This window comes from Streptomyces melanogenes, assembly GCF_014649795.1.
Taxonomy (GTDB): Bacteria; Actinomycetota; Actinomycetes; order Streptomycetales; family Streptomycetaceae; genus Streptomyces; species Streptomyces noboritoensis.
The window spans coordinates 1-107,764 of the sequence record NZ_BMTS01000024.1; the positions used below are offsets into that span (position 1 = coordinate 1).

The following is a 107,764-nucleotide window of genomic DNA, read 5'->3' on the forward strand; positions in this document are numbered from 1 at the left end:
CGCCGCAGACTCCGCGAGCTCCAGTACCGCCCCGGCCTCCTCGACGGATGCCTCGCCGGAACCGGCCTCACCCTCACGACATCACGCCCACAAACTCAGTAACAAAAGTGGTTTGATCATGTGACTGTCGGCTTGATCGCTCGTTGATGTGGTCATGGGGAAGCGTCAGTCGCGGCCGTGGATCGTGTCGGACGAACTGTGGTCGCTCATCGAGCCGTTGCTGCCCGAGCCGCCGTTGAAGCAGGTGGAAGGGCGTCCACGCGTGCCTGACCGGCAGGCCCTGTGCGGGATCCTGTTCGTCCTGCACACCGGGATCCAGTGGGAGTATCTGCCGCAGGAGCTCGGCTTCGGCTCGGGCATGACCTGCTGGCGGCGCCTGGCGGCCTGGAACGAAGCCGGCGTCTGGGACCAGCTGCACCAGCTGCTGTTGAACAAGTTGCGGTCGAAGAACCAGCTGGACTGGTCCCGGGCGGTGATCGACTCCTCCCACGTCAGAGCGGCTCGGCGGGGCCCAAAAGCGGACCCAGCCCGGTCGACCGCGCACGCCCGGGCAGCAAACACCACATCCTCACCGACGGCCAGGGCATCCCGCTCGCGGTGTCGCTGACCGGCGGCAACCGCAACGACGTCACCCAACTGCTTCCTCTTCTGGACAAGATCCCGTCCGTCGCCGGTGCGGTCGGTCGGCCACGGCGTCGGCCCGACATGCTCTTCGCCGACCGCGGCTACGATCACGACATCTACCGTCGGCTTCTGTGGCAGCGCGGGATCCGGCCCGTCATCGCCAGACGGGGCAAGCCGCACGGCACCGGCCTTGGCACCTTCCGCTGGGTCGTCGAGCGGACGATCTCCTGGCTCCACGGCTTCCGCCGCCTCCGCATCCGATGGGAACGACGCGACGACATCCACGAAGCGTTCCTCGGCCTCGCCGTCTGCCTGATCACCCACCGCCACGTCCAACGCCTTTGTTAGGGCCCCTTAGCGACACCGCCGACGTCCTCACCACCGCAATGCAGGGCTCAGCGGACGACACGAGGAAGCAGGGCGCTGAGGTGTGGTTCTCCAACCCGAAGGCCGACTTCGAGGGCAAGGCAGTATGCGGTGACCCGGAGCGGATCCACGGCATAGTGAAGACCCTCACCAACTCCGACAAGCCCCTCAAGGACTGGAAGATCCTCAACCCCATCCTCAGCAAGTACGGCCTGTCCGCCCAGTCGTTCCATCCCAAGATCGAGGGAGCGCGCCTCTACGCGAACGCCCTGGAACGCACCATGGCAGGCATGGGCCTGTAACCGCACCAAACCCCCATTAGGGCCGGGGCATCCTTTGCGGGGAGCTCCCGTCCCCATATGAGTATGTGTACGGATGGGACCCGCCAACTACGCCGCGAGAATGGGCACATGACTGCAAAGTAGGCACCTCGCGCCTATCCGCCGTGCGTGATGCCGCCAAACGCCTCCTCGGTCATCATCCTCACCCTCTCCGCCTGCTCTTCCCAAGACTGCGCCACGAGCCCGAAGGAGGTGCGCGAGCTGGCAGGCAGCGCGCAGGCTCAACAGTCCCGGAAGGCAGCCGAGGGCCATCTGCGGTCCATCGTGAACGCGTACGCCAAGAGCACTCCCCTCACCCTTGGCCTGGTCACGGTGAATGACTTATGTGCCGGGGGAACGTCGACGCAGTGGTTCTTCCAGACCGGTGACGACCAGTACAAGATCCGCTGCGCCATGCGCGTCACTGCCTACTACGGTGCCGACTCACGCCGGATCGTTGACGTCCTGGATGGCATCCTCACCGCTGGGGACCATAACTCCTCCGGCGGGGTCCCCGGCGACACCATTCCGTTCCACCACGGCAGCCACGGCAGTCCCCTTCTCGACTACTACCGGAACCAAATCCCAAACCTATCCGGTCAGAACACGCCGGAACCAGCCCTCTTATTCGATCCCTCACAGACGTTGTCCTGGGACACCGTGCGAAGCAGCCAGACGAAGCTGATCGATGAGCCGGACCGGTGCCCGACCAACGATCCGCCCGTCACACGCTGCCTTCAACGGCATTGACCCTAGTGGGGTGTGTCAGGGCTGGGGAGTCGGGAGGGCGGGCGAGCTGTCTCTCCAGGCCGCGTCGAAGTGCTGTAGGGCGATGGAGTAGAGGAGTCCGGGGGCCCGAGCGTAGAGGCATGGGGTGTTCCTGCCGTGAGCGGAGCTGTTATAGAAGGTGAGGTAGGCCACCCGGTCCGTTGCGATCACGCGGCAGGTGTTGGGCAGGTTGAAGCTGTGGAGCACGAAGTTGCGTTGTGTGCGGGTGCGACGGGCTAGGTAATCCATATTCGTTCGGACCTGGCTCCTGAGGAGTTCCGGGGTGAAGCCAGGATCGAATCGGTGCACGTCCTGGGAGCGTTGGTCAAGCCAGGAGTCTCCTCGGGTATGGGGGTCGGGTAGCAGGACCTGTACGGATTCCGGGGAGAGTTCTCCCGACCATAGGGGGGAGAAGACGTCACGGGTGAGTACGTTTCCTCGTCCTGCCAGGACCTTGACCCAGCGCGCTCGGCTCAGGTCGCGTGCGAGGTCCTGCTCGGCGGACGCCTGGTGGCGGTACACACGGCCGAGTCCTGTGCCGGTGAACCAGGAGCAGGCGGCGACCAGCCACCACCCGGGGCGCGAGCCGCGCAGGAAGCCGAGGACGAGCGCGATAGCACTGGCTGCCAGGGAGCTGAGCACCCCGAACAGAAAAGCAGTCATGCGAGCCATCTCCCTATGTCTGGGCAATCCCGGTTCTCGGCTTCTCGGTCAGCAGAGATAGGGCAGGAGGCGCCGCAGGATGTGCGCGGCGTTCCGGGCTGCGAGGTCGTGGTAGCCGTGGCCCTTTTCCGTATCGGCGTTGTCGGACACACCTCGAATGACGATCCAACCAGGATTGGTTCCGCCGTGGACGGAATTCTCCTGCCAATACTGGCTCAGTCCTCCGGCCTCCATATCCACTGCCAGTACCTTTTCGTGATAGTTCGTGAGATAGCTGCGGATTTCGCTCTCGCGGTCTGCGATGACGGCTTCGCCGGACCCGATCACGCCCGGATAGACCTCGAACTCCTTCGAGGCATGCGGGGAGAGCTGATCATGTATGCGTGCGGGGGTTCCGTGATCGGCGAAGAAGGCGTTCATCGCATGAACGACCGGTGCCGGTGCTTGCCGGTGCTCGCCTCGGCGGCGAACGTCCCCACATGGGTTGATCTTGCGATTCTCGTAGTACACGACGTCGGTGGCCACGATGACGTTGCCGATGCGGGCGTGTTCGTCATGGATGCCTCCGCCCACGCCGACCAGGGCCCACAGGCGCGGCTCGTAGTGGCGACGCAGGTTTTCCAGTGCGGCCATCGTCGACCGCTGCCCCTGGCTCTGGCTTTGGGTGGCCACGACACGCACGGTTGCTTCCGGCGTGGTGTGCTGGCCGCGGTAGAAGTACAGTCCGTTGGGCTCCTTGTGGCGCCGTAAGTCCAACTCATCAACCACGGAACGCAGTTCCTCGCTCAGGATCGTGACCACTCCGATATCCCACACGACGCTCGGCTCGTCGGCGTGACCGCTGTCGGTAGGGATGCCGGCATCGCGAGAGGGTGTGGTCACAGTGACTTGGGCGTGTTCTCCGACGGCGTTGTTGCTGAAGCTGTTGCTGTTGCCGTGGCTGACGATTCCTCGATTGCCGCTCACTGGCTTCCTCCGCCGCTGCTGTTGGGACCTGCCGACTGGTTCGCGGAGACGCTGACCTGAGCCGCGTCACCCACTGCGTTGTTACTGAAGGAATTGTTGTCGCCGAAGTTGAAGATGCCGCTGTTGATGATTTTGAGTGCGCGGTCGTTGAATTCGGATATGTCCACGTCCCTGGCGGACAGGAAGTCGCCGGCGGCTCGGAGTAACCTCCGCTCGATCGTCTTCATCCGACCCAGGATGTCGCTCTTCTCCAGCTGGATCTTGGACCACGCCTGGGATGGCCTCTCCCGTATGCTCACCCGGCTGCCGATTAAGACGTTACGGATCGGTGCGGAGGTCAGATCACGGGGGAGTACAGCGGCCTTACACAAGGCGAAGAGGTAGGAGGCTACTCGCCAGGAACGCTGGATCTCCGAAGGCAATGTGGCCAGTTCGCGAAATGCCGCCCAGACGACGGCGGCGGCTCCGTGGTGACCGAACTCCTCGGTGCGCTGGAAGGACCGTGGCGTGTGGGCGAGGACGCAGGCCACCGTGGAGATGCTCAAGGTACGCCCCTGCAGACTGATGTGTAACAGGACGGTCGCGACGAATTCCGATCCCTCAGCAGGCGTGGTGACTTCCAGGAAGTGGTGCTGCTTGGATCCGGGGGTGTTGATGATGACGCGCAGGTCCTTCTCAGTCACCTCCTGCGGGAGGAGAGAATGGTCCACCGCCACATCGGTCTCGGCGATGTAGACGCGATCGCGGACCTGTGCGGGAAGGCGGACGTCCTGGCTGTCGGCGTCAAGTGGTTGCACCGCCTCGCGCAGGTACTCCACCAGTTCGTGTGCCTGGAAGGGTGGTACCGGGTGTTCACGCTCATGGAGCGGTGCGTCGTCGTCATCGCCGGGGCGCAGCAACTGGATGCTCATCGGCGGGTTCCACTGGTAGACGAGTTCACCGGCACCGATGAAGGGCGACTCGTCCCCGAACAGCGTGAACATGGTGATGTCGTCCTCGTCGTCATCCTCGCTGTGGCGGGGACGGCGGTATACGGCACAGACGTGCCCCTGCTGTGCGTCCGCCGCCCGTTGCCGGCCGGACAGGCGCGCGGGTCTGAGAGTCGGCGCACGCAAGATGTGGTTGAGCATCAGTTGACGTGCGGATCCGATGCTGAGGCACATGAGCGTGATACCCGCGGCCACGCAGAGAGCCATCGTGGCCTGGCCCGGATGGGTAAGCGCCATCAGCAGGCCGGTCAGTGCCAAGGAGAGCGCTGCGACCCCGATGCGCCTCAGTGCGCGTGACCGCTCCGGGTTCTTCCGTGGGGACAGCAGTCTAGAGAGGCGCTGATCGTCTCGCGCCGATGCCAGACCGCGGCGTTTGGGCTTCCGTTTGGGCCTTGGCTCCCGGTCCGTGCCCAGGAGTAGTACAGCGCGATGCAGCAGCCACAGGAGGCTGAGGCCGCAGGTGATGAGAACAGCGGTGGGCAGGGCACCCGCGAGGGTAGGGGCGGCCACTGCCCCTACCAATGTCAGGCGCAGGAGCGCGCTCAGTGCGGCGGCCCGCCACGCATGGTGCATGACGGGAACAACATCGAACCCGTAGGACGGGGCGACCCTTCGGTACGGCGCGGTGCACACCTCGTTGATCACGAGGTCGCGAAAACGCTCGTCGACATACACGCCGGTGCATAAGTGGCGGGTGGCGGCGGTTGGTTCATGGGTCGCTTCCTCGGCCGGTGGCGCATCGGAAGTGAGCATGATCTGCCCTCGCCTCGTAGGGTTATGGTTAATGAGACCATAAGTAATGAGAGCGTTTAAGTCAATATGACCTTTAGGGGTTCTGGGTGGATGACTGGCTGAAAGACTCCGTGGAGGTCGAGGCGTCGTGGGTGACCGTGGACCTGGCGATCTTCACCATCAGGGACGATCAGTTGATGGTGCTTCTGATCGAGCGCGGGCTGGAGCCCTTCCTCGGCCGGCCCGCGCTGCCAGGCGGCTACGTGCAGAAGAACGAAACCTTGCGCGACGGGGCGCTGCGCGAGCTCCGGGAGGAGGCCGGGATTGACGGCGGGCGACTGCACCTGGAGCAACTCGGCGCCTACGGAGACCCTCAGCGTGACCCGAGAGGAAGGGTGGTCACGGTCGCCTATCTCGCACTGGGACCGGATCTTCCCGCTCCGGTGGGGGGCACCGATGCCAGACGCGCCTACTGGGCTCCTGTCTCACAACTGACGGATGAGGCAGAGGTGCTGGCCTTCGACCATCTGGCCATCCTCTCGGATGCCTTGGAGGAGATCCGCAGGAAGATCGAATACACCGCTGTCGCCACAGCATTTTGTGGGGAGTCGTTCACCCTGAGCGAGCTGCGCACGGTCTACGAAGTGATCTGGGGGGAGGATCTGGACCCGAGCAACTTCCGCCGCAAAGCGCTCAACACCATCGGCTTCGTGCAGCCCACGGGGGAGCGGTGGCACCCCCCCACCGGGCGTCCGGCCAACCTCTACCGTCGGGGGAGCGCATGGCTACTCAGCCCGCCTCTGCTGCGCGGCACCGGGAACGCAGCGTAGCCCGCCTCGGGATTCGACCCACACGAGAAAGAGATCCGGGCGGGAGTGGGCCCGCGCCAGTCATCTCCGGCACCTGCTGGTGAGGTGGGTCTTGGTCCGTGACTGGTCCGGAAGCGCTGGTTTGTTGTGAGCCAGCCAAGCGGAAGGCGGCTGATGGGCAAAGGCTCAGCTCGGCCGCCTTTGCTCATACCCCCGAGGGGAAGTTGAGCCTCTTCGGCGAGGACGACACGAGCAGGTTCTTCGTCTGCTGGTGGTACAAAGGTGTGACCGCTTCTGACCTGCGGATACGGGTGAAACCGCCGGATGGGAGGCCGAGTTGGTCCGATCCTGGTCCGGATCTTGGTGGGGCTCCAGCCCGGGCCTCGACCATCCGTGACTACGCCACCAGCGGCTACCTTGACAAAGGCGTCGGACTGCACGGTCGCAGGTGGTGGCGCCGCAGCGCGGTACAGGCCCGACAGGAGGCCGGGGACCAGCGCCACCACCCCGAACTGACGGGCGCCGGCCGCCGGGTGGGCGACCCCCGCAACCGCGCCCCCCGCCCCCGCACCGATCCCCGGATCGAGGCCGTCGCTGCGGAGTTGGCCGCCGGGGGCCCCGCGGTCACCAGCGCCGACCTGGCCGAGCGCTACGGCGTCAGCGACCGCACCGCCCAGCGCCTCCTGGCCGCCGCCCGCCGACAAGGCCCTGTTCTCCCGAAGCTACGGCGAAGTGACAAGTAGCTCTCTGTAGCGGGTCAGGGGTGGGCTTGTCAGAGTTTTCGATCTTCTGGGCTCACCAAGGGACCTGCTCGGCCAGGTTGGTCCGGTCATGACGACCGGAAGGAGACCAGGGTGCGGCAGGAGTGGGAGCCGGAGGACCTGATCGAGGTCTGGACGCTGCTGGAGGAGGATCAGGAGCGGCTGCGGAACAAGTCGGGGGCGAACCGACTGGGGTTCGCGCTGTTGCTGAAGTTCTTTGAGGTGGAGGCCCGGTTCCCGGAAGACGCCGGGGAGATCCCGGTGCCAGCGGTGTCGTACGTCGCCCAGCAGGTGAAGGTGCCGGCCGGTGATGGACGCCATCGACCTGCTCAAGCGGTATCTGGACCAGCCCATCGCCAAGGAGGGGGCGTTCTTCGACGAGGCGGAGAAGATCCCGCTCGCGGGGGTGGTGCGCGAAGAGTGGCGCAAGGCCGTCGTGGACGAGCGCGGCCGGGTCGAGCGCATCCCGTACGAGCTGTGCGTGCTCGTGGCGCTGCGGGACGCGCTGCGGCGGCGAGAGATCTGGGTGCCGGGCGCGAGCCGGTGGCGGAACCCGGAGGACGATCTGCCGCCCGACTTCGAGGACAACCGCGATGTTCACTACGACGCGATCCGCCAGCCGCAGGACCCGGAGAAGTTCATCGAGGCCCTTCAGAAACGGCTGAGGGAGGCCCTGACCCGCTTTGACACGGCGCTGGAGCTGGGCACCACGGGCGGGGTGGACATCGTGAGGAAGCACGGCGAGCCGTGGATCAAGGTCTCGCCGCTGGGCAAGCAGGAGGAGCCGGAGAACCTCGTCGCTCTGAAGGCGGAGATCGAACGCCGCTGGGGCACCATCGACCTGATCGACATCCTCAAGGAGGCCGAGTTCGCCACTGGCTTCACCGGCGAGTTCACCTCGGTCGCCACCAGAGAGGCGGTCCCAAAGGCGGTGCTGCGGCGCCGGCTGCTGCTGGTGCTGTTCGCGCTGGGCACGAACATGGGCATCAAGCGGGTTGCGGTCACTGGCAAGCACGGCGAGAGCGAGGCCGTCCTGCGCCGGGTACGGCACCTGTTCGTCAACCGGACCAACCTGCGCGCGGCGCTGGTGCGGCTGGTCAACGCCACCTTCGCCGCCCGCGACGCGGCGTGGTGGGGCGAAGGCACCGCCTGCGCGAGCGACTCCAAGAAGTTCGGTTCCTGGTCCAGCAACTTCATGACCGAGTGGCATCAGCGGTACCGCGGTCCCGGCGTGATGATCTACTGGCACGTCGAGAGGAAGTCGCTGTGCGTCTACAGTCAGCTCAAATCCTGCTCGGCCTCCGAAGTCGCCGCGATGATCGAGGGCGTGCTGCGGCACTGCACGGACGTGGAGATCGACCGGCAGTACGCCGACACGCACGGCGCCTCCATCGTCGGGTTCGCCTTCGCCCACATGCTCGGCTTCAACCTGCTGCCCAGGCTGAAGAACGTCGGCTCGGCGCGCTTGTACCGGTCGGCGACCGGGGAGGATGAGAAGTGGCCGAACCTGGCGCCGGTGCTGTCGACGAAGACGATCGACTGGGACCTGATCCGCCAGCAGTACGACCAGATCGTGAAGTACACCACCGCCCTGCGCCTGGGCACCGCCGAGGCCGAGCAAGTCCTGAGGCGCTTCACCCGCGGCGGGCCCAAGCACCCGACGTACCGGGCGATCGAGGAACTCGGGCGGGCAGTGCGTACGGCGTTCATCTGCGACTACCTCGCCGACGCCGACCTGCGCCGCGAGATCAACGACGGACTCCAGGTCGTGGAGAACTGGAACTCCGCCAACCACGACCTGTTCTACGGCAAGGACGGCGACCTGACCGGCTCCGACAAGGAGTCCCAGGAGGTCTCCATGCTGGCCCTGCACCTGCTCCAGTCCGCGTTGGTGCACGTCAACACCCTGCTCCTCCAGGACATCCTGAGCGAGGAGAAATGGCAGAAGCGGCTCACCGACGCCGACCGGCGGGCCCTGTCTCCGCTGTTCTGGACCCACGTGAACCCCTACGGCACGTTCCGGCTCGACATGGACAAGCGGCTGCCGCTGACCCCCGCACCCGCACCCGGGCCGCGCGCGGACCACCCACAGGCGGTGGATATGGCCTAGGGCGGGCGGGAATAGACGAACAGGGGGACACCGCACGGCAGGCCCGGCCAGCGCCGGGGAACGAGGGGGTGGCCGGTGGGACAGGTCGGCAGATGGGTTACGGCGGTCGCAGTGACCGTAGCCGCGTTCGCGGTGGCGACGTGGCTGTGCGGGGCACTGGTCCTGGCGCCGGTGGTGCCCGACGACGCCACCCGGTGGGCCTTAGCATGCGGCGTCGGCTCGGCGGTGGCGGCCCTGGCCGGCATGGGCGGCTACGGGTACGCCACCCGCCCGCAGCAGACCCCAGAGTCGCCCCCGGTTACAACGGCGTCGGGGGTGCGGTCGGTGGCGATCGGTGGGAACAGCCACGGGCCGATCAACACCGGCGACACCACGCCTGCGGCACCGGCCGCTCCCGACGCCGTCCCGCCCCCGACGGGCCCCGCCGGGCCAGCACAGCCCCCGCCCGGCGCCGCCTCCTCCGGGGTGCGGTCGGTGGCGATCGGTGGGGACAGCCACGGGCCGATCAACACCGGCGACACCGATGGGAGGCCCGCATCGTGACCCGGTGGTTCACTCGGCGACGCGCGAACGGCGACAAGACGCCCGCTCCCGGCGCTGCCTCGCCGTCGCAGGCCCAGACCTCCGGCGACCGGTCGGTGGCGATCGGTGGGAACAGCCACGCCTCGATCCTCACCGGCGACAACGCCCGCGTGGTGAACCTCCCTCCGGAGGCACTGCGCCCGATGGCCGAGGTGGACGCCCCGGACGGCTTGGACAACCTCCCCTACCGCAAGGACCTCGTCGGCCGGGCAGCCGACCTTGACGCGCTGAACCAGGCCCTGACCCGCCCCGGCCAGGCGGTCGTGCAGGCAGTTCACGGCCTAGGCGGAGTCGGCAAGAGCGCGCTGGCCATCCACTGGGCGGCCACTCGCGGCCGCCAGCAGGGACTGGCGCCGACTCGCTGGATCACCGCCGACAGTCCCGAATCCCTCCAGCAGGGCCTGGCCGGTCTGGCTACAGCCCTGCAACCCGGGCTGTCCCAGGTCCTGCCCGTCGAGGACCTCGCCGAATGCGCCGTGCAGTGGCTGGCCACCCACAGTGGATGGCTCCTTGTTCTCGACAACGTCACCCGTCCTGCCGACATCGCCGAGCTGCTCGCCCGCGCCACCACTGGCCGCTACCTGATCACCAGCCGACTGTCCACTGGCTGGCACGATGCGGCCACCCGCATCCGCCTCGACGTACTGGACCAGGCGGAGGCCCTCACGCTGCTGACCTCCCGCGCCGGTGCCGCGGGGTCACGGGACATGGATGGCGCGGCCGAACTGTGCGAAGAACTCGGACACCTGCCCCTGGCCCTGGAACAAGCCGCCGCCTACCTCGCCCAGACCCCTCTGCTCACCCCCCGCGGCTACCTTGGCCTCCTCGCCGCCTACCCGGCCGAGATGTTCGACGTCGGCGGCGCTGAAGTCACCGCCAGTGACGCCACGATCGCCCGCGTCTGGCGAGTGACCCTCGACCGCATCGCCGAACAGCAGCCCTTGGCCACCAATCTCCTGCGGATCCTCGCCTGGTACGCACCCGACCACATCCCCACCATGCTCCTTGACGGCGCGGGTTCCCCAGCCGCAGTTCACCGCAGCCTCGGTCTACTCACCGCCTACAGCATGGCGACCGCAGACCCGTCCACCGACACCCTGTCCGTCCACCGCCTCGTCCAGGCCCTCTCCCGCACTCCCGATTCTCCCGCCACCGACGTGACGGGCCATCACGATCCGGACCCCCACCGTCGGCCCCACCTGATCAACCAGGCCAGGGACGAAGCCACCAACCTCCTGAGTGACTTCCTAACCAGCACGTGGGATGACCCCGTCCACTGGCCCGCAGGGCGGATCCTGCTCCCCCACGCCAACGCACTCGTCGACCACGCACCTGCCGCCCACGACACAGTCACCACCATGGAAGTTCTCAACTCGACCGGACTGTTCCTGGCCGGGCAAGGCATGAACGTGCGTGCCATCCGGCATTTCGACCGCGCGGCGTCCAGCGGCCGGAGGGTGCTCGGCGACGACCACCCGAAAACCCTGGCCGCCAGCAGCAACCTCGCCAACGCCTACCGGTCGGTAGGGGATCTGGGGCGGGCGATTCGCCTGCATGAACAGAGCCTCGCAGACTCCGTGCGGGTGCTTGGCGACGACCACCCCGACACCTTGAACTCCCGCAACAACCTCGCTGGCGCCTACCAGGAGGTGGGGGATCTGGGACGGGCGATTCCCCTGTACGAGCAGACCCTGCGGGACCGGCAGCGGGTGCTCGGCGACGACCACCCCGACACCCTCTCCTCCCGTAACAACCTCGCTGGCGCCTACCAGGAGGTGGGGGATCTGGGACGGGCGATCCCCTTGGACGAGCAGACCCTCGCAGACTCCGTGCGGGTGCTCGGCGACGACCACCCCCGCACCCTCACCTCCCGTAACAACCTCGCCTACGCCTACCAAGCGGTGGGGGATCTGGGACGGGCGATTCCCCTGTACGAGCAGACCCTGCGGGACCGGCAGCGGGTGCTCGGCGACGACCACCCCAACACCCTGGCTGCCAGCAGCAACCTCGCCAACGCGTACCGGGCGGTGGGGGATCTGGGGCGAGCGATCCCCCTGTACGAGCAGGCCCTCGCTGACTCTGTGCGCGTGCTCGGCAACGACCACCCGCAAGCCCTGGCCGCTCGCAGCGGCCTCGCCAAGTCCTACCAGGCGGTGGGGGATCTGCGGCGAGCGATTCCCCTGTACGAGCAGACCCTGCGGGACGGACAGCGGGTGCTCGGCGACGACCACCCCAACACCCTGGCCGCCAGCAACAACCTCGCCAACGCGTACCGGGCAGTGGGGGATCTGGGGCGAGCGATCCCCCTGTACGAGCAGGCCCTCGCTGACTCTGTGCGCGTGCTCGGCAACGACCACCCGCAAGCCTTGACCTCTCGCAGCAACCTCGCCAACGCGTACCGGGCGGCGGGGGATCTGCGGCGGGCGATCCCCCTGTATGAGCAGGCCCTCGCAGACTCCGTGCGGGTGCTCGGCAACGACCACCCCGACACCGGAGCCTCCCGCGACGACCTTGCCGATGCCCGCCAGGCTCTGGCCAACCTCGGGCCGGGGGATTCGGCAGGAAGCAAGCCTTGATCTTCCATGTTCGGTTGGTGGGCGGTGATCAGCCCACCACGGTGAGGATCAACACCAACCTCGGGGATGTGTTGCGGCCTCGTGAGGGCTAACTCTTCAGGCGAAGGTCGCGGGACGCCATCGTGACTCTTCGCAGAATCGGTCCTTTCCCGGAGCAAGATCGGAAACGGGTCGCCGGGCCGCCGCTGATCTCGGATCAGTTCTCAGAACCCGTTCTCACGCAAACCGGCGAGTGACCCCCTTCTGAGAATCGTTTGTGACACGATCCGGGGGCATGACGGACCATCAAGAGCCCTCCCCCGCCGACGCGGACGACGTCGAGCGCCATCCCTGCCCCCGCTGCGCGGCCGAGCCCGGCTCATCGTGCCGCTCGCGCGGCGGAGCGGTCGCCGGGATCTACCACACCGGCCGGTTCAAGAAGGTACCCCGGCTCGCCAAGAGGCTCCGGGTGCCGACCCCGGCCGACCGGGGACCGGGACAGCCGTGGCGGCCCGGCACCCCGCACCCGGCGCCCGTCGCCGACGACACCCCGAGCGCGGACATCCGCATCGGCTACGCCCGGTGCTCGACGCTGACCCAGGAACTCCAGTCGCAGCTCGACGCACTCGCCGGGCGCGGCATCCCGCGCGACAAAATCTTCAGCGAGAAGATCAGCACCCGGGTGCGGGTGCGTCCGCAGTTCGAGGCCGCGCTCGCCGCGGCCCGCGAGATCAAGGCCCATGCCCCGCACTGCCGGGTCATCTTCACGGTGTACGAGATGAAGCGCCTGGGCCGCGACGCCGCCGAACTCACCGCGCTCGCCGACCACCTGGCCGCCCACGGCCTGGTCCTGGAGATGCTCGCCGGCCCCCTGGCGGGGACGTACGACCCCAGCGGGCACGGCAGGCTGCTGTTCGCGTTCTTCGCAGCGATGGCGGAGACCGAGCGGGAGAACATCCGCGAGTCCACGCTCGAAGGGCTCGACGCCGCAGCCCGCAAGGGCAAGCACGGCGGCCGGCCCCAGGTCATCACCACCGACATGCTCCACACCGTGCTCCGCCGCAAGGCGCTCGGAGAGTCGGTCGAGCAGATCCAGCCCGACCTGATCATCCCCACCGGAAAACGCAAAGGGCTCAACCCGAGCGTCGCCAGCATCTACCGGGCCCTCGCCGAACACGAGAAGACCCAGGCATACCCCGAAGCCATCGAGGCGGCCCACGCCGACTTCGCCGCCCTCCCGAACGCCGACGTCCCCCGACCCCGCCCGGATGCCACAACGCTCAGCTCACGACCATGATCAAGTGCTTAGCGTTAATGGCTGTACCGATGTTCCCCAAGCCCGGGCTACTCGGCTACTTCTGGGCTTCGGTGTGCTCTCGGATGGCCTGTGCGACATCGAGTAAGGCGAACGCGATGGCCGACAGCCCCTCCCCGAGCGTTTCCGTGACCTTGTCTTCGCCCCACCGGCCCGCCGCCTGCTCCGCGTTGCGGTTGGCCTGGTACCCGTAGGTGCTCGTCATGGCGTTGTCCCCTCCGCCCGCCGGACCCTCCGGCGGATCTCTGCTCTCTGCCCCTCCCGCGCCGCCGCGAAGCGCCGGATTTCCGTCCCCGCCGTGACCGGAAAGCCGCACTGATCGTTCTCCGGGAGGAGAAGCCAGCACTCCGCAGGTGGCTTCCGGCGCTCGTACAGATGGGCGGTTTCCTCGGCCCCGCAGCTGCGGAGCGCGAGCGGGCCCGAGGACTCCGAAGGGGCTGTTTAACCCGTACCGGGTGGAACAGCCCCTTCGCCGTGCCCGACCGCCTCGGCCACCGAGGCCCCGAGCCGGAGGCCTTGGCCTTCGCTTTTGCCGAGTGGGCTGAGGTCGTCCGGACCGAACCCCTTCAGGGAGACGACGATGCAGCCCACCACCTCTCAGGACGACGCCGCGTACGACGCCACCTCCGAGGTCGAGCTGTTCCACGAGAACCTGTACGACGACTGGGCCGCCGAGGTATACGGCGACACCTACACCCCCTCGACGGAACGCGAGAGCTGAGGCATCCGGGCCGCCCCGGCCGGACTCCAGATGATCGCCGACTCGTCCGGGCACTACCGAGAGGATGTGTCCGGGGTGCGGGGCGTGTCGTCGGCTTCGTCGTGGGGGGCGTGCCGGGGCTGCTGGTGGCCGGTCCAGGTGCTGTAGAGCCCGGCGAGCGCCACGCAGATGGTGGCCAGGGAGCCAGCGGGGGTGCCAGTGAGGATGAGCAGGGCTCCCGTGGTGAGGACCGCGACGAAGACGGCCGCGTCGAGGCCTGTGTGGGTGCGCATTTCGGATGCCTTCTCTTTGGGGTGAACCGGTGGAAGGCCAGCATGTGAAGTGCTCTGATTGTCCGTCTGGAGCCGTGCGGTGTTCGCGCAGGCCAGAGCGCGGCAAAGCCGGGGACAGCACGGACAGCCACGGACAGGGGGCGGGATGCCGGAGCGGGGAGGCGGCAGGCGGTCTGGGCCGCTGAACGGCGGTACGCCGCAGGCGGAGGAACTGGCCCGGTGGCTGCGGGAACTGACCGGCGAGCTGACGGTGCGCCAGCTCGCCGAGCGCTTCCCCTTCGGCCGCAACCAGTGGAGCGAGTTCCGCAAGGGCAGCAAGCTGATACCCCAGTACCTCATCGGCGATCTCGTCCGGGCCCTCGTCCGTGGCACGCAGGCCCAACAGCTCAAGATCGTGCAGGGCGAGGAACTGCTCCACGAGGCTGAATGTGCGGCCCTGGACCGGACGGTGCGCTCTGCGGACCGGCCTGCAGGCACGACCGTCGAGCTGCAGCTGCGCCTCGACGACGCCCGCCAGGGCGAGCTGGCCGCGCAGTCCGCCCTGCTGGGCACCACCCGTCTCGTCTACCTGCTCCTGGACATGGTCGGCTCCCTCACCCGGCGTTGCCAGAACCTGGAGAAGGAACGCGACCAAGCCCGCTTCGCCGCCGCCGGCGCGGACCTGAGCGCCGTCCAGCACGCGCTCACCCAGACCGAGGAGCGGCTGGCCGCAGCCAGCGACAGCCTGCAGCACGCCCGCCAGGAACGCGAGGAAGCCGAGCAGCTGCGCCTGCTCGCCCAGCAGCGTGCCGCCGAGTACCGGCAGGCACTGCACGAACTGCAATGTGCGCGGGCCGAGGAGTCGGTGCTGCCTACCACGCCTGCACCGTCAGGTGGCGACGAACCGCCGACAGCGGGGGCCAGCCTCACCCCGCTGTGGGAATACGACCTCACCCTGGAAGCCGCGGACGAGCAGCTTGCCGCCCACAAAGCCGGGATGGACGCGGCTCGCCAGCAGATGGGTCTCGTCCCAGACCAGCCGCCTGGTCCGCCGCCCCCCGTAATACAGGGGGAGGTTGTCCGTGCGGACACCGCGGACACGGAGGAGCCCCCTCCCACCAGGCCGAAGACCGGCCCCCGGGCGGCACCTGTATCCCCCGGCGCTCCCTTCCGCAGCGGACAGACGTCGGCCGGTGGCATGGGGGGCAAGGTGACCGGGCATCAGAGCGCCCCCGGGGAGGCGCAGCCGGGTCCCCCGCCGTTGGGGTGCATCTGGGAGCTGGCCGACATCCTGCGGGGCCTGGCCCTAGACCTGGCCGAAACCCTGTGGCACACCGCCATAGACATCGCTTCCATCTGCTCCGTCTGCGTCGTCCTGGCTACGGTCAGTTCGACAGCCACCTATGCCCGGTGGACCGAACCGCGCCCTGCAATGTGGATCCTGGCCGGGCTGTTCATCGGCGCGCTGATCATTGCCAAGCTGGCACTGGGCTTCTTGCCTAAGACAGACCAGGCGCGTTGGCTCCCGCACCCGCGGTTCAGTAGAGCACTCAGGGCTCTCGGAAGACTCCCAGCTTCGCTCGTCGTGGGTGTGGGACTGTCCCGGCCCCAGTGGCTCGGTGGGATCGGGGACTGGGGCGCCTCCATCGCGCACTACCTCCTCTCGTGAATGCTGACGACGAAGACCAGTCAGCACCCGGCCTATCCTCACTCCGCCGCTGGACTCCGGATAAGGTCACATATCCGGAGTCCAGAAAGACCGGCATGACGGGCACTCAGGGGAGACCATGACGAACACGGATCAGTCGGTCACCGCGAGCACCGCGACCCGTCAGACCGAGGGTCCGCCCGTCCCCGGCCGGTTCGACCCGGCGACCGAGGCCCGGCTCGACGGCATCGACCGCGACGCCACCCGGCACGTCCAGGACAACCGCCCGGCCAAGACCCGCAACGGGTACGCCGCCGACTGGCGCGCGTGGGAAGCGTTCTGCGCCCAGACCGCGCTGCCGCCGCTGGCCGTGCGGTCCGGGACGCTCGTGCTGTTCACGGAGTGGTGCTGGCTCCAGCCCGGCTACAAGCCGGGGCTGTTCATGGCGCCCGCCGCCATCGACCGCCGTCTCGCCGGAGTCGTCGTCACCGCCCGCCGCGAGCACAAGCTGCAGTTGGCCGTCGACGTCGCCGAGGAGGCCCGCGCCCTGCTGAAGGCGAAGGTCAAGGCGATGGAGAAGGCAGGCGAGCAGCGCGGCCGCGGCCAGGCCCCGGCCCTGCTCGTCCGGCACATGGAGAAGATCGCGGCGACCCTGCCGGACAACCTGTCCGGCGTACGCGATCTGTCGCTGATGACGATGCACTTCGCCATCGCCGGACGCGAGCACGAGGTCGGATGGCTCCGCGAGCGGCACATCGCCGAGGACCCGGAGGGCCGGGGCCTGATCGTGGACGTGCGGATCAGCAAGAACTACCCGCGCGTGGTCCAGGTCCCCTACGGCTCCCGCGCCCACCTCTGCCCCGTGAGGGCCTGGCGGCGCTGGCGCGAGGCCGCCGGCATCGGCGCCCCGGACGGATTCGCCTACCGCCGCCTGCACTCCCGCCACCACACCGTCATGGACCAGGGCCCCGACGCCGAAGCCGTGGGCGACGTCATCACCCGGCTCGCCGAGCGCGCCGGCCTCGACATCAGGCCCACCGGCCACAGCCCCCGCCGCGGCCTGGTCACCGAATCCTCCCGCGCCGGGAACCCCGACGCCGTGGCGGAGAAGCAGGGCGGATGGGCCAAGGGCTCCAAGGCCATGCGCCGCTACCGCGAGGACGACGACGGCTTCACCGAGAACGCCCTGCACGGCGTGCTGTAGCGCTCCAGGCGGTCGGGCGACCGCTTGGTTCCCCCGTTCGAGTGGTGGCGAAGTCGTCTTCAAGGCCAGTCGTGCCAGGTGCGGGCAACTGGGGAACCGGACCAAGTGGTCACCCAACTGAGCAGGAGCCAGTCGTGCCAGTTGCAGGGCAATTGGGGAACCGGAGCAAGTGGTCAGCCAACTGAGCAGGCGGCGCCACGGCAGTACTGAGAACCTGACATAAGTTCATGCACGCACATGGAAATAGGCCGACTTCTCGGGGTGCGGCCGATGCTCCGCGAGTGACTTCAGTCACGGCGCTTGGCGCCCGCTCGGCCGCTTCCGCATGCAGGCCGTACGCCTCTGACCAGTGCAAATCCGGGGATTTGGCGCTTAGGTGAGGGGGCGAGGTAGAGCTTACCGAGTCGGGGAAATTTCCTTCCCCTTGTTATCTCGGGTGCCGAATGAGCGTCATGTCAGGCAAGTAGCCCTGGGAACCCGTGCCTTACAAGTATCCGAGGGGTGTTCAGGCAAGTGGCCCCCCCAACTTCATACGAATCCGAACAAGGTTGGGACGCCCTCTTTCCGCCCGGGAAGAGGGCGGCGCCCCCGCTGCGAGCCCTGGACCGGCGGACAGGAATGCACCGGCACCGCCCAGTCGGCTCCCTGTAGCTGCGTCTTGGAAGGGATCAGCCACGTCGTCAGCGGTACTTCCCTTACTTGCCTGCATCTCTGACAGGCGGCTGAACTGCGGAAACATTCGAGAGCACTAGATAAGGGGCGCTCCCGCCTGACTGGCCATCAGAGTGCGTGACCGTACCCGGAGTGCCCGACGGTAGTTCCCGGAGCTGCGTAGTGTGGCACCTCACCGAAAGCCCCTTCGGCACGACGAAGGGAGACCTCCTCGCGGTCCTTGCTTGGACGGCTGACCGCGCCGAGGTCTCCCTCTCGTTACGTCGAGGTGGTCCGTCCTGCTGTGAGGAGAACTGACCGAGTGACGTCCATCGACCGTACCCCAAGCCCGACCACCGGAGAACCCAGCTCCACGGTCATCAGGTGGCTGACCATGCTGACCGGACTCGTCTCCATCGTCGCCGTGGTCATCCTGTCCCTGACGCACAACCCGGATGCCGCCGGAGCCGTCGGCACCATCGGCACGGCCGTCACCGCCATCGGCGGCGTACAGATCGGCATGCGGAACCGCCGGTGAGTGCTAGCGCCCTCCCGGCTCGGTACCGGCTGGGAGGGCGCTAGCCGCTACTGCCCGCAGTGCGGGCACCGGCCGCTGGGGCGGCGCCCCCGGGTCTCGACCGCCCCCCCCCGTTCCCGCATCCGCCGCAGCTGATAGGCGATGGACGACGGGCTGGAGACGCCCACCGCCGCCGCGAGCTCCCGCACGGAGGGCGCCTCCCCGTACTGGACCACCCACTCGCGGGCCCGGCGCTCGATAAGCAGCTGGCGGTCGGTGAGGTGCCCGCTCACGCTCGCCCGCCGCGCGCGAGTTCCTTGAGTGCCATCCGGGCCCCCGGCGTGGAGCCCGCCGGTGTGGTCCAGTACGGGTGTGCGGCGATCCGGACGGACAGCTGCTGCAGCCGACGCCGGTATGCGGTCGCCCCGGCCTGTCCGGCGGACGGGTCCGCGAGCCGCCGGTACGTCGCGTACCAGGCGGCCTGTGCTTCCAGGAGGTCGTGGGGGAAGGTGTACCTCATGACAGGCATTAGAGCACGTGTTCGAATTTGTGGGCGAATGCCAGCCAGTGAGACACTCCGCCGGTGACCACAGCACGCCGCCGTCTCGGCGACGGGCCCCAGACCCCGCAGGCCCCGGCGACGCCGACGGCTGAGCCCCGGCCCCGGATCATCGCCACCCAGGCCGACCTCGACACCGGGCCCATGGACCAGGTGCAGCTGCCCGATCTCGCCGAGCTCCGGGCCCGGGGCGTTCTGGGCGACGCCGCGCTGGAAGAATGACTCGATGAGCACTCCCCGCCGCCCGCTGGGCACCGGCCCCCGTCCCCCCGCCGCAGGCCAGCCCCTCACCGAGGACCGGCGCAACGTCATCGAGCACGCGGTCGGCAGCCCCTCGGCCGCTGATCGCTCTCCAGTTGGCGGCCAAGAGCAGCGGCCCGGACGGCGGGCACTTGGCGCAGGTCCTCAAATGCGGGCCGAAAACTAGAACTCCCGCGGGTACAGGTCGAAGTGGTCGACGTGCCGGGGGCGGACCACGGAGAAGTGGCGGCGGTCGACGGTTGCCACCCTGGGGGTGCCGAAGCGCTCGGCGACTGCCACCACGCAGGCGTCCGTGCCGCCCAGTGGCAGGTCCTCGTACTCCAAGACCAGCTCGCTCATCCGGGCCAGGTCCTCCGGATTCACGTTGACGACCTGTCCATACAGGCCCCGACCGAGGTCCGCGAGGAAGGCCGCCTCAACGCGCGTGCCGACGTACTTTGCGAGCAGGTACACCGCCTCGGCGATGACCGGCGCGGGCACCACCAGGTCGCGGGGCCCGACCTGCCGGTACCAGTTGAGGCAGGCGCCATGATGGTCGTCGTCCCTGTCCACTAGGGCGTACAGCGGCCCCGTGTCCACAACTGTCGTCGTCACCGGGCGGATTGTGTCAGTGGACAGCCCTCAACACGCAGCCGTGGCCAGAGGGTGACATCCCGGCTCGGCGGTCAGCGGCCGAAGCCGTCGCGCAGCAGCTCGTCCGCGTGCTCGGAGACATCGCTCCGGCCCGAGCGGCCCAGACCGAGCGAAGCTGGGACGTCGTCCGCCACCATCGCGTAGACGCCCGGGGTGCCGGTGCCGGTGCCGAGCGCACGCAATGCAGCCGCCGCCTCCTCGACCTGGGTCGGAGGAAGAGCGTCGATCAGCTGGTGAAGCTCTTCGCGCGTCGTCATGCCTCTCAGCGTACGGCGAAAGCTGAGCAGGTGGTGAGCACCAGGTGAGCACTTGGGAAATGGGCTCTAGGCTCGACGCCCAGGGACTCCGCCCCACAAACGAGGACCGATTTCTGAAACCCCCGCTGGTCAGACCCGGTATTAGCTGCCCGCGCCTGCCGGGGACTGCCACCGCCACCGGGCGCTGCCGAGCCGTCCGCCGGACGCTCGCCATGATGCCGCCCGGGAGGCGCCCAGGGTCCGTGATTCTCCGTGGCCTGCCGCGTGCGCGGCTGCCGGTGCTCTGGGGCGGAAAGGTGGCAGCGGCGAGGGGAAGGGAGGCGCGCGGTCGCCCGGTCGCCGTCTGTCCGGTCGGAGTCGGGCCGCTCGCCGTACTCCCGCCGTCGCGCACGACGGGCGCGTGAGGAGACCGCACCAGCGGCTGCTTGCCGCCGCTCGCGGGACTGGCCGGCCGCGTATCCGACGGGACGACCCGGCTGGCACGCCATCAAGCCTCGATGACACAGGGCGTATGTCGGCTGTAGGGGGGGGTGCGCCGGAGCGTGGAAAGGACAGCAAGGGGTGGCTGGCGCCGTGAGGGGGCGCGGTGGCGTGGCCTTCGCGTCGGCTCAATGGTGAATCACTCGTGTGGGGTGGGGCGCACGGTGGGTGCGGGGCGAACGGGAGCGGTCGGGGAGGCGGTGGCTTCTGCGCAACGTCGTTGTGATGTATGCCACTTGGGGTGCGGGAACTTTTGCCATGCTCGTAAACGGCTGTTCATCCCCGCTGGTCATGCGGCCCTGCTGAATACTCGTTCCCTGTTCGATGTTACGTACCGCAACCAATGGTGATCATTGCGTGATTTTTTCGGAGGGTGCGTTGAGTGAGCGGGCGCACTTCTCGACATCGTGGGTCTCGGAGTCAACAAGCTCTGGGTAAGGCCTCATACGGCTGCGCCCGGCGTCGACGAACACTGGAGAGCGCGATGAACGCTGAGCGGAGGCCTGCGTGAGCGACGACCATCACGTACTGGGGGCGTACGGCATCCCCGCACCGGCCGGGCGGCCCCAGCCGCTGGAGGAGCCGCTGGGACTGCCGCTGGACTACGAGGCGTACTACCTGGGCCACCAGGAGTTCTTCCACGCCTTCGCCGAGCTCCACCTCGGCACCCGGCACGCCGCCGAGGACACCGTTCACCTTGTCTTCCTGGAGATTCTCTCGATCTGGGACGACCTGCTCCAGGACCCCGACCTAGAGCAGCGCACCCTGACGGTCCTCAGCCGCCAAGTGCGTGAACGACTCGAGTCCGAGGGGCGACCGCCCGCCTTCGTGATCGCCGGCCCCATAGCCCAGAACCTGCGCGCGATCCGCGCCGAGATGGAACTCGCGCCGCAGGGCGCGGGCCTCTACGAGGCGATCCTGGAACTGCCGCCCCGCCAGTTCACCGTCATCGTCCTCAAACACCTGCTCGGCTATCCCACCGCACGCATCGCGCGGGTCATGGGTTTGGACCCACGCACCGTCGACTACCACGGACGCCGGGCCAAGGAGCGCCTGCGCGTCCTGCTGGACCTGCCGGCCGAGCTCTCCATGAGGAAGGGACGGGGGAAGTGACCGCAATGACCATCAGCGATCTCCTGGACGACGCCGCCGTACCGGTCTCCAAGGCGGAAGGGTTCGACGTCGGGGCCGCACTGCGGCGCCTGGCCGCCGATGCCATCCGAGCCGTGCCCGCCCCTGATGTGCTGCGCGCCGCCCAGGCCCGCCAGCGCCTGGGCGTGGTAGCCCGCTGGATCCTCAACCAGCCCGGAGCAGCCCACCACGTGGACCGTCTCGCCCAGGACGCTCCCGGGATCCCAGCCGAAGAGGACAACCTCGATGTCGAAGGCGCTGCCATCTACGCCTGCCTGCTGTACCTGACCGCGCATCCCGAAAGCGCCCAGTTCTGGTGGCAGCTGGCCGCGGGTGCCGGCCACCGCGCCGCCGGCTACTGCCTGCACCTGCACCACCTCTCCCTCGGGGAGGACCGCGAGGCCGCGCACTGGCACCACCAGGTCATGCACGCCCCCGCCCGCACCGCCGATCCGCTGGACGAGGAGTTCATCGAGTCGATCGAGGCCGTCGCCCGCTACGTCCACACCCACGGCTCACACGCCGCCGCCCCGACGGCGAGCCTGGAGCAGGAGGTCGACCGGCTCGCCGAGAACAGCTCAGGCGCCTGCATCATCGTCCCCCGCCCAGATCGCCAACTGGCCGAGCGGCTACGGGACTTCATCCGTCACTGACCACCAACAGCAGCAAGGAGCCCGTGCCGCGCCCCTCGGTTCCGAGGCCAACAGGGCGCACAGGGCTCCTCGCACGACATCCCCGAACGCAGACGAACGAAAGATGCTCTGCCGTGAACCATAGCCGCCTGCGCCGCCTCACACAGCGCCTGCGCACGATTGCCTCAATGCGAGCCGTCTCTCGAATCGGCCGGATGCCCCCACGTCTATACCGGTGGGCCGCTGCCCACCACCGCACCGCTCTGAGCCAGATCCTGCGTGGCCTGTGCTTCGGCGCTGGCAGCAGCACATGCGGCCTGCTCCTGTTCTGGCTCCAGCACCGCAACTGACCGTTACCCCCCGTCCGGGTCTAGGCACCTGTGGTGCCAGATCCCCGCGTGGTGGAGTCATCGGTTCGGCAGGCCGTACTCCTCCAGCCGTGCGGTCGGGATCATGGAGCCTTGTGCCTCGGCGCCGGGCACTCGCTGGACTTTGCGCTTCGGTTGACGCAATCAGCCCCGACTCCACGACGGCAAGCCGGCGAACTTGCGGTCCCATGGTTTGGGAGGCCGGGAATTAATCGTGCGGCTTCATGATGTCCGTTGGTGTACCACCCAGCGGTGGCGAATCTGGGCACGAGCTCGTTGGTGCGCGGTCGGCCTCAAGATGGACGAGGAGATTGGTCTGTTATCGCGGGCAGAGGCAGGCGGAGTTCGGTAGCCGGTGGGACGCATGGTGCTGTTGGACCCGGGTGACATCGTCCCCGAGGTCGGGTATCACCTCGTCAAATGTACGGCCAGCTCCGCCGCCGCACCGATGTGCGGTTGAACGAAGGACACACCGGCCACAGCAGGGGCTCACTACTGTCAGGCCTCTCGACAGAGACGGTAATGCGCAGTGCCCGGCATCATCAATGAATCCGGGCACTGCACGTCAGACGGTGGGGTGCTCAGAGCAGGTCGCGCTCCATGTAGTCGTCGGCCTCAGCCCAGGTGATGAACGAGCATATTCCTGTGGCGAGATCGACGCAGATCGGCAGGTTGCCCGCGAGCCGGGAATGCTCGTCCCCGTCATCGAGGAACTCGATCCGGTCGTACGGTGCGATGAACCTCTCTCCCTCGACGAAGCAGTCCTGCGAGATGATCCGCACATTGCTGGACGGCCAGGACTGGCTCTGCTCGGCGAGGAACGCCCCGGCCCGCGCCTTTGCTTCTTTCCGGTCGAGCATCAGTTGGTCCTCACGAGGTAGTAGTCCCGGTATCTCGGTTGGGGAGAGTTCGCCCGCCCTTGCTGGAAGTCGAGGAAGACCGGTTGCGGGCAGGAGGATGGCCCCGGCGCGGGTAGCGCGCTGCGAGGGTCTGCGGACCGCACTGTTTGCGCAACCATCAGCGGCGCCACCGGGGGGCGAGAGGACGGAGGGGGCGGCCGTCGGTCACTTGTCGAGCACAGCGGCAGGGAACGGTGCGTACGTCACTCCATGTGCTCGGGCGATCCGCTCTACCCCGAGAACCTACCCTCGCAGATGCAGGGACGACCGACCGGGGCTGGGCGTTCGAGCGTCCTTCAGGGCCCCACGGGTGCGGGGACGAGACGCGGCGGTGGTCGCATGACCCGCGAAGGTCTCATCCGCGAGCGAACTACCCCCGCAGGTGCGGGGACGACGTGCCAGCGCTGAGGGCGTCGCGTCCGGCCTTGGAACTACCCCCGCGGGTGCGGGGACGACTGGTCAGGCACGGGTGTCTCGCTCTTATTCGCCGAACTACCCTCGCGGGTGCGGGGGACGACCCCGGCACCCCGGTCACCCCGCTCCGCCTGGAGGAACTACCCCCGCGGGTGCGGGGACGACAAGGCCGTGCTCCAGGGCGAAGCGGTAGAAGTCGAACTACCCCTGCGGGTGCGGGGACGACGTCGGCGGCCTGGAGGTGAGCGGCGCCCTGCGCGAACTACCCCCGCAGGTGCGGGGACGACATCCTGGGCAAGACGGGCAGCGGGAAGAGCTACGAACTACCCCCGCGGGTGCGGGGACGACTTCGGCACGGTGGGCACGGTGATCGCCGGGGTGGAACTACCCCCGCGGGTGCGGGGACGACGCGCGCCCCGGATCGGGGTAGAGGACGGCGAACGAACTACCCCCGCAGGTGCGGGGACGACGATCGGCCCGGCGACCACCGTTCCGACCCCCGACGAACTACCCCCGCGGGTGCGGGGACGACGGACCGCAGAAACGGGCGCAGTTCTGACCGCAGGAACTACCCCCGCGGGTGCGGGGACGACCGCCTGTTCATGGAGGAGGCCGACCGAACGAGCGAACTACCCCCGCGGGTGCGGGGACGACGCGGACCAGGTCGGCGCGGGCGCGGGCGGAGAGGAACTACCCCCGCGGGTGCGGGGACGGCCGGTGGGCGCGGACGATGTCCCCGCCGGGCAGGGAACCACCCCCGCGGGTGCGGGGACGACGACGGGCAGCACGAGCCACCACGCCCCCTTGGTGAACTACCCCCGCGGGTGCGGGGACGACAGGACCACGACGACGGTGACGATCGGCCCCAGCGAACTACCCCCGCGGGTGCGGGGACGACACGGCCACCGTGTACGGACTGGCCGGGGTGCAGGAACTACCCCCGCGGGTGCGGGGACGACTCCAGCGCCCACACGCTCGGAACTGCGATGGCAGAACTACCCCCGCGGGTGCGGGGACGACGCTGAAGGCACGCGGATGACGGTGCTACGGCCGGAACTACCCCCGCGGGTGCGGGGACGACGTCGTGCCCACCGCCTGCGCGGTGAAATCGGGGGAACTACCCCCGCGGGTGCGGGGACGACTGCCCGTGCCGGGCAGCGAGGACCTTGCGGAGCGAACTACCCCCGCGGGTGCGGGGACGACGTCGTGCCCACCGCCTGCGCGGTGAAATCGGGGGAACTACCCCCGCGGGTGCGGGGACGACCCGAAGCGCGGCTCGACGCGGGTGCGGCCCCGGGAACTACCCCCGCGGGTGCGGGGACGACGCCGCGCTCGCGCTCTGCGAAGACCGCCCCGGCGAACTACCCCTGCGGGTGCGGGGACGACGAGGGGCCCGGCTGTTTCAAGTGCGAGCGGCAGGAACTACCCCCGCGGGTGCGGGGACGACACCCTCCCGCACGTTCAGCACGTCTTCGACGGCGAACTACCCCCGCGGGTGCGGGGACGACCTGCCTGCCAACGCGTCCTCGCAGGTGTGCCAGGAACTACCCCCGCGGGTGCGGGGACGACCCCGTCGAACTCGGTGCTGGCCAGGGTGGCGCCGAACTACCCCCGCGGGTGCGGGGACGACACGACGATCTCCGTGTGGGCGCCGTTGCCGAGAGAACTACCCCCGCGGGTGCGGGGACGACTGGGCGGCCACCCTGGCCGCCTCCATCTGCGCCGAACTACCCCCGCGGGTGCGGGGACGACGCCCACCACGGATACCGGAGTCCGCTTGCCCTGGAACTACCCCCGCGGGTGCGGGGACGACGACCGGGTGACAGAAAAACCCCGGCATCCCGGCGAACTACCCCCGCGGGTGCGGGGACGACCCGGTCGGCGTGGTCTCGGGAGACCTGGTCTCGGAACTACCCCCGCGGGTGCGGGGACGACCCGCCGTACCACCTGCTCGGGCACATGGTGAACGAACTACCCCCGCGGGTGCGGGGACGACGCTGTCCTCGTGGACGGCGACGGTGACGGCGGAGAACTACCCCCGCGGGTGCGGGGACGACGCCAGCGACGCCGCCGACGAACTGGCCCTGCATGAACTACCCCCGCGGGTGCGGGGACGACGGTCACGGCGAACCCCCCGACCGCGCACCGCGCGAACTACCCCCGCGGGTGCGGGGACGACGCATTGAGCGAGCCGACCGTCTCCGGGGCGACGGAACTACCCCCGCGGGTGCGGGGACGACCCCGGCCGGGTGCTGGACACGCTGGAGAACGAGGAACTACCCCCGCGGGTGCGGGGACGACCGGACGAACGGCAGACCAGCCTTGAGGATCTGGGAACTACCCCCGCGGGTGCGGGGACGACCCTGCGTCGACGCTGGCCTTGTCCATGGCCTGGGAACTACCCCCGCGGGTGCGGGGACGACTTGCGTTCTCTTTTTGGCGGAACCCCTCCCAACGAACTACCCCCGCGGGTGCGGGGACGACGACTGCCAGCCGGGGACGTCGAGCAATCCGCGGGAACTACCCCCGCGGGTGCGGGGACGACGACAGCGGTACGGCCCGCTGGAGCTGTTCCAGGGAACTACCCCCGCGGGTGCGGGGACGACCACCGGCAAACCGGTCCCGGTCCCGGACCGCAGGAACTACCCCCGCGGGTGCGGGGACGACAACGCCGACGTAGGGAACTGGCTGGACTCCGTAGAACTACCCCCGCGGGTGCGGGGACGACTCCGACGAGCTGAGCTTGCGGCGGATCTTGGCCGAACTACCCCCGCGGGTGCGGGGACGACCTTTTTGGCCACAGCGGAGTTTGCGTCGCCGAGGAACTACCCCCGCGGGTGCGGGGACGACCCCGATTTTCGGTGCGACGGGGGCGATCCACACGAACTACCCCCGCGGGTGCGGGGACGACGTCCATCGTGAACGCGTGCGTACTCCCGTCGGGGAACTACCCCCGCGGGTGCGGGGACGACTCCATCGTCATCTTGCCTTCACCGGCCGCCGTCGAACTACCCCCGCGGGTGCGGGGACGACTCGTTGTGCGTGAAGATCGCATCCACGGATACGGAACTACCCCCGCGGGTGCGGGGACGACGACCTGATCGCCGCCTCCTGCTCCTCGCCCCACGAACTACCCCCGCGGGTGCGGGGACGACGTCGCGTCGTACAGGTTGGTGGAGCCGAAGCTGGAACTACCCCCGCGGGTGCGGGGACGACTTTCTCTGTCGCCCGTCATGGTCGACTCCCGGGGAACTACCCCCGCGGGTGCGGGGACGACCTCTCCGCCGCGCGCCTGCGGTCCCGCTCGGCCGAACTACCCCCGCGGGTGCGGGGACGACAGCTTGGCGGACCAAATCTCCGGCCGGAAACGCGAACTACCCCCGCGGGTGCGGGGACGACCCCGCAGCAATCCGGACCAAGGACGCCTGCAAGGAACTACCCCCGCGGGTGCGGGGACGACCTGTCCTCGGGATATTGCACCTGTGCACCTTCGGAACTACCCCCGCGGGTGCGGGGACGACGTGGGCAGCGTCGCCGTGTTCGGCGGACTCGCGGAACTACCCCCGCGGGTGCGGGGACGACTCTTGCTGACCTGGGCTGTTGTCAGGCGATCATGCCGTTTTCCTTTACTTGTTGCGCGGCCTTCCGTGGCTGTCCACTGCTGCTCTTGGTCTGGACATGAGCGTGAGTCCGTCGAAGTCGGTAGGGGTCCATCGGTCCTGGCCAGCGGTGCGGACGGTCCAGCCCTGTTCGGTCCTGGCGGGTTCGATCATGACTGCCTGGCCGTCGCGGATGCGGTCAGCCATGATCTTCCAGAGCCCGTCGCGGATGCGTGCGTTGGGGCTGCCGACGAAGACCCCTGGGGCGGCTTCCGTGAACCAGCGGGTCAGATGGCCACGGAGGCCGGGGGGAGCGGCGATGAGGACGACGACCGTCGTCGCGCCGCTCACGATGTGGTGCTTTCGCCTGGGTCCGGCAGGACGTCGAGGTGGCTGTCCGCGTTAAAGGGGGCGTCACCCCAGTTGCGGCCGCTGCTGACGACGCCGTCCTTGTCGTCCCAGAGCCCTCCTAGGTCTTCTTCCAGCAGGGTGGAGTCTTCTGGGAGCAGCAGGCTCTTCACGTCTTCGACAACGCGGGGCAGCAGTTTGCCCTGGACGATGGCGTCGCGGAAGGCCGTGCGTGCGTCGCGCTCCGAGGTCAGTGCCTTGGCTGCGAGGTCGAAGGCCAGGGGGATGGTGAATTCGGCCTTGTAGAGGTCGGCGATGTCGAGTACGAAGGAGAGTGCGGATCCGGTGTGAACGAAGCCGAGGGCAGGGCTGGCGCCGATGCCGGTGATGACGGCGTGGCAAATGCCGTAGAGGGCGGAGTTCGCTGCGGATAGTAGCCGGTTGACGTCGTCGCCTGCGGCGAAGGCGTCGCCGGGTTTGTAGTCCCGTTTGGTCCAGGGCACGCCGGTTCGTTGGGAGTGCTGGGCGTAGAGTCGGCGGATGCGTGTGCCTTCCCGCCCTCGAAGTTGCTGAACGGTGAGGCCCGTTGTGTCTTCGTGGGGGAAGCGCATGTCGTACATGCGGCGGGCGACCTTGACGCGTTCTTTGGGGCGGGTGACCAGCCACGCCTGCCGTAGCTGGAGCTGGGAGCCGCGGGCGATGCCGTGGCCGGATGCGTAGAGGCGGACGCCGTGCTCGCCGACCCAGCACAGGGCAGTGCCGGAGTCGGCGAGTAGTGTGACGGCTTGGTGCGTGATGCGGCTTCCCGGGCCTATGAGGAGAACAGCCAGCCAGGACGCCGGGACGTGTACGACGCGCGCTTTGTTGACCAGGACGATAGCATTGTCGTCGCGGTCGATGTGACAGCGTTCGACGTAGAGACTGGAGACGCGGTCCTCGAGTCTGTGTACTTCCTGCGGGCCGGTCCGCCACCATGGCTCAGGCATTCGTCACCGCTGCCTCTGGTGCCGGGGCCAGGGTGAGCAGTCCTTGTCCGTATCCCTTGGCGGGCCCGATGCCCTGGAGTAGCGCGGTGCGCAGCGCGGAGGTGTTGGTGACCTGCAGGCGGCCTTCGAAGGTGACTGTGGACAGCGTGACCTGCGGGCCGTTGTGGTGCTTGTGGAAACGCAGGATGTCACGGCTGGTGATTGACACGGCCGGTCCTGACGTGGGTGTGGGGCCGGTCGTGAGTCCTGGGGCCGGTGTGTGGACATGTGCCTGGGGGATGGCGAAGCCGTGGCGTTCGGCGCGGGTGAGTATCCAGTTGAGTTGCTGGGATGCGGTGCGGTGGGCGACGCGGAAGCCGCGTGGGCGGCGGGCCGAGTCTGGTTGTTCGGTGTGCTCCTTGAGGCGGGCGTTCTGCCGCTCGCTCGGCTTGGTGGGGTGCGGCACGCTTTGGACGGGGTTCGCGGTGAGGCGGAAGCCGAACTCCTTGCCGAGGGCGATGCGTTCGAGGAGCGGGGTGTAGTCGGCGATGCGTGGTTCGCCGCCGTCGGCGCCGGGCCAGCCGGCTTCGTCGACGAGGTGCTGCCAGGAGGGGCGGCTTTCGGTGAGGACGAGGATCTCGGCGCGGTGGGGGGTGCTGTTTTCCATCCGCCACAGGATGCGTTCGGTGACGGGCTGCACGGCGAGACCGGCGAGGATGGCCGCGTGCAGGCGGTGGGGGCTGGACAGCAGGGAGAGCGCTTGGCGGCGGCGCGGATTCAGGGCGATTTTGGACAGGTAGGGCATCAGGGTCACCAGCCCAGGAGAGCGAACGGGTCGTGGTCAAGGTGGGCCGCAGGGGCTTTCCCGTCGGCCGATTGTGCTGTTGGCCGGCCGGTGGGGACGGTGATCCACAGGTGGCGGACGGGCCGGCGGCCGAAGAGGGTGCCCGTCTTGAGGTCGTAAGTGTCGGGGACGTCGATGGTGACTTCGTCGCCGGCTGGGTCCTCGACGGTGGCTTCCAGCGTCACGTCCGTCGTGTGGATCTGGTTGCGGCGGTGAGCGGATGCCTGCCAGGGAACGGCTTTGAGCGCGTCATCGAGTGCCGCATCGGCTTGTAGTCCGAGGCTGATTGGTCCGCTGGGAGGGCAGGAGCGGCGGCCGAGGTAGAGCGGGTAGCGGGGGTGGCGCAGCGCGTGTTCGAGGCGTTCCAGGAGGGGGGTTGGGCCGTGCAGCGCGGCGACGAAGACGGCGTCTTGGATGTAGAAGCGCTGGGTGACTCCGGTGTACTTGGGTGGGCTGGTCTTCGTCTGCACGCCCTTGGCGTTCACCTTGGCGGAAGGCAGGGGCATGCCGCGGTGGTCGCTGAAGGTGTGGTAGTCCCGCAGCAGTGAGCCGGGCTGGTCGACGCGCACGCCGAGCCTGATGTCGAGGAGGTCGGTGATCGATGTTTCGCGGGAGCGGCCCTCGGCGGCCGCGAGGAGACCGAGGACGCCGGACTTCGTGGGCTGGTGCCGGGTCTCACGACGGTTGTAGCGCGAGGGGCCGCCCCAGGACTGCAGCGGCGCGGCCAGCCTGAGGATGAGAAGGGCATGGCCGGTCATGACGCGTCGGCCTGGGGGATCTGGCCGTCGGCCAGCCAGTGTCCGAGCAGTCTCCCGAGCGAGTCGAGCAGCTGCGGGAAGGCGATGGACGGGCCGAACGCCTCGGCCAGCTTGTCGGAGCCGAGGTTGTAGGCGGCCAGGGTGCGGACGGGTTCGGCGCCCCAGGTGGCGGCGACGGACCTCAGTTCGCCCGCCAGGCGGAGGGCGGACTCGCTCGCCAGGCCGGTGGCGCCCACGACTGGCTCCTCGTACGCGGAGACCAGGTTCACCGGCTGGTCGGTGCGCAGGGTGAGGAGCACCAGGTGGGGCAGAGTGCGGTGGGCGAAGGAGTTCTGGTGGCCGGTCGGCATGGAGCGGGTGAAGGCATCGACGAACCGGATGGCCGTATCGCGTGTGTCCTCGGCGGAGCTGAGGTTGTCGCGTAGCTGGTGGACGCCGAGAGCTGTGTAGCGGTACAGGGTGGAGGAGTTGAACTCGACGGTGCCGATCATTCCCGCGCCGTGGTCCTCGGTGTTCTCGTCGTCTACTGCTGTGTAGTAGTCGAACTCGGTGCGCACCGCATGGGTGGACAGGGCATGAGCGACTTGGACGGCGGCGTCCACATTGAGGGCGGGCAGGTCGGCGACCATGCGGCCGAAGAGCGCGACCTCCGCAGGGTGGCCGGTGGAAAGAGTGGAGACCACGGGGAGTTTGGCCACCTCGGCCTTGAGGTCCGCGTCGGAGAGGGCACACAGGGCTGTGGCACGGCCGTTCAGCAGCTTGACAATGTCGTCGAGCTGGCGCTTGCCGAAGAAGAGGAGGTAGGCGGACTGCTCCTCCTTCTTGGACGACTTGGTGATCCCGAGAGGCTCCAGCAGGGCAGCGGTCAGCCGATCTGCCTGGGCGGTCTCAAGGCCCGTGCCGCCTTCAGCAGCCGGGCGGGTGAGCCTTTCGGTGAGCAGGGTGGCGATCCGCTTGGTACGGGTCGCGCGGTCGGCCGGCTCCAGAGCCTTGGCGAATTCGGTGCGGGTGGCCCGCTTCCACGCCTGGGAGGAGACCCGGGCTCGGCGGGCGCCGCCGTACAGCGCCTGCTTCGGAGTCCCGGAATCGTCCCGGTTGGGGTTGGAGGGGGGCAGGCTTTGGAGGATGTGGACCTCGACGAACAAGGTGGGGGACTGAGCCATGGAAGGACTCCTCGGTGAGAATGGCATCGCCGGTGGGTGATGCGGGGGCTGCAGCGGGAAGAGTGGTGCGCGCGGCACCGGTCAAGTTCGGCCTTGCGGCCCCGTCAGGAAGTGCTGGCCTTGGGCTGGATGCGGAAGTCGCGGTCCCAGCGTTCGCGGAAACGGCTTTGCACGTCGGGCTGCTTGGGGTCGTCCCAGGTCCGCAGGGCGGTGCGCAGCAGGTCGTAGTCGAGTCCGATGTCGGCGCGGGAGAGCAGGGGGACCAGGCCCCGCAGGTGCATGGCCAGCTCGCCGGTGTCGACCGAAGTGAGCAGGGCGCCGACTCGGCGTTCCAGCGCCTCTTGCCCGCTGCCGTTCTTCGCCAGCAGCAGACGCGCGGCGGTTCCGGGACTGTTGCCCGGGACATGCATGGTCCGGCTGCGGCTTTGCTGGTGCTGTCCGAAGAGGGAGAGCGCGGTGTGCTCGGCGATCAGGTCTCTGGTGAGGGCGCCTTTGTCCCGCAACGCGGAGGACATGCGACTGCGGTAGAACGGCCACATCGCGGGGACGGCGCCGGCCTCACGGGCGGTGCCGGATCGCAGGGCCGCGAGCTGTACACCGCTGTCCGCCCCATCCGGTGCGAAGCGGTCCCAGTACGGGGCGGCATCGGTGTCGTCCCCGGCGGCGGCCGGCTGGGTGTACTGCAGCCCCCAGGAACGCAAGACGCGGTCCTGGGCAGGGCTCTCCCAGGCAGTGAGGTCGTACATGAGCCGGGTGTAGTCGAGGCCGATGCCTGCCTGTGCCAGCAGGGGGACGAGGCGGTACAGGTGCTGGACGAGTTCATGGTGGTCCAGCGCGGTGGCGGCCGCAATCAGTCGCCGCTGGACGGCATTTTCTGCAAGTGTCGCGGCGTGCTGCAGGTGTCGGCAGGCCGTGCCCAGGCCGGTCCCCGGCTGATGGGCGGGTTCGGCAGCCGCCTGCTGGTGGCGGCCGAACAGAGTGAGTGCCGCGTGTTCGGCGATGTAGAGGTCCGGCAGGTCTTGGGTGTCTCTTTGAGTGTCGGTCACGCGGACGCGGTGGGCGTCTCGCATAGCGGCGACTGTGCCCGCCTCGCCGTTGATACCGTCGCGCAAGTGCCGCAGCTTGCGGGTGATGTGTTCCGCGAAGCCGGGGCGGCCTTCTCGGGAACGCTTGTGCCAGTCGGCGGCGGCTTCTTCCCAGAAGTAGGCGCGCAGGCCGGTGCGGGTCCTGCCAGTTGCTGGGCTCATGCTGCGGTCTCCCCGTTGTCCGAGTGTGCGGGCAGCCGGGTGAGGGTCTCAGCGAGCTTCTTGTAGAAGATGCCCACAGCCTTGCCGCTGCGGTACACGACCTCCTTGCCGTTGATTTTCTCAACCCGTCCCACCGTCGCCCGCGGAGGCGCGGCAGCAAGGAGCGCATCGGCCTCCCGGACTGCCGCCGCGCGTACGGACAGTTCCCAGGCGAGTTGGGCCTGCTCCAGCCGGTCGTCGTTCTCACCGACGGTGCGCAGTTTGGCCAGCAGACGGCGCATCGTGGTGTCGAGGCTGTGCAGCAGCCGGGAGGAGGGTCGTTGGCCCTTGTCCCGCGGCAGGGGCTCACCGCCGGAAGCCCGCCGCAGATCGTTGTTGAGGTTGTCCAAGGCGCGGCCGACCTGGTCCGCCTGACTGACGCATTCCAGGACCGCAGCACGCAGCCAGCTGTCCTCGCCGAGCAGGCAGGACACCGGGAGCGGCAGGTTGTCACCGATGGCGTTCTCCACTACGGCGGACTGGGTGCCGTATTCCAGACCGCAGATCTCCACCCCGAGCGGGTAGTTGGCGGGCAGGGCTTCATCGGCACCCAGATCACCGGCTTGGCGCAGCAGGACGGAGGTGTACGGTCCGTCGCTGTCGGCGGGCAGGGCCAGCGCGAGCAAGGTGCCCAACCCCTGCCAGGCCGAACGCCCGGAGACATGGCGGCGGGGGCGCCGTGCGCTCTGCCCCGCCTTGGGCTTCGCCGTGTGCGACCACGCCGTGTGCGGGTCGACTTCCGGAGTCTGGGTGAGACGGTCACCGGCGCAGACGATCACCTGGTGCACGTGCGGCCCCTGTTGCGTCTCGCGCGGGACCAGCCGGATACGGCGGGCCTGGAAGGTGAGCAGGTCCAGCAGCCCCCCGGCTGGACGCAGCGACCACTCGGGACCCGCCGGAGAGTTCCAGCCGAGCGAGGCGGGCCGCTCGTCCCACGCCCACTGGGGCCGGTCCGCCGGGGCCAGGCCGTCGGCCAGGACCGGTGTGTTCAGCATCAGCGTCTCGAACAGACTCTGGCCCAGCGGTACGATCACCCCGAGCTGGCCGAGCGGGCCCGTCGGGTTGCCGGTCGTCTTCCCGTTCTTCGCCTGCGGATCGCCCACGGCCCCGGTCTTGATGGACGCCGTATCCCAGCAGTGCGCATGGAGCAGCCACAACAGCGCCTGACCAGGCGGCAACAGCACCTCGTCGCCCTCGCTGACCGCGCTGAACAACGGTACGTTGTTGCCGGAGGCGAGGGAGGGTACGAGCTGTCCGGCCGACTTCATCTCGCCGTTGAGCGCCTGCAGACCGGCGGCCTGCGCGAACGGGCGCTCACCGTCGAACAGCCGGAAACGGTCGCCATAGCGGGGACCGAGGTAGTCGGCCAGTTGCTCCGCCTCGGCATCCGAGAAGCGGCCGCGGTGGAACCGCTGCGCCCACTCCAGCCGAGTACGCGGCACACCGATGGCGTCCCATACCACCGGCAGCAGTAGTTGGCGCAGCAGCGCAGGCAGCATCGTCGGCACCGGCAGCTCCAGCATGCGGACCGTGTGGGCACTAACAAGCCCGCCCAACAGGCCTGTCGTACGGACGGTGCCCTCGGCGTCCGCTGTGCTCAGACAGTCGCCGGCGACTAGATCTCCCGCAGCGTCCATGGTCGATACCCCTCCAGGAATCATGCGCGCCAACGGACGCGCAGGCCGATATCCCAACTCGCCCTGTCTACGGCGGAGTTGACCCATCAGTGGGCCTCGATAAGACTGGCAGGAAATGTTTAATGCTTACAAGCCGGTTCGAGGAATCTGAGCGAACTTGCGCGGCCTGTCCGGTCGGGCGAGCCGGTACCCTGCCCCACGGCGCGGGGAGCCGCTGCCCCTCCCCGGCTTCGGGGGTGTTCCCGTTTAGTGCTTCACGTCGTCCCCGCAGCGCGGGGTGGGCGGAACCCCGGGCACGGCTCCCCACGCCATTCACCCTCGTTCGACGACCAGCCCAAGCACGTCGTCGTACCCGACCCGGTCCTTGCCCAGGACAGCCGTTCCGTCGTCGTCCAGAACCAGCGCCCGCGCGTAGCGCAGCCACGGATGACCAGCCCACCCCGGCAAGGGAGCAAGTTCCGCCTCCGCGGCCTCCGCAAGGCGGGGAGGAAGCCGCACCGTGCCGCCCAGCAACCGGCCCACCGCCGTCTCGTCGTCCACTTCGCCGTGCACGCCCACCCAGGTCCCGTCGACCGCCCGGTAGCCCTCGGGTGAGCGGCGCACGATCACCGCCTCCACCGACCTCTTGCCATCGCGGACCACCGCGTCGAGGTCCTCTTCGGATGCCGCCCGGCTGCCCGCGTAGTGGAGCCCCTCCAGCGTCGGCGTCCCCCATTCCCGCGGGCGCGTCAGCAGGAAGCCTTCCGCGTTCTTCTCCCGCTGCTGCTCCTTTGCCTGCCACACCGCCCGGGCCGCACCCTCACCCCAGTGCGGCGGGCAGACCTCCGCCTCCCCGTAAGCCTTGGCCACCAGACCCGGCACATCAGCCGGAATACTCCAACCGTCCCCGCGCACCGTGCCTGCGTCCAGTGGGCCGGCCGCGTCGGCGACCAGAGCGGCCGCCCTCAGCAGGGCCCACTCCCCGTAGATCGCCTTCGATGCCGGAAGGAAGCGGGGCCGCCCGCCTTCCCCGCCCGCGACACCCGTCACCAGGACACGCGGTTCAGAGAACGCAGCCGGTCGGCGGGTCCCGCTGTGCCGGTGGAGCCGCCCGATGCGCTGCAGCAACAGATCCACAGGAGCAAGGTCGGTGATCAATAGATCCGCATCTATATCGAACGACTGCTCGGCAAGCTGTGTGGCAATCACCACCATCCGCTCGGGCCGCTCCTCACCCGGATCTGGCCCCAGCAACCGCAGGCACTCCTCGGTCCGGTGTGCCCGATGGGCCGAACACAGCCGCCCGTGCAGCAGCTGCACCTGCCCCTCGAAGCCCTTCTCCATCAAGGCTTGGTGAATGGCCTGGGCGCGGACGACCGCATTGACCACCACCAGCACCACGCCGCCGCCAGCCACCTCTTCCTCGATCGCCGAGGCAATCAGCTCCCCGTCTTCCGCGATGTCGGGCAGCCAGCCGATCCGCGTCGGCGTCGACGCACGCCAGGACGGCACGGCCTCACGCGAACTCGTCGCCACAGGCGTCCCGTTGAGGGCATATGCCACGGTGACACACGGATAACCGGCTGGCTCCGGCACCGCGCAGTGGACATCCGCTGCGCTCAAAGCACCCGACAGATACGCGTCGACGAACGCCTGCCGCTGCGCCGGCGGCAGCGTCGCCGACAGCAGGACCACCGGGACCCTGGCCTGGCCGAGCCAGCGCAGCGCCTCCAGGAGGAACTGACGCATGTAGACGTCCGCGGCATGCACCTCGTCGATGACCACAACCTTGCCGTACAGACCCGCGAAGCGCAGCATCACGTGTCGCGTGCGGGTCGCCGCGTGCAGAAGGTGATCGACCGTGCCGACGGCAAACGCGGTGAGCAGGCCCCGCTTATTGCCGAGGAACCACTGGGCCGGGCCGTCACGCTCCTCCTGGGGAGCATGGTTGCCATCTGACATCCACGGAGGCATGCCGTATTCCGCGTCCTCCTCGGTCGCCCCGTAGACGTCGAACGGGTCCAGCAGTGCCGACTCGTCGTCTGCGTCAGACTCTCCAGCCGGGCCTGTCCGCTCGTGTTCCCAGATCTGCCGCCACGCGGGGTTGAAGCGGCGCTTGCCGTGCAGCAGCGCAACCTGCGCTTCCAGGTCCGGCTCGAACGACCGTACCCACTCCAGCACTTGCTCGTACATCGGATCGCTTGTCGCCTGCGTCGGCATGGCCACAAAGACACCGTCCAGCCCGAAACGGGCCGCCAGCACCTCAGCCGCCGCCAGCGCGGCCTTCGTCTTGCCCTCGCCCATCGGAGCCTCCGCCACCATCAGCCCCGGTGCCGGCAACGACCATGCCTGTTCCACCAGTTCCCGCTGCGAGGCCCTCGGATTGACCTTCAACCGCTCCGCAAGCGGAGCAAAGCGATCACCGGGAACCGCGAGTGCACCCCAACCGCCTCGCATGCCCAGGCGCCGCCAGGCCGCCTCGGCCCGCTGACGTGCCCCGGCGAGAGAGATCTTGCGCGCATCCGTGAGCCCTTCGAACTGCTCGCTGTCACTGGCAATCCAGTCCGCCATCACGATCAGCCCGGACAGCCCCAGCTGCTCCGCCCGGTTCAACATGCCCACCGGGCGCGCACCAGCGAGGTCTTGGAAACCAACGGCCCGGGTGAATACGTCCACCACCGCCCTCTGCGCCTCCGCCCACGCAGCCCCGCGCCCCTGCGCCTCCCGGTGCTTCGGCTGCAGCCCCTGCACCGACGGAAAAGCCCCGTGATGGCCGGCCACCAACGGCCATACCCATGCTGCGCTCTCCGCGCTGCCCCACTCCGCGACCAGCCGCGGTCGCAACAGCGCCGCACCCGCCACGTCATGCCGCCAGCGCTGCCGCCGGTCCGCCGGCAGTCGCCCCCATGTCAGACCCGCGGCCCTGACCGGGGCGGCCTCCACATCGTCCATCGCCTGGAAGGCAGGACAGGCCTTTCCGCAGTCATGAATCCCGCAGATCCACATGAACCACACACGCCCGCGCCCGCCGCTGATCTCCTCCAGGCGGCGCCGCAACGCGGCCGACAAGTACCGCTCCCACATCACCTCGGCCACGGCGGCGGTGTCCAGCAAGTGCCCAAGCAGCAGATGGGACCGCCCCCCGTTCCGCGCGGCGGACTTCCCCCACAACCGCGACACTCTGGCGATAGCCTCGTCCGACAGGCCCATGACCCGCATCACGGCAACGATTGACCGCATGTCCTCCACTGGCACAGCCCCTTCCGTAGAGTGGACCCGCACCATAGACCCGCCCACTGACAACGGTCCTTGATCACATGCCCGACCAACGGTCCCCGCCAAAGGAAAACTAATCCCATCGCTGGCATCACCGCAGGTCGAGAAGTGTCGTCCCCGGTGATGCCAGCGATGGGATTAGTTTTCCTTTGGCGGGGACCCGCACCCGCGGGGGTAGTTCGGCCGCGGTCGCGGTGCGCGCCGCCGACCTGCGGTCGTCCCCGCACCCGCGCGGGTAGTTCCCCTGCTCAGGTGCGGGGCGAGCGCGCGGTCACGTCGTCCCCGCACCCGCGGGGGTAGTTCCGTGCCCTGAGCGACGGTGAGGCGGTGCCAGGCGTCGTCCCCGCACCCGCGGGGGTAGTTCGCCCCACCTCGCCGCAACGGCGAAGCGATTCCAGTCGTCCCCGCACCCGCGGGGGTAGTTCGATCCGCGTCGACGTGGCCACTGCGCCGGTGGCGTCGTCCCCGCACCCGCGGGGGTAGTTCCCGTCGTCAAGGCACGCACCGCCGGGTTCTGGGGTCGTCCCCGCACCCGCGGGGGTAGTTCCAGGCGCCCGCCGCCCCGCAGGCGGCCAGCGTCGTCGTCCCCGCACCCGCGGGGGTAGTTCCCCGGGCGTGGTGCCCGCGCCCGGCTACGCGGAGTCGTCCCCGCACCCGCGGGGGTAGTTCGCGCGGGCGGGTCAGCCCACCGGCTGCTCCGCGGTCGTCCCCGCACCCGCGGGGGTAGTTCCACGCGCCGGTGGCCGGCCGGTGGACGGTCCGGGTCGTCCCCGCACCCGCGGGGGTAGTTCGTGCAGTGCTCGCACTGCGACTACGGGTGGGAGGTCGTCCCCGCACCCGCGGGGGTAGTTCCCTGACCTCGGTCTCCGGCGAGGCGACCTTCTCGTCGTCCCTGCACCCGCGGGGGTAGTTCGGGGTACGACGGCGCGCCGCTGACCGACGTCGGATCACGTCCAAGCATGGGCGAACGGCGTTGAGGACAGCAGGTGTTCAGGTGGCGAGCGGGCCGCTGACGCCGTTGAAGCGGATCAGGGGCACGAGCTCGCGGAGAGCGCCGTAGTGACTGGGGCGGCCCAGCACCAGTGTGTGGTCGGCCACGGGCCAGGTGCGTTCCACCCGGCAGACGGCCGTGGCCAGCGCGGCGTCCAGCAGGGGTACGCCGTCGATGAGGTGATGGGGGACGGTGGCGAATCGGTCTCCCGGCGCGGTGGCGAAGTGAGTGGCGAGCGTCGTCTGGTCGCCGGCGAGCACGTTGACTCCGAACGCGCCCCGCGCCCTGAGCGTCGCGAGGGTGCGGCTGTCGTCGGCCAGGGAGACCAGGAGCAGGGCGGGGCGGAGGGAGACCGAGGTGAACGCGGTCACGGTGCAGCCCACGGAGCGCCCGTGACGTCGGCTGGTGACCACGGTGATGCCGGTGGCCCACGTCCGCATGAACCGGTGGAACGTGCCCGACCCGTCCGGCCTGTCCGGCGCATCCGGCTCGGCCTGTGCGGAGTGCGCCGGGGCCACGTCCTGCGGCAGGGGGAGGCGGCTCATGCCGCACCGGCCGACACCGCGGAGCCGGCAGCCGTACGGGTCGCCGCTTCCAGGTCGGTCCGTTCCGCCTCGCGGTCGCCCAACGCCCGGTGGCACGTGGCGCGTTGGCGCAGCAGCTCGGCCTGGTCGGCGCCGGGCAGGCCGAGCGCGAGGGTGTAGTCGTCGACGGCGGCCTGCCACTGCTCGGCGGCCTGGTGCACGTACGCCCGGTTGTAGCGCAGGTCGGGGTCGCCGGGCTCCAGCTCAACGGCCCGGGTCAGGTCGCGCAGCGCGGTGTCGATGTCTCCGGAGTCGAAGGCGAGCGCGGCACGGCCGGCCAGGGCGGGGACGCAGTCGGGGTCGTTCTCCAGGGCCAGTTCGAAGTCGTGACGGGCGGAGTCGGCAGAGCCGGCGTCCCAGGCCAGTTGGCCCCGCACCTGCAGCAGGCGTGCGTCATCCGGAGTGAGCCGCAGTCCCTCCCGCAGGAGCGGCTCCACGGCTTTTGCCTGTCCGGTTTCGAGGAGCAGGCTGATGAGGTTGACTCGGGCGTCGAGTTCGGCGGGTTCGAGTTCCACGACGCGGTGCAGGTCGGCGATCGCGCCTTCCGTGTCGCCGGTCTTGGCCCGTAGGTCGGCCCTGTTGAAGTGCACTTCCCAGAACGGGGGGCTGAGTGAGATCGCGGTGTCGTAGTCCGCGAGCGCGGCGGAGTTCTGGCCCGCCTTGTGCAGCAGTCCGGCCCGTTCGAAGTAGTAGTCGGGGTAGTTGGGGTCGAGTCCGATGACCGTCGTCAGGTCTGCCAGTGCCGCCGGCAGTCGGCCCAGCGCTGCGAGGACCCGGCCGCGGTTGTGGACCAGGACGGAGCGGTGCAGCCGGTGCCGGTCGGCCGGGAGTTCCGCGTCCAGGCGGGTGATTCCGGTGTCCACCAGGCGAAGGGCTTCGGACATGTTGCCCAGGTGCATCTCGACCAGAGCCATGCCGTTGCGCTGGAAGACCGAGTGGAAGGTGCGCTCCTCGGCGTCGGGCAGCAGGGACGCCAGCGTGATTGTGTTGCTGAGGTAGCTCTTGGCCAGCTGGTGGTCGCGCAGTTCCGCCGGGTGCAGTCGGGTGTAGAGCATGGCCATGAAGTAGCCGGTGAACATCTGGGCCATCGGCAGGGCGTAGCGGGCTCGCACCTCCAGATACAGCTTCTCGGCCTCCTGCGTGCGCCCCAGCATCGCCAGGGACGAGCCCATCTTTCCGCTGAAGTCCCAGTAGCGCTCGGCCTGTTCAGGGTCGACGACGGCCCTGGCGCGGTCGCTGTAGTCGAGCACGGCGTGCCACAGGCCCAGGCCGGCGGTGTAGTAGACGGCTTCGTGCAGGGCCTCGTTGGCGGCTCCTGCGGGGTCGCTGCCGCGTTCCAGGTGGTAGGGGACGGCGCCCAGGCGCAGGCTCCAGTCGCCGTCGCGCAGCAGCAGGGCGGCGCGTTCGTCGTGCAGCGTGGTGCGCAGGGCGGGGTCGGCGGCTTCGTAGGCGGCCAGCTCGTCGGGGTCGTCGGAGGTGCCGTCGGAGGCGATGTACGCGCTCAGCAGGCGGCCTGGGTCCTGGGGCGCCCCGGTGGTGGTGGCGGTCGCCGTTTGGGCAGGGGTGAGCCGGGTCGCGTACCGCGCGAGGGCTGAGACAAGTTCGTCGGGCAGGTCACCGCCCCGGCTGCCGACGGTGACCGAGATCGGCATGCCCTGGATGCGCCGGAGCAGGATGGCGAGGAATTCCTGGTCGGTGGGGTCGGCCTCGTCGATGTCCGTGAAGCGTAGGCCGAGCGGTCCGGATCCCCGCAGGTTCGTGTAGGAGTGGAGGAACTCGACCAGCCCGTGGGCGAGTCGGCGGGTGCGTACGGCGGCGTAGATGCGGGTCCGTTCCTCGGGGGCGGCCAGTGAGGTGAGGGTCTCGGGTGCGGCGCCGATGCGGTCCTTGAGTTCCGGGGCCATCGTGAGGATCTCGATGGCGTGTGCCCGTACCAGCTCGGGCCACCGCTCGTATGCGGCCGGGACCAGGGCACGGACCAGGGATCCGGCTCCGGTGTAGGGGCCGCGCAGGCGGCGGTGGCAGCCGACCGTCACGTCGGCCGGTTCGCCGCCCGGTCCGTTGGGGCCGGAGCGCCACAGGTGGGTGTTCATGGAGCCTTCCTTCATCGTGAGTCGGTACGGGAACGCGACGCCTCGCGGCGGGAGACCAGGATCAGGAGCGTGAACTCGAGGGCGAACAGGGCGACCGAGGTGGCGGAGTCCCAGAAGCGGGCGCTGTCGTCCGCGCCGTTCGCCAGGGCGGGGCCGAGCCGTGTCACGAAGCCCGTCAGCAAGGGGGCGAGGGCGAGTATGGCGGTCGCCAGGAGGAGGCCGACGCCGCCGACGGTGAGCAGCGCGAACCAGGGTGCCACCTGGCGGTCGCGCTCCGACCAGGCGGAATCGGCGTCGCTGTCGCTGTCGCTGTCGGTGGTGGGACGCCGGATGCCTGGCAGCCGGCTCGCCTTGCGCCACAGGTATGCCGAGGTGGCGCCGTGCAGGTCGCTGCAGCCCAGCAGGGTGGTGAACACGTAGTACAGATCGGTGCGCAGGAAGAGGTAGAACTGCCAGACGAGCCGCAGCAGGACCGTGTACGCGATGGCGAGTGCCAACCGGAAGGCCCAGCCGGTCCCCGCGGCCCCCACCAGCGTGAGGGTGCTGAACAGCAGGACGTCGGCGAGCATGCCCGCGAGGAAGGGCAGATAGCGCTTCTTCCTCGGAACGCTGTACAGACCGTCGAGGTGGGCCTCCACCACGACGAAGAACAGCCGCCGGCTCACCGACAGCCGAGTCGGCAGCACCAGTCGGCGCCCGGCCAGGACATGGAAGAACTCGTGCCAGGCCACAGCGGGCACCTGGGCGAACGCAAGGGTCAGCTGGACCGCGACGAGGGACGGAGTGAAGAACACGACGTCCGAGTGGGGCCGCACCCGGGGATGCGTCACCATGACGGCGATGCAGGTGGTGACCAGGGCCGTGTGGACGACCCAGGCCGTGGGGGAGAAGGTCCACGCGCCGAGCCGCAGCATCCGCAGCCGAGGCGGCGCTGCCGTCGGCTGCGACCCCTCCCTGACGAAGCCCAACTCGCGCAGGGTGGACACGAAGTCGCCGATGTCGACGCTCTCGCCGAACTCGCCCAGGTACCACCGGGCCGCCTCGTCGGCCGGGTGGCCGTCGGCGAGCCGGCGCAGCAGGGCCGCGCCGTCGTGGGGCAGCACGGCGTAGGACTCGGTGTCGGGGCGGCCCACGACGACGCCGTCGCGCTCGTCGACGAAGGTCAACGGGTGGAATTCGATGGCCGGCAGGGGCATCGCGGACCTCCTCGGCGGTAGGGGGCGGAAACCCGCACCCCCGGCCGCTGCGGTACGGCGGACAGGGGTGCGGATGGGCGGCGTCAGCAGCCGACGAAGCTGTAGGCCTGCGCGGATGACGTGAGCTTGATGGCGCCGGTCTTGCGAACGGTGATCTTCTTCATGGGTTTCACCTCCCCAGGTACCTGGTGTCGATCGTGCCGAGCACTGCCGGGTGGGCGGCTCGGCGGCCCACACTGGCACCGGGCCCGCCGTCGGCGCATGGGGGTGCGGCCCCCATCTTCGGGTCCCGGCCGGCGGCCACAGATGGGGGCCGCACCCCCATGCGGGACGCGGATCGGGGCGGCAGGGTGGAGGGCATGCGAGACGACGCCCTCTCAGTCATCGTCTGCGGTTCCAGCGCGGCGAGTCAGTTGCCCCTCTACCTGACGTGGTTGCGCCAGGAGATCGATCTGGGTCTGCGGGTTCTCCTGACCGCCGACGCCGCCCGGTTCGTCCAGCCCCAACTCGTCGCCTGGTACGCCGACGAGACCTGCACCAGCGACGATCCCGCCCTGAACCCCGTCGAGTTCGCGAAGCGCTCCGCGGCCGTCGTCGTGCTGCCGGCCACGGCGAACACACTCGCGGCCACAGCCCTCGGCCTGGCCGCGACCCCGGCCCAGACCGCCCTGCTGGCCGCCGAACGCCCGGTGCTGTTCTTCCCGAACATGAACCGCACCATGTGGACCAAGGAGCCCACCCGCCGCCACGTCGCCACGCTGCGGGCCGACGGTCATACGGTCGTGGAGCCCCAGGAGCAGGTGGTCTTCGAGCTGTGGCGGCGGGAGAACGCGGCGGGCATCACGATGCCCGCGCCGGACGAGGCAGCGTCGACCGTCGTCGCCTGGCTGGAGAAGACGCTGGTGCACGACGGACGGGACGAGGAGCCGACGGACCGCTGATCGGTCGAGCCGGCCTGTCCGTCATCGCCTCTGCTCATCGCCTTTCCCCCCATCTCTCGTCCTGCCGGATCCGGGCCGCATACGCGTTGAGCGCCGCCCGATTGGGCTGCTCGCACTTGCTGATCAGGCTGGCGACATGTTTCTCGACGGTGCGCGGCGAGATGCACAGCCGGGCGGCCAGCGCGCGGTTGTCGAGCCGGTCGGCCAGGAGCCGCAGCACCTCGTACTCCCGTGGCGTGACACCGAGCACGCGCAGCACCTGCGGCACCTGCCCGTCGCCGGTGCGGTGAGGCACCACCGCACCGGCGCGTCGCAGCAGACTGCGGCACGCCCCGGCCACGGCCGCGACTCCCGCCCCGTGGAAGTACTGCTCGGCCCCGCGCAGCCAGAGCACCGGATCGCCCCAGCCGTCCGCCTGCGCGGCCTCGGCGACCAGGCGCAGTCCGAGATGCGCGGCCGGCGGATACGGCTGCGCCAGTGCCTCGGCCTCCACCACGGCATCGGCCGCTTCCTCGCCACGCCCGTACCTCCCCAGCCGGACGGCTCGGGCCAGCAGCACGAACTGCCGGTTCCAGCGAAGTCGGCCCGCCTCGCCCGGGTCCGGCCGGTCGGGGCGGTCCGGGTCCGCCTCGGCGGTCAGCGCCTCCAGCAGCAGGGCCAGGCCGTACTGTCCGGTCAGGGGATAGGGCGCCGGATGTACGGCGTCCTCGGCCGTCGCCCGCTCCAGCGTCAGCCGGGCCAGGTCGCGGTCCTCTTCCAACAGCGCGCAGACGACCCCGCCCAGGCCCTGGGCCAGCGACGCCCACGGCGAGGGCGGTGCGTCCGTGCCGAGCGACGCGCCCAGGTGCTCTTCCAGTATGTCGCGCCTGCCCTGGTGGGCCGCGCCGATGGCCCGCACCGCCGCCAGGCAGCGCGCGTCGGCGCCGGTGAACCCCGGCTGTTCCTCCCGTGCCCGATACGCGTCGGTGAGTTGCCGGGCCTCCGGATACTCGCCCCGCAGCACGTGATCCAGCGCCAGTATGAGGTCGGCGGAGGTGTGCACGGCCCGCGCCCCGATGCGCCCGGCCTGTCGGCGCACCCGCAGCAGGGCGTCGCGCTCGCCGTCCACCAGACAATGCTGTCCGGCGAGTTGCAGCATGGCGTGCATGCGCCACAGCGGCAGCTCATGGGTATCCGCGAGGGTGTGCATCCGGGTGAAGCAGTGCGACGCTTCCTGCGAGCCGCGCTGCAGGGCGAGTTGACCGCGTACCCGCCAGGCCCGGCAGGCGACGACCGTCAGCCCGGTGCGCTCGGCCTTGTCCGTGGCCTGCTCGGCGAGCCGACCGGCCGTCGGCGGGGTGTGGAGCGTCAACTGGGCCTCGACCGCGTCGAGCGGGGCGGTGTGCCTGCCCTCCGCCTCCGGGCCCAACGCGCACCGTGCGGCGTCCACATGGGCCAGCCCCACCTCAGGCTGCCCGTCGGCCTGCGAAAGCCAGGCGAGCCGGGTATGCAGGCGCGCCAGATGGACTCCCGCCACCCCGGGCCCGTCCAGCTCCTCCAGCGCGGAGGCGAGTCGGAGCCCGTGATCGGCCCGCCCGCTCTCCGCCAGCGCGGCCAGCAGCTCATCGAGGACATCGACCAGCACCCGCGGTTCGTCGGCCGCGCCGAGCAACTCCCATGCCCGCGTCAGCTGTTCCACGGCGAGGGAGGCCCGACCCGCCGACAGGGCCCGGCGCCCGGCCGTGGCGAACAACGACGCGGCCCCCGGCCGGTCGTCGGCGGACAGCCGGAGTTCGGCAGCGAAGGGGCACCACGGGCCCGGTAGCCCGGGATGCAGCTCGGCCACCGCCTCGGCGGTGCGGCGGGCCACCGCGGCCCGATCCGCCGGGGTGAGCTGCCCCAACAGCGCCGCGGCGGTCAGCGCACCACGGAAGCCGTACCAGTCGCAGGCACGGTCGTCCGCCGTGATCAGCCCCGCCGCCCCCGCCGCACGCAACCGCGCGAACAGCCGCGCCTCGGACAGCCCCCACGCCTGGCGCAGCACCGACACCGGGAACCTTTCGCCGATCACCGCCGCGGCGGACAGCAGCCGGTGTCCCTCCGGCCCCAGCCGTGCCGCCCGCCGCGCGATGCTGTGCTCGACCGCCGCGGGCACGGGGCAACGCACCCCTGCCACCAGCCGGCAGCCCTGCGGACCGGTCACGAGCGCGCCGGAACCGACCAGGGTACGCAGCAACTCCTCGGCGACGAAGAGGTTTCCGCCGCTGTCCCGGTACAGGCGTTCCACGACGTTGTACGGCACCCCGTCGCTCCCGATGCCGAGGCGGGACGCCGCGAGCCGCGCCACCTCGGTACGACTCAGCCCGCGCAGGGTCAGCAGTGTGCCCGCGCGCCGCCGCGCCAGGGCCCGGGCGAGGTCCCACGGTGCGCCCGGGCCGGACCGGAAGGTCGCCAGCAGCACGGTGCCCTGCCCGGCGATGTTGTCCGCCAGGTACTCCACCACGGCCAGCGTCGCCGGATCGGCGTCGTGCAGGTCCTCCAGGACGAGCAGACTCCCCGAACCCGCTCCGGCCGCGGACACCAGACGCAGCACGGACTCGGCCAGGAGCACGGGCGAGTGCTGCGGACCGTGGCAGCCGACGACGGTTCCCTCCCCCTCCCGAAGCCCGGGGGACCGCCTCCCGGTGGCGAGTCGTACGTGCGCGTATTCGGGTACGACACGGCCGAGAATGGCGCGATACGGCCCCAGCGTCCGGCTGTCCGGGCCCTCTCCGTCACGGAAGAGACAAGCAAGGGCCTCGCTGAGGGGCCGCAGCGGTACGGCGGGGCTGACCGGGCTGCTCCGGCCGAGCAGTACGCGCATGGCCCGGCTGCGGGCGGCCTCCGCCACCTCCCGCACCAGCCGGGACTTGCCGGCGCCCTCCTCGCCGGTCAGCAGGATCGCCGTGCCGTGTCCTCGCAGCGCTCTGTCCAACGCCTCTTCCAGCAGGCCGAGGTCCCCTTCACGGCCCACACAGATCGATAAGCAGTCCTTGCTCGCTGTCGACATCTGTCCCCCGCGTCCAACTTATGTCACAACGTGTTGGTCATCTGCTGTTCGGAGCAGCGGCCCGTTTCGGATGCGTGTACGGGCCTGCCGCTCACCGGGCAGTGTGGTTTCGCCACCGGCACCTGTCACTCAGGATTCCGCTGAGCGGACTGGTTCTGAGTTGGTGGGCAGTTGGTGGGGGTGTGCTGATGTGACTGGCGGCACCGGGTTAGGCGGTCACGGGCGTGCTGGTGTCCGCCTGCCGGATCCGGAACCCCTCGGTCATCTCGGCGTCCTGCGGCACCCGGGGTATGCCCGCCCTCGCCCTGACGAAGGCGCCGACGTTTATGTCGGTGCGGCGTTGATCTCCGCTGGGGCAGACTGCCGCGTATGCACATACCTCCGGTACCCCCGGCCTCCCCGGCCCTCAGCCTGCTGCGAGCCGTGGGGGAGTTGTCTCCCGTCGGCCGCGTGCCCGAGCTCGCGGCGCGGGCCCGGGTGCTGTCCGCGCGTGGTGAAGTGGACAGCGTGCTGGAGGAGTTGTGGAGCAGCGGCGAGGAGGAGCAGCGGGTCCTCGCCGTCGACCTGGCGCGTATGACCCACCACGCGGAGCTTCTGGAGCGGGCTCTCGCCGAGGGCGGTACCGCACTGCGTCGCCGGGTCCTGCACTCGCGGGAGCTGGTGCGGCTCGCCCCGGCGCGCGTCGTCCGGGCCGTCCTGGATGCCCCCGACGACGACCGTATGGTGCTCTACTGGAAGATCCGGCAACGCGGCCTCCGTGAACTGGCCGAGGCGTTGCGGGAGCCGGTGCGCGGCGCGTTCGGTACGGGTGAGGAGGCCCTGCTGCTGCCCGCCTGCGGTGCACAGACGGTGGGGGAGCGGCTGCCCGAGCTGTGGGACGAGATCTGCCACCGGCGCCTGCTCGCGCGGCGCCACCCTGACCTGGTCGTCGCCGAGGCGCACGGGCGCGGCTTCGCCCAGGCGTCGGACGGACAGCCGGGTGCTGAGGCCGCGAGCCCGTTGGGCGCAGCCCGCCTCTCGGGGCGGCGCATGCGGCGCACTCTGCGCCGCCTCCTTCTGGCCGAGTCTGCCGACCCGGCAGGGCTCGCCGGACCGGCCGGGGCAACCGGCGGCACCGGGCCGGACGAACCGACCACCTCGGCCGAACTGGCCGCACTGGTCCGCACGGCGGATACACAGGGGTGCCTCGGTCTCCGCCGGCTTCTGGCCGCCGCGCCCGTACGACAGCGCAGCCGTCTGTACGAGGCGGCGTGCGCGGCAAAGCCGTTCGGCCCTCGTGACGTCGGCACCGGTCTGGTCCCCCTGCTGATGCTGCTGCCGCACGAGCACCGGGCGCGGGAGGCCCGGCGGCTGCGGCGGGAAGCCGAGACGGGCGGCCGCCACGACGAGTGGACCGTTCACGACCTCGCGCCCCTGATCTCCCTGGCCGAGGTCCGCGACGAGCTGCTGGAACTGACCTGCCGCCCCCAGGCCGAAGACCGGCGCTGCGGCTACCGGCTGCTGATCGAGTGCGCGGCCGCGGACTCGGGCGAGCACACCCTGGACGACCTGCTGCCCCTGCTCGCCGACCGGCTGCCCAAAGACGACGGCGCCGGAATCCGCGACACCGCGCTCCGGGCACTCGCTGAAACGCCCGTCGCCCGCTTCCATGCCCGTGCCGTACCCGCGCTCGACCGGCTCGTCCACGGCCTGCTCGCCGCCCCGGACCCGGAGGGCGACCTTGCCCGGGGAGTGGCCTGGCTTGCGGGCACGCTCCTCACCCACGAGGACCGGGCGGTGGCCGACTTCGCGGCACAGACCCTGCGTGCGTGCTGGCTGCGACCACGGCCGGCGGAGTACGGCCTGCAATGGCTTCCCGGCGACCGGGTGCGGGTCCGCTACCCGCACCTGGAACCCGCGATGACCGCCGCGGCCGACCAAGGGCACTTCACCCCCGCGATCGAACTGTTCCGTATCGTCGGGGCCGCCCCGGCCATACTCACGGCCCTGCACACGGCGGTGCGCGAGGGCGATGAGGACGATGCCCGCCGGGCGGTCGACGCGCTGCTCGCCGACCGCCGTACCCGCAGCGCCGCCTTCCAGGAAATACTGGACCACACGCCCAACAGCCTGCGGCACCCCCGTATGCGGCAGTGGGCGCAATGGCGGCGGCCCGAACTCCTGGAGGGACTCTGGGCAGCGCACGGCCCCCTCCACCTGCCCACCCACCACCGTCCCACCACGGGCCCCACCCCCTACCAGCGCTGGACATCCGCTCAGCGCGAGCGGTACGCGGCCCTGCTCGTTCGGGATGCCACCGCCGCCCGGCCGACCCGAGCCGGGCGCGAGGCCGCCCGCGAACTCGCCCGCCTGTTCCGTGCGGACCCCGTGCTGACCGGCCCGTACCTCGACTCACGGCACCCGTTCGTGGCGCGGGCCGCCCTCAGCGCGCTGCCGTTCGGCGACGACCCCGAAGTGTCGCTGCACACGCTGCTGCTGCAGGACTTTCCCCACGACGGTGAGACGTCCTGGGAGCGCAACGAGACGGCCGACCGGGTGATGACGGCGATACGGCGCTGCGCGCGGCGCATACCGCCGAGCAGACGGCCGGAGGCCGCGGCTGCAGGCCTGCGGGCGCTGCTGGTCGCAGCCGATGACACGGCCGACGGGTTGACGGCCACTACCAAAGAGCAGGCACGGTTCCTCACTACGTTGACCGCGGCCGCAGCGGGGGTGGTCGCCGATGTCTGGGAGGCCGAAGGCCATCGTCCCGTCGTGGCGCGGGTGTGCGTGTGGCTTGCCGGTGGTCTCCTTGACGAGCCGAGAATATGGCGGCTGCTGCGCGCTTCGGTCCGCACGGGCGAGCACCACATCGTCCATGAACTCGCCACCTTCGCCTGGCACGTCCCCGAACAGCACCGCTCCGCCTACGCCGAGTTGCTCATCGGTGCCGCCACCGGACCCGTCGCCCGGTCGCGGTGCTGCGCCCTGGCCAAGCTCCGCTTCTGGCACCCGTATCACCCCGATGTCCCGCAGGCGCTCGCCGCGGCGGCCATCGGCGCGCGCGAGCGCGCGGAGTGGCAGATGGCGCTGGACAGCCTGATCGTCACCGCCGCCTCACCCGAGGGTGAGGAGCGGCTGGCCCAGGTACTCGACGCCTTCGCCGTGGCGGCGAAGCGGACCGGCCCGGATGAGGCCCCCGTCCCGGACGGACCGCTGCACCGGCTGGTCTTCGCCCTGGACCGCCTCGACTGGCGGTCCGCGCGGACGAGCGATCGCAGCAAGTGCCGCGCGATGCTCCTGCGGTTGGCCGCGCGACTCGGCGCCCACCCCGAGTTCACCCTGGAGGCCCGGCTCCTGCGCACATCGACCGTGCACGGGCTGTGGCGGGCGCAGGCGTCCGTCCTGGCAGAGGACGTGGACGCACTGATCGAGCTGGCCGAGGAGCTGGAGAGGGTGCTGGTGGGGGCCTTGGGGTGACCTGCGCCCGGCGGGTGCTGGCGGTAGCCGTTATGAGGGTTGTGTGTGGGCGAGGGCAGCGGCGAGTGTGCCGCGGACGAACATCACCGCGTCGAGGCGCAACGTCTGCGACCTGCGCTCTGGTGCCGTGGTGCTATCCGCGCCGGCCCACTGCGATGACTTCTGCGCCCCGCTCTCGTCTACAAGGCCGTCGGCCGGGGGAGGTCTTGCTCTCCGGCTTGGTCATGGGGCGAAAACGGCCGGGCGGTGCCAGCCTGAAAGATGAGGCGGATAGCCGTGAGGGAACAGCTGTGCATAGAGATCCAGGGTTTCGAGCAGCCTGGCGAGTGCGTCGAGCGAGGGCATGACAGACGAGGTGATGGCCGGACGCCCGGAATCGCCGTGAACCGGCGGACGCCTGCAAATTCCTTTCGCTGGCTTGGTGATTCGTCCGGTAGGGGTGCTGCGAGAGGGACGACATCTGGTGACGGGCCGACTGTGTGAATGCCGCCAGCCTCAGTGTGCTGTCTCGGTTGAGAGCTGTCGAGGCTGCGGCCGTCCCTCTTTCGGTATCGGGGCGGGTGTGTACGCGGGGCCGGTAGTACGACCTTGCGCTCCTGCGGTCTGGCCAGTCGCAGTTCACATGAGCCGCAGAGCCTAAAGGTGTTCGCAGCGCTCACTCCAGCCTCCGCCGGTATGGCCTGAATGACTGCTTGTGAGTATGCCATCGGCGCGTTTAGGTTCATGGGGCGACATCGAGATCTCTATCGGGAAACGCTCATTCCACATTCGATCGTCAATTCACCGATTCACGTGGAGGCGGAAAATGGCGACAGCCGGCAAGGGGCAGATCTTCGAGTTGCGCTTCGACCAGTTCGACGTGAACCAGGACGGCCGCATCGACCGTTCCGATTTCGAGCAGGAGGCCAACAGGCTTATTCGCGCTTTCGGCTCCGACCCGGAATCGCCGCGCGCGCTCGTGCTCAAGCAGAGCTATATAGGCGTGTACGAGTACATCGTGAGCAAGGCCGACGTCAAGAGCGGCGCGTTGAGCCGCGAGGAGTTCGTCGCGGCGTCGAAGGCGGCGATCACCGACCGCGGTGGTGTGGGCTTCGCCGAGGTGATGGCGCCGTACGTGTACGCCTGTGCCAACCTGTGCGACGTCGACGGCGACGGAATGATCAGCCAGGATGAATTCAGCACGTGGCTCACGGTCATCGGCGCCCCCGCAGACGCCGTGGGCGAGGCCTACCAGGCCATCGACACGGACAAGGACGGGAAGGTCTCCATCGACGAGTTCGTCTCGGCGGTCAGGAGTCATGTACTTGGGTGATTCTGGTCAGAAGGCCGGGCGGGGGAGCGTCCCCCGAGCAGGCTCCGGCCCCAAGATCGGCATTGCCTGTCAGATCGGCGCGTCGCTCTCGTCGGACTCGGTCGCGTCCTCGTCGAGGCCGTCCACCAGAGCCTCGTCGCGGTGACCTGCCGCGCGGAGTTGCCCAGTGCTGGCTGGCGCGGCGGAGTCCGCCGGGCCGACCAGCCGGCGAAGCCGGGTTGACCGAGAACAGGCTCAAGGGCTGGGCAACCCAGCCCTTGAGCCTGTTCAACGGGAGAGCCCCGGGCCGGGCGCTGAACGGCTCCTGCCCGACGAAGCGATCTTGATATTTTGTGTTGTGGCTTGGGCGGGCGACCTGCCGTGAGGGGTCGCCATGGTGATGAAGCCGCTGCGGGTGGAGCTGCCCCGGGCCCAAGTTCCATGCAGAGAAGTGATCAGGCCGACCCGCGATGTGGCGATATTTGATGTGCGGGCGGCGGATGCGCACGGACTGACCGTGCTGCGGGCCCTGTCGGCGCCTCCGCACGTCGCGATACTCACCGCCCTGGACACGGATGCGCACGTGGGTGCGCAGCCCATCACCCCGATATTCCGGGATGAGACAACAGGAGGAAGCGACCTCCTAGGCGGGCGGGGATTTCAACCGGTGGTGTAAATAGCCTGCATCTTGTCGCGTAAGTAATCGCCGGCGCGTACGGGCGGGTAGGACGTGCGGCCTGTCGGCGCCGGCAGCGAGGTGATGGTGGTGTCGGGTGCGCAGGCGTGGAAGTACACCAGCGAGGTCAGTTCCTCCTGCGGGGCATCGGGCGACGGGGGCAGGACGCGATGGCGGCCCGAGCGCCAGCGGTCTGCGGTCCAACGGGCCATCAGGTCACCGATGTTGACAGTGATCGCGCCGGGCATGTGCGGGGCGTCCTGCCAGCCGTCCTGCCAGCCGTCCGTGTCGTCGTGCACCTGAAGGCCGCCCTTGCCGGGCTGCCGGTCCAAGAGGGTGATGAGGCCGAAGTCGGTGTGTGGTCCGATGCGGAACTGGCCGGGGGCGGCGGGACCGGTCTCGTCGGCCGGTGGGTACCAGTTGATGATGAAGTCCCAGTTCGGGCGCGTGGTGTGGCGAGTGAAGAAGTCGGCGGGCCGGTCCAGGGCCGTCGCCATGACCTCGAGGACGGTATCGGCCAGACTGCGCATCCGCTCGGTGTACTCGTTGACCAGCGGGTGCAGGTCCGGCACTTCGAGGGGCCAGCGGTCTGGCAGCCATCGTGTCTGCCCGGGGCGGGTGGCGGAGTCGGCGGCGCACGACCAGACCTCCAGCAGGTCCGGTGGGGTCCAGGTGCCCTCCGACCGGGCGGTGACCACCTTCTCGCGGCCGATCCATCCGCGTCGGTCCGTGCTCTGGGCGTAACGCGCCTTGACGGGCGGCGGCAGGTGGAAGAGGTCCTGCGCGGCGGTGCGCAGCCGTCCGGGCAGCTGCGGTGCGACGCCGTGCCCGGTCAGCAGGAGGAACCCGGTGGCTTGGAGGGCTCGGTCGACTTGGCCGGCCAGGCGCTTGCGGCCTGCGCGGTCGCCCGCTGTCCAGGGGCTGAGGTCGATGACGGGGATGGGGTTGGAGGCCATGTGGGGTTTCCCTGTGTGGTAGGTGCGTTGGGCTTCTTCGATCTCTTTGATGTCTTCGGCACCTTTGATGCCGGTGGGTGCTGTCGGGGTGGTTTGGCGTACATGCGGGGCGACTGCGGTGGCGCTCACCCGGCTGCGGTTGTTCTCCGGCCGTCACCACGATCGCGATGGTGACCGACGAGCGGCATGAGGTGCCGAGGCGGACCGCGGGGCCAGCGGTCTCCGGATACGCATGGGTACAGCTTTCGTCGGGTGACGCGGACATGTGGGGGCTCGGGTGGGAGGGGAGGGACCGCTCCACTATCCGAGCCCGTACGCGCCGCTCCCAAGCCGTACCTTGGGATGTGGAAGAAACAGGCGCAGGAGAGGCAACTACCGGTGGATTCACGTGTGTCGGACGATCTCGACCAGCGCCTCCTCCATGCCCTCCAGGTCGACGGCCGGGCCCACTTCAGCCGCATCGCACGTGATCTCGGCGTCTCCGAACGCACCATCATCCGCAGGTACCAGCGCCTGCGCGCCCTGGGCCTGCGGGTCGTCGGTCAGCCCGTGGCCTCCCGCCTCGGCCTGGCCCGCTGGCTGTTGCGGCTGCACTGCACCCCGGATGCCGCCGGAACCATGGCCGAGGCGCTCGCCCGCCGCCCGGACACCTACTGGGTCACGTTGGCCTCGGGCGGCACCGAGCTGTACTGCGCCGTGAACGTTCCCGTGTCCGGCCAACACGACAACCCGCTGCTGCGGAAGCTCCCGCGCACCCCGCAGGTGCTCTCCATGAGCGCCCACTGCATGCTGCGGATCTTCGTCGGAGCCACCAGCACGTGGCACGCCACCCGGTTCCGGGCCGACGACAACACCGCGGTGGATTCCGGCACCTCCGCTGCGACTCGCGTGCCCTTGGACGCCACCGACCACACCCTGTTCGCCGAACTGGCCCGTGACGGCCGCGCGCCCCTGCCCGAACTCGCCGCGGCCGCCGACCGCTCACCCTCCAGCATCCAGCGCCACCTGGACCGCCTCCGGGGCGCAGGGGCCCTGAGCCTCGCCGTCGACTTCGACCCTCAGCTGCTCGGCTACCGCATGGCCACCCGGATCTGGCTGAACGTCACCCCCGCACACCTGCGCTCCGTCGGGGAGGCACTGGCCACCCATCCGGAGATCGCCTTCGCCGCCGCCGTCACCGGTGACTCGAACCTCGTGGCCAGTGGCATCTTCCGCACCCCGGCCGACCTTTACGACTACGTCGACCGGCGCATCGGCCAACTCCCCGGCATCCAGAGCATCCAGACCGCCCCCACCCTCCGCGAAGTCAAACGCCTCGCTCTCGCCATACCGTGAGGAGCCGGCGGACAGCACCGCCGGGGCCAGAGGATCTCGATGAGATCCCGGCCGAGCGCGGCATGAACCACGAAACGCTGTGGCAGCGGTTGAAGACCGCGGGCAGAGGCGCGCGTCCCGAGGTGGGGAACGCGTCGGCGGGTACGCCGAGATCCGGGCGCCAGCGGAGGCGCGGGCTGGCCGGACGGGTGTTCGCCCGTCCGGCCAGCCCGCGAGGCGCTCCGATACGGCTCAGCAGCCGTAGGCGTTGAAGTCCCAGAACGCGGCCCTGGTTGCCGGCCCGGCCTGCCCGTCGACGGCAAGGTTGTAGCCGCCCCAGTAGTTCAGGTGCTTCTGCAGCCCCTTGATGGTCTTGGGTCCGACGATCCCGTCGACGTCGCTGCCCGTGAACCCGAACTCCCTCTGTGCGGCCTTCCAGCTGTTGGGGCCCAGCTGTCCGTCGATCGTGCCGGGGTTCTGGCCCCTGCTCCACAGCCAGCACTGCCAGTTCTCGGCCCGATCTGTGTTCAGGCCGAGGTTGTTCACAGCGAGGACGGAGCTGTCCTGTGTGGCGACCGCGGGGTGGGTGGCAGGCGCGGAGGCCGCGAAGCTCGTGCTCGCGCCCGTCAGGGTTGCGGCCGCGAGACCGACGATGGCGGTTGCGGTGACAAGGGCCTTGGTTAAGGCAGGTCGCATCCTCTTTTCTCTCTGTTGGTTGTAGGTGGTTGCCGTATGCGGTGGGGGACTTCAGAGAGGGCGGGCACAGCCGGGGATGGGGCTGTACAGGACTTCCCAGGTGGACGGTCCGACGAGGATCCCGGCGGGTTCGCTCACCTGGTTGCAGCGCTGGACGGAGCGGATCGCGGCACGGGTGGTGGGACCGAGGATTCCGTCCACGGTGAGAGGGCCGGCTTGGTTGCTGTACGTGTTGATCAGGCACTGCACCTGGGGGACGGCACCGGGTGTCTGCGTGTGGGGCGGGCGCTCCCTGATGATGGGCCGGGCACTGTCGTCGATGTAGTTGCAGTAGGGCTCGGCGCGTGGGGGACTCGCGCCCAGGGCTGTCCCGGTCAAGGCTGTCCCCGTCAACGCCGTCAGGGCGGCCACCGCGGCCGTCTTCGTCCGTGTACGCACCCTCAGTTCCTCTCTTCGGCCACCGCCCGCGCGGCAGAGCGTTCCACCGCGCCGTTCTGCCGCGCGGGCCGGCCCCCAGGGTGTAGGGGTGGACTGGCAGGCGGCGACCGGAGCGGGAAGGCTCCCCGGTGACGGCGCCGCCCGGTCGCGGTCTGATGCCGTTCTCGTCGGTTCTTGGCAGCCCAGTGTGGAGCGCTGTTCCCGCAGGCTGGAAGCTGCGTGCGGCTGTACGCAATGTTCCTGGTCAGCGGTGTCCGTCCGTGCGGGGAGAGGGAGCCTGAAAAGTATCTGGTGCCGCGCCCGCCGGGGCCCGGAGCATGAAGGGCAGCCAAGCAGGGCGGGCGGCCAAGGGGCGGGGGCCATGCTGAGGATCCATTTCACTGGGGACGACCTGGCGCGCACCGCGCTCGCCGACGAGCCCGATGCGATGTGGGAGGTGTCGATCAGCCTGCACCGGCTCCAGCGCCGCGACACCGGGGTGGTCTTCGGGCCGTGGCGGGCCCAGGCCCTGCCCCGGATCCCCCCATCGCTCCGGCTCCTGTCCTCCCTGGCCCCGGCCAAGGGCTACTGCCCGGACTTCCTGACGCCAGCCAGAGGGGCCTCACGTGCCGCTCAGATCGAGGCGTTCCGCTCCACCGGACGCGAGACGATCCGCGCCGATCTGGGCGAGTTCCGTCGGCAGAACCCCCATCTGCGCCTGCCGTCGTGGTGCGCCCGGCTCGCCGACGGCGACTCCGAGACGCTGGGCCGGCTCGCACACGCCGCGGACACCTACTTCGACGCCTGCCTGAACCCCTACTGGGAGCGCATCCGCACGCAGGTGCACCGCGACCGGGCGCGACGCACGGCGGTGCTCGCGGACGGCGGCTGGGAAGCCCTGTTCCGCACCCTGCACCCCTCGGCGCGCTGGAGCCATCCGGTACTGGAACTCGACTACCCCGTGGACCAGGAGATGCATCTGCACGGGCGCGGCCTGGTCCTGCAGCCGTCCTTCTTCTGCCGCTACAACGTCACCAGCCTCCTCGACCCGCGGCTGCAGCCCGTACTGGTCCACCCCATCGACCACGACCCCGACTGGGCCCTGCCCGCTCCGCCCGGGGCGGAGACGAAGGCCCTCACCGTGCTGCTCGGCGCCACCCGGGCACAACTCCTGGACGCGACGGCGAACGGCGCGGCCACCACCCGGCAACTGGCCCGCTCCGCCCACACCACACCCCCCAACGCCAGTCGGCACCTCACCGCGCTGCGCGAAGCCGCCCTCGTCCGCAGCGATCGCCACCGCAACACCGTCCTCCACACCATCACCCCCCTCGGCATCGCCCTGCTCAACGGCCAACAGCCCGCCCTCCCCGCCTGACCGAGGCAGGCCGCCCACCCAGGACGCGCGAGGCAATCCGGGTGAATCCGCCGTTGCGGACGGGTGCGTGTCGGACGGCGACCCGGATGTTTGGGTTCACCCGGTCGGCGGCCAATCAGAAGCATTCTGTTCCCGTGCAAGCACGGCGCCACCGGCCACAGTCAACCTCCCCAAGGTTCCCGATACCCGCTCCCACCAGCAGGGATGAGCTTTTCGGCAAGGGCGCCGCCGGAGAACGGCACGTTTTGCGGTACCCGAGGTTGAGAGCGCACAGGTAGCGTGCGGTCGACTGTGGCCCTGTGCCTACGAGGGGGGAAGCTGATGGTGGACAGGCCGGACTCGCAGGTGGCCGACCGTACGGGGAACACTTTGGGGCGCGGCGTGCTGGAGGGTGCGTTCGGGCTGCTCGAAGAACTCGCGCATGGTGGCGAGTTGGGGCTGACCCGGCTGGCGGACGGTGCTGGGTTGCCCAAGGCCACCGCCCATCGGCTGCTGGCCCAGCTCGTCGCGGTGGGCGCGGTGCAGCGCCGGGCCGGGCGCTACCGGCTGGGGCCGAAGACGTTTCGCCTGGGGCAGGCTTGGCAGCCTGCCCCGGCGCTGCGCGAGGCCGCACGGCGCCCCCTGCGCCAACTCGCCATGACGATCACGGGGGCGAGCGTCAACATAGCGGTCCCCGACGCGGGACGCACCCTGATCGTCGGCGGAATACGGGGTGAAGTGGACGACGTCTTCCCGGTCCACGCCGGGGTACTGGCCCCGCACGGAAACGCGGGGGACAGAATGTTCGCGGCGGAGACTCCGGAGACAGAACCACCTGCCTGTTGCTCCAGGACTGAGTGGAAACGGCTGGTTGCCAAGGCGCACGAGCAGAGCTTGGCCTTCGACTACGAGTGGCCGGTGCCGGATGTGTCCTGCGTGGCGGCGCCCGTGCGCGCGCCCTCCGGGGAGATCATCGCGGGAGTAGCCGCAGTGGTGCTCGACGGTCGGCGTCTGCCCTCGATCGCCCCAGCGGTGCGGCGCGCCGCGGACATGGTCACCGCCTGTGTGGCCCGGCTGCCCGCGGCGAAACAAGTGCAGTTCCGGTCCTGGTCAGTGGGTGGTTCTGATCCACTCTCTGCGGAGCGGTGACTGGGTGTCACAGGTGCCTGGTGAGTCTCAAGTCCAGTCCCACCCCGCCGCTCGACCGTGAGGCCAAGCGGCGCCTGACCGTCATGCGCCACGTTGAGGAGGTCAGCGGCAACGGTCTACGAGGCGCCGGAGAGACTTGCGCCTCCTGGCGGCGGGGGAGGTGGTGGACCGTGGCTGGGTCGGCATGGCCTCTGCCGCTGTTGGGCCTGGAGTGTTGCGCCTCGGGTGTGTCTGCCGCAGGACCACCGCCGGCTGGGCCGGTCCGGTGGTCGGGGTCTGGGAGTCTCCCCGGGCGTGTGGGCTGGCTTGTGGTGGTCGGGTCAGGGCAGTGGTGGGAAGGGCACGACGTTGGTGCAGGTCCAGGTGGCGCGATGGGTGGGGTCGAGGGCGTCGAGGGTGAGGTTGACCGCATTGGGTGAGTAGGGGATGTCGGCGTGCCCTGATGTGTCGTTGGGGCACACGTCCTGGAGGGTGATATTGGTGACGGCGCCTGGGTCGTTGGGTGGGGCGGTGAGGAAGCCCGAGGTATAGGGGGTGACGACCTTGTCGTAGGCGGTGGCCAGGACGGTGTACTTGACCCCGGGCATGGTGTCGCCGCCCTCGTTCAGCGCGGTCTGGAACGGTGACCCGGTCACCTGTTGCAGGGGAGCGGGGCCCAATGCCGCATCCGTCACCGGAGCGACGGCCTTGAGGGCGGAATCGAGTCCGCTCAGTGTCGTGCCGTGGTTGTCCGGAGCAAGTCCGACCAGGCGGTGGACCTTCGTGGCGCCGCCCTCGAATTTCAGGTACTGCCGCGGCATGGGGCCCGCTCCCTGGGAGTGGCCGACGAGATCGACCTTGCGGGCTCCCGTGGTGCGCAGTACGCGGTCGACGTAGGTGGCCAGTTCCCTGGCCGAGTCCTCGATCCGTCCGGTTGCCTTCGCGCCGAGGGCGTTCAGCGGGCTGCCTGTGGCGCCGTAGTTGAGGGCGTAGACGCAGTAGCCGGCGTTGGCGAGGGCGGGTGCGAGGACGTTCCAGTTGTCGTACGCGTTCTCCACTGTGCCGTGGATCAGGACTACCGGGCGGGGATGGTCGTGCAGGTTCGTGCCGGGAAGGCAGGGGCTGTCGGGGTCTGTGTTCGCGCCGGGCGGCCGGGAGTTGGCTGTGGCCGGTGACAGCAGGGTGGCTGCGAAGGCTCCCAGGACGGTGCTGTGCCTGGGTTGGTGGTCGGCCGGTTGCACGGCCGCTGCGGGCACGGCCGACCCGAGCGGGGCAAGGGAGCAGACGGCGGCGGCGACGGCCGTACCGAAGCGGTGGGGCATGGCGGAACCTCATCGGCTGGGTGGGCCAGGACAGCAGGACCCGGGTCCGCGTGGACCGCACCCGGGGGCACTGAACCAATAACGCCGACGGGGACCCGGCGTCACGCGGGCTCACCCGGTCACCTGTGCCGGAGGGCTCCGGTGTCGGTTGCACGTGGATCGGTTGGGCCAGTCGCGACCGGATTCATCCGCTCCAACCCGGGCTCCAGGCAGAGCAGCAGGCCAGAGGACGAGAACCAAGCGAATGGGCTGCTCTATGGGCTCGCACCACGCCGGATACGGCGGCGTCGACGAGGTGCGTACGAGGGCGAAGGATCTCGCCACTGTCCAGCCGACCACGATCGCGGCCTGAGACCATCGAGCGCATGGGCAAGCACAGCCGACCCGGACCGCCGAACCAGCGGTCGCGCGCTCTCCCGCGCGTCGATGCCGACGACCCGCTCGCCGCGTACACCAAGCGGCGCCTTCCTCCCATGGACCAGTACCGGCGTCACCGGTCGCTGCACGGCGGCGCCAGCCACTGTCGGCCCGAGGAACCCAGGGCCTTGGAGGAATGGGACGGATTCGCCTACGTCCCTGTCGGCACTGCCCCCGACCTCGCAGCAGCCGCATGCTGGGCTCACGGGCTCAACTCCCACGACTCGACCGATCAGGAGTAGAGCCTCGGTAGCGACGCCCGACGGCCACTTGGCCAACACGGCCGCCGCCGGGCTCGGGATCAGAACCGACTGGACTCGCCGTCGATCACAACGGTACCGGTGCGTCCTTGCGGTCCGGATCGCGCCCGCTGCTGGAGGAGCGCCCGGGGATCCTGGAGTGCCTGCGCACCACCGGAGACGACTGCTACGTCATAAAGGTGGCGGCCACGTCAATGGCCCACCTGGAGGAGATCGTCGACGAGCTGGCCGAGTTCGGCAGCACCACCACCAGCCTCGTCGTCAGCCGGACGTTTCCGTTGTGCGGCTCAGGGTGCCTCGGGTGAACACCGCCGGGTCGGCGCTGACGTGGCGTGGGCGCCACTGCGTCGCCAAGGCCCGACCTGGTGCCCAGTTGCGGCGACCGCCCAGGTGTCCGGGAAGGCCATCGAAGTCGGGAGCAGCTGTATCAACCCATCGGCGGGGACCCCATTGCCCGACCCAGCCAACTGCCCCATCACCGGGCCGGTCTCGGAGAGCGTCCGGCCCACGCCGGCTGAGCAGGTGGCCGTGAGGTTCTGCAGGAAGGCGGGGAACAGAGACGGCGGGAACCGCCTTTGAGGTCTCCCCGCGCCGGGGGCCGCTTGTGGCTCCAGGGTCCGGGCACCCGCTCGGGCCGGGACCCGCTGCAGTGGTCGATGACGAGGCCCAAGCGCCATCCAGGACCACAGAGATGGCCATGCCGGGCGCGCTTGCGGTGCCTTGAGGTCGTACTGCGCCCTCGCGGTGGCGGGGCGGCCACTGACCGGGAGGCCAGGGCTGTCCCTTCGCCTGGTACGGCGGGCTTGGCGTTGAAGAGTGGCTGGCTGAATTGGTTGTGCGGAGCAGTTGTCACATCCGCGCCCCACCTCTTGTCCCGAGGTGGGGCGCGGATGGACTCTGTGTCCCGTCCTGTACGTCACAGGGAGGGTCCCTTGAAGCGACTCAGATCCGACGTCTTACCCGGAGTGCGGCGGCGCCTTGCCCGCGTGGCCGCGCTCGCACTGCTCGTCCCGCTCGCCGCACTCGTCCCGACCGGCGCGGCCCACGCCGCGGACACGGCGAACTGCGGGCCGGGGTCGACCAGCGACCGCGACGCCGTCTGCACCCTCACCACCACCGACGCCACCCACATGCGGATCGACCAGCCCTTCGTGGCCGGTCCCAGTTACGAGTACGACCGGATCGTCTTCCAGCCGGGCGACGAGATCACCATCGACGCCGGCGGCTGTGTGCAGACGGGCGGCAGTGGTGAGACCTGGAAGCGGTACCTGGACCCGCGCGGGTCGGGCAGCGGCTACCCGGCCGGCCTGTACTGGGGCTGGGTCACCATCCCCGGCGCGTACTACGCCGACAAGCCCGAGCAGCCGGTCACCCACGTCCCGCTCGGCGACATCGTCTTTGGGAAGCACACCCTCAAGATCGCGGCTCTGGGCGACCCCGCCGACTTCGTCCAGCCCCTCGACCTGATCGTCGGCTACACGGACGACGAGTACGGCGACAACGGCTACTACAACCACGACGACGGCAACGACAACCAGTGTTCCCTCGACCACGATGGCGGCTCGGCCTGGCTGACCCTCTCCGTCAACCACGGCACGCCGGGACCGATGCCGGCGCTGCACCCCAAGCCGTTCGACCTCGTGCCCACCGGGTACGACAGCAACCTGCTCTTCCGGGACCCGGTGTGGGGCTGGCAGGCCAACGGCGGGACGGTGGGCAACGAGGGGAACTACGTCAGGCAGTGCTACACAGGTGTGCCCTGCACCTCGCAGACCACCGACGAGGACCGCATAGGCTGGGATCTGTTCGAGATTTTCGGGCTCTGCGGCGGTGATCCGCCGACCGGGCACCGCAACTGGTTCGACGTCACCTACACCGGCTCGATCGACTTCGACGAGCACGCGGGCGGGATCGGCGGCGACGACGACTACAACATGGCCTTGAAACCCAGGGACTTCAAGGGGACCGGGCCCGCGGGGGCCACCGCGGGCAACCCGGACGAGGTGAAGCTGGAGTTCGACTCGGACGAGACGGTCGACCACTTTGACCACCAGCCGTGGTGGGCCGAGTTCCACGACGCCGTCGACGACGACGACCGGGGCCGGATCGACCGGATGGTCAAGGACCACGATGCCGTGGTCACCGGCCTGATGGGTATCGACCAGGTGCACGCGCCCGGCGGCGCCGAGATCCACCCGGTGCACACCCTCGCGATCCGCGAGAGCGCGCCCGGCGCGATCAACACGGCGAACGACGCCTGGGTGTTCATGGTCCGCAACTCGGGCAACGAGGGCGAGTGCGGCTCCCAGCAGCACTATCTGGACGCGCACTCGATCACCGTCGACGTGCCGCGCCCGCCCGGCGTGCCCGCGAACGCGACGGCTTCCCTGGTCGGCAACAACGAGTTCCTGGCGCACGGGACCCGCAGCGCGCCCGCCGTCCACAACTCCAAGGGCGGGGTGCAGGTCACCTTCACGCTGCCCAACGGCGAGAACAAGCCGTGGGAGGTCGGCGAGCTGCATCTGAACTGGACGGGTACGGGTCTCGCACCCGCCCCGACCGCGGCCCCGGCTCCCAAGGCCACCGCCGCACAGAGCCCGCGGCTCGTCGCGGAGGAGCCCGGTGAGGAGAACGACCCGGAGGCGCGTATCTCCAAGGCGTTCGCGGCGCTCACGCCCGCCCAACAGGCCCTGGCCAAGGACATGTTCGCGCAGCTCAGGCCACCGAAGACCGTCGACGACGAGACTTCGGCGACCGCCTATGTGACCGGCACCGCGCCTGCCTTCCCGACGAGTGTGCCGACCGTTTCGCACGCACCCGATCCGCGCGGACTCGCCCGGCTGCACGCGCAGTTCCAGGCGCTCTGCTCGGCGAGCGGCGGAAACCTGCCGGGCCTGGATATCTGCCCGACCCTCAACCAGCCGCCGCTGACCCGGCTCACCACCACCGGCGGCACCCCGGGCCAGAACGGCTGGCTGGTGTCGCCCGTGACCGCGACGCTCACGGCGTACGACGCGAACGGCTCGGGGATCGACCGTACCGAGTACAGCTACGACGGCCAGACCTGGCTGCCGTACACCGGCCCGTTCACACTGCCGGACGGCGACTACACCTTCTCGTACCGGTCCAAGGACAAGAAGGGGAACCTGGAGGAGATCCGGGGCAAGGCCTTCAAGATCGACACGAAGGCGCCGGCCACCACGGCGGCCCTCGTGCCACCCGCCAACGGGAACGGCTGGATCGCCGCCGACGGGACCGTGACCCTGCACGCCACCGACCCGGTGCCGGGCTCCGGGGTCGCGAGCATCACCTACTCCACGTCCGGCGCGCAGACGACGCCCCCAGCCACCGTCGCCGGGGACTCGGCCGCGCTCACGATCACACGGGAGGGCGAGACCGTCATCACCTTCCACGCGACCGACAAGGCCGGGAACGCCGAGCCCGACAGGACACTGACCGTACGGGTCGACAAGACACCGGCGGCGTCCAGGTTCACCACGGCGGACGGCACGATCTTCATCGCCGTCGACATCGGCGCCCCGGACACCCAGTTCGTGGCGGGCACCGCGACCGACGCCGCGGCCGGTGTGGATGAGGTGACCGTGACGTTCACACCGACCCTGCTGGGGCAACCGCAGTCCGCGAAGGCGGCGGTGACCTGCACGGACGCCACACGGCACAGCTGTACGTGGAAGGTGGCGCCACCGCGCGGCATCGGCACGTACAAGGTGACGTCCACGGCGACCGACCGGGCCGGGAACAAGGAGACGGCCGGAAGCGGCATCCACATCACCGTGATCCGGCTGCTCCTGTGACCGCTTAGGAGCGGTCCGGGGAGATGGGGCCCGCGTCGCCGCCCTCCGTCGGGTGCGGATGGGGCGGGCCTTCCTCGAAGGCTTCTCCGACACGTCGCGGACGGACGGCTACCGGCGGCCACGCGTCACCGGCCCGCGGTGTCCTCGGCCTCCCAGCGCAGCAGGTCGCCCGGCTGGCATTCGAGTACCTCACAGAGCGCGGAGAGCCTCGCGAAGCGCACCGCCTTGGCGCGGCCGTTCTTGAGTGCCGCCGGGTTGGCGGGGGTGATCCCTATGCAGTCCGCGAGTTCGCCCACGGGCAGTTTGCGTTCCGCTGTGGCGGCCGTTGCAGAACGAAGCGTATGAGCTCTTCCATGAGGAGGTTCCTGTCGCGGTCAGCCCGATGAAGGATCAGGCATCGATTAAGTTCTGAGCGGAAACGGTTCGCAGGACGCTGCGCCGCCGAGCATCCCCGCCGGGCGGCTGCCGTGGCCGCTCTTGTTCCGCTCGGCGGACCGCCTTGGATCACTCCTGCCGTCGGGCAGGGCCGTATCGGCCACCGTGCGGCAGCGGCTTGTCGGCCGGGGCAGCACGCCCCCGGTACCCGGGGCTGCTGCTGACGGATGCAGGCCCGGGTTGTCCGGGCGGGCCCCGTTCGGCCGGTGGCTCCCTGTGGGGCGGGAATAGCGCGGGAGGGCTTCGCGTTCGCGGGTATAGTTGAAGAATCAACGACTAGGGGAAGAGGAGCCATGCAGTTCGGGATCTTCACCGTCGGTGACGTCACGGCCGATCCGATGACCGGACGTACGCCCGGCGAGCACGAGCGCATCAAGGCGATGCTCGCCATCGCGCAGAAGGCCGAGGAGGTCGGCCTCGACGTCTTCGCCACCGGTGAGCACCACAACCCGCCGTTCGTCCCCTCCTCGCCGACGACGATGCTCGGCTACCTCGCCGCGCGCACCGAGAACCTCATCCTGTCCACCTCGACGACGCTGATCACCACCAATGACCCGGTGAAGATCGCCGAGGACTTCGCGATGCTCCAGCACGTTGCCGACGGCCGCGTCGATGTGATGCTGGGCCGCGGCAACACGGGCCCGGTCTACCCCTGGTTCGGCAAGGACATCCGCGACGGCATCGACCTCGCCATCGAGAACTACGCCCTGCTGCGCCGCCTGTGGGACGAGGACGTCGTCACCTGGAAGGGCAAGTTCCGCACCCCGCTGCAATCCTTCACCTCCACCCCGCGCCCACTCGACGGCGTCGCGCCCTTCGTGTGGCACGGCTCAATCCGCTCGCCCGAGATCGCCGAGCAGGCCGCCTACTACGGCGACGGCTTCTTCCACAACAACATCTTCTGGCCCGCCTCCCACACCAAGCAGATGGTCGACCTGTACCGCCGGCGCTACGCGCACTACGGGCACGGCACCCCCGAACAGGCCATCGTCGGGCTCGGCGGCCAGGTGTTCATGCGCAAGAACTCGCAGGACGCGGTACGCGAGTTCCGCCCGTACTTCGACAACGCACCGGTGTACGGCCACGGGCCCACGCTGGAAGAGTTCACCGAACAGACCCCGCTGACTGTCGGCTCCCCGCAGCAGGTCATCGAACGGACCCTGTCCTTCCGCGAGTATGCCGGGGACTACCAGCGGCAGCTGTTCCTGATGGACCACGCAGGTCTGCCCCTGAAGACCGTCCTGGAGCAGCTTGACCTGCTCGGCGAGGAGGTCGTGCCGGTGCTGCGCAAGGAGTTCGCGAATCTCCGCCCGGCTAATGTGCCGGACGCGCCCACCCACTCGGCGCGGGTGGCGGCCGCCCAGGACAAGGTGAAGGAGGAGACGCGGGCATGAAGCTCATCGTCGTCTCGGCGGGGCTGAGCTCGCCTTCCTCGACACGGCTGCTCGCCGACCGGCTCACGGCCGCCACGCTGAGCCACGTGGATGCCGCACCCGAGGTGATCGAGCTGCGGGACCTGGCGACGGAGATCGCCCAGCACCTGGTCACCGGCTTCCCGCCCGCCCGGCTGGCCGCCGCGCTCGACGCGGTGGCGGCCGCCGACGGCCTCATCGCCGTCACACCGACGTTCGCGGCGTCCTACAGCGGCCTGTTCAAGTCGTTCTTCGACCTCCTCGACAAGGACGCCCTCACCGGCAAGCCGGTACTCCTCGGCGCCACCGGCGGAACACCCCGCCACTCCCTGGTCACCGAGCACGCACTGCGCCCGCTCTTCACCTATCTGCGCGCCCTGGCCGTGCCGACCGCCGTGTACGCGGCCTCGGAGGACTGGGGCGAGGAGGGGCTGGCGCAGCGGATCGCCCGAGCGGGCGGGGAGCTGGCGCACTTCATGACGGCCGCCGCCGAACACGTCACCCCCGGCGGCGCCCGTGGCCTCGCGCCGGATGTCGACACCGCCCCCGCGATCGCACCCCGGTCCCTGACGGGAGCGATCACGTCGGTGGACCCGGCGGACGGCTTCGAGGTGGTCCCGTTCGCCCAGCGGCTGGCTGCGCTACGGGTCGAATAGCCACAGCCGGGCGGGCCTGGGTCCGCTCCCACCTCCGGCCTGGCCCGGGGGGTGGGAGCGGACGTGCCCAGGAGACTGTCAGACGGCTCGCTGTGAAGCGGCGGCTTCGGCGCGCAGGTCGTCGAGACCGAGTTGGTGTACCGGTGCATCGGGCAGGACCACGTGTCGGGTGACCTGAAGGTCATGGCCGACGTGGAGCAGTTCGCCGGGTTCCATCATGTGCCAGTGGGGGCTGTCGTCCATCGGCTCGCTGGCGACCGCCACCGCGGAGTGGCGGGCCAGGTGTGCCGAGTGCATGCGCATGTGGCCGTGGCTGCCGCTGTGGTCCAGGTGCCGGGTGCCGTGCTGGCCTCCGGCCGGGCGGCGCAGGAAGTAGAGCGGATGGGTTTCGGGGTAGCGCAGGGCCCACAGCTCATCGCGGGTGGTGATGATGAGGTTCAGGGAGAACAGGGACAGGTGCTGGGCGATCCACCGCGCGGCCTGCTCGATCCCCGCCGCGAGGTCACCACCGTGGTGCTCGGTCTGCTGGGTGATCAGAGCGAAGAACCTTTCGGAATCGGTGGCGCCGCGGACGAGGGAGACGTCCGGGCCGAGGCGCTCGTCGAGCTGGTCGAGGTCCTCGATGACTCCGTTGTGCGCGAAGAGGCGCCCGCGCTGCTCGAAGGGGTGGGTATTGCGGCTTTCCAGGGCGCCGGTCGAGGCGAACCGGATGTGCGCGAGGAACGTGGCCGACTCGACCTGCCTGGCCTCTTGGGCGAAGTCGCGGTCCTGGTAGGCGGCCACCGGCGCCTTGTGGACCACCGGTGTGCCGTCCGGGGTGAAGTAGCCCAGGCCCGTGCCGTCGGGTTCACGGTGGCTTTGCTGACTGAGGCTGTCAGGAGCGTCCAGCAGCCAGAACGTGGCACGTGTGCGGTGCGGGGCGCTGCTCAGACCGAACAGGCGGCACATGCCTTCTCCTTCGGGTCGGCCCTCTGCCGTTGCCTGGTGGGGCAGCGGCCTTGACCAGCATCCGCTCCTGGTGGTTCCGCGCGCCCGGCCGTGACCGACGCCGACTCCAAATCCCACAGAGCGAAACGCGGCTCGGGCATCGGCTCGCAGCCCACGAACGCGTGGACGCCGAGGCTCCGGCTGGAGCCGGGGACCGGCGAAGTCTCACGGGCATGATTGGACCGCCTTGCGTGATCGCGTCCGCAGCCTGATCCGTACCTGTTCCTCCAGGGTCCCCTGGGCGGCTCCGCCCGTCCAGAGCAGCCGCACGGACTGGCGGAGCGGGCCGATGTCGCAGGCGCGGCGGCCCTGGTCTCGCCGACGTGATGACTGCAGGCCCCCGGACCCGTCACGGCGGCACCCCGCCTGTCGCTCTACGCATCGGACTGCGGCCGCTCGTCCACGTACACCGGTGAACGGGTTCCCCGCCAGGCGATCGCGGCTGCCCCACCGGTGCTGAGCGCCGCCGTCAGGAACGCCCAGGCGATACCGCACCGCCGGTCGACGAGCGGCCCGGCGAGCGCGGTGCCGGCGGCGCACACGACGACGGTGACGTTGGCCGCCCAGACGTAGGCCTCGTTGATCACGGGGGCCGGAACGACGTCCGCCACCAGCCCGTTCAGCGCGATCAGGAGGGGACCTGTGAGGAGTCCGCACAGCAGCGAGCCCACAGCGAGTGCCACGAGCCCGGGGGCCGCGGACAGCGCCATGAGGCACAGGGCGAGCAGCCCCGTGAGGCGGGCCAGGCGATGCAGGCGTGGAACGGCGTGCCCCTCGGCGCCGAACACGAGGCCGCTGACCAGGCTGGCGGCGGCCCACAGCGCGAGCAGGAGCGCGGCGCTCCCGGTGCTGTGCGCCCCGGCGTGGTGCAGCGCGGCCGCGGGCAGGGCGATGTCGGTGATGCCGAAGGCCAGCGACACCATGGCCGTGCACCACAGCACGGTGGTGAAGCCGGGCAGACGGAGCGGGCCCGGCTCCCGCGCCCGGTGGGTACGAGGCGGGGGCGGCGTCGCCGCGGCCGCGGTGTTGCGGGCGAGTGCGCAGGTCCCGCTGAGGCAGCACAGGCTGGCGAGGATCAAGGCCGCGCCCGCGTCGGCGACCACCACGGTCGCGGCGACGAGCAGCGGACCGAGGACGAAGACGGCCTCCGCGGACACCGTCTCCGCGGCCAGGGCGTACGGGCGCAGCGCCGTCCGCCCCGACCCTGCGTCGGTGCGCAGGTACCAGGCCGCGCGCACGACCGCGGTCACCGGCGGCGCGGCGGCCCCGGCGACCAGGAGCAGCACCAGCAGCAGGGGACGGGATGCGCCGTTGGCGAGCGCGGTGAGCAGGCCGAGCAGAGCGGGCAGGTGCACCGTGCACGTCGCGTAGAGGATCACGGAGGGGCGACGTCGGTCGCACAGCCGGCCCAGCGGAGGACCGGCCGCGGCACCGGCCACGCCGTACGCGGCGCAGGCCGTGGTGGCGAACGCGTAGTGCCCGGTGTGCTCCTTGAACAGGAACAGCAGCGCCAGCGGGTTCATGGCTGGGGCCAGCCGTGCGATCACTCCCGCGACAAGCAGCCCGGGCGCACCGGGTACGGTCCGCAGGGCCGCGTACGGTCGCAGGACCGCACGGGCGGGCATCAGGAACGGCGGGCGTCGGCGAGGACGAGCTGGGTGGTCGGTGCGCCGTCCGCGTCGTTGCGGCGGGTGTAGGAGAACTCCTCGATCACCAGGTGGCTGGAGCGGAGAAACGCGCGGAACTCGTCGCTCGCCCACTCGCGGACGTGCGTGGGGTTGTCCGGCGGTCCGTTGAACTCGGCCTGTCCCGGGAGGACTTTGCGTTCGCGTGCGGGGGTGGAGAGCACCGCCTTGGCGGCTCCGTCGAGCAGGAGCGTGCGGATGGCCGCGGCGGCGATGTCCGGGCGTACGAGGTGTTCGAGCACGTCCGAGCAGATGATGACGGAGCGGCTGATGGCGTCCCGGTCGGTGACGGGCCGCAGGTCGTTCTCCAGATCGGCCTCCACCCACTGCCCGAACTGCCAACGCTGTCGGCACCACTGGATGTTGGCCCCGTAGTCGACGCCGACGAAACGCCACTGGGGGTATTGGCGGGCAAGTCCGGCCAGCTTCTCGGCGCGGCCGCAGCCGATGTCGATGATGGTGTCGCGACCGTGCTTGAGGGCCACGGCCGCGGCGTAGGGATAGACGTCCGGCTGCCACACGATGCCGTCTTCGTCCTCGTCGACGAAGTAGTCGGGCGGAATGCGCTGCACATAGCCGGCCGGGAGACAGTGGGTGTTCGGCTGGGCGTCGGGTGTCTGTGCGGGGCCGTACGGGGGCTGCGCCGGGAATTCGCTCATGGTTCTTCCCTCCTGCCGGACGGGGATGGTGTCAGGGCAAGGGCGTTGGCGCGTGGGCCGAGAGGCTGAGCACTGAATCTGCCGGGACGAGTCGCCGGGGGCCCACGCTCTGGTCGTCCCCGGCACACCGGCGGCCCCGTCCGGCTCGCGCCACAGGAACGCGGTGGGTGCCAGAGGGGCCGGGTGCGAGCAGCGGGTCGGAGGCGGCCGGTGGTGCGGCGGCCCGGCCACCCGCGACTGGGTGCTACTCCTCGCCGGAGGGGATCGGGCCGACGTATTCGAGGGTCCAGGTCTCCTGGAACTCGGGTGTGGGCGCTACGAGTTGTATCTGGGCGCCGCGGTGTCCGGCGCGCAGGGCGAGGCCCTTGTCGGAGATGATTTTGATGCCGCCGATGACCCGTTCGAAGGTGAACCTCGCCCACTCGGCACGGGCGACGCTGTTGACGAAGAGCCTGTCCTCGGGCACGACGAGGCCTGCGGCCGAGTGGTAGGCGAGGTGGATCACGTACGGGGATCCGGGTACGGATTCCTGTCCGGCGTCGGGGTAGTCGATGATCCATTCCTGCTCGATCGGGAGCGGGTTGAGGCGGTCGGTGATGACGGGGGCTCCGTGCTTGACGGCGTACTCGGTGGCCGTCAGCAGGCTGGTGGGGCCGATGATGTGAGCGTGGATCTTGTACTTGCCGGGCTTGACCGGGATCGCAGACATGGATGTCCTCTCTCTCGGAGCGCACCGCGGTGACCGGGCGCCAGCGGCACAGATCTCCCACCATGGCGGCAGCGTTGTCCGGGGCACAGGCGTAGATGTGGCCAAGGCGATTACGGCGTGGACTGTTCGGTCACGGTTGCGAACGCGGTGGTCTTCAGCCAGACGTCGCTCATGCTGGTCGTGAGCAGCAGGGGGCTGGGCCAGGGCTCGTGGAGCGCGGTGCTGTCGTCCTCGGTCCGGCGCCGCGCCTCCACCTCGACGAGCGCCATCGGGGCACAAGTCGGCCAGGGCCGTTGCTCGGGCGCCGCTGACCAGGACTTCCTGATGGAGATGACCAACCCGCCCCCGGCGACCGCTGCCGCCGCAGGCGGCCTCAGCTGATCCTCTCGGCCGCGCAGGGAAGCCCCGGCCGTCGGCGGGGACCTGGACGACATGGGTGTCGGGCGTCCAGGCGAGCGACGACGCTGCGGTCAGTGTCTCTGAATCGATGAGTCAGTCCAGAGAGAAGCGCCTCTGTGCGGGCTGCGTGGGAGGGGCGGTCGGCCGGCCCCGGGCGGATTCGTCGGAGTCGCTGTCGGATTCGAGCAACATCCGCCCGGGGGTGTGCTGCTGGGGCGGGTGGGCGGGACTGTTGGCGGCGGAGGCCGGTGATTCGTGACCCGGGACCCATTCCCCGCCGGAGTCCGAGCCGGCAGCGTTGGCGGCCTCCAGCGCCATGCGCTCGGACCTGGTGGGGCTGGGGTCACCGGCGTACGCGTCCGCGACCCGCTCGCCCGCCCTCGGCTTGCCCTGCTTCTCGTTGGTCCGCTTGATGAAGTCCTGCAGAAGGTTGGGGTTCTCCAGCAACGGGAGGTCGAGGCCGGGAGCGCTCTTGCCGGTGGCGGCCTTGAAGGCGCCGCGCGCGAAGGAGACGCAGTTGTAGCGGAAGAGACTGTATTTCTCGCTCTCGTGCTGGTCGATGTACTCCTTGAACTTGAGGACCTGTTCCTGCGTCAGCTCCGCCTCGAACGCGGAGGTGGCCCCTTCGGGCAGGTCCCAGTTCCTCTTCACGACGCCGGGCACGGTACTGAGCGCCTCGCGGCGCCCGTCCAGGGGACTGGAGGGGAAGAAGCCGTAGGACTTGTACGAGGTGGAGCCGCCGGACTTGGTGTAGAGGACCACCCAGGCGTGGCCGATATCGTTACCGTCCCAGTATTGGGGATCGACCATCCGGCGCTGCTTCTTGACCTGGATGTGGAGCCGGTAGGTGACGGCGTCCGACGGACCGGCGTCCGTGCTGTCGGCCCCGGCCCGCTGGACCGTCGGAGGGGTGGGCGCGCCACGCGTGGACGCGGAGCGGCGGGCGGCGAGCGCCTTGGCCACTCCGCCGTTGCCGGCGGCGCGCTGGAGAACGTGCATCCCCGGGCCAGGCGGATGGGTCACAAAGTTGGGCGCGTCGTGGGCGGTCATGGCCAGGGCTGTTTCGGGCAGACGTGCGGATGCGGCCTCTCGCAGCGGGATGTGAGGCGTACGGGGTGGGCTGTCGGGTTTGTGTTCATGCTCGGGCATACCTGCTCCTGATGCTGAGGCCGTTGACGTCTGCCTACGGCCAAGCCCACCCGGAAAGCCGCTCGCTGTCGAGGAGCGCAGGGACAGGACGAGGGGCAGACGTACCAGTGGCGGGTTCCGGGGGCAGGACCAGGAGACAGCCGGGGCCGGGCTGAGTTTGCCTTCTCTGTCGGGACCGGAAACACGGCTTGAGCACGCGGCCCTGCCTTCGTGGGTGCGTCCCACGAGTTCGCGACTCTGGGACTGCGCAGGTGGGGGCAGGGATGGTTTCACGCCGGTTGCCCTTGATGGCTCAGGTGGCTGATCCGGTTGACGAGGTGCACGGCTGGACTGCGGCCTGGATGGTCTGCACGCTCGGATCAGCGCCGAGCCGGTCAGGAGAAGACCCTAGTGCGGCGCGAGGATCACGATGGCGACGGCCGCTACGACGACAACGGCTACGGGTACGACGACGAGGCCGATCACGGTGGGAGTCAGCTGGTCCCGGAACTGCTTCAGGGGCCGGACCCGTGCGGTCTGGTCCGTGCTCAGCTCCCACCAGTTGACGACCCGCTGGAACTGCTCGTCGAAGTCGGGGGCGGGATGCATGTCGCTGCGGTAGAGCCCGGGCAGCGAACGACGCCGCCCGCCCTCCAGGAACATCCGGACCGCGTACGACGACGAGCCCTGGCCCTTGGTCTCGCGCACGTCGATCCATCGGATCTCGTGCCAGGGGTAGGTGCGGCCGTGCCCAAGGCCCCAACAGATGGTTATTCCGTCGGCCCCGACCCTGCTCCAGCTCCGGGACGACAGGAGGAGAAGCGGGGTGAGGAGGGCGATGCTTGCGCCCGTCAGCCAGGCGAAGCCCACCGCGCCGAGCGTCACGTACGCGGCGAACCCCTCGACGACCAGGACGACAAGTGCCAGCACCACGTACGACTTTGCCGGACGATTCCGGTCCATCGCCCGGTAGTTGAGTTCGATCACATCCGGCACCCTACGCTTGCGGCCTCGGCCGCGAAACGGCCGGGCGGGCGGCCACACCGTCCAGCCCCGGGTCCTGCACGCCTACCCGAGCTGGCGCAACAGCAATGCCCGCCCGCTCGACATACTGGCCGCCCAACGCCGTGAGCGCGCCCACATCCGCGGTGAACGTCAGCAGCGCTGGGGCCACCCATGTCCCGAAGCGGCGTGATCACGCAGGGATGCATTCCAGTCGATGCCTGAGGTCATTCACTCATTTCGTCAACCGGAAGTGCACGATGGCGATGGTGTCGGTCGGCTCGATCTGGGGGTAGTGAAACCGCAGCCTGTCGTGAAGCTCGGCGAGGTCACGGAAGCCGTCGGCTCGGGCGTCCGACTCGCTGAGCTGGGCAAACGTCTTAGCGGTGACCTGTGTGACGACACCCGGTAGTGCCACCTCCTCGTCCAACTCGAACACCAGGCTCACCGGGCCCGTATCCACCGGGTCATGGAAACGTACCGTGGTCGTCTTCTGTTCGGCGCGTACTGCATCGAGATAGTCAGGGTGGAAGTACAGGGTCTGAGTCGCCGTTGCGTGTTGCCATGAAGTGCTGTCGTCCATTCGACGCACCCTAACGGAACGAGTAAACCCTCCGTGTCACACCATCCGGTGGATGCCCCGGGCCCCGGGCCGGTGAAGGTTTCCGGTCACAGCGAGGGCCGTACCAGCAGGCGAGGCGTCACCCTCGGGCACGCCCAGCCGCTGCGGGGGTGGACTACCCAAATCAGCGGTGCAGCGCCTGGAAGAGGGTGTTGTAGGTGTTCCAGCCGCCGCCGATCTTGACGCGGGTTTTGAACGGGGCGTTGGTGATGCCGGGGACTCCTGAGGCTTCCGGTACAGCGCGTGTTCATGTCGTCGAGCAACGCCGAGGTGGGCAACAGGCTCTGACTCTCCGTATGGGAATGGGAAGCAGAGCCCGGCCTCCTGCGGACCGAAGTGCCTTTCTGCGCACCGCACTTGGATAGTGAGGACGCCATGCCAGAGGAGATCACCGACGTCGGAAACGTGAGCCAGTCCCGATACGAGCAGATCGTGAGCGAGCTGCGGGTTGTGGTCGAACAGGAGACACGCATGCAGTTCCCGATCGGGGATCGCGCCTTGGAGATCGAGCCGATGCGACCGCGGGGCGGGCAGAGCGCGGCGCCGCACGGGCAGCGCACCCGGACCGCGTTCTGCGTGGGTGAGCTTCGGTCAACCTGAGTGGTAGCTGCCAGAGCGGGCTGCCCCTGTGGGTGGAGGGCTGTTTCATACGAGCGTGAGACGCCGCCCGCGCCGCCCGGATCCTAACGTGGGTGGCCTCTTTGGAAGAGGCCGGTGAGGGGTTCACCGGTGTCGTCGACTCATGGGGGATCCATGTACAGGAATCGGATGGCACTGGCTGTGGGAGCGGCGGTGCTGACGCTCGGTGCCGTTCCGGCGGCCGCGGTCGCGGCCCACGCCGACGGGACGGCCGGGCGGGCAGCAGCTGTCAGCTGCAACAAGAACCACGCCTACCGCTACGGCACCCCGGGTGGCCCCGGGGCCTACGTCTATCTCAATGTGGCGGGCGGCAGCCACAAGGGAGCCAAGGTCATCACCTACCCGTGGTCGGGCGGCAAGGGCAACGAGCGGTGGTGCCTGGAGCGCGGCCGTGACGGCTACGGTTGGTACTTCCACCCGTGGGACAACCGGAGTCTGTGCCTGGATGTGCCCGGTGGGCGGTACAAGAAGGGCCAGGGCCTGATCGTCTGGAGCTGCAACAAGCGCAAGAACCAGCTCTTCGACACCACCATCGTCCACACGGACAACCCCTACACCCTGATCACGCCGTGGTACTCCAACCTCAAAGTCCACCGGGGCAAGGACGCGTTCGGAAGCCAGGTGTCCTTGTGGCCGCACCTCAACACACACGCCGAATGGCGTTGACCGAGCGCGCGCGCCTTCTCAAGGGAGGGGGGAAGTCTCGCGAACAGGAACATCTCGACGGCCTCGGCAACAGCCTTCCGCAGGTCGGGCAGGGGCAGATCGAGGATCTCGTCGAGGCAGGCAGGCACCGTGTTCCTCCTCGGCCTCGGCATAGTGTTCTGTCCGGCGGACCATGGCGTCGTAGGCTCCAGGACATGCACAGCACCCTGACGGAACACGCCCGGTGTCTCTATGGAGACGAGTACCGCCCCACGCCGGAGTGCGGCCAGGAACACCGGGAGCACTACTTCGTTGAGGAGCTGACCTTCGCGGACGCGGAGGAGATCCTCGCCATGCTGCGTGAGCTCAGTCCGCACGTGGTTGACGGCCAGTTGCCGGTCTGGGTCCGCAATCTGGCCTATCGGCTGGCTTTGTTGCAGCGGCCGGACGAGCCGGCGCTGATGCGTGAGGCTGCCTTGAACCTGTGGTTTCGCGGACCGGAGTGGGACGGCATCGCGGAGGACCTGGAGAGGCGGGCCGATGCCCTGGAAGCTGGGTGATCATGGTGTGAGCCAGAGGCGGACCCGTCAGCGAATGGAGGAGTCGTACGTCCCGCCAAGCCGGCGGATCTCCTCCAGCGGGTAGGGGGTCTGCCTGCTCTGGCGCTGGAACTTGCGGTTGAAGTCGGACATCACTGCGGCGATCGGTGCGTGCCGGGTGAGGATCGCTGCGGCTTCCTCTGGGATTCCGGTGGGGCGCTTGCCCTCTGCGTAGGCGCGCACCAGCGCGTAGCGGCCCTCCCGGTCCTCCCGCTGGTATCCGTACAGAGCGGTGATCAGCCAGTTCACCAGGTAGGTGGCGGTGTAACCGCGGTCGTAGGTCTGGTGTCGGTCGAAGAAGTCGGCCTCGTCCTGTGACAGTTCGAACCCGGAGGAAAGGGCGAGGCCGTAATCCGCGAAGTAGAGGCGCTGGCCGTCGGTCAGGATGTTCTCGAAGTGCGCGTCGAAGTGAAGGAGCCCGCGGCTGTTCATGAAGGAGGTGCCTGCTGCCAGTTCCCTCTCCACCATGGCGCAGGCTCGGTTGGCCCTCTGGTCTCCTGCTGCGACCTGGTTGCCCAGCCACTGGTGCAGGTTCTGCGGGATGTACTCCAGGAAGAGCGTGACGCTCGCCGAGGACTGCTGGAGGGCCTGGATCCGGCGGCGCACCTGAGATCCGCCGCCCCAGTAGACGACTGCCCGTTCGACGTCGGCCAGCTCTTCGGGCAGCGGCGTCGAGTCCGGCAGCACGCGCCAGTGGTGCATCAGCGGGAAGCCCTCGTGTTCCGCCGTGAGAACCCAGTTCGTCGTCATGGTGTGCACGGCGAGCTCTCTCCAGGCCCCGAAGCCCGGCCCGCCGATGGTGCCGATGCCGTACTGGCAGAAGACGGGGAGCTCGAACAGATTCGCCGTGGACCGGACGTGCTCAGGTTGCCTCTCCAAGTCGGTGAGGGGTACCCGCTTCACGAAGACCGGGGTTCCGGCGACCTCCAGCAGGGCAGACTGCCCGCCGATACCGGATCCGATCGGCACGGCCGTGTCCACGAGCGCGCGCAGGGCGCGATCACTACACAAGGCCAGGGATGTGGAGACGGCACTGTGAGCGGTCAGACGCGCGCCGCGCGACATGTCAGGGCACTTCACTACGGCCTCCACCTGCGTGCCGACCTCGATTCTGCGATGGATACGCAGCCCCGCCGAGCACAGCGACGCGTGACCCTGCGGTTTGGCCTCCTGAGCGGGCAGAGGGCACCCAAGATCTGTGTGTGACAACAGACCTGAACACCCTCCTGACCGCACTCTACGTGAAGATCGACGACGCAATCGGAGGAACCCGGTGCCTTGGTAGACCACCGCTGCTCAGTGACTCCGAACTCGTCTGTCTTGCTGTGGCCCAGGCTCTGCTCGGATGCCCGGTGGCTGCGCTACGCGAACAAGCCTCGATGCACGACAGCGTCGCCGCCCGCGAAGTACTCCTGCGGGTGCGTCTGATGCACCCCCAGCTCGTCATCGTCTGGGCGGACTCGATCTATGCGGGCACCCTCGACGAGTGGGCCAAGTCCTTCCTCAAGCTGACGATCAAAACACCGCGGCCTCCCGCTGGTGCTCACGAATTTGTCCCGTTGCCGCGAAGGTGGGTGGTTGAAAGATCATTCTGGGCCAGACAGCCCGTCGTGCCGAGGTGCCCGGGTCGTGAGTGCTCAGTCGCGTCCATCGGGCTCGACTGCTTGGGGAAAGCCCAGCCGGTCCAGCAATGTGTCGAACAGATCCTCCGCGAAGGTCTCGCCAGAGCGCAGTACCTCCTCGATCGAGGCCGACTCCGCTGTGTGGCCGAAGCCCGCGGCGCGGGCCCAGGCCAGAGCATCTTGTGCCGCACCTGGCACCTTCTCGTCCAACTCCGCGCGCTTGCGGCTCACCGCCTCGGCGAACTCCGGTGTCAGCGCCCACAGGCTGGTGTCGTCCACATCGTCAGGAACCACCGCCCACTCGCCCGCCGCCACATCCATACCCAGGCACGCCTGCCACCGCCGCCCGTCTGGCCCGAGCCCGACAACCAGCGCGATATCACTGTCATAGACCGACGCCACACACGCCGCGTCCCCCGTCCACCCGACCAGCGCCCGCAGCACCTCATCCGGGTCCGTCAGTACGTCGTAGTCGAGCTGAAGCGTCTGCCAGCCACCGGGCCGCGGCCACCATATGGAGATCCGACTCCCGTCTTCCCGCGCCTTACCGAACACCGGCGCCTCCAACAACGGACGCTCACTGCGGCCAAAGACCAGATCACCCGAAAACCCCACCCTTGCTCCCCTCCGAGATGTTGGCCGAACCATACGGTCGGCCACTGACAATCACACCGAAGCACGGGGAACGATCACTGGAAGCGTCGGGAAAGGTCTCTGAGGAGCCGCGAGAGTGCAGGTCAAAGCCACTCGTGAACACCCGAGGCCAACTACCCCATCTGCACCATGAGCGGAGTTCACGGTCGGGCTCTGAAGGGAAGGCTGAGCGGAGCGGACACGTAGTGGCCCGGCACGCTCAGAGCGCATGGTCGTAGCGCAAGGCCACCGGCGCCCCCTGGCGCCACATGGTGCACAGTTCCGTCGCCAGGGCGCGTTCCGCGTCCCGGTCGGCCGGCAGCGGGAGGTGCAGCGCGGTCAGCAGGTCGAAGCGGTGCAGGTCGAACGCCGCGGTGACGGCCTGGCCATAGCCGAGGGCCGCCTGCACCGCGCCCCGGTAGGAGATCCAGGCGAGGGCGGAGGGAGCCATGGCCAGCAGCAGCCACCAGCCGGAGCCCCAGAGCAGCCACACCGTCGCGGGGGTCAGCAGGGTACCGGTGGCGGCCAGCCGGACCCCGGAGTCCAGCGAGTTGCGGTGGTCGTCCACCTGCTGCCGGCAGGCATCGCCGAGTACCGGGTACAGGCGCGGCCAGGCAACCGCCGCGTCCCAGCCGTACACCGCACCCGCCCGCTCTTCCGTGGCGGCGAGGGTGTTGCCCAGGCGAGTCGGCAAGACGGCCCGACGATCTGGGAACGACGAGCGCAGCACCTCGCCCGCTTCCCCTGCGGCCTGCGCGTCCTGCGCGGACAGTGCTCGGGACACCTCCCCGGCCACCCTGCCCATGTGGTGCCGCTGCCGCCCGGACAGCAGCCGGGCCGGCCCGCGCAACAGCCGTGGCCAGTAGCCCTCGTACAGGCGGACAAGGGCCACTTGCAGGGGGTGCAGTGCCACTGCCGCCACGAGCACAGCCAGTCCCAGCAGCGCTGTCCTGCCGATGGACAGACGGGCCGCGCTGCGCCACGCGTCGGCGAAGACGAGATGGTCACCGGGTGCCCCGGCCCGGATCAGAACCAGCACGAACGCCGTGGCAGCCGCCGTCGGCACCACATTGACCAGGAAGAACCTCAGACCCAGCTGCAGGGGCAGCTCCGTCACGTCTCCCGCCTCATCTCACCGTGCTCCGAGCAGCGTGGCAGCCGCCCCTCGTCCACGTGCACTCGCAGCTCTTCCTTGCCGCAGGCCGTGCAGCTGAACCTGAGCAGGACGAAGGTGCCGGGGCCGGGTAGTCGGCCGTGGTCGCCGTCACCCACCTGCCGTGGCGTGTGTCCCCGGAGTTCGGCCAGCCGGGCCCGGGTGACGATCCCGTACTCGCGGCATCCGACGCGCAGCGTCACCTCGTTCAGCGATGCCTCCACAGCGAACAGCTGCTCCACCACCTCGGCCGCCGTGGCGGCCCGCGTCTGCTCGGGCAGCTCCAGCACCGTGGCGGTCGCGCCCGGTGTGACCAGCAGTGCGAAGTAGTCGTCCGTCGACAACGCGGCCCTCCCGTCAGCCCATGTGGACGAAGCCCGCCCACAGCAGCGGCTCCAGAGGATAGCGATCGCGCAGCCTCCGGGTCGCCCCGGCGATCGCCTCCGCCACGCCGTCCAGCCCTTTCGCTCCGATTGCCGAGTAGAAGTCCTCGGCGACGTCGGCGGCGAGCGTGTCCCGTACCGGCCACAGTGTTCCCACCACCTGGCGGAAGCCGGCCAGGTGCAGTGCCGCCGCCAGATGCAGGGACTCGTCGGGCAGCCGCGTGCCACCCGTCGCGGTCTGGCACGCGGACAGATAGGCGAGTTCGGCGTTCTCGGTGCGCAGCCGCGCGATGTCGAGGATGGACAGCGTGCCGTCGGCCAGCACGACACCCCCGTTGGACGGAGAGCCGAAGTCCTGGATGCCGTGGCAGGCGAAGTGCACGCACGGGCTGCCGGGCAGTTCCGCACGGACCGCCTGCACGGTGGCTTTGGCGTTGATGAGGGAGGTGTGCTGGGCATGGGGCAGTAGCCGGCGCACCGCTTCGGTCTCCCGGTCCACGCTGGCCAGGGGAGGGTGGTCCAGATAGTCCGCCACGCCCACGGTAAGCAGCCGCTCCACGGGCCTGCCGGCATCGTGGGGTGGTGTTGCGGAGGCCATGGCGCGAAGTGTGGGGGTGTACGAGGACACCACCCGGTCGAGGGCGCTCGCCCCCGTGGTCGCATCGGTCGCCGCGTGCAAGGGCAGCAGCGACAGCATCCCGGTCGGGCACCAGCGGATCCACTTGATGTCGCCCAGGGCGTCGAGGACCGGGGCGACGACCGCGTGCCACAGCCAGTCCAGCACTCCCCGGGCGGCCTGCTGGGCGGTGATATGGCCACCGACTCCGGCACCGGGGGCGTGGACGGCCTGAAGGAACGCGGCGGCCTGACGTGCCGTCTCGGCGAAATCGAGACCGGGCAACTCGACGACCCGGGGTGCGCCGTCGGCCATGACCAGCGCGTCGCAGCGCAGCGGGGCCACGTTGATGACCACGGTGCCGTCACCCGCACCGCGCCGCAACGTCTCGTAGGTGGGGGCGGCGAACGGGTTCCACTCCCCGTACTCGGCAGCCGCCTCGGCCTTGAGCTGGTCCCATTCCCGGCCCAGCCGCACCAGTTGATCGACGCTGCCGCCGTGCTGGAGGCTCTCGGCGATCGTGTGCAGTCGCTCGTTGAGCGAGCCCGGCACGTCTGCCCGCCGTTCGAGGACCTGATTCCACAGCACGGATCGGCCGCGCTCCAGCAACTCCACCGCGTGGGCCGGCCGGCCCACGGAGATGGCATACGCCGCGGCGCTGCTCGCCACCCCCTGGTGCTCGGCCAGAGACTCCTCCTGATCGTGCCTGGACTTTCCGCGCCAGGCGGCCACGTCGAACAGGTCGAGGACCGTCTGCCAGGCGGTGAGCGCGTCTTCGTCGTCACCCGCGACGGCACTCAGGACCGCCCACCTCAGGGCGGCCTGAATCCTGATGGGAGCGCGGGCGAACACGGCTAGGGCGGTCCCGCGACTGAGCTGACGGGCCGCTTGCGGGTCTTCGGAGCGGAGTTCAAGGGCCAGTGCTTCGGCGGGATCGATCTGGTTCGGATGCGTTGCCCGGTTCCCGGGTACCAGCCCGCGCAGGATGGTCAGTGCCTCGTCCCGGTCGCCCGCGTGTGCGGTCTTGCGGCTTCTGACAAGCAACGCTTGGGTGAGCAGGAAGAGTCGGCCGGTGCGGACCGGGTCCAGCGCGCCGGTCGCGGCGATCGCGGTACGCAGCATGCGTACGACCTCGTCCAGATCCGTGTTCACCTCTGGCGCACGCACCCCGCAGATCAGTGTGCAGGCCGCCAGATTGGTGAGCGCCCTGGGGCGAGCCGGGTCGTCCGCGTCGAGTCCGGCCAAGGCGGTGCTGAGGGTGTCGATGGCCAGCCGCATGTCGTCGGTGTTCCCGTCGAGCTGGTAGCGGCGACGGTATGCGCCGCCCAGCCCGTTCAGGGCCGCAGAGCGGACCTCGAGGTTTTCGGCTCCCGCGAGCCGTGCGGCCTCGGTGCACAGCGTGATGATCTCGTCCAGGTCCTGGCGGCTGCCCAGTGCGACGAAACGGGTGTCCAGTTTCCCCGCCAGATTGCTCAGATACAGGGCTCGGCTGTCCGACTCCTCCGGGGTGATCTCCAGTACGGACCGCATGGACTTCACCGAGGCGTCCAAATCGGCGGCACGTCCCGTGTGCTCGAAGCGAAGCCAGTGGGCCCCGGAGAGATCGTTCAACAGACCGTGGCGCTGCGCGTGACCGGGAGTGCCACAGAGCTGCTCGCTGATCAATTCGATGGCCTCATCGAGGTACGCCACGAGCCCGGTGACCGAGTAACTGTCCGTCAGCAGGTGGGCCAACGTGGTCATGTCGATCGTTCCGCGTGGGCAGGACCGCAGGGCTGCGACGGCGCACCACAGGTCGTCCACCGACTTCGCGGTGGTGTAACGGGATTCGTAGGTGGTCGCCCATCGACTCAGCTCGTACTCGTCCGTGGAGGCACGGACGAATGTCTGCCGCAGTTCCTCGTCGCACTCGCGGAACAACGTGGCGTCGCCCGCCGCCAGAGCGCGCTTCATACCTGCCAGGCAGTCGGCCACGGCCGCTTCCGGCGGTTCGATGCCGTCGTGGCGCCGGGCGCTCCCGGAGAAGCCCCTGGTGAAATGGTCTGTCAGCGCAGTCGAGGCCCGTGCGAGTTCCGACACCAGGCCATCGGTGTCGGCCAGGGGCACGGCCTTGTTGAACAGGCCGTGGAGCCGCGGTATCCATGCCGGACCTGGGTGGCGGCGAAGCAGCACACCGTGCAGAAAGAGATTCGCCACTCCCCACACCAGACCGTTGCGCAGCCATGGATACGTCTGTTCGGTGGCCAAGGCGGACTCCAGGAGTTCGGCCGCTCGGTACCAGTCCGCTTCCGGATGCCCCTGCCCTCTCCTGAAGCGCAGCAGCAGACTGCTGGCGAGCGATGCAGCAGTCGAGGCGGCAACAGGGTCGTCGCCCTCGCCGCCCGCGGCCAGAGCCTCCGCCAGCAAGGTGATGGACCGTTCGAGATCGGACAAGTCCCCGAGCTTCTCGTACCGGACCTCGCAGGCGTTGGCCAGGCTCACCTTCACCGGGATAAGATCCGGCCCTTCGAGACGCTCGTGCAGTAGCTCGTAGGCCCTGACGGTGGCGTCGACATGGTCGTGTCTGCCGGATCTGTTCGACCGCTTCAGGTAGAGCAACGAAGTGGTGGTCATCAGCGCTGACTTGAACTCCTCCCCGAGCACTTCGTCCGCTGTCTCGGTGAGCGTCAGCACACGCTCCAACTGCTCGACGGTAGGCTCCCGGGTGACCTCGTTCCAGGCCGCCACGGCTTGGGCCAGTGCGATAGTCAGTGAGTCCAGTGCCGACGGCAGGGTGTTCTGGTCGGTGAGGGCATGGACGAGGATCTTGATGACCCCGTCCAGCTCATGGGTGCCGAGCGCTCCCTCCCGTTGCAGCTCCGTGGAGTGTTCGAGCCATGCCAGGGCCATCCCGTGCGGCGGGACACCGAGGTCGGGCTCGGCCAAGCCGTCCCCCAGAACGTCCAGCAACGCACGCAGGTCCGCCACCGATCCGGTCGCCTGGAACACCGCCTCCAGTGCGCCGACCAGAAATCGCCGCGCCCCCAGCGGATCCTCCGCCTCGGCGATCACGTGCAGCAGTGCCGTCGCGGTGTGGGAGCCCGCCTCGCTCGTCCGGGGACGCTTGCCCAGCAGGTACAGGAACAGCCCGGCCGCTCGAGGGTCCTCCGGGTCCTCCGGGTCGTGGTCGCCCACGACGACCTGGGCCGTCAACTCGATGGCCAGGTACAGACTGTCGTCGTCACCGGTCAGCTCGAAGTGCTCCGAGAGCAGGGCGGCCACCTTGAGAGCAACGGGTGCGGGCAGACTGCCGACTTGTGAGTACAGGCTCAATGCCGCATTCAGGTCGGACGGCCGGAAGCTGTGCGCGAAGCGGGCCGTGAGCAGTTCCGCGAGCTCGGTGTGCGCTACGCCGACGGACCGTACGACAACTGTCACCTCGTCGATCGCCTGGTCGAGGGTGTCGGGGTCGACGCCGATGCGCGCATACCAAGCCCTTGCCACCGACAGGGCTGCTGCCGCGCGCGTGTCGTCGTCCAGCGCCTGTGCGCCGGCCCGGCGGAATGCTTGGAGGGCTTGTTCGAAGAGGCCCCGGTCCTGGGAGACGAGCCAGGACAGAAGGAGTGTCCGGCCCGCACTCCCGTGGTCTTCCGGCCCCGCCTGACCGTGTGCCGTCAGCTGTTTCGCGGACTCGACAGTGGCCTCGACGCTCTCGGAACTCCGGGTGTCGCGCAGAGCACAGTAGAGCTCTCGGTGGCGACTGCGTAACGCCACCAGACCGGACGTCTTCGACTCGGACATGAGGTGATTAAACAGGAGTTGACGGGCTGGAGGAGCGGGTTCGCTCGCGGACGGTCAGGGTTAGGCCGAGGAGTGGGGTCAGCAGATGACGGTCACCTCGTGGGAGACCGGGCGCGCCGCCCAGGGGTAGCTGGTGACACCGAAGGTGGCGCGGATGGTGGAGCCGCAGGCCACGTTGGCACTCAGGCCCGCGACGTTCAGGTTGGTGTTGTTGAAGAGGGCGAACTTGGTGACATTCGGCAGCGGTGCGCCGTCGACCGTGGCCGTGAAGGTGGTGGTGAGCTCCTTCGGCGTGGGGGCCGGGCTGCCCGGCGAGGGCGGGCCGGCAAGGCCGACCTTGCCGACGAACGCGACGGTGTTGCCGGTGATTTCGGCGCACAGGCGGGTCGAAAGGGCCGACTGGAGGCCGGAGTTGCCGCAGGAGACCACGGTCTCGGTGGCGCTCGCGGGGGCGGCGACGGCGATCGCCGGGGTGAGGGCGGCGAGGCTCAGGCTTGCGACTGTGGCAGTGAGGAACGTCGAACGCTTCATGGTCAATCTCCCTGGAAGGAGGGGCCGTCGGGCGGGTCCCGAATGGCTTCACATGACATGTGATATTGCACAGTTCGTGTGAAGATCAAGTGCTCTCCGAGTGAACGACTTGAAATCGTGTGTCGACGGTTCGTCAACGTCCGGGTCTGGAAACGGAGTTGATGGATCGGGCGGCGACGCCGTTGGGTGACCACTGGGGTCCGTGGCGGAGCACGTCAGCCTGAGCGAACTACTCGCCCGCGAGCCGTTGTTCGAAGGGTCCCAGGAGATGGAGGAACGCGCGGTACGGCTCGATCGAGACGGACTTCTATGACCAGTTCCTGCCCGTCCTTGCGACAACGGTCCCGGTACGCTGACTGCTGGCCGCCGGACGGGGTGGTGTGTCAGGACGGGGTGTTCCGCTTGTCGGAACGTGGGTCGCTCGTCGCGACGGCAGTTCCTGCGCTGGGGTCGGCGCGGGTTGGGCAGGAGCGCTCTCGGGGCGGTCTGCCCGGGCCGCTGGCGGGCCCGCCGCCGGGTGGTCATCCACGAGGTGCCAGTAAAGGGCTGACTGGTGATGAGGGATATGAGTCGCCCGGCGCACTGTCTGCGCGGGGCGGTTGGGGAACGGTTCGTGCAAGACGAGCTGGCCGAGCTGGTCTCGCGGGTGATCGGTCCTCGCATCGCGCACGATGCGCTGCGTCTGTTCGGCACCAACCCCGCCACGGGAGCTGTCTCCTACGGGTTCCTCCACGGCTTTCCCGCGACGCTGCTGGACGCGCAGCTGACCGACTTCTACGGTGGCGGCGATCCGTTCGGTCCGGCGGACATCACCCGGCTTCCCACCTCCACGGGGATACTCGGCGTCGACCGCTCCGGTGCCGGGCACCGCCAGGCGACACGAACCCTGCACGCCCACGGTGCCGGAAGCGAACTGCGCCTGATGCTGCGTGAAGGGCTGACGCGGCCCTGGGGCCTGCTCGCCCTCCTCCGCGAGAAGAGCACGCGGCCCTTCGACCAGGACGACGCGCGGCAACTGTCCCAGCTCACCGAGCCGCTCATCGCCCTGCTGAGGGGGTACGCCACCACAAGCCCGGCTCCCCGCGCGCCCTCCCGGTTTCTGCCTCCTGGCGTTGTCCTGGTCGGCTCCGACGACCAGGTGCGCTCCATCAGCGCGCAGGCGCGCTCATGGCTGGAGCAGATCCATCCGGAACAGGGCCTGGCGCCACGGTGGATGCCCGAGGTGTCGATGCGCGAGATCGTCCTGGCGGCGCGCCGTCACACCCTCGACCCAGGAGCTCCGCCGGCGCTTGCCTTGAGCCCGGCAGCGTTTCTCGGCCGCAGGATCGCCGTGCACGCCCAATGCCTGGACGAGAGCGGTCAAGGCGAGGTCGCGGTGGTCCTCCAGGAAGCGACAGGGGCGCTGCTGCTGCCTGCGTATGCCGCTTGGCACAGTCTCACCGTCCGTGAGACCGAGGCCGTCGAGCGGCTCTGCTCGGGCGCGACGCCCCAACAGATCGCCCGGCTCATGGGCGTGTCCCTGCATACCTTCAACGGGCATCTGAAGAACGTCTTCCGCAAGACCGGCGTGTCCGGCCGCGACGAACTGATCGCCTCCCTCAACTACTGACGATCGTCAACTGCCTGGGCGCATGGCCAAGGCCGATCCCAGGCGCTTTGCTGAGAGCGTCGCCGGATGTGGACCGGCCTGATCGAAGCCTGCCGAGCGGGCGCGCCGGCCCGTGGCACCAGCCACCGACCGCGATCCGCCCCTACCTGACGGCCCATCCCCGCCTCGACGCCCTGATCGGGCAAAGCGGCCGACGCCCTCACCAGCCAGACCCCGATGACGCGGCCACGCCCGCGCGGCCGGTCGTCACCGCGTTGCGTTCCCGCCCGTACCGTGCCTTCCTCGGATGGACCGCGGTTGGGATCTATGGTCTGCGGCGTTGTGGGTGCCGGGGGCTGGTCGGCGTTCCGGGTGAGAGGGGCGACGGTTTCGCGAGCCGAGGCTTTTGGCCCCGGTCGTCTGCCGCGCGGACCGTTGGTGAAGCCTGTCGGCGTGTGGTGAGCGGGGCCCGCTATATGCGCGAAGTGGCCGCGGGCCCCGCTGCGGTCTCGCCGATGTCCTGGGCGCCTCCGGGCAGGGCCCACTGGCCTGTGTCGCGGCGTCGTTGCAGGAGGACTGCGCCCTCCTCGTTCACGACGAGCAAGTTGCTGGAGGGGATCAGGGTGTTGGCCCTGGGGGCCTTGGGGTCGTTGTAGTACTCAGTCCTGCCCACTGCAGTGCTGCTCCTGTCTGTTGGGCGCCCGAGGGAACGCTGTCATCCAGACTGCTTCGAGGTTCTCCTCGTGCCGGACGAATCATGCGGCTTTGGCGAAGTCCATGTTCGCCGCACGCGCGGACAGACTCGAACTCGGCCATGGACCTCACCGCCGATCGTCGTCGCGCAGCCCATCGTGGCACCCGTGTCGCCTGCTGAGGGGCAGACTCGGCCTCGATGCACAACGCGTTCTCTGGCGCCGGCGACGGGCGATGCTGCCCTCGCTTTCGGTGGTGGTTGTGCGCGTCTGGGACACACGATCTTCGAGTTGTCCTAGGGTGGGGCGAGTTCCCGGTGGCGGTTTGCTACTGGGGATTTCGTGTTTTCCGGGGCGGAGAAGGATCTTGCGGTTCGTACGCCAGCCCGCGCGGCGCGGTACCACCGACCGGTCTGCCCGCCTCCGTGACGCTGTCGCGCCCCTCGGCGCGCGGCAGTTCCGGTCCACTTCACGGCCCGCCTGCTGTCGTGGACAGGGTCGGCCGTAGCGGGGACGAGGACGGTTCGGTCTTCTCCCACGCCGTTCGGGCAGACGAGCGTTCGATGACGGGCTGTCCGGTATCCATGCTGATCTCCTGTTCTGCCTCTGCGAAGGGGCATCACCGGGGGCAAGGGGCCGTTCCCGCCCCGCGGCCCGAGCCGATGGGCGCGGCGGGGCGGGAACGGCAGGGCGGCCGAGCAGGGGCCACCCGCGCCGCCCGCAGGGCGGCGGTCTGGTGCTCCAGCACCCGGCGGCACATCCCCAGGGCCGGATGCCGGAGCGGTCTAGGTGCCGGCGCCGACGCCACCGTCCGGGGTGGCGGCCGTATCCGGCCTGGTTACGGCGGTCCGGCCGTCGGACACGTCGTGGCTCACCTCGTTCTCGGTGGACAGGCCGAGCAGCGCGAGCCGGGTGAGGATCGCGCTCCACCAGCCGACAGCGGCCACTACGTCGCTGTCGACCTGTAACCGGTGGCGGCCCATCACCGGTCGCCGATCGAGCGGGCGCCCTCGCGGGCTCGGATGGCCCGCTGTAGCTGCGCCGAGGTTGCGTACATCTGGGGCGGGTTCAAGACGAGTTCGGCCCGTTGGGTGTTTCCGTCGGCGAGTACGACGTCCACCCCGATCCGGGCCTGTTCCACCCCGTGGTCGTAGGAGATGTCCTGCTCCAGCAAAACCACCATGCTCACCAGGACTCGCACCGCCGGGGCCGAGCTGACCTGGAGCACCGAGCCGACTGCGGGGCTTTGGGTCGCCTTCGGGAGGATGCTGTTTCTTCCTGTTCCTGCGGCGTGCATCGCGAGGTCACCGGCTCTCGGTATCGGGGCGGCCGGACACAGGGACAGGACGTTTTCGGCCGCCAGGCCAACGGGGCGCCCAGATCTCGACGTTCGACGTCGTGTAGACCGGGCAGGCACGTTCAGTTAAGGACGGCACCAGCGGCGCGGTAACCCCATGGAAGGGACCCCCACGATGGGTACATTCCGTGGGGGTGTCGCCAACCGAGGGGGTAGGCATGGCACTTCGGACGCCGCCGGGACCTCTGCCCGCAGCCCTGCGGCGCGATCCCCGCTTCACCGAGGCTCTGGCGCGGCGCGACATCAGCACGCTGTTCGCACTGGCCCATGACGCGGGCGAGCTGAGCTTTAACAAGATCAGCGAAGCGTGCGGCATCCACGCCGAACGGGTCAGTCAGATCGCGCGCGGAAACGCCGACGTGACCTCCCTGCCTGTCCTGGAGCGGATCGCGGACGGGCTCAGAATCCAGGGCGCGGACCTAGGCTTGGCCGCAAGGCCATGGGAGACCGAGACCCCGGTAACTCCCATGCAAGATCAAGGAGATGGAGACGATCCCATGAAGCGCCGCGATGTGATGCGCGGCGCGCTCGCTGCCGGTCTGGCAGGTACCGGGCTCGCCGCTTTAACGTCCACCCGCACCGATATCGACGCAGCCCTTGCCGCCGACCACACCCATCCCGATCTCGGCTACTGGGAGTCGACCGCCGAGCGATACGGCTACGGCTACCACGGCCAGGCTCCGGCCGAGGTCCTGGCGAACCTCCAGGACGACCTGGAGGAGATGAAGCCCCTCCTCTTCCAGGCTCGGACCGACAAGAGCCGCAGCCAGCTGTGCCATGTCACCGGGCAGATGGCGGGCATGCTCGCGATCGTCCTGCACGATCTCGGCAACCATCGCGAGGCCCACCGCTGGTTCGCGACCGCCGGACGGGCCGCCCAGCAGTCCGGGGACCAGCTCCTGCACGCCTGGGTACTGGGCCGCGAGGCCATGGTGCCGCTGAACTACGGCGCCCCGGCCGCCGCCGCGAAACTCGCCGACCAGGCCAGGCATCTGGCCGGGGAAACCCCCAGCGCGGCCGCCGCCCTCGCAGCCGCCGTTGCCGCACGGGCGTACGCGATCGGCGGCGACGGCGACAAGGCCCGCATCGCCGTTACGGACGTCGAACGCCTCGCCGACCGGCTCAGCCCACAGCAGCACGCCGACACCTGGTTCGGCTACCCGATGCAGAAACACCAGGTCCACATGAGCCAGGCCCTCACCCACCTGGGAGACACCCGGCGCGCGTACGAGGCGCAGGCCGCCGCCCTGGAGCTGTCGCGGGCACCGTCGCTGATGACACGGGCGCTGATCGCGATCGACCACGCGTCCTGCCTCGCCCACGACGGCGATCGGGAAGCGGCCGTGCACGTCGCGGCTCGCGCTTACGGCGGCCTCCCGGCCTCCTACCGCAACGGACTCACCCAGACCCGAGCCCTGGCCCTGTACCAGGTCCTCCCAGACGACACGCGTGGCCGTGACGACCTCGGCGAACTGTTGAACGTCGCCTGACGGAAGACGGGAATTATGGCCGCAGGTCGCGTCCTCGACTTGCTGCTCACGTCGAGGGTGCGGGGACGGAGCTGATCAACGGCGTCGTGGCCCTGAAGATTATGGACGCGTGAGCGACAAGCGAAGGGCTTGGACACCATGACAGAGAAGACTTCCCGCACCCCCGACGACGGCATCGCCAATCGCTCCGGCCCGGCCGCCGGACGTGACGCACCGGTCATCTTGAGCAATCAGCCCGGCTCGTTCGCCTGGGGTGTCCTGGCCAAACGGCATCCCGCCTTGATCCAGCAGGTGCGAGACGCCTTCCCGTACGGCCGTCGCCAGCATGAGGCCCTCGACGCCCTGCTGGACGAGATCACCCGCGGCGTCGTCGAACCGCTCGTTCCCTCGGAGCACGATCACGCGCAGTGGGCAGACTGGGGGCGGGAGTACTTCGGACGACCGTGGTTTGACGCCCCGTTCCTGTGGGCGGAGAGCTACTTCTACCGCAGGCTCCTCGGTGCCATCGAGTACTTCGGTACGGGCCCGTGGCAGGGAATCGATCCCTTCGCCCCCTTCAAGCGGGCCGAACTGCGCGGCGCGGCGGTGGACGAGGAACTACGGGCCCTGGACGCACTCGCCGACGTGCCACCCGACGAGCGGGCCAGGGCCCTGCTTCACGCCTCGCTCTGGGGCAACCGCGCGGACCTCGGATTCCGAGTCACGGAGGGGGAGGCAGCGCCCGGCGACGCTACCGGCGGCCTGGTGGTCGACGACGGCGCCGTGCTGTGGCAGCTGCTGCCCGCCGGAGCCAGCACGACGGTCGCCGTGGTGGCGGACAACGCGGGGCGCGAGCTGATCCCGGACCTGATCCTCATCGACCACCTCCTCCTGCACCGGCACGCCGAGAGGATCGTGCTCCACGTCAAGCCGCGCCCGTACTTCGTCTCCGACGCGATGACGGCGGACGTTGTCGACTGCCTCCGCCGCTTGGCCGAGGCGCCTGGCGAAGCCGGTGGGATTGGTGGGCGCCTCTGGGACGCCATGGCGAACGGGTGTCTGGAGGTCCGCGCCCACCCGTTCTTCTGCGCCCCGCTGCCGTACGAGGGGATGCCGGAGGACCTGCGGGAACAGTTTGCGGCCGTCTCGCTGACCGTCCTGAAAGGCGACCTCAACTACCGTCGGCTGGTGGGTGACCGGATGTGGGACGTGATGACGCCGTTCGCCGACCTCACGGCGTACTTCCCCGGGGCTGTCGCGGCGCTGCGCACACTGAAGTCCGACGTCATCGTGGGGCTGGAGCAGAAGACCCTGGATGCTCTGGAACGGGGCGGCGGGGCTTGGCGTACGAGCGGCACGCGCGCCCTGGTCCAGGTTCGACGGTAGACCTGGTCTCCGCGCGATTCCTCGCGCATCGGCAACTTCGTGCCACGAGCGGCCGGGTCATGGCCGACCCGGCCGCTCGGTGTTACATCGGCTGGCCACTCCAGCGGGACCTGGTCCTACCTGCCGCGTCTTGATGTCGTGGCGTTTGCGGACGGTGCGCCCTTTGCTGGACGGGCCTGCTGGGTGGGCGCGGTCGGGACCTGGGGACGCCGACCCGAAGCGGCATCGGCGGGTAGGCCGGTGAGGTGGCGCAGGTGCCAGACGAGGACCTCGCTGAGGGACCCGGCGGTGTCCAGTTCCCGCTGGGTGATGGCTTTCGCGAGCAGGGTTTGTGGGTTGTGTCCGGCTTGGTAGGCGTGGGTGAGGGTGGCGGCGAGCGCGGGCCAGCCCGCCTCGCTGATTGCCTGCTCGGCGATCTCGGGTGCGGCGGCCCGCAGGAGGGCGGCGGACCAGTCTTGTACGGGCAGGGCCAGGCGGCGGCCCTGTTCCCGCAGCCGGGCCATCGGCTCCTTGGCCGCGATGGTGTAGGCGGCGCGCAGGTGGGCGGCGGCGGTGGCGAGGAAGAACAGGGTGTCGATCAGCATCGCGGTGATCGCGCCGTCCTCGCCCCGGTCCGCCGTAGCGGAGGTCGCGGGCGGCGCGGCGCAGGGCCTGGGCGTGCCGGTATTGCTCCCGGGTGTGGGAGCGGTTGGCACGCTCGAATGCCCAGGTTGCCTCGCGTAGCTGCTGGCGGATGGGGGCGGGGCTGGTCTGGGCGAGGCTGTCGAGGATCTCGCCGGTGGCCGCGATACGGGCAGCCGCCGCGCCGTCACCGTCCTGGTCGAGGGTGAGCAGGGTGATCCAGGTGGTGTGGGTGGCGATGCGTCGGGCGGTGGCCGGAGCCGATACCGGCCTGGTCGGCCGGGCGGTGCCCCGGGAGGTGGGGTGCTCGTGCTTGGCGCTGGGGTCCATGGCGAATCGTTTGCGCACGCGTGGCAGGGACAGGTCGGGGGGAGAGCTTGGAGCCTGAGTAGAAGACGGGGGCGCCGTCCTCGTGTGGTCGCCGGAGGGCGCGATGCGCTGCTGGACCAGGAGCCCGGCGGCCTGGAGCCTGCCGAAGAACTCCGCCTCGCCAGCGGTGCCGGCCACGGCCTGGCGGACGGTCTCGCGCAGTTGCTCCTGCGGTGGGCGATCCCGGCCCTGGCGCTCGGCCTTGCGGCGTTCGGCGCTGGTGGGGCGTTGGGCGGCGGTGCCGTCGCCGGGTGTGACACGGCGCAGCCCGTAGTCGGCTTCGATGCGGCGGGCCTCGGCCTGGGCGCGGCGGGCTTCGTTGTGCCGACGGGGGCGGCGGCCGTCGTCGCGTACCAGGGTGGCGATGATGTGGATGTGGTCATCCGCGTGGCGGATCGCCGCCCACCGGCAGGCGGCGTTGTCGCTGTCGGGGGCGATGCCGGTGGCGGCGACCATGCGGCGGGCGATGGCGGCCCAGTCCTCGTCGGACAGGATGGGGTCCTCGGGGGCTGCGCGTACGGACAGGTGCCACACGTGCTGGGCGGGGCGCCGGCTCTTGGGCAGGGCGTTGACGGGCTGGTCGAGCAGGCGCTGCAGCTGCTTGTAGGTGGCGTTCGGGTCGCGGCCGGGGTCGGGGGTGAGCGGGTCGAAGGCGGCGACCAGGTGCGGGTCGGTGTGCTCTGGCGTGATACCTACAGCCAGTCCCGCCGCTTGAAGATGAAGTACAGGCTCACACACGCCCCCGCCATCAGCAGAATTGCGAACGGGTACCCGGCCGCCCATTTCAACTCCGGTATGTTCTCGAAGTTCATCCCGTAAATCGTCCCCACCAACGTGGGAGCAAACAGAATGGCCGCCCACGACGAGATCTTCTTGATCTTCTCCACCCCGGGTGACGTCTCTTCTTCGCTCGTCATAGAGGGGCGGGTGGAAGGGCGCGGGAGTGCGGTTGCGGTCGGAGTGCTGGGAGGCGTTGCGGGTCCTTGCGGCGGGGCATGGCTGGGTTTGAGGTTGATCCTCGGGATGGACACCGGGTTTCATGCGACGAGTGGCAGCGTATGTGACGTGGTGAGTTGTTGTTCGAACTCGGTTGGTGTGAGGCAGCCGAGGGCGGAGTGATGGCGGCGCCGGTTGTCGTACGAGAGCCAGCGGAACAACTCGAGGCGGGTCTGCGCCTTCGAGGTCCAGCGCCTCCCGTGGAGCAACTCGTGCTTGAGGCTCTGGAAGAACGACTCGGCCAGGGCATTGTCGTGCTCGAGCCGACCCTGCCCCGCGCGGTTCCGGCCGGAGACGATCGGGGACCGACGCGGGTGGCGGGGCGGTTCTCGGCGCTCGCGAGTGCCTGCCTGGGGGAGTGGACGGCGTCCGACGTCGGTGAGTGGATGACGCACCGGATCGCGGTGCTGCGAGGGCGCAGTCGACGATCCGCTCCGTGCTGGGCAGGGGGGGTGAGGATGGCGTGATCCTCTCTGGTCACCCCGAACGATGGTCGCCTAGCGTCATTGTTCGATCACCAAGTGAAGCCTTTGGTTGGAGGACTTGCGTGTCCGAGAAGATCACTTATGACGTGGACATCCACACGGCCAACATCCGGGACGCCGGGACCGACGCGGCCGTGAAGATCCAATTGATCGGTGAGAAGGGCACCAGCCCGGCGATCGAGCTGGACAACCCGGGCGACGACTTCGAGCAGGGCTCGTGGGGCCACTACCGCTTGTCGATCGATGACATCGGCGATCTGAAGAAGGTCCGCCTCTTCCACAACAACGGCGGGTTCCAGGCCGGCTGGTGCATGGGCGCCCTGGCCATCCGCTGGACGCAGGAGACCCGCCTCGGGATCGGTGCGGAGATCAAGGTCCAGCACTGGTGGCCGGAGCTCGGGGGCGTGACCGGCACGGCCCTGGTCAAGGTGGACGGCAGCCTCTTCGGCCTGCCCACCGAAGTCACCGTCAACGGCGTGTGGCTGGCCAACGACTCCGGCGGCATCGACAAGACCTTCGACCTCAAGACCGAGGGCGTCAAGAGCCGGATCTTCACCGGCCTGGGCCCCGGCATCTGACCACCTGATTGCCGCGCAACCCGCACCCGCGGGACGCGACAATCCTGATCAGCGCTGCGCCCAGTGTGTTCCGCGTTGGTGAAACCCGTCGCGGAACACACTGGCCGCGGCTGCCCATCTGCGCGCTCTACTGGTGACCGCAGGCGCTCACTGTGCAGGAGGCCAACTGCACCTGGTTTACCAAAGCGCCCCGGGCTTCTTCGCACTGGGGCGCTGCCGTCATCGACGGCAGCGCCCGGCAAACAGCACGCCGTATACCGCTCGTTCGGCAACGCAGGTGAATCAGCGTCGCCACCACCCGGCCCACGAACACCGGCTGATACCGGGCGCCGGCACCCATCGGTGGAGCGCCGACCCCTCTGACGCCCGGCCCGACTTGGCTGACGTCGAGCTGCGTGGCTTGTGCCTGGAGAGGGTGAACCTATGCGGTGCCGTGCTCACGGGCGCCGACTTCAGCGGCGCTTTGCTGTTTCCGTGCCGGGGCAGGGGTCAGGTTCGACGCCGCCCCTGCGTCCCGGTACGGGTGTTACTTGGGGCAGGTGTCCTGGGTCACTTTGCCGCCCGAGGTGGAGGCGGTGGACGGGTCCACCGACAGGCACTGCCCTGTCCAGTTGTTGATGAACTTGTAGGCCGTCCTGCGCTCACCGTTGACTTCGACCGGAGTGGGGATGACGTTCCAGAGCTGGCTGCCCGAGAACCAGCGGGTCTCGCATCCCCACCAGAACAGCTGGGTCCCGGCCGACGGCGGGGTGCCGTTGTTGTAGGGGACCGTCAGGCACGAGCCGTTGCTGGACTTGATCTGGTAGTAGCCCTTGCCGTCGTACGGGGGCTTCTCGACGCCCCACTGGTGGCTGCCGGGCGCCTTGGGCTGACACGTGCGCTGGGTGACCAGACCGCCGGTCTTGGAACTGTCGAACTCGGGCCCCCGCACCATGCAGCGGCCGTACTTGGTGTCGACGTAGGTCTTGTCGGCGTTGACCAGCCAGATCGCTTGGTGGCCGTCCGTGACGGCATTGCCCTGGTTGCGGGCGATGATGTTGTCCACCAGGGCCCAGCCGGGAAAGTCCATCATGACGATCCCGAGGTGGCCGTTGCCCCCGCCGTTGTTGAGGTACTGCATCAGCCGGACGTTGACGCCGGCGACGGCGGGCTGGTTGTTGTGCCACCCGTATCCGCCCGCGAACATGGCGGGGGACAGGTCGGGGACCGTCGACGCGGATGTGTACGTCACGTACATCTCACCGCTGCCGTCGCGGACGGCCTGTTCGAGGTTCGCCTTGACGAGGTCGAACTTCTCGGGGATGTTCGACGGCTTCCAGTGGTCTTCCTGGTGGCTGTTGAAGGAGTTGATCCCGGACTGGCCGTCGACGTGGTCGAAGCTGCCCAGCACGATCTTGCCCCGGACCTGCGAGAGACGGGGAACTCCCGTTTTCCCGTCGACCGACGGGCGGTAGAAGAGATTGGGGTAGCGGGACACGTAGTCCTTGAAGATCGATTCGATCTTCGCGCTGTCGACGGTCTTGGGGTCGTTCTCGCAGTCGCCTATGCCCACGCTCTCGCCCCCGCGCGAGCATTCGGCCTTCAGGCGCATGACGAGTGTCTCGTTGCGGTGCTTGCCCAGGAAGTCCTGGGCCTTTGTCAGTACGTCGTCGAAGTTCGCCTTCTGGTAGACCTTTCCGTGATGGACCGTGAAGTACCGGTTCTCGGTGACACGGACCCGCAGGTCGATGGCACGGATGCCCCGCTCCAACTGCGCTGTGAGCGTGTTCGCGCTGTCGCCGAAGTTCTCCTGCGTCTCCGTCATGGCCTCTCCGTGGACGGAGAGGGTGTCATGGGTGCCGGGCAGGGAGAGCGCCGCCAGCCAGGTGCTGCCCGCGAGGTCCTTCATCCAGTCGGCCTTCGTCGCGGGCCCGAGGTTGTGGAAGGCGTCGGTGAAGGTCGTCCCGCTGGCCGCGGCGGGGCCGGGTGCGAGCAGTACCGCACCCAGGGCTGCACCAGCGGTGACCAGGTGTGTCAGCCGACGGAGGCGTTGTCGTGGCGCGAAACGGTCACGGCGAGGGGAAAGTCGTGGCATGGGAGTCCCTTCCAAGATCCAAAAGGTGGTCAAGCTTCCCATGTCACTTCCCAGTTGGACCTGCCTTGTCCGGACATTCCGGTACGCCTAGATCAGGCCACGAGGCGATGGGAGCGGGGTGGGGGGCGGGCGGTGCGAGCGGTGCGTCCTGCGGCCGGGCACCTGGGCCCACCGCATTCCGCACCGGCGACGGGCCCGCTGCCATCAGGCCCCGCTGCAGGGCGGACGGCGGCCGTACTCTTGGGCGCAGCACCCCGGCTGCCGGTGCCTGCCTCTGCCGAGTCGGGTCACGCTCACTCCCCACCCCACCGCCGGGGGCCGGTCGGGACGACGTCCCGGAACGCCGACGCCGTTCATGCGCGGTGTTGGCAGTCGTTCACCTGGCGGAGGACGGCGAGGGCCCTCGCGGACGGGCACCGGTGGGGGTTGTGCGCACGATGAGCGCCGGATCCGGTGAACGGGCGATCGACGGTATCTGCTGCGTCACAGGCACCGTCACCGCGCCGACGACGGCGGGCCTCTTGGGCGTAGCGGGTACGGAGCACGCGTCTCCTTATACGGGTCGGATGCTGCGGCCCGGCTGATGATCGGGGATCCCGTCCGGTGGCTGTGCCTGCACGCCGAGGTCCGTGACCTTCCCGCGCGCCGCGCCGTAGCGGCCGAACTCCTGTCCGGCTGTCCGGCCGGCATCGGCCCAATTGGCCGGGAAGAGGTGCATGCTGGGCACCAGCAGGGATCGAGGTCCTGTCGGGAGGTCGAAAGAGTGAATGGCGGCAAAGGGAGGCGGCGCCTGGCCAGCCGTGCCTCGGCGGGGAAGGGGGCCGCGGCGCACCGGTCGGCCGGTGCCCGCAGGCGGCTCGGCCGGAGCGCCGGCGAGGTCCCCCTCGACCGGATCACCACGCGCGATAGGCTCGCCTGGCTGAACTCCGCCGGCTCCAGGATCGGCACGACTCTGGATCTGGAGCGCACCGCCCAGGAGCTGGCCGAGTTCACGGTGCCCGGCTTCGCCGACGGGGCCGCTGTCGACATCCTGGAGAGCGTCCTGCGGGGCGAGGAGGGCTCACGGTGGACGGGTAGGGGCGTCCCGCTCATGCGGGCCACGGCGCTGTGCGCCATCGAAGAGCTGTCCGCCCTGGAGCCCACTCCGGTGGGCGAGACCTTCGTCCGCACGGAGCAGGCGCACGAGACGTTGCTCCACCGGTACTGTCTGCGGCAGGGCAAGCCGGTGATGGTGAGCCGGATGCGGAGCGACGACTTCATCAAGGTCGCGCCGACGGAGAGTGCCGCGGCGAAGATGCGTGCCGCCGGAGTGCACAGCTATCTTGCCGTGCCGCTGATCGCCCGCGGGCTGCTGCTCGGCAGCGCTGACTTCGTACGCGGCCCCGGAACACCACCGTTCTCCTCCACCGACCTCGCACTGGCGGAACACCTGGCCTCCCAGGCCGCCGTCTACATCGACAACGCCCGGCTGTACGGGCGCGAGCGCGAGCACGTCATCTCGTTGCAACGCTCGCTGCTGCCGCGCGCGACCCCGGTGACGCCGGGGCTGCGTGTGCAGGCCGAGTACGCGCCCTCGACGGCCCACCACGGTGTGGGCGGGGACTGGTACGACGTCATGGCCCTGCCCGGCGGACGTACGGCCCTCATGGTGGGCGACGTCATGGGGCACGGGCTGCCCGCGGCCGCGACCATGGGGCGTCTGCGGGCGGTGGCTCGCACTTTGATGACCCTGGACATGGCTCCGGAGCGCGTCCTGGCCCGGCTCGACCTCGCCACGCGTGACCTGGAGGACGAGCAGGTCGCCACCTTCCTCTGCGCTGTCTTCGACCCGGCCGACTCCACCTACACGCTGGCCAGCGCCGGGCACCTGCCACCGCTGCTCCTCGACGGGCGGGGTTCCGCCGAGTTCGTGGACCTGCCCATCGGCGCGCCGCTCGGCGCGGGAGTGATTCCGTACGACCCGATCCGCCTGAAAGTCCAGGCAGGCGGCCATCTGGTCATGTACACGGACGGTCTGGTGAAGTCCCGGCATGCGGACCTGGACCACCAGTTGGAACGCCTGCGCTCGGCGGCGCGTGGTCTGGCACCGGAGGCTCTGGAAGGCGGCGGCCTGATCGGGAGCGCCCCCGCTGGCACTGCCCGTTTCGACGAGGCCGTGCTGCTCGTCGCGACGATCGCCTCTCCCGCCCCCACGGGCCTGCGCGAGTGGCAGCTGCCGCAGGAAGGGCGTGCGGCGTCCGTCGCCCGGGGCCTGGTCACCAACCAGCTCGCCGCGTGGGATCTGACAGAGCTCGCCGACGTCTGCGAACTCGTCGTCTCCGAACTCGTCGGCAACGCCCTGCGCTACGGCAACGGACCCGGCCGGCTCCGGCTGCTGCGCGGTGAGCGACTCGTTGTGGAGGTCTCGGACACGGGCCCGGACCTGCCCCAGATCCAGCACGCGGATCTCAGCGACGAGGGCGGCCGGGGCCTCCAGCTCATCAACATGCTTTGCCGCCGATGGGGCTCCTGCCGCACCGTGACCGGCAAGGTGGTCTGGGCGGAGCAGAACCTGCCCTCCTGAGGACCGCCGGAGCCGCTGGAGGGCAGGGACGCAGGACCGTGGCGTTCGCCCGCAGATTTTGCCGTCCCGTGGTTGCCGCCCCGACAGGTCCGTCAGACTCTTGGTCACCATGCCCCCGGGCAGCTGGTACTGCTGGTCACGGGGGGTGCAAGGGCTCTCCGCGCTGAGCGGGGAATGTTCATGCACCTCGAGTTCCGTCACCTCCGTGTCCTGCTCACCGTCGCCGAGGCCGGCAGCATCCGCGGAGCCGCCGCACGGCTGCAGCTCTCCCAGCCGGCCACGAGCGCTCAGCTGAAGCGGATCGAGCACGAGCTGGGCGGCCCCCTCTTCATCCGCAGCGCCGAGGGGGTGAAGCCGAACGAGAACGGTCAGTACGTCCTGCGCTGCGCACGTGACCTCGTGGTCGGCTTCGACCGGCTGCGCGAGCACGCGCGTTCGGCCGCCGAGGCGGACACGGAGGCTGCCGCGCCGCTGCGCGCGGGCGGAACCGCCGGCCCCCTGGCGCCGCTGCTGATCTCCGCCCTCTTCGAACTCGTCCCGGAACGCCGGCTCACCACCGATGCCCGCCGTTCCGTGCACACCCTGGTGAAAATGCTGAGCCGGTCGAAATGCGACATCGCGGTGTTCGGCGAGTTCCCGGGTTTCCCTCTTCCGGTCGGCGAGTCGGTGGCGACGCGCACGCTGCTGCGTGAGCCGGTCTTCGTCCTGCTCTCCGAGGACCACCCGCTGGCCCGCCAGGAGAGGGTCAGCCTGCACGAACTGAGGGGCGAGGAGTGGGTCATGCCGGAGGCCGACGAGAGCGGTGTGCACGCGTACCTCCATCTCACCTGTCAGTCGGCGGGATTCACTCCGCACATCGCGCACGTGACGCCGGACCTGTCCGTGGCGCAGATCCTGGTCGCCGGCCGGCGTGCCGTCTGCGGTGTGTGGCCGACCGCCGACGTCCCTGCCCCGGGCACCGTGCAGCGGCCGCTTGTGGACGTCCCGTTCCACCGGCGGCTGCAACTGGCCTGGAACACGGAATCGGTGCCGCCCCAGCTCGCCGACGCGGTGAGCGAGCGTCTGTTGGCCGGGTATTTGGCGCTGGTGCGGCAGCGGCCGCAGTACCTGGCCTGGTGGGAGGCCGGCGGCGAGGAGTTCGCCCTCGGCGCGGACAGGTGACCGGCCGGGCTGCGATTCCCCACCCCCTATAGCTCCGCAGTTGTATCCCACATGGGATCACGTCAGGAACATGTCACCTGGTGAACACTTCGCGTCAACGTCCACGGACGTCGTCACCCCCACGACGAGCGAAGGAAACACCCCGTCATGCCCCGTTCCCTCCTTGCCCTTTCCACGATGGTCGCCGCCGGTGTCATCACCGCAGGTGCGATGGCCATACCGGCGCACTCGCAGCCCCATGCGGTGCAGCACGCAACCTCCGTCCGCGACACGGCGATATCCCACGCCACGGCAAACGTGACCCGCCACGCCGACACCTTCGGATTCGGGGCGGGGCAGACGCTCCACGTCAAGGATGTCGTGATCGACGCCAACGGCACCCAGCACGTCCGCTTCGAGCGGACCTACCAGGACCTGCCCGTCGTCGGCGGCGACTTCGTCGTCCACCAGAAGGCCGACGGCTCGCTCACGGGATCCACCCACGCCAAGGCCCACCGGGTGGCGCCCAAGTCCGTCACTCCCACCCTCGACTCCAAGGGTGCTGCGGCCGGAGCCCTGAAGCACTCGCAGGGACTGGTCGGCAACGCCAAGTCCACCCCCGAGCTGATCGTGTGGGCCGCCGACGGCACCCCCCGCCTGGCCTGGCGCACCACGGTGCAGGGTCTGGGCGACAAGGGACAGCCGCACGGCGAGGTATTCGTCACCGACGCCACCACCGGCGCCGCGATCGAGAACTACGACGTCGAGCATGAGGCGACCGGCACCGGCCACTCCGAGTACACCGGTGACATCACCCTCGACACCACCCAGCAGGCGGACGGCACTTTCGCCCTGATCGACCCGACCCGCAAGCACATCACCAAGGATGCGCGCAACGCGTCTTCCTCGTCCCTGAACAGCTCCTCGGGCACGCTGTTCACCGACGCCGACAACATCTGGGGCGACGGCCGGAAGTTCTCCACCGACCGTTCCACCGCCGCGGTCGACGCGCACGCCAACACCGCGAAGACGTACGACTACTACAAGAGCACCTTCGGCCGCAACGGCATCAAGAACGACGGCCGCGGCGCCACCGTCTTCGTCCACGTCGGCACCAACTGGGACAACGCCCAGTGGTCGGACGCCTGCTTCTGCATGATGACCGGCGACGGCAACGGCACCACCGACCCCGAGCAGGTCGACCTCGACACCATGGGCCACGAGATGACCCACGGCGTCACCTCGGCCACCGCCAACCTGCGCTACAGCGGTGAGTCCGGCGGCCTGAACGAGGCCACCAGCGACATCCTCGGCACCATGGTCGAGTGGTACGCCAACAACCCGGTCGACACCCCCGACTACCTCTTCAGCGACCAGTCCACCCCGCCGTGGCTGCGCCGCTTCGACAAGCCGTCCCTGGACGGCCGCTCCGCCGACTACTGGTCGAAGTCCGTCGGCCGGCTGGACGTGCACAACTCCTCGGGCGTCGGCAACCACTGGTTCTACCTCGCCAGCGAGGGCAGCGGCGCCAAGACGATCAACGGCATCAGCTACAACAGCCCGACGTACAACGGCTCCACCGTCACCGGCATCGGCAACCAGAAGGCCTCCGCCATCTGGTACCGGGCGCTGACCGTCTACATGACCTCCACCACGGACTACAAGGGCGCCCGCACCGCGACCCTGAACGCGGCGAAGGACTTCTACGGCGCGACCAGCCCCGAGTACGCCACCGTGGCCGCGGCCTGGAGCGCGGTCAACGTCCTCTGACACACCGACGCACCGCCTGATCCGTGGGGTCCGCCCCGGATCACCTTCTCGGGCCCCGTCGTAACGGCGGGGCCCGAACTCCAGGCGCCGGCGCACCATTCCCATGCGTTGCCGACGACGTTGTGGGGGCGGTGGCCGTTCGGCTCGAAGGCGTCCACGAGACAGGTGCCGAAGTCGGCGTTGCGCTCCAGGCGCTACCTGCCATGTGACGCAACGGCTCCACGTAGGGGGTCGCCGTCGTCCCATCTGTTCGCCCTCAGTCCCAGAAGTCGGCCCACTGGCGGGCAGCGGTGACGGTCCGTTCGATTCCCTCCACACCGTACGTTTTCCAGTCCTCCCATGACCTTGCCTCTGCCTCGGTGAGGATGTGCACCGCCGCACGGGGGGCGCCAGCGAGGGCGGGAATGGTCAGTGCCCACGCCGCTGCCTCCTCGGGGGTCTGTCGTCCGTCCAGGACGAGCCGGAAGCCCCACAGGGCCGCATCAGCCCATGCCGGTCCCCGGGCCGCCCACGCCCAGTCGACCAGCCACGTCCGGTCGTGGCCGATCAGGAAGTTGGTCGCCGCCGGGTCCGCGTGCAACAGGGTCTGGCCGGTCAGCAGGGGTTCGTCCCCGGGCTCGCAGTAATGCCCCCACCGGTCCCAGGCCGTCATCAGTCCGACGTCGGGTGCCGGGCGGGTACTCAAGTCCCGCAGCACCTGCGCCACCCGCTCCAGGTGGTCGCCGTCGGTGGTGAAGTCCGCCCAGGGGGTGGCGGTGACGCCCTCGATCCCGAGGAGCCGCCAGCCCCCCGCGTCCACCTGCCACAGCACTTTGGGCGCGTAGTCGGGCAGATGGGGGCTGACGCACGCCTCCCTCTCCAGCTCCTCGGCCCGCTCGTGCCCGAGGGGCAGACCCTTGACGAAGACCTTCGAACCGTCAGGGAGGAAGAGCAGGGTGGCGATGCCGGAGCTGTCCCCCGTGGACATGTCGGCCTTCTCATACCCCGCTCCGACCCGGCCGTCCACCGCCGCGCGAGCCTCGGCGGGCAGCTGCTCCCAGCCGATGTGTTCCACGTGCATAGCCACCACTCGCGGTCAGGCGTCCGGGCTCGGAGGCATCGGGGGGACGGGCGGGTTTTTGTCCGGCCCTGGGGCTGAAGGGGGGCGTCCGGGCGGCGGCTTGGAGGGAGGACCCGCGGGTGGCTTTCGCGTTTCGATCACCATCGTCATAGGGGCGAGGGTAGGGCGGCGGCGAGCGGCGGCGCCAGGGGAGGGGAGGGCGGCTTCGTGTCGGGGGCGGTGGCCCCGGGGCAGGGCTGCCACAGCAGGTCTCCGCTTCTCCGGGGGTGAGTCGCCGGTCGTGCGGCTACGTGTCCCTGCGAGCCTGGGGATGGTGTCGGCGGCTGCTACGGAGCGCGCACGGGATGCATTGAGTTCCTCGTGAGACCCCGCTTGGGCCTGTGGCGTAGGCGGTGCTCACTTTGGTGGGACTGCCCAGGGGTGCGGCATGGAGCTGGCAGCGTGTGCTGACCTCCCCCGGTCCGCCGTATCCGGTGTGGCCGTGCGCGGTGAGGAGCGTGATCTTCTCGTCGTGAGGGTGACTGGGGTGCTGGGCACGGGCAGGCCGGCCCGGGGGTGGGAAGGGGCTGCGGAGGGGAGTGGTGTGTCAGATGTGACGGTACATCTCCTTGGTGGTGCCTGGGGGCAGTGCGCGTGACATGTGGAGGTAGGCCGTCCCGTAGGGGGTGTCGGTTCGCAGGAGTTCCCACTGGTCCAGTTCGTGTGCCAGGTAGCGGCGCAGCAGGTCACGGAACGTTGCGAATTCCTGATCGTCAAGCGGGCCGGTTCCTTCTGTCTTCTTGGTCATCTGCCGAACCTAGCCCAGGCGTGCAGCGGCACCGCCGCGGGGGACAGCTTGTCCACGAGCAGTCCCAGGACCAGGTGCCGGGTTCGGCGGCGGGGTTCGACCCGGGAGCGGCCGGCGCGGGCTCGGACGAGTCCTATGGTCTCAGCAGGAGGTCCGGGCCGTGGCGCTCCAGCCACACCGCCATGGCGTCACAGCTGTGGACGTAGTCCGCGGCTGTGCCCGGGCTCGCTGAGCCGCCTCGTTCGTGCGTCACTTCGTTGCGGACACGCCGCAGACGGTCGAGAGCATCCTTGATGTAGGGCGGAAGGTTCAACGCTCTGAGCATGGTCGCCGCTCGCGCGGACTGGTCAGTGTCAAGAACGCTCTGTGTCACGTCATAAATCACCTGTTCCAGGGCTCGCCACGAGCCCATGATCGCCATATCGGGATTGGTGGCTGCTGTTGCGAGCAGAGAGTCCAAGGTAGGCCCGCCGCGCCCCAGCCGCCGCGGAGCGTGCACCCCCAAGTTGTCTGAGGCACTGCCGGCTTCCTCCCCTCGGCGCACGGCAGCTTCAACCTCAGCGTTCGTCTCGGCTACTTCTTCCGAGAACTCGGCATCGATGCCGGGCGCACTCAGCGTTCGCACCCGCAGAAACAGACGCTGGATGTCGGCCCTGAAGACGTGTGCCGCGAAGACTGTGACGAGGGGCCAGGCCAGAACCTTGATGAAGTCGAGCACCAGGCGAGCTATCTCCACCACGTCATCATGGCGCTCGGCACGGCACTGCCGCGGTCGAACGTAAATCCTGGTTCGACAGACCGCCCGTGGGCTTCATATAGAGGCCCGGGCCCGGGCACCCTGCTTACACCGGATAGCGTGCGGTGCGGGCCCCGCGTCCAAATGGGTGGCCGGCTGCCAGCGAGCCGAGCAGCCCGCAGTGGAAGCGCTGATCCAGTGGCAGGAGGTCCGGGGCGACGGCCCCCGCGCCACCGATGATCCCGACCGCGACCTGCTGCGCTCCTTTGCGGCCGACGGCGCGGCGCTTGCCGAACGGGCTCGCCTGCGCGCCCAGGTGCTCACCCCCGGCGACGTCGTAAGCGCCGCCGTCCGCCTGGTCACCCTCGGAGAGCTTCCCGAGCCAACCGGGCTGTGAGCAGGTTAGTAAGCGCGTTAATGAGGTGTTATCGCTCTGTTAAGGGGCAGTGCCAGCATCGTCCATGTCGGCCACGAAAGCGCGGCCCGCTCCCGTGGTCAGCTGCTGGGTGTCTGCGGCAGTTGACCGATAATTCGGCTCCACGGACGAGAGAAGAGACTGGCGTGAAGAAGATTTCCTTTGGTCGCATAGCCAAGGTCGCCGTTCCCGCGGCCGCCGCGCTGGCGATGGTGACGGCCGGAGACGCGACCGCCGCGACGGAGTACACGGGCCATGTGACCGCGAGCTACGGCAACGCCACGCTGATGACGTACGCCACCAACTCGAACCTGGGTCTGCAGACCCTGGTCGCCGACACGGCGGCCGACAGCCACTCGGTGCAGCTGAACTGGACGGTGCACATTCCCGGCGGCGAGCAGGTGGCGAGTGACTCGTTCGTGATGTCGGCGGGCAGCGGAAGCGGCCAGGGCAAGACGTGGTGGTACTCGCCGTCCACTCTGAAGGGCAACACGTCGGGGTACGTCGAGTACTACATCTGCAAGTACTCGGGCGGGTTCAACAGCTCCTGCACCACGAAGTACTCGATCCGGTTCGACATCAGCTGACAGCGGCCCGGCCGGCGATCCGGCACCAGGCCACTGTTCCTCGTGCCGGCACACGCCGAACGTGGGCATCGAGGCTGCCAGCTGTGACTATCACCGATAGATGGCCACTGTGGTGAGTCGGGACACGGGGTTGGAACCGGTGCGGTGCGCGGCGGATGCGCCGTGGCTGCCGGTCTGTAGGGCAAGGACGACGGAGCCCCGCGGCGAGCTGCCGCGGGGCTCCGTCGTTGCTGGCGGGCCGGTCAGTCCCAGGTGGAGTCCTGGAGGTTGAACTTGCCCGGGGTGGCGCCCTGCACGAACCGCAGGTTGCCGTCCTGGATGATGAGCGGCCGGCCGGTGTTGCGGTCGTTCTGCCAGATCTCGTAGTAGGGGCCCATGTCATAGAACGTGACCGCGTCGCCCTTGGCGGACAAGACATACCAAGGCGCCGGCAGTCCCGTCCAGGTACCGCTTCGCGGCCGCCGCCTCACGAGGCGGCCGCGCCGTCACCACACCACCCACGCCAAGATAAGCTGCCTCGGCGGACGGGCCATGACCACCCTCAAAGGGTGGCGTCTCCCACGAGGCTCCGCTGCAGCACAACCGGATTACCGACGTGGTGAAGGCCATCCTCATCCTTCACCGCTCATCAGCGCGAGGTTGGAAAACGCTCCATGCACAAGGCGCAAGAGTTCGAGGCCTACCGGCCCCAGCTGTTCTCGTTGGCGTACCGGATGCTCGGGTCGGCGGCAGAGGCGGAGGACGCCGTGCAGGATGCCTATCTGCGGTGGCACGGGGCCGAGCCGGGCCAAGTCGTAGCGCCGGCGCGGTGGCTGGCAAAGGTGCTCACCAACCTGTGCCTGAACCGGCTGACCTCGGCGCGGGCCCAGCGCGAGGAGTACGTCGGGCCGTGGCTGCCGGAGCCTGTGCGGACCGACGCCGGGGCACTGGGGCCCATGGAGACGGCGGAGCAGCGGGACGCGGTGTCGCTGGCGGTGCTGGTGATGATGGAGCGGTTGACGCCGCCGGAGCGGGCGGCTGTGGTGCTTCGCGACGCCTTCGACTACAGCCATCGGGACATCGCGGGCGTGCTCGACTGCTCGGAGGCGAACGCGCGGCAGCTGTACCGCAGGGCCAAGCAGCACCTGACGGACGACCGGCCGAGGTTCGCCTCCTCGCCGACGCTGGGTGGCGAGCTGCTGGCCCGGTTCCTGGAGGCGGCGGCGGAGGGGGCGATGTCGCAGTTGGAGGCGTTGCTCGCCGACCAGGTGGTCGCGTGGTCGGACGGCGGCGGCAAGGTGAGTGCGGCGCGGCGGCCGGTCGTCGGGCGGGAGATGGTAGCCCGGTTCCTGGCGGGTATGTTCGCCCGGTGGGCGAACGGGGTGCGGATCGAGATCGTCGAGGCGAACGGCAGTCCGGTGGTGCTCGGCTGGGAGGACGGCGAGCTGACCTCGTTCGGTGCGCTGGAGGTCGGCGAGGCCGGGATCACCGGCATCCGAATCCTCCGAAACCCGGACAAACTGGCCTTTCTGGCGAATCAGCTGCCGGGGCTGTCACAGAACTCGTGAGTCGTCGGTTCTTTATCGGTGACGGCAATACGAGAGAGGCTGTGGCTGATGAAGAACGACGCGATCATGGTGACCGGTGCGACAGGTGTGCTCGGCCGAGAGGTGCTGGACCGGGCGCGCCGCACCGGGCTGCCACTGCGGGCCCTCACCCGCGGGGCCACGCTGCCGGACGACCCGGAGGTGGCCTGGTTCACCGGTGACCTGGCGGCCGGCACCGGACTGGACGAGGCGTTCGCCGGGGTCCGCACGGTCATCCACTGCGCGAGCGATATCCGGCACTTCAAGAACGACATCCCGGCCTTCCACCACTTGCTGGAGGCCGCGAGGCGCTCCGGGGTCGAGCACATCGTCAACATCTCGATCGTCGGGATCGACCGTATCCCGTACCCCTATTACCGGATCAAGCTGGAGTGCGAGCGGCTGCTGGAGGCCTCGGGGATCGGCTGGACCAATCTGCGCGCCACCCAGTTTCCCGAGCTGCTGAACATGGCTTTCGGGGTCCTGTCGAAGCTGCCCGTGGTCATCGTGCCGACCGGCACCGATTGCCAGCCCGTGGACCAGGGCGAAGTAGCGGACCGGCTGGTCGAGTTGGCCCTGGGCGAGCCGGGCAAGGGGGCACTCCCGGCCGGCGGCTGGGGGAGGGTGGCGGACCTTGCCGGGCCCACGGTGTACACGGCCGACCGGCTGGCCAAGGACTGGCTGCGCGCGGCGGGTAAGCGCCGTCGCGTCCTGCCGGTCTTCATCCCGGGGAAGATCGGGGCAGGCTTCCGTTCCGGCGCCCTGACCGCACCCGACCGGGCGGTGGGCAAGCGGACCTGGGAGGAATACCTGGCCGAGAGTGTCGCCCGCTGACCTCGACGTGATCCGTGCCAACGGGAATCGGGCGGGTGCGAGCCACTCGGGCCCGCACTGCCGGCGGCGGTTGAACCGTTTCAGACGCCGTCGAGAAGGAGATCGTGAGGGCCGATGCCCGCGCAAGCAGGCCGCTTCACTGGAGCTCGGCGAGTCGCTGCCGGGCCTGGGTAAGCTTCGGCCCGTACGTGACAGGGTCGCTCTGGTTGAGGGCAGCGTAGATGTCGATCGCTTCCTGTATCAGTGGGATCGCGCGCGGCTTCTGACAGGTGGCGACGAGGAGCGCAGAGGCGGGTGACATGATCCAGTCAGCGAGTTGCGGTCGGTAGGTGGGGTTTCTTGCGGCGAGGGGGCGGAGGTTGTCGATGGCTTTGACGGTGAGGTCTATTGCTTTGGGTTGCAGTTCGGGTTTGCC

91 protein-coding genes, 8 pseudogenes and 2 CRISPR repeat arrays are annotated in these 107,764 nt (G+C 69.4%); of the genes and pseudogenes, 45 read left to right on the plus strand and 54 right to left on the minus strand.

Annotated elements, in window-relative coordinates; all coding sequences use genetic code 11:
* Positions 1-154: 154 nt before the first annotated feature.
* From IE252_RS34980 to IE252_RS34990, 3 genes are all read left to right on the plus strand, one after another.
* A protein-coding gene (locus IE252_RS34980; RefSeq protein ID WP_229848989.1) for an IS5 family transposase occupies positions 155-972 on the plus strand; the annotation gives its coding sequence in 2 pieces (ribosomal slippage) (positions 155-506 and positions 506-972; 819 coding nt in all).
* Positions 973-1,010: 38 nt separating this feature from the next.
* Positions 1,011-1,292, plus strand: coding sequence for an SGNH/GDSL hydrolase family protein (locus tag IE252_RS34985; protein WP_190093499.1), 282 nt, complete (start codon positions 1,011-1,013; stop codon positions 1,290-1,292).
* Between the two features lie 147 nt (positions 1,293-1,439).
* On the plus strand, positions 1,440-2,060 hold the full coding sequence (locus IE252_RS34990; RefSeq protein ID WP_190093500.1) for a hypothetical protein: 621 nt from the start codon (positions 1,440-1,442) through the stop codon (positions 2,058-2,060).
* Positions 2,061-2,075: 15 nt separating this feature from the next.
* Here the strand turns inward: IE252_RS34990 and IE252_RS34995 are convergent, their stop codons facing one another.
* Genes IE252_RS34995 through IE252_RS35005 form a run of 3 tightly spaced genes read right to left on the minus strand, consistent with a single transcriptional unit; the run spans position 2,076 to position 5,449 of the window.
* Complete coding sequence (locus tag IE252_RS34995) at positions 2,076-2,741, minus strand: hypothetical protein (RefSeq protein ID WP_190093501.1); 666 nt, start codon at positions 2,739-2,741, stop codon at positions 2,076-2,078.
* A 48-nt stretch (positions 2,742-2,789) separates the two neighbouring features.
* The gene (locus tag IE252_RS35000) at positions 2,790-3,707 is read right to left on the minus strand and encodes a 5'-methylthioadenosine/S-adenosylhomocysteine nucleosidase family protein (protein WP_190093502.1); all 918 of its coding nucleotides are present in this window, start codon (positions 3,705-3,707) and stop codon (positions 2,790-2,792) included.
* Entirely contained in the window at positions 3,704-5,449 is a 1,746-nt protein-coding gene (locus IE252_RS35005) for an AbeC-like domain-containing protein (protein ID WP_190093503.1), read from the minus strand. The genes IE252_RS35000 and IE252_RS35005 overlap by 4 nt, the downstream gene beginning before the upstream one ends.
* Positions 5,450-5,535: 86 nt before the next feature.
* Here IE252_RS35005 and IE252_RS35010 point away from each other — a divergent pair, with 86 nt between their 5' ends.
* The 7 genes and pseudogenes from IE252_RS35010 to IE252_RS35030 all read left to right on the plus strand — a co-directional run bounded on the left by IE252_RS35010 (position 5,536) and on the right by IE252_RS35030 (position 13,542).
* Positions 5,536-6,258 (plus strand): NUDIX hydrolase, encoded by a 723-nt coding sequence (locus IE252_RS35010; RefSeq protein WP_190093504.1) that lies wholly within the window; start codon positions 5,536-5,538, stop codon positions 6,256-6,258.
* A gap of 263 nt (positions 6,259-6,521) precedes the next feature.
* Positions 6,522-6,980 carry an HTH domain-containing protein gene (locus IE252_RS35015; protein ID WP_190093505.1) on the plus strand — a complete coding sequence of 153 codons (459 nt, stop codon included), beginning with the start codon at positions 6,522-6,524 and terminating at the stop codon, positions 6,978-6,980.
* Between the two features lie 111 nt (positions 6,981-7,091).
* Positions 7,092-7,241, plus strand: a pseudogene (locus IE252_RS44385) (hypothetical protein); the annotation flags it as partial.
* A gap of 67 nt (positions 7,242-7,308) precedes the next feature.
* Positions 7,309-9,108: a Tn3 family transposase gene (locus tag IE252_RS43530; protein ID WP_229848990.1), complete on the plus strand. Its 1,800-nt coding sequence runs from the start codon at positions 7,309-7,311 to the stop codon at positions 9,106-9,108.
* A gap of 111 nt (positions 9,109-9,219) precedes the next feature.
* The gene (locus IE252_RS43535) at positions 9,220-9,651 is read left to right on the plus strand and encodes a hypothetical protein (RefSeq protein WP_229848991.1); all 432 of its coding nucleotides are present in this window, start codon (positions 9,220-9,222) and stop codon (positions 9,649-9,651) included.
* On the plus strand, positions 9,648-12,266 hold the full coding sequence (locus IE252_RS35025) for a tetratricopeptide repeat protein (RefSeq protein ID WP_229848992.1): 2,619 nt from the start codon (positions 9,648-9,650) through the stop codon (positions 12,264-12,266). The genes IE252_RS43535 and IE252_RS35025 overlap by 4 nt, the downstream gene beginning before the upstream one ends.
* A 274-nt stretch (positions 12,267-12,540) precedes the next feature.
* The gene (locus tag IE252_RS35030; protein ID WP_190093508.1) at positions 12,541-13,542 is read left to right on the plus strand and encodes a recombinase family protein; all 1,002 of its coding nucleotides are present in this window, start codon (positions 12,541-12,543) and stop codon (positions 13,540-13,542) included.
* Between the two features lie 55 nt (positions 13,543-13,597).
* Here IE252_RS35030 and IE252_RS35035 read toward each other — a convergent pair whose 3' ends face one another.
* The gene (locus IE252_RS35035) at positions 13,598-13,765 is read right to left on the minus strand and encodes a hypothetical protein (protein ID WP_190093509.1); all 168 of its coding nucleotides are present in this window, start codon (positions 13,763-13,765) and stop codon (positions 13,598-13,600) included.
* Positions 13,766-14,140: 375 nt separating this feature from the next.
* Between IE252_RS35035 and IE252_RS35040 the strand changes: the two genes are divergently transcribed.
* Complete coding sequence (locus IE252_RS35040; protein ID WP_190093510.1) at positions 14,141-14,281, plus strand: hypothetical protein; 141 nt, start codon at positions 14,141-14,143, stop codon at positions 14,279-14,281.
* A gap of 53 nt (positions 14,282-14,334) precedes the next feature.
* Here IE252_RS35040 and IE252_RS35045 read toward each other — a convergent pair whose 3' ends face one another.
* Positions 14,335-14,553 carry a hypothetical protein gene (locus IE252_RS35045; protein ID WP_190093511.1) on the minus strand — a complete coding sequence of 73 codons (219 nt, stop codon included), beginning with the start codon at positions 14,551-14,553 and terminating at the stop codon, positions 14,335-14,337.
* 145 nt (positions 14,554-14,698) lie between these two features.
* Here IE252_RS35045 and IE252_RS35050 point away from each other — a divergent pair, with 145 nt between their 5' ends.
* The 3 genes from IE252_RS35050 to IE252_RS35060 all read left to right on the plus strand — a co-directional run bounded on the left by IE252_RS35050 (position 14,699) and on the right by IE252_RS35060 (position 18,573).
* The gene (locus tag IE252_RS35050) at positions 14,699-16,201 is read left to right on the plus strand and encodes a hypothetical protein (RefSeq protein ID WP_190093512.1); all 1,503 of its coding nucleotides are present in this window, start codon (positions 14,699-14,701) and stop codon (positions 16,199-16,201) included.
* Between the two features lie 118 nt (positions 16,202-16,319).
* Positions 16,320-17,384, plus strand: coding sequence for a site-specific integrase (locus tag IE252_RS35055; protein WP_190093513.1), 1,065 nt, complete (start codon positions 16,320-16,322; stop codon positions 17,382-17,384).
* Between the two features lie 973 nt (positions 17,385-18,357).
* Entirely contained in the window at positions 18,358-18,573 is a 216-nt protein-coding gene (locus tag IE252_RS35060) for a hypothetical protein (RefSeq protein WP_190093514.1), read from the plus strand.
* Between the two features lie 47 nt (positions 18,574-18,620).
* Here IE252_RS35060 and IE252_RS35065 read toward each other — a convergent pair whose 3' ends face one another.
* Both IE252_RS35065 and IE252_RS35070 read right to left on the minus strand, forming a co-directional pair.
* Positions 18,621-18,845 (minus strand): LexA family protein, encoded by a 225-nt coding sequence (locus tag IE252_RS35065; protein WP_229848993.1) that lies wholly within the window; start codon positions 18,843-18,845, stop codon positions 18,621-18,623.
* Positions 18,842-19,072 carry a DUF8825 domain-containing protein gene (locus tag IE252_RS35070; RefSeq protein WP_190093515.1) on the minus strand — a complete coding sequence of 77 codons (231 nt, stop codon included), beginning with the start codon at positions 19,070-19,072 and terminating at the stop codon, positions 18,842-18,844. Before IE252_RS35070 ends, IE252_RS35065 begins: the two co-directional genes overlap by 4 nt.
* 63 nt (positions 19,073-19,135) lie before the next feature.
* On the opposite strand from IE252_RS35070, the gene IE252_RS35075 reads away from it, so the two are divergent.
* Positions 19,136-19,333 (plus strand): hypothetical protein, encoded by a 198-nt coding sequence (locus IE252_RS35075; protein ID WP_190093516.1) that lies wholly within the window; start codon positions 19,136-19,138, stop codon positions 19,331-19,333.
* Positions 19,334-19,534: 201 nt separating this feature from the next.
* Here IE252_RS35075 and IE252_RS35080 read toward each other — a convergent pair whose 3' ends face one another.
* Both IE252_RS35080 and IE252_RS35085 read right to left on the minus strand, forming a co-directional pair.
* Positions 19,535-19,966: a type II toxin-antitoxin system VapC family toxin gene (locus IE252_RS35080; RefSeq protein WP_190093517.1), complete on the minus strand. Its 432-nt coding sequence runs from the start codon at positions 19,964-19,966 to the stop codon at positions 19,535-19,537.
* A gap of 71 nt (positions 19,967-20,037) precedes the next feature.
* Positions 20,038-20,262 carry a hypothetical protein gene (locus IE252_RS35085; RefSeq protein ID WP_190093518.1) on the minus strand — a complete coding sequence of 75 codons (225 nt, stop codon included), beginning with the start codon at positions 20,260-20,262 and terminating at the stop codon, positions 20,038-20,040.
* Between the two features lie 987 nt (positions 20,263-21,249).
* Between IE252_RS35085 and IE252_RS35090 the strand changes: the two genes are divergently transcribed.
* A complete protein-coding gene (locus IE252_RS35090) occupies positions 21,250-21,855 on the plus strand; it encodes a sigma-70 family RNA polymerase sigma factor (protein WP_229848994.1) in 606 nt (201 codons plus the stop codon).
* Between the two features lie 5 nt (positions 21,856-21,860).
* Positions 21,861-22,526, plus strand: a complete 666-nt coding sequence (locus tag IE252_RS35095) for a hypothetical protein (protein WP_190093581.1) — start codon at positions 21,861-21,863, stop codon at positions 22,524-22,526.
* 928 nt (positions 22,527-23,454) lie between these two features.
* Here the strand turns inward: IE252_RS35095 and IE252_RS35100 are convergent.
* The 12 genes from IE252_RS35100 to IE252_RS35155 all read right to left on the minus strand — a co-directional run bounded on the left by IE252_RS35100 (position 23,455) and on the right by IE252_RS35155 (position 42,905).
* Positions 23,455-23,733 carry a hypothetical protein gene (locus IE252_RS35100; RefSeq protein ID WP_190093519.1) on the minus strand — a complete coding sequence of 93 codons (279 nt, stop codon included), beginning with the start codon at positions 23,731-23,733 and terminating at the stop codon, positions 23,455-23,457.
* 590 nt (positions 23,734-24,323) lie between these two features.
* Positions 24,324-27,768: direct repeats of the CRISPR family, unit length 28 nt; unit sequence GAACTACCCCCGCGGGTGCGGGGACGAC.
* 44 nt (positions 27,769-27,812) lie between these two features.
* Positions 27,813-28,136, minus strand: coding sequence for a type I-E CRISPR-associated endoribonuclease Cas2e (gene cas2e, locus IE252_RS35105; RefSeq protein WP_190093520.1), 324 nt, complete (start codon positions 28,134-28,136; stop codon positions 27,813-27,815).
* Positions 28,133-29,119: a type I-E CRISPR-associated endonuclease Cas1e gene (cas1e, locus tag IE252_RS35110; RefSeq protein WP_190093521.1), complete on the minus strand. Its 987-nt coding sequence runs from the start codon at positions 29,117-29,119 to the stop codon at positions 28,133-28,135. Before cas1e ends, cas2e begins: the two co-directional genes overlap by 4 nt.
* Entirely contained in the window at positions 29,112-29,903 is a 792-nt protein-coding gene (gene cas6e / locus IE252_RS35115) for a type I-E CRISPR-associated protein Cas6/Cse3/CasE (RefSeq protein WP_190093582.1), read from the minus strand. Before cas6e ends, cas1e begins: the two co-directional genes overlap by 8 nt.
* A gap of 5 nt (positions 29,904-29,908) precedes the next feature.
* Positions 29,909-30,700 (minus strand): type I-E CRISPR-associated protein Cas5/CasD, encoded by a 792-nt coding sequence (gene cas5e, locus IE252_RS35120; protein ID WP_190093522.1) that lies wholly within the window; start codon positions 30,698-30,700, stop codon positions 29,909-29,911.
* Entirely contained in the window at positions 30,697-31,863 is a 1,167-nt protein-coding gene (gene cas7e / locus IE252_RS35125; RefSeq protein ID WP_190093523.1) for a type I-E CRISPR-associated protein Cas7/Cse4/CasC, read from the minus strand. Before cas7e ends, cas5e begins: the two co-directional genes overlap by 4 nt.
* 104 nt (positions 31,864-31,967) lie before the next feature.
* Positions 31,968-33,110 (minus strand): type I-E CRISPR-associated protein Cse2/CasB, encoded by a 1,143-nt coding sequence (gene casB, locus IE252_RS35130; RefSeq protein WP_190093524.1) that lies wholly within the window; start codon positions 33,108-33,110, stop codon positions 31,968-31,970.
* Positions 33,107-34,786: a type I-E CRISPR-associated protein Cse1/CasA gene (casA, locus tag IE252_RS35135; protein ID WP_190093525.1), complete on the minus strand. Its 1,680-nt coding sequence runs from the start codon at positions 34,784-34,786 to the stop codon at positions 33,107-33,109. Before casA ends, casB begins: the two co-directional genes overlap by 4 nt.
* A gap of 312 nt (positions 34,787-35,098) precedes the next feature.
* The gene (cas3, locus tag IE252_RS35140; RefSeq protein WP_229848999.1) at positions 35,099-38,005 is read right to left on the minus strand and encodes a CRISPR-associated helicase Cas3'; all 2,907 of its coding nucleotides are present in this window, start codon (positions 38,003-38,005) and stop codon (positions 35,099-35,101) included.
* A gap of 189 nt (positions 38,006-38,194) precedes the next feature.
* Positions 38,195-38,954: a CRISPR direct-repeat array (repeat unit 28 nt; unit sequence GTCGTCCCCGCACCCGCGGGGGTAGTTC).
* Between the two features lie 77 nt (positions 38,955-39,031).
* Positions 39,032-39,577, minus strand: a complete 546-nt coding sequence (locus IE252_RS35145; protein ID WP_190093527.1) for a flavin reductase family protein — start codon at positions 39,575-39,577, stop codon at positions 39,032-39,034.
* Positions 39,574-41,709 (minus strand): tetratricopeptide repeat protein, encoded by a 2,136-nt coding sequence (locus tag IE252_RS35150; RefSeq protein WP_190093528.1) that lies wholly within the window; start codon positions 41,707-41,709, stop codon positions 39,574-39,576. The genes IE252_RS35145 and IE252_RS35150 overlap by 4 nt, the downstream gene beginning before the upstream one ends.
* 11 nt (positions 41,710-41,720) lie before the next feature.
* On the minus strand, positions 41,721-42,905 hold the full coding sequence (locus tag IE252_RS35155; protein WP_190093529.1) for a hypothetical protein: 1,185 nt from the start codon (positions 42,903-42,905) through the stop codon (positions 41,721-41,723).
* A 359-nt stretch (positions 42,906-43,264) separates the two neighbouring features.
* Between IE252_RS35155 and IE252_RS35160 the strand changes: the two genes are divergently transcribed.
* A complete protein-coding gene (locus IE252_RS35160) occupies positions 43,265-43,846 on the plus strand; it encodes a flavoprotein (protein ID WP_190093530.1) in 582 nt (193 codons plus the stop codon).
* A 34-nt stretch (positions 43,847-43,880) separates the two neighbouring features.
* On the opposite strand, the gene IE252_RS35165 is transcribed toward IE252_RS35160, so the two are convergent.
* A complete protein-coding gene (locus IE252_RS35165) occupies positions 43,881-46,874 on the minus strand; it encodes a helix-turn-helix transcriptional regulator (protein ID WP_190093531.1) in 2,994 nt (997 codons plus the stop codon).
* A gap of 369 nt (positions 46,875-47,243) precedes the next feature.
* On the opposite strand from IE252_RS35165, the gene IE252_RS35170 reads away from it, so the two are divergent.
* Both IE252_RS35170 and IE252_RS35175 read left to right on the plus strand, forming a co-directional pair.
* Positions 47,244-50,333: a hypothetical protein gene (locus IE252_RS35170; protein WP_190093532.1), complete on the plus strand. Its 3,090-nt coding sequence runs from the start codon at positions 47,244-47,246 to the stop codon at positions 50,331-50,333.
* 805 nt (positions 50,334-51,138) lie between these two features.
* Entirely contained in the window at positions 51,139-51,645 is a 507-nt protein-coding gene (locus tag IE252_RS35175) for an EF-hand domain-containing protein (protein WP_190093533.1), read from the plus strand.
* Positions 51,646-52,284: 639 nt separating this feature from the next.
* Here the strand turns inward: IE252_RS35175 and IE252_RS35180 are convergent.
* The gene (locus tag IE252_RS35180) at positions 52,285-53,256 is read right to left on the minus strand and encodes an isopenicillin N synthase family dioxygenase (protein WP_190093534.1); all 972 of its coding nucleotides are present in this window, start codon (positions 53,254-53,256) and stop codon (positions 52,285-52,287) included.
* Between the two features lie 390 nt (positions 53,257-53,646).
* On the opposite strand from IE252_RS35180, the gene IE252_RS35185 reads away from it, so the two are divergent.
* Complete coding sequence (locus IE252_RS35185; protein WP_229848995.1) at positions 53,647-54,591, plus strand: Lrp/AsnC family transcriptional regulator; 945 nt, start codon at positions 53,647-53,649, stop codon at positions 54,589-54,591.
* A gap of 231 nt (positions 54,592-54,822) precedes the next feature.
* Here IE252_RS35185 and IE252_RS35190 read toward each other — a convergent pair whose 3' ends face one another.
* Both IE252_RS35190 and IE252_RS35195 read right to left on the minus strand, forming a co-directional pair.
* Entirely contained in the window at positions 54,823-55,266 is a 444-nt protein-coding gene (locus IE252_RS35190) for a peptidoglycan-binding domain-containing protein (protein ID WP_190093536.1), read from the minus strand.
* A 51-nt stretch (positions 55,267-55,317) separates the two neighbouring features.
* Positions 55,318-55,704: a peptidoglycan-binding domain-containing protein gene (locus tag IE252_RS35195; protein WP_190093537.1), complete on the minus strand. Its 387-nt coding sequence runs from the start codon at positions 55,702-55,704 to the stop codon at positions 55,318-55,320.
* 361 nt (positions 55,705-56,065) lie between these two features.
* On the opposite strand from IE252_RS35195, the gene IE252_RS35200 reads away from it, so the two are divergent.
* Positions 56,066-57,061, plus strand: a complete 996-nt coding sequence (locus tag IE252_RS35200; RefSeq protein ID WP_190093538.1) for an ArsR/SmtB family transcription factor — start codon at positions 56,066-56,068, stop codon at positions 57,059-57,061.
* Between the two features lie 321 nt (positions 57,062-57,382).
* Positions 57,383-58,189 (plus strand): IclR family transcriptional regulator, encoded by an 807-nt coding sequence (locus tag IE252_RS35205; RefSeq protein WP_190093539.1) that lies wholly within the window; start codon positions 57,383-57,385, stop codon positions 58,187-58,189.
* A gap of 320 nt (positions 58,190-58,509) precedes the next feature.
* Here the strand turns inward: IE252_RS35205 and IE252_RS35210 are convergent, their stop codons facing one another.
* Positions 58,510-59,490 (minus strand): esterase/lipase family protein, encoded by a 981-nt coding sequence (locus IE252_RS35210; RefSeq protein WP_190093540.1) that lies wholly within the window; start codon positions 59,488-59,490, stop codon positions 58,510-58,512.
* Positions 59,491-59,855: 365 nt separating this feature from the next.
* On the opposite strand from IE252_RS35210, the gene IE252_RS44040 reads away from it, so the two are divergent.
* The 3 genes and pseudogenes from IE252_RS44040 to IE252_RS35220 all read left to right on the plus strand — a co-directional run bounded on the left by IE252_RS44040 (position 59,856) and on the right by IE252_RS35220 (position 63,982).
* Positions 59,856-60,149 carry a DUF6087 family protein gene (locus IE252_RS44040; protein ID WP_268248449.1) on the plus strand — a complete coding sequence of 98 codons (294 nt, stop codon included), beginning with the start codon at positions 59,856-59,858 and terminating at the stop codon, positions 60,147-60,149.
* Positions 60,150-60,271: 122 nt separating this feature from the next.
* Positions 60,272-60,472, plus strand: a pseudogene (locus IE252_RS35215) (Lrp/AsnC ligand binding domain-containing protein); the annotation flags it as partial.
* Positions 60,473-61,099: 627 nt separating this feature from the next.
* The gene (locus tag IE252_RS35220) at positions 61,100-63,982 is read left to right on the plus strand and encodes an OmpL47-type beta-barrel domain-containing protein (protein WP_190093541.1); all 2,883 of its coding nucleotides are present in this window, start codon (positions 61,100-61,102) and stop codon (positions 63,980-63,982) included.
* Between the two features lie 125 nt (positions 63,983-64,107).
* Here IE252_RS35220 and IE252_RS35225 read toward each other — a convergent pair whose 3' ends face one another.
* On the minus strand, positions 64,108-64,284 hold the full coding sequence (locus IE252_RS35225; protein ID WP_190093583.1) for a helix-turn-helix domain-containing protein: 177 nt from the start codon (positions 64,282-64,284) through the stop codon (positions 64,108-64,110).
* A 426-nt stretch (positions 64,285-64,710) separates the two neighbouring features.
* Between IE252_RS35225 and IE252_RS35230 the strand changes: the two genes are divergently transcribed.
* Entirely contained in the window at positions 64,711-65,811 is a 1,101-nt protein-coding gene (locus IE252_RS35230; RefSeq protein ID WP_190093542.1) for an LLM class flavin-dependent oxidoreductase, read from the plus strand.
* On the plus strand, positions 65,808-66,485 hold the full coding sequence (locus tag IE252_RS35235) for a CE1759 family FMN reductase (RefSeq protein WP_190093543.1): 678 nt from the start codon (positions 65,808-65,810) through the stop codon (positions 66,483-66,485). The genes IE252_RS35230 and IE252_RS35235 overlap by 4 nt, the downstream gene beginning before the upstream one ends.
* 78 nt (positions 66,486-66,563) lie before the next feature.
* On the opposite strand, the gene IE252_RS35240 is transcribed toward IE252_RS35235, so the two are convergent.
* From IE252_RS35240 to IE252_RS35255, 4 genes are all read right to left on the minus strand, one after another.
* Positions 66,564-67,433: a class II glutamine amidotransferase gene (locus IE252_RS35240; protein ID WP_190093544.1), complete on the minus strand. Its 870-nt coding sequence runs from the start codon at positions 67,431-67,433 to the stop codon at positions 66,564-66,566.
* Positions 67,434-67,846: 413 nt separating this feature from the next.
* Positions 67,847-69,097, minus strand: coding sequence for an MFS transporter (locus IE252_RS35245; RefSeq protein WP_190093545.1), 1,251 nt, complete (start codon positions 69,095-69,097; stop codon positions 67,847-67,849).
* Entirely contained in the window at positions 69,097-69,816 is a 720-nt protein-coding gene (locus IE252_RS35250) for a class I SAM-dependent methyltransferase (protein WP_190093546.1), read from the minus strand. Before IE252_RS35250 ends, IE252_RS35245 begins: the two co-directional genes overlap by 1 nt.
* Positions 69,817-70,060: 244 nt before the next feature.
* The gene (locus IE252_RS35255) at positions 70,061-70,525 is read right to left on the minus strand and encodes a hypothetical protein (protein ID WP_190093547.1); all 465 of its coding nucleotides are present in this window, start codon (positions 70,523-70,525) and stop codon (positions 70,061-70,063) included.
* A gap of 117 nt (positions 70,526-70,642) precedes the next feature.
* Between IE252_RS35255 and IE252_RS35260 the strand changes: the two genes are divergently transcribed.
* Positions 70,643-70,906 carry a hypothetical protein gene (locus IE252_RS35260; RefSeq protein WP_190093548.1) on the plus strand — a complete coding sequence of 88 codons (264 nt, stop codon included), beginning with the start codon at positions 70,643-70,645 and terminating at the stop codon, positions 70,904-70,906.
* Between the two features lie 111 nt (positions 70,907-71,017).
* Here the strand turns inward: IE252_RS35260 and IE252_RS35265 are convergent, their stop codons facing one another.
* From IE252_RS35265 to IE252_RS35275, 3 genes are all read right to left on the minus strand, one after another.
* Positions 71,018-72,073, minus strand: coding sequence for a hypothetical protein (locus IE252_RS35265; RefSeq protein WP_190093549.1), 1,056 nt, complete (start codon positions 72,071-72,073; stop codon positions 71,018-71,020).
* Positions 72,074-72,460: 387 nt separating this feature from the next.
* Positions 72,461-73,039: a hypothetical protein gene (locus tag IE252_RS35270; RefSeq protein ID WP_190093550.1), complete on the minus strand. Its 579-nt coding sequence runs from the start codon at positions 73,037-73,039 to the stop codon at positions 72,461-72,463.
* 250 nt (positions 73,040-73,289) lie between these two features.
* Positions 73,290-73,637 (minus strand): ASCH domain-containing protein, encoded by a 348-nt coding sequence (locus IE252_RS35275; protein WP_190093551.1) that lies wholly within the window; start codon positions 73,635-73,637, stop codon positions 73,290-73,292.
* Between the two features lie 414 nt (positions 73,638-74,051).
* Here IE252_RS35275 and IE252_RS35280 point away from each other — a divergent pair, with 414 nt between their 5' ends.
* The 3 genes from IE252_RS35280 to IE252_RS35290 all read left to right on the plus strand — a co-directional run bounded on the left by IE252_RS35280 (position 74,052) and on the right by IE252_RS35290 (position 75,520).
* On the plus strand, positions 74,052-74,276 hold the full coding sequence (locus IE252_RS35280; protein ID WP_373298665.1) for a hypothetical protein: 225 nt from the start codon (positions 74,052-74,054) through the stop codon (positions 74,274-74,276).
* A 168-nt stretch (positions 74,277-74,444) separates the two neighbouring features.
* The gene (locus IE252_RS35285) at positions 74,445-74,981 is read left to right on the plus strand and encodes an RICIN domain-containing protein (RefSeq protein ID WP_190093552.1); all 537 of its coding nucleotides are present in this window, start codon (positions 74,445-74,447) and stop codon (positions 74,979-74,981) included.
* Between the two features lie 194 nt (positions 74,982-75,175).
* The gene (locus tag IE252_RS35290; RefSeq protein ID WP_190093553.1) at positions 75,176-75,520 is read left to right on the plus strand and encodes a hypothetical protein; all 345 of its coding nucleotides are present in this window, start codon (positions 75,176-75,178) and stop codon (positions 75,518-75,520) included.
* Between the two features lie 27 nt (positions 75,521-75,547).
* On the opposite strand, the gene IE252_RS35295 is transcribed toward IE252_RS35290, so the two are convergent.
* The gene (locus IE252_RS35295; protein ID WP_190093554.1) at positions 75,548-76,624 is read right to left on the minus strand and encodes a protein kinase family protein; all 1,077 of its coding nucleotides are present in this window, start codon (positions 76,622-76,624) and stop codon (positions 75,548-75,550) included.
* Between the two features lie 137 nt (positions 76,625-76,761).
* Between IE252_RS35295 and IE252_RS44570 the strand changes: the two are divergent.
* Positions 76,762-76,905, plus strand: a pseudogene (locus tag IE252_RS44570) (IS982 family transposase); the annotation flags it as partial.
* Positions 76,906-77,196: 291 nt separating this feature from the next.
* Here the strand turns inward: IE252_RS44570 and IE252_RS35300 are convergent.
* From IE252_RS35300 to IE252_RS35320, 5 genes are all read right to left on the minus strand, one after another.
* Positions 77,197-77,796, minus strand: coding sequence for a hypothetical protein (locus IE252_RS35300; RefSeq protein ID WP_190093555.1), 600 nt, complete (start codon positions 77,794-77,796; stop codon positions 77,197-77,199).
* Between the two features lie 238 nt (positions 77,797-78,034).
* Positions 78,035-78,931 carry a hypothetical protein gene (locus IE252_RS35305; protein ID WP_190093556.1) on the minus strand — a complete coding sequence of 299 codons (897 nt, stop codon included), beginning with the start codon at positions 78,929-78,931 and terminating at the stop codon, positions 78,035-78,037.
* Positions 78,928-79,311, minus strand: coding sequence for a hypothetical protein (locus IE252_RS35310; protein ID WP_190093557.1), 384 nt, complete (start codon positions 79,309-79,311; stop codon positions 78,928-78,930). The genes IE252_RS35305 and IE252_RS35310 overlap by 4 nt, the downstream gene beginning before the upstream one ends.
* A 13-nt stretch (positions 79,312-79,324) precedes the next feature.
* The gene (locus IE252_RS35315) at positions 79,325-83,746 is read right to left on the minus strand and encodes a CHAT domain-containing protein (protein WP_190093558.1); all 4,422 of its coding nucleotides are present in this window, start codon (positions 83,744-83,746) and stop codon (positions 79,325-79,327) included.
* A 78-nt stretch (positions 83,747-83,824) separates the two neighbouring features.
* On the minus strand, positions 83,825-84,277 hold the full coding sequence (locus IE252_RS35320; protein ID WP_190093559.1) for a hypothetical protein: 453 nt from the start codon (positions 84,275-84,277) through the stop codon (positions 83,825-83,827).
* Between the two features lie 613 nt (positions 84,278-84,890).
* Between IE252_RS35320 and IE252_RS35325 the strand changes: the two genes are divergently transcribed.
* Complete coding sequence (locus IE252_RS35325; RefSeq protein WP_190093560.1) at positions 84,891-85,886, plus strand: helix-turn-helix transcriptional regulator; 996 nt, start codon at positions 84,891-84,893, stop codon at positions 85,884-85,886.
* Between the two features lie 478 nt (positions 85,887-86,364).
* On the opposite strand, the pseudogene IE252_RS35330 reads toward IE252_RS35325, so the two are convergent.
* The 3 genes and pseudogenes from IE252_RS35330 to IE252_RS35340 form a co-directional block, all read right to left on the minus strand.
* Positions 86,365-86,538: pseudogene (locus tag IE252_RS35330) on the minus strand (NUDIX domain-containing protein); the annotation flags it as partial.
* Positions 86,539-87,342: 804 nt separating this feature from the next.
* Positions 87,343-87,504 carry a hypothetical protein gene (locus IE252_RS35335; RefSeq protein ID WP_190093561.1) on the minus strand — a complete coding sequence of 54 codons (162 nt, stop codon included), beginning with the start codon at positions 87,502-87,504 and terminating at the stop codon, positions 87,343-87,345.
* A 35-nt stretch (positions 87,505-87,539) separates the two neighbouring features.
* The gene (locus IE252_RS35340; RefSeq protein ID WP_190093562.1) at positions 87,540-87,740 is read right to left on the minus strand and encodes a hypothetical protein; all 201 of its coding nucleotides are present in this window, start codon (positions 87,738-87,740) and stop codon (positions 87,540-87,542) included.
* A gap of 332 nt (positions 87,741-88,072) precedes the next feature.
* Here IE252_RS35340 and IE252_RS35345 point away from each other — a divergent pair, with 332 nt between their 5' ends.
* Positions 88,073-89,404 carry an NsdA family TPR-like regulatory protein gene (locus tag IE252_RS35345; RefSeq protein WP_229848996.1) on the plus strand — a complete coding sequence of 444 codons (1,332 nt, stop codon included), beginning with the start codon at positions 88,073-88,075 and terminating at the stop codon, positions 89,402-89,404.
* A gap of 138 nt (positions 89,405-89,542) precedes the next feature.
* Positions 89,543-90,769 (plus strand): damage-control phosphatase ARMT1 family protein, encoded by a 1,227-nt coding sequence (locus IE252_RS35350; protein WP_190093563.1) that lies wholly within the window; start codon positions 89,543-89,545, stop codon positions 90,767-90,769.
* 116 nt (positions 90,770-90,885) lie between these two features.
* On the opposite strand, the gene IE252_RS44180 is transcribed toward IE252_RS35350, so the two are convergent.
* The 4 genes and pseudogenes from IE252_RS44180 to IE252_RS35365 all read right to left on the minus strand — a co-directional run.
* Positions 90,886-91,464 (minus strand): hypothetical protein, encoded by a 579-nt coding sequence (locus tag IE252_RS44180; RefSeq protein WP_190093564.1) that lies wholly within the window; start codon positions 91,462-91,464, stop codon positions 90,886-90,888.
* Positions 91,465-92,083: 619 nt separating this feature from the next.
* Positions 92,084-92,542, minus strand: a pseudogene (locus IE252_RS44390) (hypothetical protein); the annotation flags it as partial.
* Positions 92,452-92,643: pseudogene (locus IE252_RS35360) on the minus strand (CorA family divalent cation transporter); the annotation flags it as partial. The pseudogenes IE252_RS35360 and IE252_RS44390, both read right to left, overlap by 91 nt.
* A gap of 153 nt (positions 92,644-92,796) precedes the next feature.
* A pseudogene (locus IE252_RS35365) lies at positions 92,797-93,012 on the minus strand (integrase core domain-containing protein); the annotation flags it as partial.
* A 290-nt stretch (positions 93,013-93,302) separates the two neighbouring features.
* Here IE252_RS35365 and IE252_RS35370 point away from each other — a divergent pair.
* Together IE252_RS35370 and IE252_RS44395 are read left to right on the plus strand one after the other, a co-directional pair.
* The gene (locus IE252_RS35370) at positions 93,303-93,818 is read left to right on the plus strand and encodes a PLAT/LH2 domain-containing protein (protein WP_190093566.1); all 516 of its coding nucleotides are present in this window, start codon (positions 93,303-93,305) and stop codon (positions 93,816-93,818) included.
* 277 nt (positions 93,819-94,095) lie between these two features.
* A pseudogene (locus IE252_RS44395) lies at positions 94,096-94,269 on the plus strand (hypothetical protein); the annotation flags it as partial.
* Positions 94,270-94,344: 75 nt separating this feature from the next.
* Here the strand turns inward: IE252_RS44395 and IE252_RS35380 are convergent.
* A complete protein-coding gene (locus IE252_RS35380) occupies positions 94,345-95,892 on the minus strand; it encodes a phosphatidylinositol-specific phospholipase C domain-containing protein (RefSeq protein ID WP_190093567.1) in 1,548 nt (515 codons plus the stop codon).
* A 763-nt stretch (positions 95,893-96,655) separates the two neighbouring features.
* Between IE252_RS35380 and IE252_RS35385 the strand changes: the two genes are divergently transcribed.
* The 3 genes from IE252_RS35385 (at position 96,656) to IE252_RS35395 (ending at position 101,365) form a co-directional block, all read left to right on the plus strand.
* On the plus strand, positions 96,656-98,455 hold the full coding sequence (locus tag IE252_RS35385; RefSeq protein ID WP_190093568.1) for an ATP-binding SpoIIE family protein phosphatase: 1,800 nt from the start codon (positions 96,656-96,658) through the stop codon (positions 98,453-98,455).
* 180 nt (positions 98,456-98,635) lie between these two features.
* Positions 98,636-99,616, plus strand: a complete 981-nt coding sequence (locus IE252_RS35390) for a LysR family transcriptional regulator (protein WP_190093569.1) — start codon at positions 98,636-98,638, stop codon at positions 99,614-99,616.
* 147 nt (positions 99,617-99,763) lie between these two features.
* Positions 99,764-101,365, plus strand: coding sequence for a M4 family metallopeptidase (locus tag IE252_RS35395; protein ID WP_190093570.1), 1,602 nt, complete (start codon positions 99,764-99,766; stop codon positions 101,363-101,365).
* On the opposite strand, the gene IE252_RS35400 is transcribed toward IE252_RS35395, so the two are convergent.
* The 4 genes from IE252_RS35400 to IE252_RS35415 form a co-directional block, all read right to left on the minus strand.
* Complete coding sequence (locus IE252_RS35400; protein ID WP_229848997.1) at positions 101,299-101,523, minus strand: SUMF1/EgtB/PvdO family nonheme iron enzyme; 225 nt, start codon at positions 101,521-101,523, stop codon at positions 101,299-101,301. The genes IE252_RS35395 and IE252_RS35400 overlap by 67 nt on opposite strands.
* 98 nt (positions 101,524-101,621) lie before the next feature.
* Complete coding sequence (locus IE252_RS35405) at positions 101,622-102,425, minus strand: protein kinase family protein (RefSeq protein WP_190093571.1); 804 nt, start codon at positions 102,423-102,425, stop codon at positions 101,622-101,624.
* A gap of 586 nt (positions 102,426-103,011) precedes the next feature.
* Complete coding sequence (locus IE252_RS35410) at positions 103,012-103,212, minus strand: hypothetical protein (RefSeq protein WP_190093572.1); 201 nt, start codon at positions 103,210-103,212, stop codon at positions 103,012-103,014.
* 133 nt (positions 103,213-103,345) lie between these two features.
* Positions 103,346-103,948, minus strand: a complete 603-nt coding sequence (locus IE252_RS35415; RefSeq protein WP_190093573.1) for a hypothetical protein — start codon at positions 103,946-103,948, stop codon at positions 103,346-103,348.
* A gap of 181 nt (positions 103,949-104,129) precedes the next feature.
* On the opposite strand from IE252_RS35415, the gene IE252_RS35420 reads away from it, so the two are divergent.
* Both IE252_RS35420 and IE252_RS35425 read left to right on the plus strand, forming a co-directional pair.
* Entirely contained in the window at positions 104,130-104,345 is a 216-nt protein-coding gene (locus IE252_RS35420; protein ID WP_190093574.1) for a hypothetical protein, read from the plus strand.
* A gap of 164 nt (positions 104,346-104,509) precedes the next feature.
* Positions 104,510-104,950 carry a hypothetical protein gene (locus IE252_RS35425; RefSeq protein WP_190093575.1) on the plus strand — a complete coding sequence of 147 codons (441 nt, stop codon included), beginning with the start codon at positions 104,510-104,512 and terminating at the stop codon, positions 104,948-104,950.
* Between the two features lie 242 nt (positions 104,951-105,192).
* Here the strand turns inward: IE252_RS35425 and IE252_RS35430 are convergent, their stop codons facing one another.
* Positions 105,193-105,363 (minus strand): hypothetical protein, encoded by a 171-nt coding sequence (locus tag IE252_RS35430; protein ID WP_190093576.1) that lies wholly within the window; start codon positions 105,361-105,363, stop codon positions 105,193-105,195.
* A 240-nt stretch (positions 105,364-105,603) separates the two neighbouring features.
* On the opposite strand from IE252_RS35430, the gene IE252_RS35435 reads away from it, so the two are divergent.
* The gene (locus IE252_RS35435; protein ID WP_190093577.1) at positions 105,604-106,497 is read left to right on the plus strand and encodes an RNA polymerase sigma-70 factor; all 894 of its coding nucleotides are present in this window, start codon (positions 105,604-105,606) and stop codon (positions 106,495-106,497) included.
* 48 nt (positions 106,498-106,545) lie between these two features.
* Positions 106,546-107,349, plus strand: coding sequence for an SDR family oxidoreductase (locus IE252_RS35440; RefSeq protein ID WP_190093578.1), 804 nt, complete (start codon positions 106,546-106,548; stop codon positions 107,347-107,349).
* A 136-nt stretch (positions 107,350-107,485) separates the two neighbouring features.
* Here IE252_RS35440 and IE252_RS35445 read toward each other — a convergent pair.
* Positions 107,486-107,764, minus strand: a 279-nt coding sequence (locus IE252_RS35445) for a hypothetical protein (RefSeq protein ID WP_229848998.1), incomplete at its 5' end; no start/stop codon positions are given.

What these genes read in the sequence shown, in the direction of transcription:
- cas1e (WP_190093521.1), bottom strand. Translation starts at nt 29,119, where the DNA reads ATGCCTGAGCCATGGTGGCGGACCGGCCCGCAGGAAGTACACAGACTC.
- IE252_RS35320 (WP_190093559.1), bottom strand. Translation starts at nt 84,277, where the DNA reads ATGAAGCGTTCGACGTTCCTCACTGCCACAGTCGCAAGCCTGAGCCTC.
- IE252_RS35315 (WP_190093558.1), bottom strand. Translation starts at nt 83,746, where the DNA reads ATGTCCGAGTCGAAGACGTCCGGTCTGGTGGCGTTACGCAGTCGCCAC.
- cas6e (WP_190093582.1), bottom strand. Translation starts at nt 29,903, where the DNA reads ATGCCCTACCTGTCCAAAATCGCCCTGAATCCGCGCCGCCGCCAAGCG.
- IE252_RS35235 (WP_190093543.1), top strand. Translation starts at nt 65,808, where the DNA reads ATGAAGCTCATCGTCGTCTCGGCGGGGCTGAGCTCGCCTTCCTCGACA.
- IE252_RS35255 (WP_190093547.1), bottom strand. Translation starts at nt 70,525, where the DNA reads ATGTCTGCGATCCCGGTCAAGCCCGGCAAGTACAAGATCCACGCTCAC.
- IE252_RS35030 (WP_190093508.1), top strand. Translation starts at nt 12,541, where the DNA reads ATGACGGACCATCAAGAGCCCTCCCCCGCCGACGCGGACGACGTCGAG.
- IE252_RS35435 (WP_190093577.1), top strand. Translation starts at nt 105,604, where the DNA reads ATGCACAAGGCGCAAGAGTTCGAGGCCTACCGGCCCCAGCTGTTCTCG.
- IE252_RS35350 (WP_190093563.1), top strand. Translation starts at nt 89,543, where the DNA reads ATGACAGAGAAGACTTCCCGCACCCCCGACGACGGCATCGCCAATCGC.
- IE252_RS35040 (WP_190093510.1), top strand. Translation starts at nt 14,141, where the DNA reads ATGCAGCCCACCACCTCTCAGGACGACGCCGCGTACGACGCCACCTCC.
- casA (WP_190093525.1), bottom strand. Translation starts at nt 34,786, where the DNA reads ATGGACGCTGCGGGAGATCTAGTCGCCGGCGACTGTCTGAGCACAGCG.
- IE252_RS34995 (WP_190093501.1), bottom strand. Translation starts at nt 2,741, where the DNA reads ATGACTGCTTTTCTGTTCGGGGTGCTCAGCTCCCTGGCAGCCAGTGCT.
- IE252_RS35205 (WP_190093539.1), top strand. Translation starts at nt 57,383, where the DNA reads ATGGTGGACAGGCCGGACTCGCAGGTGGCCGACCGTACGGGGAACACT.
- cas7e (WP_190093523.1), bottom strand. Translation starts at nt 31,863, where the DNA reads ATGGCTCAGTCCCCCACCTTGTTCGTCGAGGTCCACATCCTCCAAAGC.
- IE252_RS35055 (WP_190093513.1), top strand. Translation starts at nt 16,320, where the DNA reads ATGACGAACACGGATCAGTCGGTCACCGCGAGCACCGCGACCCGTCAG.
- IE252_RS35340 (WP_190093562.1), bottom strand. Translation starts at nt 87,740, where the DNA reads ATGGTGGTTTTGCTGGAGCAGGACATCTCCTACGACCACGGGGTGGAA.
- IE252_RS35160 (WP_190093530.1), top strand. Translation starts at nt 43,265, where the DNA reads ATGCGAGACGACGCCCTCTCAGTCATCGTCTGCGGTTCCAGCGCGGCG.
- IE252_RS35395 (WP_190093570.1), top strand. Translation starts at nt 99,764, where the DNA reads ATGCCCCGTTCCCTCCTTGCCCTTTCCACGATGGTCGCCGCCGGTGTC.
- IE252_RS35190 (WP_190093536.1), bottom strand. Translation starts at nt 55,266, where the DNA reads ATGCGACCTGCCTTAACCAAGGCCCTTGTCACCGCAACCGCCATCGTC.
- casB (WP_190093524.1), bottom strand. Translation starts at nt 33,110, where the DNA reads ATGAGCCCAGCAACTGGCAGGACCCGCACCGGCCTGCGCGCCTACTTC.
- IE252_RS35150 (WP_190093528.1), bottom strand. Translation starts at nt 41,709, where the DNA reads ATGAACACCCACCTGTGGCGCTCCGGCCCCAACGGACCGGGCGGCGAA.
- IE252_RS35410 (WP_190093572.1), bottom strand. Translation starts at nt 103,212, where the DNA reads ATGACCAAGAAGACAGAAGGAACCGGCCCGCTTGACGATCAGGAATTC.
- IE252_RS35165 (WP_190093531.1), bottom strand. Translation starts at nt 46,874, where the DNA reads ATGTCGACAGCGAGCAAGGACTGCTTATCGATCTGTGTGGGCCGTGAA.
- cas3 (WP_229848999.1), bottom strand. Translation starts at nt 38,005, where the DNA reads ATGCGGTCAATCGTTGCCGTGATGCGGGTCATGGGCCTGTCGGACGAG.
- IE252_RS35230 (WP_190093542.1), top strand. Translation starts at nt 64,711, where the DNA reads ATGCAGTTCGGGATCTTCACCGTCGGTGACGTCACGGCCGATCCGATG.
- IE252_RS35005 (WP_190093503.1), bottom strand. Translation starts at nt 5,449, where the DNA reads ATGCTCACTTCCGATGCGCCACCGGCCGAGGAAGCGACCCATGAACCA.
- IE252_RS35210 (WP_190093540.1), bottom strand. Translation starts at nt 59,490, where the DNA reads ATGCCCCACCGCTTCGGTACGGCCGTCGCCGCCGCCGTCTGCTCCCTT.
- cas5e (WP_190093522.1), bottom strand. Translation starts at nt 30,700, where the DNA reads ATGACCGGCCATGCCCTTCTCATCCTCAGGCTGGCCGCGCCGCTGCAG.
- IE252_RS35295 (WP_190093554.1), bottom strand. Translation starts at nt 76,624, where the DNA reads ATGTCGCGCGGCGCGCGTCTGACCGCTCACAGTGCCGTCTCCACATCC.
- IE252_RS35390 (WP_190093569.1), top strand. Translation starts at nt 98,636, where the DNA reads ATGCACCTCGAGTTCCGTCACCTCCGTGTCCTGCTCACCGTCGCCGAG.
- IE252_RS35095 (WP_190093581.1), top strand. Translation starts at nt 21,861, where the DNA reads ATGACCATCAGCGATCTCCTGGACGACGCCGCCGTACCGGTCTCCAAG.
- IE252_RS35085 (WP_190093518.1), bottom strand. Translation starts at nt 20,262, where the DNA reads ATGACGACGCGCGAAGAGCTTCACCAGCTGATCGACGCTCTTCCTCCG.
- IE252_RS35405 (WP_190093571.1), bottom strand. Translation starts at nt 102,425, where the DNA reads ATGCACGTGGAACACATCGGCTGGGAGCAGCTGCCCGCCGAGGCTCGC.
- IE252_RS35285 (WP_190093552.1), top strand. Translation starts at nt 74,445, where the DNA reads ATGGCACTGGCTGTGGGAGCGGCGGTGCTGACGCTCGGTGCCGTTCCG.
- IE252_RS35240 (WP_190093544.1), bottom strand. Translation starts at nt 67,433, where the DNA reads ATGTGCCGCCTGTTCGGTCTGAGCAGCGCCCCGCACCGCACACGTGCC.
- IE252_RS35175 (WP_190093533.1), top strand. Translation starts at nt 51,139, where the DNA reads ATGGCGACAGCCGGCAAGGGGCAGATCTTCGAGTTGCGCTTCGACCAG.
- IE252_RS35100 (WP_190093519.1), bottom strand. Translation starts at nt 23,733, where the DNA reads ATGCTCGACCGGAAAGAAGCAAAGGCGCGGGCCGGGGCGTTCCTCGCC.
- IE252_RS35155 (WP_190093529.1), bottom strand. Translation starts at nt 42,905, where the DNA reads ATGCCCCTGCCGGCCATCGAATTCCACCCGTTGACCTTCGTCGACGAG.
- IE252_RS35035 (WP_190093509.1), bottom strand. Translation starts at nt 13,765, where the DNA reads ATGACGAGCACCTACGGGTACCAGGCCAACCGCAACGCGGAGCAGGCG.
- IE252_RS35440 (WP_190093578.1), top strand. Translation starts at nt 106,546, where the DNA reads ATGAAGAACGACGCGATCATGGTGACCGGTGCGACAGGTGTGCTCGGC.
- IE252_RS35265 (WP_190093549.1), bottom strand. Translation starts at nt 72,073, where the DNA reads ATGCCCGAGCATGAACACAAACCCGACAGCCCACCCCGTACGCCTCAC.
- IE252_RS35290 (WP_190093553.1), top strand. Translation starts at nt 75,176, where the DNA reads ATGCACAGCACCCTGACGGAACACGCCCGGTGTCTCTATGGAGACGAG.
- IE252_RS35200 (WP_190093538.1), top strand. Translation starts at nt 56,066, where the DNA reads ATGCTGAGGATCCATTTCACTGGGGACGACCTGGCGCGCACCGCGCTC.
- IE252_RS35145 (WP_190093527.1), bottom strand. Translation starts at nt 39,577, where the DNA reads ATGAGCCGCCTCCCCCTGCCGCAGGACGTGGCCCCGGCGCACTCCGCA.
- IE252_RS34985 (WP_190093499.1), top strand. Translation starts at nt 1,011, where the DNA reads ATGCAGGGCTCAGCGGACGACACGAGGAAGCAGGGCGCTGAGGTGTGG.
- IE252_RS35280 (WP_373298665.1), top strand. Translation starts at nt 74,052, where the DNA reads ATGCCAGAGGAGATCACCGACGTCGGAAACGTGAGCCAGTCCCGATAC.
- IE252_RS35345 (WP_229848996.1), top strand. Translation starts at nt 88,073, where the DNA reads ATGGCACTTCGGACGCCGCCGGGACCTCTGCCCGCAGCCCTGCGGCGC.
- IE252_RS35275 (WP_190093551.1), bottom strand. Translation starts at nt 73,637, where the DNA reads ATGGACGACAGCACTTCATGGCAACACGCAACGGCGACTCAGACCCTG.
- IE252_RS35170 (WP_190093532.1), top strand. Translation starts at nt 47,244, where the DNA reads ATGCACATACCTCCGGTACCCCCGGCCTCCCCGGCCCTCAGCCTGCTG.
- IE252_RS44040 (WP_268248449.1), top strand. Translation starts at nt 59,856, where the DNA reads ATGGGCAAGCACAGCCGACCCGGACCGCCGAACCAGCGGTCGCGCGCT.
- IE252_RS35380 (WP_190093567.1), bottom strand. Translation starts at nt 95,892, where the DNA reads ATGCCACGACTTTCCCCTCGCCGTGACCGTTTCGCGCCACGACAACGC.
- IE252_RS35050 (WP_190093512.1), top strand. Translation starts at nt 14,699, where the DNA reads ATGCCGGAGCGGGGAGGCGGCAGGCGGTCTGGGCCGCTGAACGGCGGT.
- IE252_RS35070 (WP_190093515.1), bottom strand. Translation starts at nt 19,072, where the DNA reads ATGAGGTACACCTTCCCCCACGACCTCCTGGAAGCACAGGCCGCCTGG.
- IE252_RS35045 (WP_190093511.1), bottom strand. Translation starts at nt 14,553, where the DNA reads ATGCGCACCCACACAGGCCTCGACGCGGCCGTCTTCGTCGCGGTCCTC.
- IE252_RS35245 (WP_190093545.1), bottom strand. Translation starts at nt 69,097, where the DNA reads ATGCCCGCCCGTGCGGTCCTGCGACCGTACGCGGCCCTGCGGACCGTA.
- IE252_RS35180 (WP_190093534.1), bottom strand. Translation starts at nt 53,256, where the DNA reads ATGGCCTCCAACCCCATCCCCGTCATCGACCTCAGCCCCTGGACAGCG.
- IE252_RS35250 (WP_190093546.1), bottom strand. Translation starts at nt 69,816, where the DNA reads ATGAGCGAATTCCCGGCGCAGCCCCCGTACGGCCCCGCACAGACACCC.
- IE252_RS43530 (WP_229848990.1), top strand. Translation starts at nt 7,309, where the DNA reads ATGGACGCCATCGACCTGCTCAAGCGGTATCTGGACCAGCCCATCGCC.